We start from the raw sequence: 115,343 nt of genomic DNA on the forward strand, positions 1-115,343 counted from the left end.
GGTCATGCTCTAAAGCTAGGCCTGATCGGGCAAGAATAACCCGTGACCAGTTTGGGTATACATCAGTCGGGACGGACCCGAAGGTGTAAATCTGTAAGAGCTATGCCCTTAGAAAAATAACCTTACTGTTATAGTGGCTCAGCCAGGCAATGATTCAAATGCTGTAAAATCCGTCAGCAAGTCTAAGCACATATCACCCTTAAAGCTATGTCCCCTCAACGGCAGGCTGTACTAGCTGGGGCACCCACAGCCAATAGAGATCGGCATTGTATCGGCGTGCCAGACTTGCCGGCAGAAGTATCGCAAAAAAAGAGCGAGAGAACTATTGAGTTCACTCGCCCATTGGCATCATGAGTCGATCTTGCCCTAGTCTGCTTAAAAATCCATACCTGCCTGAAGAAAGGCATACCGGCCGATAACATTCTGGGAATACATTGCCAGATCAGTGTTAATCACACCATCAGGGACAAATGGCGGCTTCTTATCCAAAAGGTTATTAACGCCAACTGTAAAGTTCCAGTTTTTCAGTCTGTAGCCCAGCGTCACATCATGCGTGAAGATTCCCGGCACATTCCATGACCCGGCAGTGGAATGCGTCAGATCAACAGACCCGTTGTTCAGCCGCATCCCACTTGTGTAGTTCATCATGTAAGACAGGCTGAATGCTTTGTGGGTCCAGGTGGCTGTTGCATAATCGGTAATGCGCGGGTGGCCAACTCCTGCTCCGGCATATGCACCACCGCCGGTGTAGTAGAGGCGCCCCGTGCCATTTCTAAACGAAGAACCCGCATAGGGCTGAATATTGTAGCCGACCAATCCCTGCAAATTGTTGCTGAGGGTCAGCACATCCGTCGGGGTCAGGCGCACACGATAATCAAGGTCAAAATCGATGCCATTGGTGGTCATCTGGCCGAGATTCTGCGTCGTAGCATTCACCATGGTGATCTGCCCGTTGCTGTCACGCGGGGAGATGTTGGCGCAATAGCCGGTGGATGACCCAGTGTAACACTGGTCCACAATATACTGGGTGCCCACGGAGCCAATGGTATTCTTGAGAGTCGTATGCCAGTACTCGACGGACAGCGAGAGGCCGGGTGTCCAGCGCGGTGTAATGACAGTGCCAAACGTGTAGGTGCGGCCAATTTCCGGACCCAGTTTGGGGTTTCCGCCTTGCAGGCTGGGAAGCTGATTGGAATAGGCTTGCGTAACCTTGCCGGGCACCGCACCGGCTTTCATGCAGTTGGCAACAACAGTGGCTGCCGCTGCGCCATAATAGTCAGGCCGCGTACACGGATCGATGGCGGCAGGAAAACCAACAGCTTGACCACCATAAAGAGAATAGACGCTGGGCTGTCGGAAAGATGTGCCTAAAGTTGCACGAAAGCGAATATCCTGGATCGGTGCCCAGTTGATGCTGACTTTCCAGTTCTCCGTATCACCAAACGTATTGTAGCGAGACCAGCGGCCCTGCCCATCAATTGTCAGGTCTTTGGCGAAGGCGACGTTATGCAGCAGGGGAACCTTGCCTTCCAGATACACTTCGGTTGCGTTAAAGCCGCCGCCAGTGCTGGATGTATAAGAACCGGCAACATTGCCTGCCTGCACCTCTGGGTCTGCATGGTAGGAAAGTTGTTCACTATGGTGCTCCATCCCCAGAGCAATCCCAATTGCACCGCCGCCTTTATAGGGAAGTTTAACAACATCATTATTGTTGATGCGGAGGTTGAAGTCTCGCAACTGATAGGTGGAATGGTCAATTTCAGTATGTTTGGCGTAATCTACCGCGGCTTTTGGCCAGGTCTGGAACGGATCAAACAACGTGCAGCCTGCCTGTGATGTGCAGATAGAGGGATCATACGCAATTGAAGATCCATTTTGAGAAACACCAAGTTCCTGCAGGATATTAGCGTAATTAATAAGCCCCTGTGTGCGCAGAGTATTCTGCGTCATACCGTAGGACATGGAGGCATCATACTGCCAGTTTCCAATAATGGTGCCGTTGCCTCCGGCAATGACCTGATAGGAATCATTAGCGGAATCATAAGAGCGGGGACCGAATTCCACCGTCCGCTTATAAAGCCCTACGTCTTTCCCCCAGACGTTGTAGGGATTGTCTGCGGGCAGTTCGAAAGCAGCAGGCAATGAATTGACCCCAACGCTTCCGGTCAGCGGCTGCGCGGAAAGCTGCGACTGTGATGATTTGTGCGTGTACCGCACATTGGCGTACAGATTGAGGTGCTTATTAATCTCGTAATGCGCGTCACCTGTCAGAGTGCTGCTCTGCATATACTGATACAGCGTGCCTTCTGGCCCGTAATTGTAGCGTTGGGAAGCAGTGAGGGGCGCAAAGCCGCCTTTTCCATCAGGTTGAAGCTGCTGGCCGCCAACAAGGGCTGAGGTGGTTGGCGTAATGCCAGATCCATAAACAACGGAACCACCGGGAGCAGGGTTGTTGATCTGCGGATTATACGCCCAGTCCCGGTCCCGCTGCATAACCGGCCCCTGGCTTAGATATTGGCCGCCAATGGTGATGTTGCCGCGGTCATGATCAAAATTGAAGCCCTTGATGCCTGAGATCATGCCTGTCCGGTTATCACCATACTGCGTAATACCGCCTTTGACGGTAATATTGCCGGTCGTCAGGTTATGTTTGAGCTTAATGTTGATGACGCCCGAAACAGCATCTGCACCATAGAGTTCTGAGCCACCATCTTTCAGAATTTCTACACTCTGAACCATGGAAACCGGGATCATGTTCAGATCCACGCAGGAGGAGCCAGATCCACCGTTCTGCACCTGCCTTTTGCCATCGACCAGCACCAGAACACGGGAAGCCCCAAGGTTGCGGATATCCGGACAGGCAATGCCGCCGCCACCATTGGTAGTACTGTTGTAGCTCCCGCCACTGCCCATAGAAGGCAGGCGCTGGAGATAGTCGGACAGGGTTGTGGCCGACGTGCGCTGAATATCCTTGGCAGTAATAATTTGCACAGGGTTGGCGTTGGAGTTGTTGGAAGACCGCAACATGGACCCCGTTACAACCACGTTTTCTGGTGATGTACTGCGGGTTTCCTGCTTATCTGCAACATGAAGCAGCGTTTTTTTCTCAGCTTTTTTGGAGGAGGCCGTGCTGTATTTTGTAGATATCTCGTTTGGACTCTGTGCATCGTCTGCGTATGCCACGCCACTTTGCAATGGCGCGGCAATAACAAACAGACTGAGGCTGGAGGCTGAGTGGAGCAGAATATGCCTCAGGGTTTTGGAGCGCATGGTCGGAACATCTCCTGGGCAAGGGAGGTGAGGAAAGCGAATAAGGGCATTATTCGTTGTATCTTTCATATCATGATCGCAACGAATGGAATTGAGCAATTCCATATTGTTTTTCAGTATATAACTTTAGGTTATAGTGTAAGACTAATATAGTATTTCTCTGTGTTTATAAATAATTTATAAATTAAAGTGGGTTTTAAGCCTCTATTTTTATAGAATAGAAAGATCATTAAAGATTTTAAATCTTGATTGAGCTAAGAAATTGAAGAAATGAAAGCATGGGATCTACAGTGTCTTAGCCTTATCTGTAAAGATGCCGGTGCAGAACATTTTCCAACGTCTACTACAAATTTTACAGAATTTATAACAGGGTTTTGAAGTCTGGTTGTGGAATGACAGTCTGGGAAAAGAAAAATTCTCCACGCCAGGCCGTAAGCAAAGAGCGGATAAGAGGTCTTTTCAATTTGTTGGGGTGTGTTAACATTCTGTTGCAACAGAATTGCGCTTCTGGCCAGAGACGGCTTTATTAAGCGTATTCCGTGCTTACTCTGCTCACGCCCTATGCGTTTCATGAGCAAACCAGACCAGGAAGGTAAAACGCTCGTTATGCGTTTACGTCAGATCGAAGTTTTCTATGCGATCATGTCCACGGGCTCTTTGCGCCGTGCTGCCGAGGTGCTGCATGTCTCCCAGCCTGCCGCCAGCAAGGTGCTGCGCTATGCGGAGCAGTCTTTAGGGTTTGCGCTGTTCGAGCGCACCGGGGGCAGGCTGGTGCCCACGCGGGAAGCACGGATCATGCTGCCGCATGTGAATACGATCTTTGAAAAAATTTCTGATCTCAAAAGATTAACGGAAAACCTGCGTTATGCGCGGGATGGGCACGCCATCAGCATCGGCTGTGTGCCCAGTCTGGGGCTAAGCGTGGTGCCACGGGTTATCCAGCGCTATCACGCGGCCCATCCGGGAAACGAGCTGACAATCGATACACTGCACGGCCCGGAAATTGTCTCGCGTATTCTCAATCATGACCTCGATCTGGGGATTGTGTTCGGAACGTATGAAAAGCAGGGGCTTACGGCCAGTCATATTGCCGATGTCCCTTTGGTGCTGATTGATCAGGAGACCGCTACAGGCCCGGTCGCGCTGGAAGACATTAATCCGGCCCGCTATATTGGCCTGAGCGAGAATGATCCGACCGCTCGCCTTCTGGATATGGTGTGGGAAGAGGCAGACCTCTCGACTGTGCCGGTTGTGCGGGTGCGCACACATTATATGGCGGCGGAACTGGTCCGGCTTGGCGGCGGCTGCGCTATTGTAGATGGGCTGACGGCTTTGCATCATCCGGGGTTGCCTCCGCCGCTTCCGCTCAAGCCTCCTCTCGGCATCGCCTGCACGGTTCTCTTCCGTGCTGATTACGCACTTTCACATATTTCCCGTGATATTCTGGAACTCCTTAAAGAAGAAATTCAAAAAGACCTTGCGGGTCTGCCAGCTCTGTAACAGCGCAGGTGCCCCTTAACCATTGGCTAATGGTTCATGACATTTTTGACATAGACAGAGCGCGCTTTTCTTCTGATCATTCCGACATCGTATTAACGTGGTGATCCGGCGGGAAGGAAAGCAGATGATGCGTCGATCAGGGATTTATAGAAAAAGACTGCTTTTTTTAGGGATTTCCGCTTTCTGCTATGGCTGGACGACTGAGGCCAACGCCCAGATCATTTCCCTGCCGGGCACAACCACCGGGAAAGCGATTACCAACAAGACATCCAAAAAATCCGATGTGACATCCAAATCCAACGGAAAGGATGAAGCAATCACGGTGGTCGGCACGCATCTGGGTGCGGTCGAAACAGCTGAAATTCAGCCGGTTACCGTCATCACGAGCGAGCAGATCCAGCAGTCTTCTTCCATGACGACGGGCGATGTGTTTGCTCACATTCCGTCCATGGGGTTTTCAGGCAACACGTATTCCAATGCTGGAGGCTCCTGTCTGAACATCCGTAGTCTTGGTACAGCCCGTACTCTGGTGCTGGTTGATGGTCATCGCATGGTCAATGGTAATGGCGCGGTCGATTGCCCGGATGTGAACAGTATTGTTCCCGCCATGATTGACCGTATTGAAATCCTGAAAGATGGCTCTTCAACCACCTATGGATCGGACGCGATTGCGGGCGTCGTCAATATTATTCTGAAGAAGAATTTCACCGGAACAACCCTGACCGCAAACGGCGGTATTAGTGAATATGGGGACGATCAGACGGCCGCGCTCACCGCAGCGCATGGCTTCAACTTCATGCATGACCGGGGCAATTTTACGATTGCCGGGTCCTATAACTATCAGGCTCCCATGGCCGCAGACCAGCGCAAGTGGGCCATGCAGGAAGCAAAGGTGAATAACCCGCCAGGGCAGGAGCAGTATTATGGGTCACAATATGGTGCCCAGCCTGTGTATGCAGCCCTCAACGGCGGTGCGCCGCTAACGCCGTCCAGTGACGGTGTTGCGCAGTCTGTTATTTCCGACGGGCATGGTGGTTACAGACCCTATAAATGGAGTGATAATTATGATTACTCCAAAGATAACCAGATTATAGCAGAGCAGCAGGTTGGGTCTCTGGCATCGACAGGCCATTTTGACGTCAACAGCAATCTGCAACTCTATATGACGGCGAACTACAGCCACACACATACGGTAAGTGCTGGCACGCCTATGTATATCGCGACACCGGCCACCACACTGACTGGTAACTCTGGTGCAATGGTTGTGCCCGCCGGTGAACCGGGCAATCCCTTTGGCTCAGACGTCGCACTGAACCAGCGTATGTTCGGGATTGGCCGTGAATATGACTATGAAAATATTGACTACTACCAGCTGACAGGCGGTGCACGAGGCACGTTGCCGCACACCGGGGGCTGGACGTATGACTTCTTCTTCTCTTACGGAAAAACCACGACGTCTGATAAAGGGACGGGGCGCGTCAACTGGCGCAATATGGAAAATGCGCTTGGTTTTCAGCAAACAGGGGGCGCGGGTTCAACCGAGGGATATTACGACCCCAATCTGTGTGCAAATACGTCTGGTTGCGCGCCGTATAACCCGTTTACAGGCAGCATGTCTCGTGCCGCGGCAAACTATATAGGGTTTGACGACATTTATCCGTCCGCTCAGGAAATGCGGGATGTTCAGTTTACCGTTGCCAATAAGCATCTGGCCCGTCTGCCGTATGGCCCTCTGGGGATTGCTCTGGGTGTGGAACATCGGAGTCTGGATGGCTATTGGCATTCTTCCTGGCAGGATAAAGCAGGTTTGAACTCCAACCAGGTTCGGGGTGATACCGGCGGCGGCTATAACGTGACGGAAGTTTTTGGGGAATTGAGTATTCCGCTGTTGCGGAACCTGCCTGCAGCTAAAGCCCTGAATGCTGAAGTTTCCGGACGATTTTCGAATTACAACACATTCGGGCAGGCCTATAACTGGCATGCAGGCCTGATTTATGCGCCAACGGACGATATTAAATTCCGGGTCAATATCGCAACCGGCTTCCGGGCTCCAACCATTCAGGACCTGTACAAATCAAAAATCATCAGCCTGACAGGCACGCGTGACCCGTGCGCCTATATCTCGACTTATCCGGGGGCTGTTCAGGGTGTAATTTCAGACAACTGCCGGGCGCAGGGGATAAACCCGAACACTTTCAAGCAGACAAACGGTTCTCTGAAATATGAAACAGGCGGAAATGCTAGTTTGAAGCCTGAAATTTCCAGAACCTATACAATTGGTTCCATCCTTACGCCGCGTTTCATTCCGGGCCTCACGGCAACCGTTGACTACTTCCATACCCATATCACGGAGACAATCGGCTATCCCTCACTCTCCACAGAGCTGAACGGATGTTATGAAAGCACCGGCCTTTCAAGCAGCTACTGTTCCATTCTGAATGGCCGTGACGTGAATGGTCAACTCTATCCGGTTGCGCGTTTGCATGAAAATACCGGCGCATTTATCGAAGACGGTCTTGATATCAATGCGTCCTATCAGGTGCCAATTGACTACAATAACGGCCTCTCTTTCGGTGCCGATATTCAGGATATCATGTCCTATAAATCGCAAAGTCAGGATGGGGAGGCTCTTATTTCCTATCTGGGTACGGATGCGGGTGTGCCCAAGTGGGTTGCTAATGGGACTGCCACCTTTACGCACGGGCCGTGGAGCTTCACCTACATGGTCCGGTTTATTGATGGGTTTACCTATTATCCCAGCTCATCTTATGGCCCGACTGTCTCCGAGTGGTGGAAAACTAATCAGGCCTGGTACCATGATGTGATGCTGACCTATCACGGAGATATGTATAGTGTGACAGCCGGTGTGAAAAACCTTGCTGGCCGGGACCCGAATTTCTATGCGAACGGGGATTATAATACATCACCGGGCATGTATGATTATGCAGGCCGCTATATTTATCTGAAAGCACAGGTCCATTTCTAGGCTAGATAAGAGGGTGGGGGCGGTGCAGACCCCGCCTTCTTCCCGCATTGTCTCTATTGATATCCTGCGCGGTATCACCGTAGCTTTTATGATTGTTGTCAATAATCCGGGGGATTGGAACAAGGTCTGGTCTCCTCTGGAACATGTTGCGTGGAATGTCTGCACGCCTGCGGATCTTGTTTTCCCTTTCTTCCTGTTGCTTTATGGCTTGTACCGTAAAAAAATCTTTCTAAGGCTTTAGTTTTCCATGTTTCATTCACAGGCATTTCCCTCTATGCGACAGCACCACACAAGAATGAAACTGCGTGCAGGCATTACCATGCAGTGCGGCACGCTGGCTGCGCTGTTGATGGCTTTTAGTGGCACATCAGTTCAGGCAGAAACGCCGTCTCTGCCTGATGGTCTGACAGAGCAGAAGATTGATGATGTTGTTACCAAAGCGCAGAAGGCTTTTGATGTGCCGGGTATCGCCGTTGGTGTGATCCATGATGGAAAAATCGTTTTTTCTAAAGGCTATGGGCGCCGGGAGGATAATGAAAAAAGCGGGAAGGTCGATCCCAATACCCTTTTCGCTATTGGCTCCAACAGTAAGGAATTTACGGCCACCGCTCTGGCAACCCTTGTGGATGAGGGGAAGCTGAAATGGACCGACCGCGTCATTGATGTCATGCCCGAGTTCAGGGTTTCTGACCCGTGGATTACGCGTGAGTTCCGTGTGAGTGACCTGCTGACCCATCATAGCGGCATGGGGCTGGGAGCGGGCGATATGATGCTGTTCTCCCATAGCACCTTCACCCGTAAGGATGTTCTGGCGGCACTTCCTTATATGCCGTTTACGGGCCGGTTCCGGGCGGACTATGCCTATAACAACCTGCTCTATGTGGTGGCCGGAGCACTTGTCGAAAAAATCTCTGGCCAGACATGGGAACATTACGTCCAGACACATCTGATTGATGCGGCAGGCCTGCCGGCTTGCCAGAGCACATTCCCGGTTAAGGGGCAGACGGATGTTGCCGCAGGGCAGGGGAGTGATGGCGTTCTGCCGGATCGTGCCACGCTGGAACCGGTCGCCGTGGCGCCGGCGGGTGGTGTGTGGTGCAGCGTAAACGGCATGAACCGCTGGGTGCAGACGCTTCTGAACGGTGGCAAGACCGTGGAGGGGCGGAAAATTATCAGCCTCGCCCAGCGTGATGCCCTTTGGGCACCTTCAGCACTCATTCCGGTGCCTGACAGCGGCAGCAAAACGCAAAGTCACTTCCGTGCTTACGGCTATGGCTGGTTTATGGAAGATTTTTACGGTCTGAAACGCGTGTGGCACACAGGGACTATCAGCGGCATGGTCAGCTATGTCTCCATGCTCCCAGAGAAGAATACCGGGCTGGTCGTCCTCACCAATCATTATGCTAACTCCGCAACCGCTGCCATTGCCGTGACCATGAGTTCCCTCATAGCTACCGGCAAAAGTGCAGACTGGGTCGCATACTGGCAGGATGAGACTAAAAAGGCGCACGACAAGGCGGAAAAAGAAGCGTCCACCACCGGGCCGGGGTCACCTGCGCGGCCCTTTATCGCTCTCCCGGTGTCTGATCTGAAAGACTATGTCGGCCTTTATCACGACTCATGGCGCGGCGATATCCGACTCTCACTGAAAGGCAAGGATCTGGTCATGACATTTGCGAAGGCCGATGGTCTGGCCGGCACCCTGTCCGCCCTGCCGCATGATCTGTTTGTCGCGAAGTGGCAGAACCGGGCTGAGGATGCGGAGGACGACAGCTACGTGCAGTTTGAGCGCAATACATCCGGTAAGGTTACGGGTTTCCATATGCAGGTGGTCGGGTCTGATTTCAGCTTTGATGCGCAAGATCTGCATCCGTTCAAGGTTTCCGATCAATGACAGTTCGGTTCCCGGCTTTCTCCCGAAGGGGTTTTTTGCAGGGATCTTCTCTTTTTCTTGCACAGGCAGGCCTGTCAGCCTGCCAGATGCCGTCGCGTGAGGCTGACAGGTTTGCAAAAGCGGATGCGCTGATACAGCAGGCGATCAGCAAGGGCGAGTGCCCCGGCGCGGTCTGGGGTGTGGGCCAGCACGGGCGGCTGATCCACCGTGGCGTCTTTGGTGCGCGCAGCCTTGTGTCAACGCAAGAAACCATGACGTGGGACACCGTGTTTGATATGGCCTCCCTCACCAAACCAATGATCACCGCGTTGGCTGTCATGCAGCTTGTGGAAAAAGGTCTGGTGGATGTGGAGGCTCCCGTAGCCCGTTACCTTCCGCAATTTGCTGCGGCTGGGAAAGCGCAGATTACAGTGCGGCTGCTGCTCACGCATTTTTCCGGCCTGCAGCCCGATCTGCCTCGCACGCCGGACTGGTGGGGGAAAGCCGCCGCCACGGACCGTATCATGCAGGCTGTTCCCAAAATCCCGCCGGGCAGAGGCTTTATTTACAGTGATCTCAATTTTATCACTCTCGGGCTTCTGGTTGAAAAACTGACAGGGCAGACACTGGATGTGTATGCGCAGAACGCTATCCTTACCCCGCTGGGCATGACGCAATCAGGCTTTCTGCCGCCCCCAGCCCAACAGGCGCGTATTGCCCCCACGCAGTATGATGAACACGGCACGATGTTGCGCGGTGTGGTGCATGACCCCACGGCGCGCCGCATGAACGGCGTTGCGGGGAATGCGGGTCTGTTTTCTACGGCGGAAGATATGGCCCGTTACGCGCAGGCCTTGCTGGACAAACGGGCCGGGCGATCCAGCGTATTTCCTCTCAGTCGCGCGACGCTGTTGACCATGACAACACCCCAGCAGCCGGCAGGCCAGAAGAGCCTGCGTGGTTTTGGGTGGGATATTGCGTCTCCCTATGCCTCCCCCAGAGGAGAGCGGCTATCCCATCATTCCTTCGGTCATACCGGGTTTACAGGCACGTCGCTGTGGATTGATCCTGATAATGATTGCTATGTTTTTATTCTGACCAACCGTGTCCATCCCAATGGAGGGCACAGTGTGGTGCATCTACGGCATGACGTGGCAACGGCAGTCGGGGAGGCTCTGGGGCTGCCGTTAGCTGTGCCGTAAGCAAAAGTGCTCTTTCGCAGGGTTAACCTCAGGTTAAGGGTGGCGGGCATTTTTTAAATGGCATGCAGGGGGATCTGTTTTTAGATTTTCTACTGAGAAGATCCCGGAACATGGCATGCGCATGTTTGAGCGGGCTCGTCATGATCATAAGGGGTCGATGGTTCTTATGCCTGCAAAGCGGACAATCACGGTAGTGGGTGGAGGCGTTATTGGCCTGACAACCGCATATGCGCTCATCCAGGCCGGACACAGTGTGACGCTGGTGGAGCGCGAGGATCAGGTTGGTGAACAGGCCAGTTTTGGCAATGGCGGCCAGCTGAGCTACCGCTATGTGCGGCCGTTGGCGGATGCCGGGATTCCGCTGGAAGCGCTCTCATGGATGCTTCAGGCCGACTCTCCCATTTCCCTCCGGCTCCGGCTGGACTGGCAGCAGTGGCGGTGGCTGGCAGATTTTCTGCTGGCCTGTAATGCCAGAACCAACAAGGCCAACGCAGCCCGGCTGTTAAAGCTCGCTTTGCTGGGGCAACAGGCTCTCAATCAGTGGCGGCAGGACGGGCTGGAAAATTTTTTGTGGCGCAAACCCGGTAAGCTGGTTGTGTATCGGAACGCGCAGAAATTTTCCAAAGCCGCCAAAGCTGTCAGTAACCCACAACAGGAACAGGTTCTGACCCCGGCGGAATGTGCGCAGGTAGAACCTGCTTTTGCAGGTCTTGCACCCACACTGGCAGGCGGTATTTTCTCTCCTGATGATGAAGTGGCAGATTGCTATCTGTTCTGTCAGGCTCTTCTTAAATCCCTCAAACAGAGCAAAGATTTTCAGATTGTAAAAGGCGATGTCGTTCTGGAGGAAGATCTGGATGCGCGGTGCCGGGTGCGGATCAACGGGGCAGAGTGGCAGACGGACATTGTGGTTCTGGCAGCCGGACTCGCCTCCCGCGCGTTGATGCAGCCACTGGGCCAAAGACTGCCTCTCTACGGGCTGAAGGGATACAGCCTGACGGTGGAGGCAGATCCGGCCGTGCTGCCTGATGTGAGCGTCACGGATTATGACAACCGCGTTGTGTACGCCCGTCTGGGCGATCGGCTCCGTATTGCCGCCATGGTTGATATTGGTGCGCTGAATGCCTCGCCTGATCCGCGCCGCATCGCCTCGCTGAAACATCTGGCGGAGGAAACACTTCCGGCCGCCGGGCCTTACGCGTCCGCCACCACCTGGGCGGGGATGCGGCCCGCCACGCCCACCGGGGTACCTTTGGTGCAGCGGACGCAATGGCGTAACCTGCTGCTCAATGTTGGCCATGGGGCTTTGGGGTTCACGCTTTCCTGCGGCTCCGCCCTGACCATTCGGGACCTTGTTGAAGAGATGCAGCCGTAAAATGAGACACTCCTCCTTTCTCACCCGTCGTCACGTTCTGCTGGGGGGTGTTGCTGCCGGTTTGGCTGGACTGACCACTTACCGCGCTCTGGCCCGGCAGGGGGGCGCTTCCAGCCTGATGGGGCTGGAGGGGCTGAATGCACCGGTCGAGGTGCTGGAGGATCAGTGGGGCGTGCCGCATGTGCGGGCCGCTTCCGTGCCGGATGCGTTTTTTGCAAACGGCTACCTGATTGCTCGGGACAGGCTGTGGCAGCTCGATTTTGAGTATCGTCGGGCCCTGGGCAGATTGGCGGAAGTTTATGGGCCTGATTGCGTGCCGTCTGACACGGCAAGCAGGCTTTTCTTGTTCCGGGGTGATGCACAGGCAGAGTTTGCAGCGCTGCCGCCCGCAGTGCAGGCCTGCGCCCGCGCCTATGTGGCGGGTATTAACGCCTATCTTGCCCGCATCAACACGGGTGAAGAAAAACTCCCTGCAGAATTCAATATTTTTTCATATCATCCGCTTGAATGGGATGTTCTGGATCTGGTGCGCATCCGGGCAGAAGCAACAGGGAACACCAAAGCCGAAATCCGCCACGCACAATTGGCGGCGCAGGACGCGCTGGCCTATGACGCGCTGATCCAGCCTCTGCGCCCCGCCCATACACTCAGGGTGCCGGATGGGCTGGATGTGCATGCTGTCACAGAGCAGGATCTGGGCCTTTTTGGTGTTTTGCAGGATGGCCCCTCTCTTGCCGGCCTGCATGCAGTGCCTTCCCCCAATGAGGGCGACCACCGACGCGCCAATGAGGGTAGTAACGCATGGGTCATTGCACCCACGCGCACGGCCACCGGTCGCCCCATTCTGGCCAATGACCCGCATCTCAGTTTTGGCTCACCCGGCCCGCGTCATGTCATCCATCTGACAGCGCCGGGGCTGGATGTAATTGGCGGTGGGGCACCGGGTACGCCGGGCATCATGCAGGGCCATAACGCGCATTTTGCTTTTGGGCGCACCAATTTTCATATCGATCAGGAAGACCTGTTTATCCTGCGCACGCATCCCGACCATCCTGACCGCTATTTTCACAATGGGCGCTGGGTGGAGATGGAGCATGAGGAAATCTCCATTGCTGTGCGTGGAGGCCCCGCGCAAAGTGTTACCCTGCGCTATGCGGCACAGGGGCCGGTTGTCTCTGCCGATCCTGCACGGAACAGGGCTGTGGCAGTTTCCGCCACATGGCTCTATCCGGGCGCGAATGGCATGCTGGCTAATATCGGCATCAATCTTGCCAGTGACTGGGATAGTTTCCGTCAAGCCCTGAAACTCCATACCAGTCCAACAAATTTCACATACGCCGATACAGCGGGGAATATTGGCTGGCAGGCTGCGGGCGGTCTGCCGGAACGCCGCAACGGCTATGATGGCCTGCTGCCCGCGCCGGGTGATGGGCGGTATGACTGGAAGGGCCTCCAGTCGCTGGATGCGCTTCCCAACAGCTTCAATCCCGCCCGTGGCTGGTTTGGTACCTCCAACGAGCTCAATCTGCCAGCGGACTACCCGTATGAGGAACGCTGCGTCAGCTACGAATGGAAAGACCCTTACCGTTACCAGCGTGTTGCAGAAGTCCTTCAGGTCTCTCCTCATGCCACAGTAGCGGATAGCGTGGCCTTGCAGCATGATACGCTCTCTCATCTGGCCTTGTCCGTGGTGCAACTGCTGCCGGAAGTGCCTGCGCCCATGCAGGCAGAAGCCGCGTTGCTGCGCCAATGGAATGGGCGCGTAGAAGCGACAAGTGTTGCCGCGGCGTTGTATGAGGTGTGGTGGACTCGCCTGAATACCCTGTTCTATCAGGCCTTGGTGCCGGAAAACCTGCGTTCTCTTCTGCCACAACCGCTTAACGCGTCTGTTCTTCTGGCATTCCTGCAAAAGCCCGATAGCCGATTGGGCGCCACGCCGGAGACACAGCGTGATGCTCTCCTTGTCAAAGCGTTTCAGCAGGCGGTGGAAGAGTTGCGCGACCGTCTGGGACCGGTGGCTGCTGCATGGCAGTGGGGCACCCTGCATACCGTTCAGCTTCGTCATCCGCTCCATGGTGTGAAAGCTGTAGCAGAAGCGTTTCAGCCCATAGGGGGTGAAACGGCCCGGAGTGGGGGAGACCCGTACACAGTCATGGCGCGCTGGTATAATCCGGATTTGTCAGAAAAAGCGCTTGCGCAGGGCCGTAACCCATATGCTGTAACAGGCGGGGCAAGTTATCTGATGGTGTGTGACGTCGGGGCGTGGGACAACTCGCTGTTCCTTAACTTCCCCGGTCAGTCTGCCTTGCCGGACAGCGGGCATTATGCGGATGTCCTGCAACTCTGGCTCAAGGGCGCTATGCAGCCCCTTCCGTTTTCTGCAAAAGCCGTTCAGGCCGCAGCCAGACACCACGCTGTCCTGTATCCAAAAGGAAAAACGCTATGAAATTTAAAGTCTGTTCCGCTCTGGCTCTGGCGTTTTTCAGCACAACCGCTTTGGCGCAAACCGCGACCGATAAAAAGATGGATGCCGTGTTAACGCACGGTGAAAGCCAGCCTCTGGCGGCACTCGCTGCCGTCAAGCTGGAACATGGCCAGCCTGTTTACCAGTATTATGGTGGGTTTGCGCGGCGTGATGGCGCTCAAACTGTTCCGGTTAAGCAAGAAACCCTCTTCCGTATTGCGTCCATTTCCAAGGTAGTGACTACTATCGGGCTGATGGAACTGGTCGAGCAGGGCAAGATTAATCTCGATCATGATGTCTCGGAGTATCTCGGTTTTCCGCTGCGCAATCCGGATTTTCCCACTACCCCCATCACCGTGCGGATGCTTTTAAACCATACCTCCACCATTCGGGATGGCGATGTGTATGTTCTGCCGCCCGGTAAGTCAGTGCGTGATTTCTTTGATGAAAGTCATAAACCCGGAAGCCAGGACTATCATTTCTCTTTTCATGATGGCCACGCGCCGGGAACATATTTTACCTATTGCAACCTGTGCTACGGGCTGGTTGGCACCATCATCGAGCGGGTCAGCGGGGAGCGGTTTGACCGTTATCAGAGACAGCATGTTCTGGAACCGCTGAAAATAGACGGGGGCTATAACGTTGCGGAGCTGGAGCATCCGGAGCGTCTTGCCACACTTTATCAGCATGTACCCTCTGGGTATGAAGCCGCAGTTGATAGCCAGCCTCTTAAAGGCTGGAGCAAAGAGGATTTAGAATCCTACAAAATTGGCAGCAATGGCAGCGTGTTTTCTCCACAGGGTGGCCTGCGTATTTCTCTGCAGGGGCTCACTCGTCTGGCGCAATTTATGATCCAGCGCGGCACGCTTGATGGTGTCAGGCTTCTGGCTCCGCAAAGCATTGAGGCGATGGAAACACCTACATGGACATTTAATGGCAAGAATGGCGAGTGTCCGTACCCACTAAGCGCCTATGGCCTGAGCCTGTTTACGCTGACAGGCACAAAAGACACCAACGGAAAACCTGCCATCCCCTATGTCGGGTATCAGGGCGGCCTGCGTGGTCATCTGGGTGATGCGTACGGACTGCATTCTGGCTTCTGGTATAATCCGCAAAACGGAGAGGCCTATCTGTTTGCGGCGGATGGGTATCCTGATTATGAGCAGGAGAAGCCCGGACAGTATTCTTCTTTCTCCAGAGTAGAAGAAGAAATTTTCACAACTCTGGCGGGGAAATAATGATGATGATCCGTTCTGCCTTCGCAGCAGCTCTCCTTGCTGGTGGTTTATACTCCGTCTCTCCGGCAAATGCTGCGCCGCTTGATGAGGTGGGAGCCCGGCATCAGATCACGGCACTTCTGTCCATGCCGTTCGCCACAAATCTGGTTGGGGCCAGCAACGCGAACCGGTTTGCATGGGTGGAAAAGCGCAGTGGCGTGCGGAATATTCTGGCAGCGGACGTGTCAGGAACACCGAAAGCTCTGACGCATTTCACGCAGGATGACGGCACCAATTTATGGGGTGTGACTCTCTCCCCCAACGGTAAGACGCTGGCTTATGTGGAAGGAGGAGACCCGGAATTTCCGGACGCCTCTTCTCCTAACCCGAACCTTTCAGAAACAGGAACGCATCAGAGCGTGAATGTGGTTCTGGAAAGCGGCAAACAGATGCGCATGGGGGAAGGCTGGAACTCCACATTCTCTCCAGATGGCGCGACGCTGGCGTTCTCGCACAAAGGCTCCCTGTTTCTGGCTCCCGTTGGTAAAGTGGCGAAAGAGGTCATGAGCGTGCCGGGGAGCCTTACGTCCTTGCAATGGGCACCGGATGGCTCGGCGCTGGCCTTTACGCTGGACCGTGGCAGTCATGCGCTCATTGGATTATGGCACGTCAAAACGGCGACCATGACATTTCTTGCTCCCGCACTGGGGCAGGATAGTCTGCCAACATTTTCTCCGGATGGCCGTTTTGTCGCGTTTGTGCGGGAGCATAGGCCGCTTACTGATAAGAAGACCGAAAAAGGCTCTTTCTGGTCGCTGCATGTTTATGATCTGGCCAGTAATACAGACCATGTTGTGTGGACACCGCCTGCCGGGACGGGTGCACGGTTTGCTGTGCCGGAGGGGAGCAGCCTTCTGTGGTCTGATAACGCCCATCTGCTCTTCCCGTGGGAAGGAAGCGGATGGATGCGGGTTTGTGCTGTGGCGGCATCGGGCACAGGAATCCCGTCCTGTCTGACGCCAGATAAGGCGGAAGTCTCATCCTATCGGTTGTCACAGGACAGAAAGACGCTTTTTTACACAAGCAATGTCGGGAATGTGGATGCCTGGCACGCATGGCGGCTGGCTCTGGACGGCTCTTCTCCCCAGCGTTTGACCCACAGTGAAGATATGGAAACAGACCTTGCTGTGGCCGGAGCAAAGGTGGGCGTCATCGCCGCCAGTGTCACACAGACAGCGCATCCGGCGGTGGTCGGGCCGGATGGTGCAAGCGCGCCGCTTGTTTCTCCGCAAGCACCGTCAGATGTGCATTTCGTGACCCCGCAAGTGGTTGTGTTCCACAGCGCTGATGGCGTTGAAGTGCATGGACAGCTTTTTGTGCCGGAGGGAGAGGCTAAAACACCGCGCGCTGCCTTGGTGTTTGTGCATGGTGGGCCGCATCGCCAGACGCTCCCTGCCTTTAATGGCATGGACTATTATTCCAATGCCTATGCCATGAACCAGACCTTGGCGGCGCAGGGCTATGTTGTGTTGTCCGTCAATTATCGGAGCGGGACAGGCTATGGCGAGGCGTTTCGGAATGCGCCTGAAACGGGCGGACACGGAGCCAGTGAATATCGGGATGTCTTTGCTGCTGCCACCTATCTCAGGGCCCGAGCGGATATTGATCCCGCGCGGATCGGCATCTGGGGCGGAAGCTGGGGCGGCTATCTGACGGCACTCGCTCTGGCCCGTAATAGTGATGTCTTTGCGGCAGGCGCGGATTTTCATGGCGTGCATGATATGATCGACCCCGACACATATGGCCTTTCCCCTGAGGAGAACAGGAAAGCGCATGAAGTGGAATGGCAGTCCTCCCCTGCGGCAGATATTGCTCACTGGCATGCTCCGGTTCTTCTAGTGCATGGTGATGATGATTATAACGTCGAATTTGAGCAATCGACCCTTCTGGCAAAACTGTTGTCAGAGCAGGGCGTGCTGTATGAGGAACATTCTTTTCCCAATGAACGGCATACTTTTTTGCGCATGCAGGATTGGCTGACGGCCTATATGTGGATGGATACGTTCTTTGCCCATACACTGACGTCTCATAAGCCCTGACCAGCAAGGGCATCGTCTTAAAAACGCTTATAGGGCGTACGCTGTGGTGTATGATAGATCAAGGAGGGAAAAGCTGATGAAGATGCTGAAAATTTCCACTGTTCTGGCAAAAACCTTTTTAGCCGGAGCACTCCTGATGCCTCATCTGGCCAGCGCGGCGCCTTCCGCCGGGTCAAACCCCCTGGCGCAGATCATGGCAAAAACGGTCAGCAAGCAGCCGGGGCATTTTGCTGTTTATGCGGCACGTAGTGGTCAGGCGCCGGATGTGTGCCTGAACTGCGATGATCTGATTAATGCAGCCAGCACCATGAAGCTGTTCGTGCTGGATACAGCCTATGAGGCCTTTACAAAAGGCACCTTGCATCCAGAAGATACCATTGTTGTTCACAACCATTTTCATTCTTTGGTGGGAAAGGGGAGCTTTGCGCTTGAGCAGAAAGAGGATTCTTATGACCCTCTCTACGCGCAGGCAGGCAAGCCGGTGCCTGTTTCAGAACTTCTGCGCGTGATGATCCAGTATAGCAGCAATCTGGCGACCAACCTGATGATTGAAAAGCTTGGGGTGCTCCCAATACGCTCCGTCGTGAAAGCGCAGGGCCTCATTGGCATCGTCTTCGGGCGGATGATTGAGGACTTTGATGCGAATGATCAGGGAATTCGTAATCAGGTTTCAGCACGTGGGTTAGGGGATTTTTTGCAAAAGCTGGATAGCGGGAAGATTGTGGGTAAGGCGCAAAGCCAGAGCATGATCCAGATTATGCTGGGGCAGAAATTTAATGACATTATTCCCCCCGGCCTGCCCGCCAGCACACCCGTGGCCCATAAGACCGGCTGGGTCGATGGCGTGCGGAATGATGCCGCCATTGTCACCCTGCCTGATGGCAAACGCTATATTCTGGTGGTGCTGACATCCGGTTTGCCGGACGAACAGGCCGGGATCAGGGTGCTGAATACGCTTTCTCATCAGGCGTATGAATATTTTTTAAAATAGCTTTAAATTTGTAAAACTTGTTTTGGTAAAAACTTTCCGGAGACTGTGGAGTGTAAGGTTTTACTGGTTAAGCAGGGTGACATCAAATTGTCATTGTAACGTCATCAAACTACAACACACACACCAAAACAAGACGATAGTCTGCGCAGCGTTATCTAACCCCCCATTGGGAGCCTCGGGATGAGGGATCGCGCTGCATGAAACAGAATAAACTGCTGCTTCTTACAACATGTATGAGTTCTTTACTGTTTCATCATGCTCACGCTGAGACGGTCTCAGCCAGCACCCAGACTAAAAAGGCTGAACAGGTACACACCAAACCGGCAGCCAAAAGCAAAACGGCTCAGGCTTCTCAAAAGGCAAAAGTGGCACCCCCACAGGATGATAAGGCAGAGTCTATTGTGGTCATGGGGGCAGGTGCGGCCCGTGAGACGCAAAAGCTCTCTCACATGGCGTTGCAACAGGTGGTTCCCGGCACCAGCCCTCTGAAAACCCTGTCTAAACTGCCGGGCGTTATGTTTACCTCATCCGATGCGCTGGGGTCTTATGAATGGTCGCAGCAGATCATCATCCGTGGGTTTGACCAAAGTCGCCTCGGCTTTACCATGGATGGTATTCCGCTGGGCAATCTGGCCTACGGGAACGATAATGGCCTGTCTATTGGCCGTGCTCTGCAAACAGAAAATAACGGTACGGCCACACTGGCGCAGGGGGCGGGTTCGGTCGGGGTTGCGGCTTCTAATGACCTCGGTGGCGCGCTTGAATTTACGTCTATCGACCCAACCGAAAAGTTTGGCGCGGACGTTGCGGCCACAGGTGGCTCGTATGGCACATGGCGCACGTTTGCGCGCGTTAATAGCGGCACGCTTCCCGGGGGTGGCCGCCTGTATGTGTCCTATGATTATCAGGATGCCAACAAGTGGAAAGGGAAGGGAATTCAGCAGCAGCAGCAGGCAAACGCCAAGTTCGTGCAGCCGCTGGGTGATAAGGTCAAGCTGACGCTGTTTGGAGATTACAGCCAGCGCGCGGAAAATGATTATCAGGATATTTCAAAAGAGCAGATCCGTACAATCGGTTATAAGCTCGATAATATTACCAATAATTATGGTCTGGCTAAAGATATCGCCAGAGCTTACCAGAATGGCACCGCCTTTCCGGCTGGGATTAAGGATCAGGACCAGTCCTACTACAACTCAGCCGGTCTGCGTGAGGACGTGCTGGGGTATGGCAAGCTTGATTTCAAGCTGACTGACCGCCTGAAAGGTTCTGCCACTGTCTACGGCCATACCAATACGGGGCAAGGGATCTACGCCACCCCGTATACGCCAACGCCTGAGGCGCTGGGTGGCTCCCCGCTTTCTGTCCGTACGACGGAATATGATATCCATCGTGAAGGCTTTATTGGCAGCCTGTCCTATGAAATCGGTCATCATACTATTGAAGGTGGCTTCTGGTTTGAAAATAACGATTTTGAACAGGCACGGCGCTTCTATCCGCTGAGCGAAGATGGCTACACCGGCAGTTCCGTTCACTGGTTCCGGGGTAACTCCTTCGCAACACAGTGGCAGAGTGCGTTTAATACTAAAACCTATCAGTTCCACCTGCAGGATACCTGGCAGATTACCCCTGCGCTGAAGCTGAATTACGGCTTCAAATCGCTGGTGGTGGATAATCGTGGTCGGCAGATGGAAGGGAGCGAGATGGGCGTGCCGGTGCCAACTAATACCTATGCCGGTGGCTCCATTACCTCTGCTAATGGTTTCCTGCCGCAGATTGGTGCCAACTATCGTATTAATCATCATAATGAAATTTTTGCGGATTTCGCAAGAAATATGGCGGCTTTCGATAACTCTTCCACCGGTGCAACCAGCCCGTTCGCTATGACGAGTGCGGCTTATGCAGCATCAAAAAATTCGCTGCGTCCAGAAATGTCTTATAGTGAGGAAATCGGGTATCGCTTCCACAACCGCCGTATTCAGGCGTCTCTCACCGGCTATTACATTCAGTTTGAAAACCGGCTTCTGTCCATCACCCCAAACGCGACCAACAACGTGCAGGGGATTCCCAGTATTCTGGTCAATGGTGGCGGTGTAACAGCGCGTGGTATTGATGCCGCGTTTAACTACCACTTTACCGATAACTGGTCCCTGTATGTTTCCTACGCCTACAACCAGTCGACTTATAATGATGATCTGACAACGGGTGGCGTGACCTACAACACGCGCGGCAAGAGCGTGGTGGCCATGCCGCGGAATCTGGCAAACGTTCAGATCAGTTATGATGACGGGTCAATCTGGGGTAATTTTGGCATGCAGTATCAGGGCCGCCGGACGTATACCTATACCAACGACCAGTGGATCAAACCGAACGACATTTTCAACCTGAATGTCGGCTACCGCTTCCATAGCCAGAACTGGGCGCTGCGGGGGCTGGATATGCAGATTAACGTGACGAACCTGTTCAATAAACGCTATGTGGCGACTGTAGGGAGTGCCGGCTTCCGCCCGACCGACCCAACTGGCAGCCTGCAGACGCTTCAGGCGGGGTCTCCGCGGATGGTGTTCTTTACGGTGCGTAAGCATTTCTAAAATCATTTCTTCGCGTTCTGCTTTATGTCTTCTGTGACGGATAATGCCATGCTTCGTGCCCCTAATCGTCGCCAGTTTCTGAAGTTCAGCGCGGCTGCAACAGCAGGCGCGGCCCTACCGGAAAACCTGAGGCGGGCTCTGGCAGTGGCGCCGAATACGGCAACTGGCACCATTCGGGATGTGGAGCATGTGGTTATCCTGATGCAGGAGAACCGCTCTTTCGACCATTACTTCGGCTGTCTGCAAGGGGTGCGCGGGTATGGAGATCCACGGGCTGAAAAACAGTCTGATGGAAAAAGCATTTTCGCGCAGCCTGACGGTAAGGGCGGGCACGTTCTGCCCTTCCTGTTTAATACAGCGCACACTTCCAGCGCCTGTCTGGCCAGTCTGGACCATAGCTGGAAAAATACGCAGGCCGAATGGAACAACTGGGATACATGGATACCGCATAAAACCCCCATGACCATGGGGCATTTTACCCGTAAAGAAATTCCGTATTACTATGCTTTGGCAGACGCTTTTACGATCTGCGATGCCTATCACGCATCGATTTTCGGCCCGACAAACCCGAACCGCCTCTATTTCTTCACCGGCACCAACGGGCTGGCCGTGGGTAATGCTGGCAAGCAGGCTGTAGAGAATGTTGATGATGGCAACTGGTCTGCCGACATGGCGCATGACCGCGCCGACTTTAAACCGTTTGACTGGACTACCTATCCTGAAAAACTTCAGGAGGCAGGTGTGTCCTGGAAAGTGTATCAGGAATACGACAATTTTGGTGATAACCCTCTGGCGTCTTTCGCGGCGTTTCGCTCTGTCGGGAAGGACACGTGGGCATATCGTGGTGCACGTAGCATCGTTGACGGCTCAGGCCCTGCCGATATGCATGATACAGAAGGGCGCTATTTGATTGCCGCGTTTGAGCGTGATGTGGCGCAAGGTAAATTGCCTCAGGTTTCATGGATTGTGCCGCCCACAGCTCTGAGCGAACACCCTAATGCGCCACCGGGTTACGGTGAATATCTGATTTCCCAACTGATGGATGTGTTTGTTCGGCATCCGGATGTCTGGGCTAAAACAGTCTTTATTCTCAATTATGATGAAAATGACGGCTTTTTTGATCATGTTCCGCCACCTATTCCTGCACTGAATGCGCAACAGGGGGCCTGCACGGTTTCGACTGATGGGGAAAGCTATTACGGTCAGCCAGTGGGACTTGGCCCACGCGTGCCCGCTATGGTCATCTCGCCGTGGACCAAAGGCGGGTGGGTTAATTCACAGGTTTTCGACCACACATCCGCTTTGCGTTTTCTGGAAGCACGCTTTGGGGTGCAATGCCCCAATATTACGCCATGGCGGCGCAGTGTGTGCGGGGATATGACATCCCTCTTCAACTTCGCGCAGACCAACTGCCAGTGGGAAGCATCTCTGCCCCGCACGGACACCTATCTGGCAGACACACGCAAATCCTGCGCCTTGCCCAAACCGGTGGTGCCTACCCGGCAAACTATGCCAAAGCAGGAGGCCGGACAGCGTCCCGCCCGCGCTCTGCCCTATGTGCTGCATGCTAACAGGCGCGCCAATGGGGTGTTGGAGCTTGCTAATGAGGGCACGCAGGGCGCAGTTCTGCGCGTCAGGGACGGCCAGATAGCCCGCCATTATACGCTTGCAGCAGGCCAGAGCCTGTCGGTGCATCTGGAGGCCAAAGCGGACCAGCCCATAACGGTGCATGGGCCAAACGGGTTTTTTCGGGCGTTTTATGGTCAGGACCTACCGGAGTGTGGCCTGCGTTATGACCCTGCCCAAAGCAGCGTAATCCTGTCCCTGCAGCATCCGGGCCAGACAGCCCGCATGTTGCGGATTGAGGACGGTTATAATCACGCGCGGCATACCGTCACGGTGCCGCCGGGGGCGGTCACTGCAACATCATGGCTGCTTGCGGCATCGGACAACTGGTATGATCTGGCTGTGTATGATGCGCATGATGGTAGTCTGCTCATGCAACTGGCCGGGCATATGGAAAATGGAAAACCCAGCCGCACGGACCCGCATATGGGCCAGCTTAAAGCGTAAGCCGGGGGCGGCGCGTTGCACTCCGCCTGTTGCGCGTAGCCCCACTGTTGCAAGCGGGGCTACAGCGCAACGGGTTTTAGTCGATAACGACTGTGGCTTCATCCGTCAGAACGCGGAACAGGAAGCTTTCCTGCAGGTAGAGCTCTACGGTGGTGGCTGTGTGGCTCAGATAGCCGATGGAGAAATCCTGCCCGATATCCAGCGCCAAATCACCCCCGCGCATGGAGACAAGGAATGCGCCCTCAATAGCCGGAGCCCAGATGATCTTGCCGTCAATCATGCTCTCAATGTGCTTGATGATCGGATAGCCATCATCTCCGCCGCCCGTCACAGCCTGATAGGCCTGCGCGCCCAGAACCAGTGAATACGGGCCGTTCACACCCGCAAGGCGCAGGCTGCTCAGCGCATCTGCCACGACACCCGGATAGTTCTTGGCCGATGTGGGCAGTTTGAGATGAGCGTTGGAGCTGCGCCCCCGGATGCCCGCCATGCCAGCAGCGTCATAGCCGTTGAAAATGGCGCGATCTTCAAAGAACGCGATTTTTTGCGCGGCATCTTTCACCGGTTGCCAGTCGGCATCTAGCGCGCCACGTTCCACGGCGTCAATTTCCTCGCGGGAGAGGGTAAAGGGCACGCGCACTTCCACCGGCGGCAGAACTTCGCGCTTGACCGCACGAATGCCGTCTTCCGGCGTGGCAAGGGCAGTGGCCCGACCCGTGCCCACGCCAGAAAAGGCGGTGCCTTTGGGCTCGGACGTATCCACCACGCGGCGGCCTGCCAGATTGCGGCGGATGGTGCGGGCGGCTTCTTCCTCAATTTCCGCCCAGGCGGCGCTGGAGACAGGAGCCAGATGTTTATGCAGATTGTTCATCGTACGTGTCCTTACTTCAGGGAGCCAATGCCAAGAGAGCCATCCTGCGGGACGGCCTCAGGCGTTTTTGTATCAGCTGGTGCGGAGGGGGCGGGTTCCGCGGCGTCGGTCGCCATATCGGCGGCGTTATCGAGGAAGTCTGACGTTGGGATAAAAAACAGCGTCCCGGTGACAGCGGTGCTGACATCAAGCAACCTGTCGTAATTCCCGGCAGGTTTCCCCACAAACATGTTTTGCAGCATTTGTTCCGTGCGGGCCGGGGAGCAGGAATAGCCGATAAAGTAGGTGCCAAACTCGCCTTTGCCCACTTCACCAAACGGCATGTTATCCCGCACGATCTGAAGCTGCTGGCCGTTTTCTTCAATATTGGTCAGCACATTATGCGCGTAGCTCGGCTTGGCGGCGTCCTGTAGCTCAATATCAGAAACCTTCTTGCGGCCAATGATATGTTCCTGAACTTCTGTGGGGATAGCGTCCCACTTTTTCAGGTTATGCAGGTATTTCTGCACGATCACATAACTGCCGCCTGCAAAATCCGGGTCTTCATCACCAATCAGGGTTGCAACTTTGGCGGCCTGACCTTCCGGGTTTTCCGTGCCGTCCACAAAGCCCAGCAGGTCACGGGAGTCGAAATATTTGAACCCATGCACCTCATCAATTACCAGGGCGGCCCCTTCCAGTCGGGAGACAATGGCTGCGGCCAGCTCAAAGCACAGATCCATGCGGGTGGCGCGGATATGGAAAAGGAAATCGCCCGGTGTGGAGGGTGCGTGATGCACGCCGTTGATTTCCTGAAACGGATGCAGCTCCTTGGGGCGCGGCTGGCCAAACAGGCGGTCCCATGCGTGGGAGCCAACGCCGGTAATGCAACTGAGCCGACCATCGGGGATGCGGAAGCCCACTCCGCGCACGAGGGAGGAGAGGTCTGCAAGCAGGTCCACCACCTGCGGATTAACGGACTCATCCTCGTTCAGCGTCAGGACGAGGAAAACTGCGGCCTGAGTCAGTGTTGTATCAACGGGCTGCGGCGTGACCAATGGCTTGAAACTCCCTGCTTATGGCGCCTGCCTGAAAAAAGCAGGTGTATCAGACCATAGGCAGATCGCTTCGTCTGGCAAGGGAGAGCAGGGCTGAAAAAGTCGAATGGGCGGCCAAAACTGACCCCTGATAACTCAGGCTGATAATACCATAAATCCGGGTGTCAGGGGCCGGAGGTGCGTCAGAGCTGTGCCCACTGCCTCAACAGGTTGTGATAGGTGGAGGTCAGTCCCAGCACGGCGGGACTGTCATCGGGCAGAAGTTTACGGGTTTCTATAATGGCCAGGTCAAACTGGTAGAGCAGGGTGCGCTGGGTATCATCCGGCACCATGGACTGGGACCAGAAGAACGAGGCCCAGCGTGAACCACGCGTGACCGGGCTGACACTATGCAGACTGCTGGAGGGGTAGAGCACCATATCCCCAGCCGGAAAGCGGACGCTCTGCACGCCAAATGTATCCTGAATCATTAGCTCGCCGCCGTCATACTCCTCCATCTCGCTCAGGAACAGCGTGGAGGACACATCCGTCCGCATCCGAAAGCCGGTGCCGGGCACCGGGCGGATGGCGTTGTCCACATGAGTGTGGAAGCGCATGCCTTCATCATATCGGTTGAAAAGCGGGGGGAAGACGCGCAGTGGCAGGGCGGCGCTGTTAAAGGTGGGGTTGCGGCCAAGGGCGCGCAGAATGATCTCCCCCAGTTCCCGCCCTTCCGCGCTGTCCTGCGGGATCTGAAGGTTGAATTTTGCTTTGGCGGACTGGTCCCCCGCCGTCACCTTGCCATCCACCCATTCGGATTTCTCCAGTGTGGCGCGGCAATAGGACACTTCTTCTGGGGTCAGAACATTCGGGATGTGAACAAGCATGAGAGCGGAGTCCGTTTAGTAGGTTTGCTGTCGCCGTGGCGAGGGTCACCACCACTATGCTGCGGTGGTAGCAGGCTGATGAGAAGGGCGGAAGACTGCTGCCTGCCACAGCCGGGCTGCGTGATACGCAATGGCGCGCAGGCGGGGGTCTGGCTGATGCTGCACAAGGGCTTCCAGAGCCTTGAAAATATCGCTGAATCCTTCTTCCAAAGCGCGGGAAAACCATTTTATGGCGGGCTCAATCCGGCCCGATGATAAATCATAACGACCAAGGTTGAGATACCCCCAGCAATCCCCGGACTGTGCGGCGGCCAGAAAAAAGTCATACGCCTTGTCCGGGCCACACTCCGGGAGAACCCCGCTTTCCGCAATCAGCCCCAGCATGTTGAAGGATTTTGATATACCCTTCCGGGACGAAGAAACATACAGATGATAGGCCTTTCTGATGTTGCGCGGCACACCCTCACCAGCCAGATAAAGATCGGCGAGGTTGAACATGGCCCATCCATCCCCCTCGGTGGCAGCCTGTCTGAAATAGGTGCTTGCTGCCGCCGGGTTGCGCGGCACGCCCCAGCCGCGGTCATAGGCGCGGCCCAGCATGTTCAGAGCACGAGGGTCCCCGGAGCGAGACGCGACTTCAAATATGCTGAAGGCTTGAGTATGTTTCCCCTTATCCAGAAAGATCTGGCCTAAAAGCAACTGCATGGTGACAGGTGAGAGAGGGGCACTTTTCTCCGTCGTGCTTTCAGGCAGAACTACTGTCATAAGGTTAGAACGTCACGCCAACGTTGCCGATAAAATACCGCCCGGGAGCCGGAACCACGCGGGAGCCGGAGAAGGAGGACCCATAGTTCAGGCGATTAGTAATATTATTGGCATTGAAGGACACACGATAATGTTTGAGATCCCAGGACACCATGCCGTTCAGAACAAAGTTGTGTGGAATGCGCCCCGTGTTGGTCGTGCTGGGGCCACCCCAGTAAGCGGAGGAATATTGTGCGCCGCCACCGATTTTCAGAGTGCCCCATTCGGGGTTCAGAATAAGGTGGGAGAGGTCATAGGAACTCCAGACAGACATGGAGTTATGGGGCACCTGCGGTGCGGTCTTGCCATTATCGCCAGTTGCGCTGTGGGTCACAATCCCGTCCATGTAGGAGTAGGATGCAAAAACCTGCCAGTTTTGAGTGATTTTTCCAGTTGCACTCAGTTCCACACCCCGAATGCGGCGACCGCTGCCTGAATCGATAAAGCCAGTTTGCATGTCGCCATTAACATCATAATAGCGGGAATTGTTTTCACTAATCTGGAAGAACGCCACAGTTGTGCCAAGGCGTTTGTGGAAGAAGTCAGACTTGTTGCCCACTTCAAACAGGTCACTCCGCTGTGGGGAAAGGTTCACGCCTTTCTGTGCAACGTCACCAGCCTGTGGCCTGACAGTAACCAGAGAGGAAACGTCCGTTCCAACCGGCTTATAGGACCGGGCAAACGTAAAGTAGAAGGAACTGTTTTTAAAAGGCGCATACATAATGCTAGCGGAGGGGCTCCAGCGGTCAGATTTTTGCTCTGCCCGGCCCTGTTCTTCCGTGGTCCGTTTGTAATAGGTGCTGCTGAAGGAATCCCAGCGCCCCGTTCCAAACAGGGAAAGCTGTTTAGTTATCTGGATACGGTCGGAAAAGAATAGCCCCAGATCACGCGCGTTGGCATTCCCATATCCGGAGTCCGGGAAGCTGACGGACGTGCTCGGAGAATTATAGCTTGGGTTGATGATAGTCTGATTGTTGCTGCGGTTGGTAAAGCTGCCCGGCCAGCGGGAATCACTGGCATAGTTGATGTCGACACCGGCCTTGATGTCATGATGCAGGAACCCCGTCCTGAACTGTGACCGTCCCATCAGAACATTTTGTACGCCCCAGCCTTCCTGACGATACGCGGTGCCCCCGCCTGCGCCGTAGGGCAGGGCATAGTTCTGGCCGGAAAGGATAGCGCTGGCACACGCATCGGAGCAGGAGGAAGGTGTTGTGGCGGTGTAATCACGATTATACAGACTGAGCCGTGTATCGTTAGTGATGGTCAGCCAGCGGGAGATTTCCGACTTCAGCGCAGACGTCAGGGTGTGGATGTTGGAGCGGTCAAAATCAAAGTTACGGGTATAGCTGGTGTTGCGGGGGACACCATATTCCGTGATCGGGCGATAAATGCCGTTCACCTGAATCATGCTGACGCCGTAATCCGGTTTACTATCACTGTTCAGCCATTGCCACGTCAGATGCCAGGAGGTTTTGCTGCGCAGACCTACCCCGAAATCAACAGCCGCGCCGTAGCGGTTGGACGTAACATTGTTTCGATCCACCACATCCTGCTTGTTGAACATGCCGTTTACGCGAATGGCCATGTCATCATTGATCTGGTAGTTGATATCCCCAACGCCACGGAACAGCGGTCCACTGCCAAAAGACTGATCGTAATTATACGAATTTCCCAGATGCGCATGTTTCTGGCTTTGGTTGATCACGCCGCCGACGTTCCCCGCGCCAAAATACTCGCCTGATGGCCCCTTAATGACTTCCACGCTTTCCGTATTGAAAACATCGCGCGTGTAGGTGCCAAAATCGCGCAGCCCATCCGTATAGATATCCTGCCGTGCCTGAAGGCCGCGGATGCGGAACTGGTCCCCATTCAGGCCGCCGGCACCTTCCCCCGTGGAGAGTGTAATGCCGGGCACATTGCTCAGCACCTGATCCAGCGTAAAGGCCCGCTGCTGCTTTATCAGCTCCTGCGGTATAACCGTAATGGTCTGCGGCGTATCACGCACGGAGCCGGGCATGCGGGAAATATTGAGTGTCTGGCTGTTGGTATTGCCAGCGCTGTAAGACGCTGCGTCAGAATCATCATGATGTCCGCCCACACGCACCGCTGGCAGTTTGATGGTGGTGTCGGTCGTCGCGGGCTGGAGGGGATGAGTTGTATCGTCTGCGTGGGCTTGTTCTGTAACGCCCAGCCCGACTGACACACCTAAAGCTACAGCAAGCTGAAGGCCAATGCCTTGTGAGGGTGGAAGGGGCAACTCTGTCCGACTCATGCGTCGTGCTCCTGATGAACCATGCTGCCGGTTCGTATGGTGAAGATGAGAAATGCAGGCTTTTGATATGAGCGCAGACGCAAAGATGCAAATGATTATCAATAGCGAAAATAGGCGTTTTCTGAGTGTGTGGCGGAGGTGCCACAGGGAGGGTAAGGGCACAAAAAAGTGAGTTTTTTGAAAGGGAAATAAAAATATTTGTTATTTCAATAAGTTATATAGAAATTTTCAGTGGCAGGGGTGTTCCTGCGACGTTGGCAGGCTTTGGCCCATGGCAACAGGGCGCATATTTTTCTCTATATGATAGTGATTCTCACTTGCATAAGTGGGAAGGCCTTGTTATCGCTGGCCTGATTATCCCTGCTGGAAAAGCCGTTGTTCGGCCTTTTTCTGCACGGTTCCCCGCCTGACATCGTTGTAAACGCGCAGGATTCTTTATGCCCTCATCATCCGCTTCCCTCGTGACTGCTGTCTCTCTTTCTCCATGGGAGATGTTTTTGAACGCAGGCCCGGTTGTGCGCTGCGTGATGCTGCTTCTGGCCTTTGCCAGTCTGGTGACATGGACCATCCTGATTGCAAAAACTGTGGAAATTGTCCGTTTGCGTCGGGAGCTTTCTCAGGCGGAAGACAATCTGGAGCAGGCGGAAACGCTGGAACGGGGTGAGAGGCTTACGCAGGACTGCCGCATTGCCCGCACGCTTGTTGTGGCAGCGGAAACGGAGCGGATGCGCTCTGTCGATATTCCGGATGATGAGGAGGGGCTGAAAGAGCGTATCGTCCTACATCTGGAGCGGCTGGAAGCAGCAGAAGGTCGCCGCCTGCTGCGTGGCACCGGGCTGCTGGCCACCATTGGCGCGACGTCTCCATTTATTGGCCTGTTTGGTACGGTGTGGGGCATCATGTCCTCCTTCACCGGGATTGCGGCGGCCAAAGCAACCAGTCTGGCGGTTGTAGCGCCTGGTATTGCCGAGGCTCTTCTGGCCACTGCTCTGGGTCTGGTAGCGGCCATTCCTGCTGTTATTATCTACAACCATCTTGCCCGCCAGTCTGCCGGGTGCCGTGCGCAGGTAGCGGATATCACGTCGCTCATTATGCGTCTGGTCTCGCGGGATCTGGGTCGTCTGCGCTCCCAGCGCACACGGGGCACTGTGGTGCGCTTCAGTCAGCGTGACCAGCAGGCCGTGGCGGAATAGGGGGCAGCTATGGCCATTCGTATGCGCCATGCGGACGAGACGCTGAAGGAAGCGCATGAGATCAACGTGACGCCATTTATTGATGTCATGTTGGTGCTACTGGTCATTTTCATGGTCACAGCTCCGTTGACCACGGTGAATGTGCCGGTCGATCTGCCTTCCTCAACCGAAAAGCCAGCCCCTAGGCCGGATGATCCGGTATTCCTGACCGTTAAAGCCGATCATGGCCTAGCTGTGGGGGAAGAGGACGTTTCTCCGGAGGCCCTGCCCACTGCGCTGGCAAATGTAACAAAAGGCAATAAGGACCAGCGTATTTTCCTGCGGGCGGACAAGAGTGTGGATTACGGCACGCTGATGGGCGTGATGGATAAACTCCGCTCTGCCGGTTATCTCAAGGTCGCTCTGGTCAATCTGCAAGGGCAGGAGGAAGGGGCCGAAGCCGGGGCTGCCCCATGAGTGCAACCCTGACTGATGGGAGCGGTCCTGTCAGCGCACGCTCTGGCGCATTTGCCGTCTGGCGCGCTGAACAGATGCGCCACGCACGGAAGGAAGAGCAACGCCGCTGGGGTGCGTCCCTGCTGGTGGTGTTGATTGTGACGTGCGGGGTCGTGGGGGCCGTGCTGCGTCTTCCTGCTGCTAAGGTGCCGGTTTCCGAACGGCCTCCCGCCGCGATAGCGATTGATCTGGCACCGGAGCCTGTCTCCACGCCAGCACCGGTTTCCGATGTGCCACCCGGTCCGCAGCAAACTCTGTCTACGCCGGACCCGGCACCGGAAGACCCGCCGAAGGTTTCCGCGCCGCCATCTCCCGCACCCAATCCTCCCGTTCCGGTGCCTAAGCCGGAAAAGCTGCATAAGGTTGTGAAGAAATCCAAACCCGCCCCGGTTTTGAAAAAGCCGGTTCCGGATAAAACACCGCCTGCGGACCAAACTACGGCTCCACCTGTGGCGGAAGCGCCTCCGGCCTTAAATCAGGCGGCCCCTGCGTCGGGGGCGTCGTCCTCGCATGCGTCCCAAAGTCCGGCAACATGGCAGGGGGCGCTTCTGGCTCGTCTGGAACGGTATAAACGCTACCCGGCGGAAGCTATGGCGGACCATCAGGAAGGCGTGCCCATGCTGCATTTCGCCATGGACCGCCATGGACATGTGCTTTCGGCCCGTATCCAGCGTGGCTCGGGCCATACGTTGTTGGATAAGGAAGCACTGGCGCTGGTGCGGCGTGCGGAGCCGTTGCCCAGCCCGCCGGACAGCGTGGCGGGGGATCCGATTGTGCTGACGGTGCCCATTGAATTCTATATGGAGCAGGAGGGGCATTGAGGGTACAGGCGGCCTGATCACGCTCTCAATTCGGCGTCATGGGTGGGAAGGGGATTCCTTCCGGGTAGAAGTGTCTGTAAAAGCACCTTTTAACCCGGGCACCCTGCCGCAACTGAGTGATCTGTTCCGTATGCCAGCATCTCCTTCCCCGGTACGCCGTCGCACACAGGCTGACCGCAGTGCGACCACACGGACAAAAATCATTCAGGCGACCGTCACTCTGCTGCAAACGCAGGGTTATGCCGCTACTACCATCCAGCGTATTGCCAAGGCAGCCGGAGTGAGCCTTGGGGCTTTGCAGCACCATTATCCGGCCAAGGCGCAGATTATGGCTATGGTGCTGCGGCATTATGCCCTTAAGCGTACACGGCTGTATCGCCCGGCTATGCAGCATAAAAGCGAGCCGGAACAGCGGGTGGACGCCATGCTGGAGGCCATGTGGACTCTGGTGACCGAAGGCCCGGACTTTATCGCCACAGTAGAAATTGAGCTCGCCCGTCGGAGTGACCCGGAACTGGCGGCGGCCACTGCGCCTGTGCTGGCTCGCATTGATCAGTTCATGACTCGCTGGCTTTTTGGCAGGGAGCGCGGCCAGCCAGATCCGCAATTTGTCACGCTGCGTCTGCTGAATTCCACGTTCTTACGTGGGGTCGCTATTGAGATTGCGCGTGGCACGCCTTTGAGTGATCTGAAAGAGGCGTATCAGATCTGGTGCGGGTTCTCTCGGGCGGAACTTCTGAAGATTGTTCAGGAAACACCCTGACGGCAGAAAGCCAATAAATGTCTTGACGGCTCACAAACAAGTAGGATGTATTGTTTGTTATACAAGCTTCCGGGGCGGCCTTCCTGCGGGAAGGGCGGTCTGAACGCCAGAAAGGGTATAACGTGACGATGCCATCTTTAACCGCTCATCAGGTTTCCAGTCAGGAAATTGCCGAACGGATCAAAAAAGTTCGGGAGAAGATGGAAAAAGCAGGCCTCTCTGCTTACATCTCGTTCGACCCCGACAACATTTATTATCTGACAAACTTTGCAAATTTTGTGCATGAGCGGCCGTTTGTGCTGGTCATCACTCCGTCAGACCTCACCTTTGTTATCCCCCGGCTGGAAAGAGCGCATGTTGAGCGCCACCAAGTGGGGGATGGACTGAAGCTGGTGGACTATGCGGAATTCCCCGCGCTGCCGGGTACACGCTGGTCTGACCGGCTGCAGGATGTGGTGCCAGCACAGGGCACGATCGGGATTGAGGGCGCATGCCCGGCTTACCTGAGTGCCATGGTCAGTAATCCGACGCAGGTTCTGAATGTGATAGATGCCGTGAGGGAAATTAAGTCTCCGCATGAAATTTCCCGCATCGCATGGACCTGTGATGTCATGACAAAGGCGTTCGGCATGATGCTGGGTTCGGTCAAAAACGGCACCATGGTGGCACAGGCCATTGGAGGCGTCACACCGTATTTCTATCAGCGCTGCCTGACAGAAGCATCGAACTATAACGTCATGTCCACCCACGCAGCCGGCCTGATCCAGCCGCCAGCCTATACGGATGACCCGCACAATTTTTCCTGCCTGACCGCTCCGTGTGAGCCGGGCGGCCCGTTCCTCGGGCTGATTGCCGGGAAAATTAACGGGTATGGCGCAGAGATTGAGCGCACGTTCTTTTTAGAACACGTGCCAGAAGAGGCGCGTAAGCCTTTTGATACCATGATGGAAATGCGGCATAAGGCGTATTCCATGCTGAAGCCGGGCGCGATTGGTTCGGAAATTGACGCGGCTTGTCAGGCTATTGCGAAAAAGGCCGGGTATGACAACCCCTTGCACCGTACAGGGCATAGCTTTGGTGTGACCAATCATGAAGCACCTTTCCTGGCGATTGGTGAAGATAACGTTATTCAGCCGGGAATGTTGTTCAGTATTGAACCGGGCATTTACATTCAGGGTAAAGGTGGTTTCCGCCATTCCGACACCGTGCTTGTAACGGAAACAGGTTACGAAATTCTGACAAAATATCCTCATGACAAAGAGGAACTGACCTTATCCTGAAAAGGAATAAAGGCAGGCCTGTAACGTGTCCGTGAAACACCCGCTCCTCTGTTCTGAGTGCAAGCGCTCCCTATATTTAAAAAGGATCACACAGAACAGAAGGAGCCAGAGGCATGAAAATCGGTATTATTGGAGCAGGCCATATTGGCGGCACACTGGCTCGCAGGCTGGTGGCAGTTGGGCATGATGTCAAAATTGCCAATTCACGCGGGCCACAAACATTGGTGGATCTGGCACGCGAAAGCGGTGCAAAAGCCGTTACTGTTGCGAATGCCGTCAAGGATGTGGGGCTGATTATTGTCACCATTCCGGAAAAGAATATTCCGGTATTAGGACAATCCGTCTTTGAGCATGTTCCTGCGGATGTTGTGATTGTAGATACCGGCAATTATTACCCGCGTGAGCGTGATGGCCGGATTGCTGCGATTGAAGAAGGTGTGCCGGAAAGCGTGTGGATGTCCGGGCAGATTGGCCGCCCTGTTATCAAGGTCTTCAACAACATTTACGCGCAGCATCTTCTGGAAAACGGAAAGCCGCATGGAGCCGCTGGACGTATTGCATTGCCGGTCTCCGGGGATGATGCTGCTGCGAAAAAACAGGTGATGGCGCTTGTGGACCAGCTGGGGTTTGATTCGGTGGATGCCGGGAGCCTTGCAGACTCCTGGCGTCAGCAACCGGGAACGCCAGTCTATTGCGGGGATTTTGATGCCGCAGGCGTGCGGAAGGCTCTGGCAGAAGCGAGCCCGGTGCGCACTGAGGCCTTTAAGGCGCAAGCCTGACACTCAGAACTGGTGGCAGGGAGGCGTATCCCTGCCACGCAGTATTGATGAGGCTTTATTCAGGTGTTGGTGTGCATTGCGGGGTTACAGGCTGGTCGGACATGACAGCTTTTGTGAAAATCTCTGAGTCTGGAAGGGATGCATTGACTGTCTGATCGTGGTTCAGCCCTTTGTAAATATGCGCCTGCACAACCGTTCCGGCCTCGCACGCGGCTTTGACCAGACCAAGCTGAAGCGGCGGCGGAACGTCCTGATCAACCTCGCCTGTGCCGACAAATAACGGCTGTTTTAACTTCATGGTCGGATAAGCCATGGCGGCGAAGGCCGGGCCCAGAGCGTGCTGATAACCGGGTTTGAGCGCATTGCTGAAATTCAGCTCCTCGGCCCGTGCCTTGTTTGTCAGCGGATACACGCATAAATCAGCCGCAGCCTGATAGGCAGGCATGGCTTTTTCGGTAAAGACAGTTTCCGGCTTAAAGCTGCTATCGTAACCGCTCAGCCCCTGTGCCAGATAAAGCGCATAAACAATAACGGGGTTAAAGCCTGTTTCATGCGCACCGGATGTGGCCATCTGCTCAAGCAGTTCCTGCGACACATAAGGCGCGCCGGTTGCTACAGTGCCGCGAATGTTCAGGTCTGGCGCATAGTCCGGTGCGTAGGACGCAGAGGCAAAAGCCGCGCCGCCACCCTGAGACTGACCAACAATCATGATCTTGTTCTGCAGGCCGGGGACGGAGGTCAGGGCTGCCCGCACACCATCCAGCACGCTGTAGGCTTCCACGCGCGTGTTCAGATACGCATGGATGCCCGGTGTGCCTAATCCCTGATAATCAGTGCCGACAACAGCAAAGCCGCGCTTCATCCACGCAGACATATACTTGCGATTCCGCTCAGACCACGGGTTGCAGGAGGGGGCGCAATGGTCCGCCACTCCACTCGTCCCATGCGCCCAGGCCACAATCGGCCAGCCGCCCGGAGGGGCTTTGCCTGCAGGCAGGATGACTTCCTCTGTCACCGGAACCAGACCCTTGCCTGTAATCCCGTTGGTGGACAGATAGGTGATGCGCAGAGAGCGCCCGGCATCCGGCAGACTTAAGGCCGCGGGTAAGGCGGCTTTGGCCGTCATGGTGCCCGGTTTTCCGGCTTTTTGCGGAGGGGCCGCGTGGCTGGAAGATACGAGGGGGTTAAGGCTCAGGCCTGCCAGAAGACAGGTGCCAGCCAGAAGGAGGCGGTTTAAACGCATAAATAGTCCTTTCAGAATGAAAATTTATTTTCTTATCATCAAAATATTCAAAGAGACGCTGTTCAGATGATCGTCACAAAGACGGTTTGTCAAGCAATGTCCGTGTATAGAAAATGCCTATGGGAAGGCGGCGTAATTTTTCATAAAATTTTAACGGACTATAAAGAGAGAAACAGTTTTTTAAGATCTGTTATAACATATTTTGCGGTATGCTTTTCATGCCAGATATGGGCTGACGGAAAGACGCTAAAATTTCTTTTATGCGGCTGTGTTGGAGTGCTGTTTTTGGAAGGGGATAAAGGCTTTCAACTAGAATCAGATTTTTCTAATTGGATAGAGTCTCTTGCAAAGAAATTTAGGGAAACAATAGAAGAGAAATTCTATTTATATTTATAAAGTATTTTATAAAAAATCATATTTTCAAAAATACCAAAGTAGGGAAAATCTTCTACAGGTCTCGCGTTATAACGAGACAGGTAAAGCTTTACGCGTGCCTTGGGGGTAATGCAGAAGGTGTCAGGTCCGACGGTTTGGGTGTGTTATAGCAGGGCGCAAGCGGACGAAGGTGGTCTTATAAGCCCTGTGTTCAGGTTGGCAGCAGGCAGGAAATTCGTTAGATCGTGCATTCTGTAGTCGAAATGGAGATGACGTTGTTCGTGACTAACGCTGCTGTTATGCGCCGTGCTGCCAGGTCTTTTATGCATGTTTCTGTGGGTACCATGCTGCTTGGCCTGAGCGGATGCGGATACTACGCGTCCCGCACAGCGCATAAGGCTCAGGTCATCATGATTGGCATGACGGAGCAGGATGTTCAGGCATGCGCGGGGATTCCAACCAAGACGCAGACCGTTGATGATCACGTCAAGATTTTTGAATACCAGCGTGGTCGCAATATTGGTACAGCGACAACCTCTACATTGATCCCAGTACAGTCTGTTGTAAATATTGTCAGAGATGTTGGTGGCGGGGATGGCAATAGCTGCATTGCCGATTTCCGTATCGTCGATGGTAAAGTGCAGGATGTGTATTATAGCGGCGATGATGACATGCTGGTCGGCACAGACGGCGTTTGCTCAAGCGTTGTGCGCGGATGTGTCCGTCGGGCTGTGCCGAGTGGCTCACCACCTAATTTCTGGAAGACATCGGCCTTCATGCAGCCCCAGCCTGCCAGACAGCCTGCTGCTTCTCCCGCAGCGGCTCCTGCGATGACAGAGACCATTTCTGGCGCGGCTCCTATAACGCCTACGGTTGCGCCGGGTACAGCTCTTCCCGTAAAAATTCTGGCCGTAACCCCAGCAACAGTGCCTTCTGCAACGCCCGTGCAAGCGCCTCAGACAGCGCCCGTTGCTGTTCCGGCAACAAACGCGACAGACACACCGCAGAAATAATCTGTCAGCCATTGGTCGGCGCGTGGAGGAACTGCGAGCGGCAAGCCAGCGTGACAACGGTGATTGCCGTGCCGGGTGTTGAAGATGAGCAGAGTTTTTCCACCTCAGCCCGGCATGGCGCCCATTGGGTGCATCGCCCGATGGATGCGGCAGATCAGGCGCAGGAAATCCTGAAAACGCTTGCTTCTATAAACATAGAAGATGGAACCTTTGTCTGGGTTGGTGCGGAAGCCCGTGTCGCAAAAGCTGTGCGCCAGTATCTTCTGGAAAGCCGCAAGGTGCCGCTGCAATGGATCAAGGCGTCAGGATACTGGGTGAAGGGGCAGGCTGATGCGGCAGTGAAGGATGTCGGGGCGATCTGACCACTGCCTGTCCTGCTTCCTACCTTCAGGATGTGGGAAGCGTGCCAAGTGGGAGTGAGATATGGGCGCGCAGTCCATGCGGCTCAATATTGCTGAGTGAAAGCTGGCCGTTGTGGCGGGTGATAATGGCATCGGCAATGGAGAGCCCCAGCCCCAACCCGCCATCCGAGGCCCGCGCCGGGTCCAGCCGGTAAAAAGGCAGACGAGCTGAGGCCAGCAGGTTCGCCGGAATTCCGGGGCCGTTATCGCTGATATCAATCAGCGCACGGCGTCCTTCTGTGCGCAGGGTAACGCTGACTTCTGTCCCATATTTCAGGCCATTTTCAATCAGATTACTAATGGCTCGCTCTAAGGCCGTGGTCTGGCAGATGCACGTCAACTGCGTGGGGCCGGTATAGTGAATGGTGTGGCCCACTACAGTGAACTCATGGCACAGGCTTTCCAGCAAAGATGCGAGATCAATCGCTTCCGCCTTTTCGGCATCTGTCTGTTCCCGCAGGAAATGCAGTGCCCCGTTCAGCATTTTTTTCATCAGAGTGAGGTCATGCTTCATGGCGGCGGGGGAGGCTTCTTCTCCACCGAGTTCCAGCCGCATGAACAGGCGGGTGAGAGGCGTGCGCAGATCATGCCCAATGGCAATGAGCATCCGTGTGCGTTCCTCCGCAGAGGCCGCAATGCGGGCCTGCATGCGGTTAAAGGCATGTGTCAGCCGGCGCACTTCTGTCGGGCCGTGCTCGGGCAGAGGGTCCGGCGCAATGTCATACCCAAACGCATCGGCCTGTGCCGCAATGTTTCGCAAAGGGCGGCTGATATGCCAGATGCTCCAGAATGTGAGAGAGAGCGTGATGGTGAGCAGAGACACCAGAGACACAGTAAGTGGCATGGTCCAGCGCAGCATGTGCCCAAGATGATGGTTGGGGTTGTTGGAGACCAGAATGCTGATGTTATCGCGCGGCAGGTAAAGATACGAGATTGGCATCCCGGCATCGTGCGGCGCACAGCTTTTGGCGCGCAGGGCGTGGCGGGTCACGTTGCCCCGGTACACCAGCATGCTTTGCAGAAACTCTGTGATATGGTCAGTGCGAACCTGCACGCAGGGAGGGGGCGGACCCACAACAAACGTAATTTCATTGCCGGATATTTTCTGGGCAATGGCTTCCCGGATTTGGAGCGGAGCAGCTTGCAGCGCTTCAATCCCGGTTTCAATGGCCAGAATACTTGTTCCGGGTCCTGCGGGGATTGGCGGCATCAGCGGCCGGAACGCATATAGTAGAAAAGACGTAATGCTCAGCGTGAGAAACATGCACACGGAAACCAGCATGACCATCTGGCCATAGATGGTGCGGGGGTAGAGCCGCGGAAATCTCTTCATGTGTTGCCGTCGTCCGGGTCGAAAATATAGCCGCCCCCGCGAATGGTGCGGATCAGTTCCAGTTGCCGCCCTTCATGTGACAATTTGCGGCGCAGGCGGCTGATCAGCAGGTCAATGGCACGGGGGTCCACATTTTTCTCATCACCATGGATACGGGCCAGAAGCTCTGTCCGGTTAAACACATGGTGAGCATTCTGGCAGAAGACTAACAGCAGATCCGTCTCTGACCCTGTCAGTGCTACGCGGATGCCTGTTTTGCCGTATAGGGCACGTTTGGCCGGTTCAAACAGCCAGTTATCAAAGCGGTAGTGCTGAACACCCTGGGGTTCGGGTTGAGCGGCTTCAGGCTGAGCGCGTCTCAGCACAGCCCGGATGCGTGCGGCCAGTTCTTCCAGGTCAAACGGCTTGGGGACATAGTCATCCGCGCCCAGATCCAGTCCGGAAATGCGGTCATGAATGTCATTCAGCGCGCTGACCATGATGATGCGCGTGGCGGAGGTCTGGCGAAGATACTGGCACAAGGTGCGCCCATCTTCCTCCGGCAGCATGAGGTCGAGGAGTGTGAGATCAACAGGGCGACGCTTTTCTGCAGCATCAATGCCCGCGCGGTTGAGGGCTGTAGAGACTTCATACCCCAGTCGCTGAAGGTAGCGCTGCAACAACCCGCAAATTTCCGGATCGTCTTCCACAATCAGAATATGGATCGTCTGTGGAGCGTCTGTCATAGCGGCATGCGTTTCGGATGGTGTCGGCGAGGAGGAGGTGGGATGTGAAGACAAATGTGCTGTTCTCGTATCAGTCAGGCCTCATGATCCGTCTATTAAAACGCTGTTTTTGTAAAAGAACGCAAGGGAAAAACCAGAGAGCATTCAGAAAGGCCCTTCCGGGGAAGAGCCTTTCTGTTTCATGCGCTGAGAGCCAGATTAGTTCTGGTTGTCGCCTTCGTTCTGGCCGCCATCACGGTTGCCATCGCGGCCTTCACCACCGTGGTTGCGGCCATGGCGATGCTCACCACCGTTCTGGTTGTCACCCTGATTGTTCTGAGTGTCAGAGCTGGAAGACGAGCCGCCGCGATGACCGCGATGCTCACCACCATGACGACGGTTGCCGTTTTCTTCACCATCGTTGTTATTCTGGTTGTCAGAAGTGTTGCTGTCGTCGTCGCTGTTCTGGGTGTGGTGGTGCCTGTGTTCTTCAGCATGAGACACAACCGGTGCCACAACACCCAGAGCAGCGGCGAGAAGAATAGCTTTTTTCATCATCATAAAACCCTTTATGCAGAGCAGGAGAAAAAAAGTCTCTCGCCTGTCTGGGAGAAAACATAGGAGGATTTTTTTTTACTAAAAGGGGGGAGAGTGCAAATAAATATAATATGTCAAATATGAAAAATAATAAAAATATACGATAAATATTATAGAATAAATAAGATGGAACAAATCGACTACATCTGTGCGAGGCTGCCTGAAAACGTCATGGCAGTCATAAATTCACCGTGGTTTGCAGGGGGCGGTCAGAGGCTGCTGGTCAGGGCAGGAGAGAAAGCAGGCGCTGTGCTGCGCTTTACGTTGATTTTCTGTGGACTTCGGGATTTTTCAGAAAGAGTGCCAATCTGTGCGATGGACTTTCTGATTTTATAATCCTCCTTATAGAGATCCATAATTTTCTCTTTCTGGAGGGGGCGCAGATCTGTGGTGAAGCGTTGGGTTGTGTTGATTTTTTTAATCTTGCCCGCATGCAGGCCGGGCACAAAAGGATAAATTCGGTCAATATCCTTAAGATCAAACAGCATTTTGACGGCCACATTACCGTGGCGGTCGGTCAGATACCAGTGTTGCGGGCGCAGGACATGGTCCAGCTGATAGATGGAGGTTGCGCCTTCTACATACTCAATCATGCGGTCCAGAGTGGTGAGGTCTGCATAGCGTTCCGCAAAGCCGGGATGCAGACTAACATGGCTGCCACCGCCATTCCGGATGAAGTCATAGGAGGAGAGGAAGCGTTCAACCGGGTCCCGCCACAAGGCAAAGCTGGGCATGGTGCGCACAACATCTGGCGCATGCTTTTGATAGTAGCGGATGCTTTCATGCCGCATGCTACAGCCGTAAAGTTCCTGAGAGATGGCTGTTCCGGCATTTTTGGGAACATGGATAAACAGAACACCCGCGTTGCGGATAATTTCAAGGCGCTGCTGCCGTTTTTTGCTCAGCGGGAGAGGCAGTCTCCAGTCCACATACCGTTCCTGCAGGTCTCCATGCAGAGTGACGCCGCATAATTGTTCCATGGTCTTCTTGCGGGTTTCCTGAATCTGTTCGCGCAGAGTAGAAAATGCAGAAGACATGGCAGGTATCCAGAAACCAAACGTAGAACACTACGCATCACATCATTTCATGAGATCAGAAATGACATGATAGAAAAGTAAACGACTATTTAAGAATCGTTTTTAAGCACAGATTTCTGGCTCTGGGATGCACAAAAATGAGAATTATCTTTTTATTTCACTTCTGACAAAAAGATGACCAAAATAAGATCGATCATCGCAGGCATTGTTTAACACGGGTACCAGCCAAGTGTGCGCAGAGTTTCCAGCATGGCGGAAGGGAGCCAGCCCTCGTTTTGCATATCCTTAATCATCCATCCGCAGGAGGCACCTGTCTGCCCGTTCTGGCCGCCAAACATCATGACATCTGCTATGGCGCGGGAGCCGGGCATCACGGCTTTGACGGCTTCTTCGGGCAGGCCTAGTCCGTTGGCGTTGAGCGGCCTGCTGAGCAGTTGCGTAATCTCTGCCGCATGTGATGGGTCATTGCACAGGGCAATGGCCTCAGTCAGTGCTGCGTGCAGGCGGGCGGAGCCATCCGGGTGCTCGTTTTTCCAAAGCTCTTTCAAAACAAGCATTTTTTCCAGATGCCCGGGTGCAATCGACGCAGAGCCTGCCACAATAAATGCGAGGTCCTTTAGCTGGGCATCCGCACCCCATGGTGGCCCCGCGCAAAACCCGTCAATCTCACCGGCGGCAAGGGCCTGAATCATGCGCGCAGGCGGCATAATGACAATTTCAGTTTCGGTATCGCGGCAGACAGAGAGATTTTTAAGAAAGTGTGACAGAATAAGGTAGTGTGTGGAGTAGAGGTGGACAACACCAAGGCGGGGTTTGCGGCCTAAAGCACTTTTCCAGTTGTCAAAAGCCCGGCGTTTGTCTGCTTGCGCATCCCACTGTGTGTGGTCCACCTTTTGCCCACGCAGCACAATCGTATTGCCACCACGGCTGACCGGAAAGCCCGGACGCAACCCAATAGCCCGCCCGCGCTGGCCAAGGGCCGTCATAATGGCCAGCGGTGGGAACATCAGCGCGCCATCCAGCCCGTTCCACACCAGCCCGTCGGCGATATTGGCCCAGGACGGCACCACTACGGCCTCAACATCCAGTCCATGCCGGGTGAAAATGCCCATACTGCGGGCTACAAGCACAGGGGCACTATCCGCCAGTTGCAGCAGGCCAATGCGGCAGGAGATGCTCATTTTTTTTGGCTCCTGTTCTGGTGATCAAGATAGTCTGTGGCGACATCAATTATTTTTCGCGCCTGCTGCATGGCCTGTTTGCGGAACCAGCGGTACGCGTCATCTTCCTTACACCGTTCCTGCTTCATAAACAGGAGTTTGGCACGGTCTATGGTCTCACGGTCTGAAAGTGTCTTTCTGGCAGCCACAAGTTCCGCATTGGTATCCCGAAAGCGTCTATACAGCGCAATGGCGGCACGCAGCAGCGGTTTGACGTTTGTGACCGGCGCATCCAGCACGTTGTAGGAACAGACACCTGCGGCAAAAGCGTCTTCCATCAGGCTTTCGTCATCTTCGTCCACAAACAGGGCGACGGGCCGTTCCAGCCCGGAGGCGGAGAGGGCACGCACACTGTCCAGCGCATCGCGGTCGGCACGGCTGATATCCACCAGGACAATATCCGGCGCATGGCGGCGCACGGCATCAATCAGGCTGGCGTCCTCTTCCACCAGAATGACGTCCAGCGTTGCCTCGGCTTCCAGCAGGCGGGCCAGTGCGCCAGCACGGTGAGAATTTTCATCAGCCAGAAGGACTTTCATGCAGTCCGTCCTCCTTTCGTTCAATACACATCCCGTAGATAACGGCCGCTGCGGGTCAGGCCCGCTATAAAAGCGTCGGCCTGTTCGCTTGTCATTGATCCATGTCGTGCGACAATCCTTTTCAGGGCGCCGTCAACATCCCGCGCCATGCGGGCAGCGTCTCCACAAATGTAGACATACGCGCCCCGGTTCAGCCAGTCCCACAACAGAGCACCATGTTCTTCCATGCGGTCCTGCACGTAAATGCGTTCCGGCTGATCGCGCGAGAACGCAGTGTCCAGCCGCGTCAGGCAGCCATCCGCCATGAAGGCTTCCAGCTCCTCGCGGTAATAAAAGCCGGTGCGTTCATGCCGCTCTCCAAAGAACAGCCAGTTTGGGCCGGAAGCCTTCCGGGCAGAGCGTTCCTGCAAAAAGGCGCGGAAGGGCGCAATGCCAGTGCCGGGCCCAACCATGATGACGGGCACAGTCTCATCCGCGGGTAGATGGAAATGCGTGGTCGGCTGCACAAAAACCGGCACGGCGTCCCCCGCGTTCAGCCCCGCCAGCCATGTGGACGAGACGCCGGGATAAGGGGAGGTGTTGACGCCCACTGTCAGATGCACGCTGTCCGGGCAGACGGTGGGGGAGGAAGAAATGGAATAGAGGCGCGGCTGCATCTGCCGGAAGAGCGTCGGCAGGTCTTCCGCTGCGACAGGGGCTGGCAGGGTTGCGATCAGGTCAGGCAGATAGCCGCTTTCCGTGCGGCCCAGACGTTCCAGCAGCTTTGCAGACGGGCGGGAGAGGTCAAACCAGCGACGCAAAGCTTCGCCCAACGGGGTGGGGCCGTGGTGGCGGAGCGTCAGCATGGTGTCTTCAGGCACCTGCAGGGCGGCCAGAACCGGCTGCACAATGCTTTCATTATTGCGGGGCCAGACACCCAGTGCATCGCCTGCGTTATAGGTTACGCCAGTGCCGGAAAGATCTAGCGTAATATGGCATGTTTCCTTATCCGGGTCGTCACCGGTCAGGCGCGTGACGTTGGCAAGGCGCGCCAGTGCGGGTGTGGTGCGGGTAATGCCGGGGGCCAGCGCCGGAGCAAGCAGAGCAGGGCTTGTGTCAGAGGGAGCCGGGCTGCCCAGAGTGGCCAGCAGATGGGGGCGCCAGTCTTCTACCGCATCCTCATAATCCGGTTCACAGTCCACGCGGGGCAGGAGCGGTGTGCCACCGAGGGCGCTCAGCCGTTCATCCAGAGCGCGACCAAACCCACAGAAGCTGGCGTAGGAGGAATCCCCCAGTGCCAGCACTGCATAGCGGAGATTAGGCAGGGCAAGGTCCTGTTCTTTGAGTGCATCCCAGAACGGAGCGGCACCATCCGGTGGGTCGCCATCGCCAAAGGTAGAGACAAGGAACAGCGCCGTGCCAGAGAGGTTGGCCGGGTCACACGCACTTAGTTCAGCCAGACGCACCTCATGTCCGTTTTCCCGCAGCCAGAGCGCGGTTTGCGCGGCCAGTGCTTCCGTGCGGCCTGTCTGGGAGGCCCACCAGAGGGTGAGAGTTGGCGCAGCGGCATCCGTGGACGGAAGGGCAGCGGCTGCAACGGGTGTGCGGGAATACAGCCCGGCCAGCAGCCCATTGAGGTGCGCCCTCTGTGCGTCAGAAAGCGGGGCGGAGCCCGGCACCACTGGCACGCTGTTTTCTGGTGGGGCCATGCGCAGACCATCCAGAAAACCGCTGACCCAACCAAGATTATCCCCGGTAAAATCAGGTGCTTTCTGTGCGGTGAGACCCAGATGGCGGGCAAGCTGCTCTGTGGGCATGGTCTCTGTGCTTTCCTGTGCGGGAGGGGAGGCAGTCTGAACACGGGTCAGAGAGACAGCGCAGTGTTTGATGCCGGGCTGGAGCGAGACAGGGTCTATCGCATCGGGCGTGACGGCGTTGATGCAGAGTGCCTCGCCAAACCGGTCGTTCCAGTGGAACGGCGCAAAGCAGGTGCCGGGGGCGATGCGGCGGGAAATACGAGCCGGGAGGGTGGCGCTGCCGCGGCGGGAGCGGATTTCAACCGTATCGTTCTCGGCAATGCCAAGACGTTTGGCATCATCCGGGGCGAGTTCAAAAAAAGGACCGGGGTTGAGTTTGTTCAGCTGCTCCACCCGGCCTGTTTTTGTAAGCGTGTGCCATTGATGTTGCAGGCGGCCGGTATTGAGGAGGAAGGGATAGTCCTCATCCGGTTCATCGTCCCGTGGCATCCATGGGCGCGCAAAAAATACGGCTTTACCGGAGGGTGTTGCGAAGACAGGCGGCGCGTCCGGGTTGGGGCGATAGCGGATAGGGTGGCGCGGCGCTGTATCGCTAGCCGGAGCGGGCCATTGCACCGGGCCATCTTTCAGGCGCGCGTGGCTGACGCCGGAAATATCATAACCAGTCACAGGGTTTGCAAAACGACTGGCCTCAGAAAAAACTTCGGCGGCGGAGGTGAAAGAGAACCCTTCCTCAAACCCCATAGCGCAGGCGACGCGGGCAATAATCTGCCAGTCTGGCATGGCCTCGCCGGGAGGGGGCACGGCCTGCCGGGCAAGGGTCATGGTGCGGTCGGAATTGACCTGCACGCCATCGCCTTCCGCCCACAGCGCACCGGGGAGCAGGATATCGGCATAGGGGCCGGTTTCCGTGTCCGCATAGGCATCCTGCACAATGACAAGTTCGGCTTTTTCCAGGGCAGCCTGAACCTTGCCACGCCGGGGCACGGTGGCGACGGGGTTGGTGCAGATAATCCAGCAGGCTTTGATGTGCCCTTCCGCCATGTCCTGAAACAGGGCGATGGCACCGTCACTGTTTGCATCGCGAATGGTGCCGGGGGGCAGTTGCCATTGCTCTTCACAAAATGCACGGTCCTGAGCCGAGAGTGCACTGCGCTGGCCGGGCAGGCCGGGGCCCATATAGCCCATTTCCCGGCCGCCCATGGCATTGGGTTGGCCGGTGAGGGAGAACGGCCCGGCCCCCGGTTTGCAAATAGCGCCAGTGGCCAGATGCAAATTGCACAACGCATTGGTATGCCACGCGCCGGAGGTGCTCTGGTTGAGGCCCATGGTCCACAAAGAAAGCCATTCGCCCGCTTCAGCAATCCAGCGGGCGGCGGTGCGGATATCCTCTTCCGCAAGGCCCGTCAGGCTGGCGACGCGTTCTGGCGTGTAATCAGCCAGAAAGGCGGGCATGTCCTCCCAGCCGGTGGTGCAGCTGGCGATAAAGTCCGTATCGAGCGCGTCATGTTCCACCAGAAGGTGCAGCAAGCCATTGAGCAGCGCGAGGTCCGTGCCGGGGCGGATTTGCAGAAAGAGATCGGCTTTGTCTGCTGTGGCAGTGCGGCGTGGGTCCACCACAATCAGTTTTGCCCCGGCCCGTTTACGGTCCATCAGGCGCAGGAACAGGATGGGGTGACAATCTGCCATATTCGCCCCGATGACGAAAAACAGATTGGTGCAATCAAAGTCTTCGTAAGAGCCGGGCGGTGCGTCAGCCCCGAGGGAGAGTTTATACCCCGTGCCAGCCGCCGCCATGCACAGGCGGGAATTGGACTCGATATGCCGTGTGCGGAGGTAGCCTTTGACCAGCTTATTGGCGAGGTATTGAGCCTCCACGGACATCTGGCCGGAGACGTAAAGCGCAATGGCGTCCGGTCCATCTGTCTCCAGAATATACCGCAGCTGTCGGGCTGTTTCCGTAATGGCGGTGTGCATGGAAATGGGAGCCGGTGGCGTTGCGCGGTCTGGCCGAAGAAGGGCGCAGTCCAGTCGGGCGGGGGACGTGACCGGCTTGTCGCACGAGCTGCCTTTGGTGCAGAGCCGCCCCCCATTGGCCGGGTGTGCGGCATCCCCCCGCACCCGGACAATTTTCTGGTCTTCCACCTCCATCACAATGCCGCACCCGACACCGCAATACGGGCAGACAGACCGGATTTCTTCCGCGCAGGCCATGCGGGTTACGCCATAGCGGCTTCCGCCGGGGCGGTTACTTTACGGGCGCGGATTTCCACACGGCCCTTATGTAGCCTGGCATCCCATGCGTGGATAGATTTGGATGCATCTTCCAGACAGGTGCCGTCCTCCAGATTGAAGTGCTGCTTATAAAGCGGGGAGGCCACAACCGGCTGTCCGTGGATATCCCCCATCAAACCACGGCCCAGCACATTGGCGTGGGAGAACGGGTCATGATTATCCACAGCAAAAACCCGTCCTTCACCCTGGGCATCGGGCAGATAGAACAGAGCAATCTGCGCGTTATGATAGAGCGCGACCACGCCGGAGCGAGGCACAAGGTCAGTCTGCGCACACAGGTCGGTCCAGTCTGCCGGGCTTGCGGAAATCGGCAGTTCCGGCTGATTGTCTGCGGGTTTGACCTGATCACGTTCCGGCACGGTGCGAATGTTCGGGTCCGGGCGCGCATCGTTTACAAAGGTGCGGAAGCGTTTGAGCTTTTGCTCGTCTGTCAGAGCGTTTTTCCACTCGCACTGATAGGTATCCACCACCAGTTGCATCTGCTGTTCCAGTTCATCACAGAGGCCGAGGCTGTCGTGGATGATCACATCTTGCAGATACTCGAGCCCACCTTCCAGATTTTCACGCCAGACAGACGTTCTCTGGAGCTTGTCTGCTGTGCGGATATAAAACATCAGGAAGCGGTCGATATATTTGACTAGCGTTTCCGCATCGAGGTCCGTTGCAAACAATTCCGCATGGCGCGGGCGCATGCCGCCATTGCCGCAGACATACAGGTTCCAGCCATTTTCCGTGGCAATAACGCCCACGTCCTTGCTCTGCGCTTCCGCACATTCCCGCGTGCAGCCGGAGACGGCAAATTTCAGCTTGTGCGGAGACCGCAGGCCTTTATAGCGGTTTTCCAGATCCAGCGCCTTACCCACACTATCCTGCACGCCGTAACGGCACCATGTGCTGCCCACACAGGATTTTACTGTGCGAGTGGATTTGCCGTAGGCATGGCCCGTTTCAAAACCGGCATCCAGCAGCTCTCGCCAGATCTCAGGCAGCTGATGCAACTGCGCGCCAAACAGGTCCACGCGCTGGCCGCCGGTAATCTTGGTGTAAAGGTTATATTTTTTGGCAACCTGCCCCAGAACAATCAGCTTGTCTGGCGTAATCTCACCCCCGGCAATACGCGGCACAACGGAATAGGTGCCGTTTTTCTGCATGTTACCCATGAAAGTGTCGTTCGTATCCTGCAGCGGGATATAGAGCGGGTCCGTAATGGGTTTGTTCCAGGCAGAGGCCAGAATGGAGCCGACTGCCGGTTTACAGATATCGCAGCCCAGACCGCCATTGCCATACTGGGCCATCAGCTCTTCAAAACTGCGGATGTTATGCACGCGGACGAGGGAATAGAGTTCCTGCCGCGTGTAAGAGAAATGTTCGCACAGGCTGTGGTCAACCGTAATGCCGCGCGCGGTCAGTTCCGTTTCAAAAACGCTTTTTAGCAGCGCAGAACATCCGCCGCAGCCGGTACTGGCTTTTGTGTCTTTCTTGAGCGAGGCGAGGTCTGTGCAGCCCTGCTCAATCGCGGTGCTGATCGCCCCTTTGGTTACGTTATGGCAGGAGCAGATGGTGGCGGTGTCTGGTAGGGCGTCTGCGCCAAGCAGTTCTGCGCCTTCACCACGCGGCAGGATCAGCACTGCCGGGTCAGCCGGGGGTGCAATCTCGTTCTGCACATATTGGAAAATGGTGTCGTAGTAGGAATTATCGCCAACCAGAACAGCGCCGGTCACGCGGCTGCCATCGGCGGACAAGACAAGGCGGCGGTAGGAGCCGTCTGCCTCGCCAATAAAGCGATAGCTGGTGCAGCCGGGTTCCTGACCGTGGGCATCGCCAATCGACCCGACATCCACGCCCTGCAGCTTCAGTTTTGTGGACATGTCTGCACCGGTAAAGGCGGCTTCTGCATCACCGGCCAGCAGTGCTGCCACGGTGCGGGCCATGGTGTAGCCGGGGGCGACGAGGCCAAAAATCTGGCCTTCCCATAAGGCGCATTCGCCAACGGCAAAAATATCCGGGTCGGACGTGCGGCACTGGTTATCGACCACAATGCCGCCGCGCGGGCCGATTTCCAGCCCGCAGGCGCGTCCCAGCAGATCCTGCGGTTTGATCCCTGCAGAAAAGACAACCATGTCTGTTTCCAGCGAGGAACCATCAGCAAAAATCAGTTTATGGCGGTGCGTGGTGCCGGGCACGATGTCCTGCGTCTGATGCAGGACGCGCACATCAATACCGAGCGCCTCAATCCGCTTTTTCAGGGCGCGTCCACCGTCTTCATCCAGCTGGGCGGACATAAGGTGGCTGCCGAGCTGGATCACACTTACATCCAGCCCCAGCACTTTGAGCGCATTGGCGGCTTCCAGCCCCAGCAGGCCGCCGCCAATTACTGTGCCATGCTGCGCGCCTTCGGCTGCGGCGCGGATCAGGTCCAGATCTTCCAGTGTGCGATAGACCAGCCCTGCCGTGCCGGTATTGCCCGGAACAGGCGGGACAAACGGCGTGGACCCGGTTGCGAGAATCAGCGTGGTGTAAGGCAGGATTTCGTTTTCTGTCGTGACAGTTTTTGCCGCGCGGTCAATGTCCGTAATCCGGCTGTTCAGGTGCAGCGTAATGCCGTGTGCGGTGTGGAAGTCTTCCTGGTGCAGCCGCAGGGCCAGTGCATCCTGCCCGGTCATGTAATCGGTCAGATGCACGCGGTCATAAGCGTGGTGGCGTTCTTCACCAAAGACATGAATCTGGTGGGTTTCGTGCAGGCCGTGCATGACGAGCTGTTCTGCACAGTAATGGCCAACCATGCCGTTGCCGACAATAATGATGTTGCCTTTGGTGGTCATGGGTTTTCTCCCCTGCCTTTAAAACTTGAATTCGAGCGTCTGCATATAAAGCGCGCCCTCTTTGGCCCCGACATCCCGCATCCCGCGGGAGAGCAGGATGCCTTCAATATCGTGCGTCCAGGCCCAGTGCGGCGCAAAGTTCCAGGAAAGCTGGGTGTAGGGCATCACGCCCGTAAAGCCTCCATGCAGATTATTGCGCCAGTTATAGATTTTGCCGTTCCCGCCATAAATGGCGTCCTGCGTGCTGGCACGCCAGAAGACGGGCACGTGCAGCTTAAGGTGCAGGGTGGGGAGCATGGTAAAGTTGGCGATGGGGCCAACGCCAATCAGGTTTTGCGAGGTAAGAGAAAGTGAGAGGTCATTGTAATACGGCAGCGGCACAAACGGGGTGGAAAACGTCCCCACGGCACCGTCCTGACTGCGGTCAGACCCACCGGAGAACAGATCCCCCTGCACACCAAAGCCCGGCTTACCGGCCCAGTCTGAGCGTGTGTACGTAATACTGCCATTCACGGCATAAGCGCGCACAGAGCGGGTGCTCTGGCTTGTTTTGGCCGGGCGGAATTCCCCACCCTGAAAAATACCGGTCAGACTGGTGCTGAAAGGCCCGACATTGCCCCACAGCCGCATGCCCACATTGTCCCGCCGGGATGAGCCTTTCTGCACGCTGCCGGGAGCCGCTGCCGGAATGGAGGCAGCCGCTCCGCCGTACAGATAGCCCAGAAAAAACACATCCGCGAACATCTGGCTTTTCTGCCCCATGAACTGGAAAGAGGGCAGGGCGGTGGATGTATAGGCACCATACAGGCGGGCATTGTAATTAGTGCCGTCTGCAAAAACCTTTTGCGGCAGCTTGTTGGTCTGCATGAAGTCGAACAGATCAATCCGGAACCGGTTCCAGACCGCATAGCCCCGGAAGCCGTCCCATGTTTGCTGCACGTTGGTCAGATCACGCGGGGACTGCATGGAAACCGGCGCATCCAGAAAGACCTGCCGCCCCCCAATCACCCCCATCTGAGCGCCCAGTAGCCGCCCTTTGACTTCCAGAATCCCTTGCTGGAGGTCCAGACTTTCACGCTGCGCACCGGTCTGATAGCCGTAGGTGTTGGAGCCGCCCGCCACGCCATACAGAAATTCCGCATAGGCGCGCACATGTTCACCCAGATGCAGGTCGGCCCCATACTGGTTGCGCAACAGCACGCGGCTGGCATTGGTTTTGCCAGCCTGCCCCTGCATGGGCTGGTTTTCAAAAATATAGCGCAGGCGTTCTTCGCCGCCAAAGCTCATCCAGATGCTGCCGCTGTCGTTCAGCCGCACATATTTCAGGCGGTTGAACCAGTCATTTTTCCGAATGTTTTCAGGTGTGCGGGCCAGATCACTCCAGTCTTCCGACCACCGGGTCTGCCCGTAGCCGCTCACCACGCCAAAGCCGGAGGCGACGTTGCTGCCGGCGTTAAAAATCTGCCAGTCCGGGTGGTAAAGAGAGCCTTTCAGCATTGCCTTTTTGTTCGGGCTGACCAGAACGGGCACCGGGACCACGGGGGTCAGCGGTGTAGCGGCTGCCGGCGGGGCGGCCTTTTGTGTTACCGGGTGCGCCTGCTCATCCGCCCAGGCCGTGCCGGTGAGGGCGACACTCAGAACAAGGCTGCCTGACCGCCAGTTTTGAAAGCAGCGAATAACACGTCTCATTGAGCGTTCTCCGTCCAACGGCGATGACACACCGTGACGCACCCGCATGCAACGAGACAGACAAGTGCGAAAGTTAAAAAGCCGGGTCCGTAAGAGCCCGTCATCTGGCGGGCGGCCCCGAGGGACGAGGCTAGATAAAACCCGCCGACACCGCCAGCCATACCCACAAGTCCTGTCAGAATGCCAACCTGCTGTGGGAAGCGGATGGGCACCAGCTGGAACACGGCCCCGTTGCCAAGGCCCAGTGTGAGCATACCCAGAAAGAACGCGCCGAACGCCAGATAGACAGACGGCAGGCCGGTTGCGATCAGCAGGAAGATGACCCCGGCGAGACCGTAAAGCAGCATCAGCGCCTTTGTGCCGCCCACGCGGTCTGCCATGGCGCCACCCACCGGACGGATGAAGGACCCCGCAAACACCACAAAAGCGGTGCAGGCCCCGGCAATGGCGGGGGGCAGGTGATACTGGTCATTAAAATAAATGGTCAGGAAGGCCGCCAGACCGACAAAGCCGCCAAAGGTGACGCTGTAGAAGAACATCAGCGCCCAGCAGCCGCCGGATTTCAGGATCGGCCCCCACGCGGCAAGGCTGGGCATGGTGGGGCGGGCGGCAGGCTCCCGCGCCAGAAACAGGAAGGCAATCAGCACGATAATGAGTGGAATGGTGGCCAGCCCCAGCACATTCAGCCAGCCCATCATGGCGGCCAGACCGGGGGCAAACAGGGAGGCAAGCGCTGTGCCGGAATTCCCCGCCCCGGCAATGCCCAGTGCGGTGCCCTGATAGCGCGGCGGATACCATACGGAGGCCAGCGGTAGCGCAATGGCGAAGGAGGCTCCGGCAATGCCCAGCACCAGTGCCACCCAGAACATGCTGGCGTAGGTGTGCGGGGCCAGAAACCATGTCAGCCACAGGCCGAGAATAACGCTGATCTGCGCGCCAATGGCGACGCGGCGGGGGCCGAAGAGATCCACCAGTGCTCCGGCCAGAACGCGTAAGCCAGCGCCTGCCAGAACCGGGGTGGCGACCAGCAGGCCCTTCTGGCCTGCATTCAGGTGCAGGTCATGCGCGATGGAAATGCCCAGCGGCCCGAGCAGAACCCAGACCATGAAGGAGACATCAAAATACAGGAAAGCGGCGATGAGCGTCGGGGTATGGCCGGCTTTGAGGAACCCTTTATCCACAGAACGTCTTCCAGATGGCCCGCCAGTTCCGCGCGGAAAACCATCGCTCCCATGAGCCAGCGAACCGCCGTTGATCCGCCCTGTGTGCCGTCTCTGCCTTTGGATAAGGCGCCGTGCCACCCCGCCGCCGTTGACGGAATGGTGAATATATTAAGATAGTAGGATCGGAATAATCCGAAGTCAAAATGATTTCGAAAAGATAAACGGATTTTTAGGAGAATTATGGCATGCGTCGGCTTCTGACTTTGACAACCCTGCTGGCGGGGCTGCCGCTGGCTGGCCCGGTCTGTGCGGAACAGGTGTTCTCCTTCCAGCGCGCCGGGGGGCAGTTGCCAAAAACTGTTGTGCCTGTCTCTTACGGTATCAATATCTCAACAGATATAGATAACCTGAAACTGGCCGGACAGGAAACTATTCAGGTTGACGTGCGCACCCCCACAACGGATGTCACCCTCAATCAGGCAGGTCTGCATCTGGCCGAAGCTGTTCTGGATAATGGTGTGAAGGCGACCATCACGCAGGACGATGCAGCCGAGACCGCGACCCTGCATTTTCCGGCCAAGGTCAGCAAAGGCGCGCATACGCTTGTCATCACTTATTCCGGGCCGATCCTGAAGACGCCAAACGGCATTTATGTGGATGACTACACAGCGCCGTCTGGCGAGACAAAGCGGATGCTGGTCACCCAGTTTGAAGTGGCCGATGCCCGCCGTATGTTCCCCGGCTGGGATGAGCCAGCCTTTAAGGCAACTTTCCAGCTGAATGTGACGCTACCTAAAGAGGCTGTTGCCGTCAGCAACATGCCGGTGACGCAGAGCACGCCGGAGGGCACGAGCCAGAAGCGCGTCTCCTTTGCTACAACGCCGCGTATGTCCACCTATCTGCTGGCGCTTGTTGCAGGGGATATGAAATCCGTGCAGGGGCAGGCGGATGGCACGCCGCTGGGCGTGTATGCGCCGTCCGGTCTGGAAGGGCAGGGAGAGTATGCCCTGCATGCCTCAGAAAAAATTCTTCCTTATTATAACAGCTATTTTGGTGTGAAGTATCCTTTGCCCAAAATGGATATGGTGGCCATCCCCGGTAACTATCAGGCCGGTGCGATGGAAAACTGGGGCTTGCTGACCTATATCGACAACGTCCTGCTGTTTGACCCCAAAAACAGCACACCGCGCACGCGTGAGCTGATTTATGAAGTTGTCGCGCATGAAATGGCGCATCAGTGGTCGGGTGACCTCGTGACCATGGGCTGGTGGGACAATATCTGGCTGAATGAAGGCTTTGCGTCCTGGATGGAGATCAAGGCGACGGACAAGATGAACCCGGACTGGGACATCTGGCCGCGCCAGCATGAAACGCGTGAGGAAACCATGGGCACGGACGCCCTGCCGTCCACGCACCCCATCCAGCAGACCATTCATAATGTGAGTGAAGCCAACTCGGCTTTTGACAGCATCAGCTACGGCAAGGGCGAACTGGTTATCCGCATGCTGGAAGGCTGGCTGGGTGAAGACCATTTCCGTGACGGGATGCGTCTTTACATGAAGTCCCACGCCTATAGCAGCACTACCAGTCAGGATTTGTGGCAGGCGCTGTCTAAAACATCCGGTCTGGATGTTGGACCAGTGGCTCGCAGCTTTACTGAACAGCCGGGGATTCCGCTGGTCAATGTGGCGTCTGCCTGTAAGGCTGGCAAAACGGTTTATACCCTGACACAAAGCCGCTTTACTATTCATGATCCGCATCCGGCGGCCCAGACATGGATGGTGCCTGTTGTGGCGGGTGGCCCCGGTCTGGCGACGCAAAAGCTGGTTCTGGGCAAAGCGCCGCAGACGCTTAGCGTTGCAGGGTGTGATGCACCGCTCAAGCTGAATCTGGGTGAAAGCGGCTATTACCGCGTGCAGTACAATGCACCGGCCTTTGCATCCCTGCTGAAAAACGCAACGCATTTCGCACCCGTGGACAGAGCCAACCTGCTGGGTGATCAGTTTGCCCTGTTCCGTTCCGGGCAGGCCCCGCTTTCTGCTTATATGGATCTGGCAGACAGCCTGCTCTCTGCGCAGGAAAGCGATATTGCTGTTCTTCAGGAAATTATTGGTCGGTTTGAAACGCTGGACCAGTATCTGAAAGGCAGCCCGGACCGCGCAGCCTTCCGCGCCTATGCCCGTAAGCAGCTCACACCTGTTCTGACGCGTCTGGGCTGGGACCAGAAAGCGGATGAAAACGTGCTGGACACCATGCTGCGTCCGTCCGTTATTTCTGTGCTCGGCAGGTTTGAAGATCCGGCAGTGGTGGCGGAAGCAGGCAAGCGCTTTGCCCGCTGGCAGGCTGATCCTGCGTCTTTAAAGCCTGATCTGGTGGGTGTTGTGGCGCGTATTGCCATGACGCACGCGGATGAGAAAACCTATAAGGCCATGGCTGAAAAAGTTCGCACCACGCAGGCGACAGAGGTGAAGTTGCGTCTGTTCAATGCACTGGCAGCGGCAACAAATCCGGCTCTGATTGAGAAAAACGTCGCGCTGGCTTACAGCGGGGCTATTCCCAACGGACGTATTGCCATGGCGCTGGCCCGTGTGGCGGATGAGAGTGAAAACCCGGATCTGGTCTGGCAGTTGGTCAAGCAGCATGAGGCTGAAATCAGAACGCATCTTGCTCCGTGGTCTCAGGATGGGTTCCTTTCACAGATTGCCGCTTATTCTGATAATCCGGACGTAGCGCAGGCGCTTGAAGCAGACCCGTCTTCCAGCAAAACGACGGGCGGTAAAATTGCCACGGCAAAAGCCCTGAGTGAAATCGGGGCGCGTAAAGAGGCCATGCAGGCTGCTCAGTCCCAGCTCAAGGCATGGCTGGGTGCGCAGCACTAAACGCTGGTTGCCATAGGGCAGGGGCTAGCTCTCCTGCACTTTGATGTGGATAAAAGACGGTATTTCGGGCTCTCCGAAATACCGTCTCAGAGCAAAATATTTTCTAAAAAGTGTGCCTTGAGTATGGATCAAACAATGAAAGCTCTTGCCTTATGCTGCGGGCTGGCGGTCACAACTGCTGTTGCACCATGCTCTGCTGCAACAGCTGCGCCTCGTCTGGAACCAAAAGTGCTTGTGGTGGCCGGGTGGGAAAATGGTGCGGACACCGGGGACGCTCCGGGAGAATATCAGTTCTGGGTTGAGCGTTTGCATATGGACAAGCGTGTGCCAGTCGCTGGTATTCCGACCCAGATTTTGCGGAGCAACATAGATGGTGTGTATGGCCTTGTTTTAAAGGACGGTGTGACGGACCTTGCCGCTCTGGCGCTTGATCCGCATTTTGACCTTCATCATACATACTGGATTTTTACTGGTATTTCCGGGGTCAATCCGAACGTGGCCTCAGCAGGGAGTGTCGCGTGGGCGCGCTGGGTTGTGGATGGTGATGCACTGCGTGAAATAGATGATCGCACAATTCCCAAAGGCTGGCCTTATGGCCTGTATGCGATTGGTGCCGATAAACCCAATACGCTCCCCAGTGACCCCAACCATTATGGGTCTGTGACGGATGTGGATGAGCTGACAAAAGCTTATCCGCTGAATCGTGGACTGGAGCACTGGGCTTATACCATTAGCCGCACGACGCCTCTGCGGGATGATCCTGCTCTGGCTGAGCGTCGGGCGCAGTGGGCGGGGTATCCGAATGCCCAGAAGCCGCCTGCTATTCTGGAGGGCGAAACATTAGGCGCTCTCCGTTACTGGCATGGGGCGCAGCGTAATACATGGGCGGAGGACTGGGTGCGTCTGTGGACCAGAAATCAGGGTAAGTTTGTTATGACCAATGAGGAAAGCCAGACCAACCAGGTGGAAATGCGCGTGCTGGCGCGCTTTGGCGTGATTGACCCGCAGAGGGTCATGGTTTTGCGTTCAGGAAGCAACTTCAGCATGCCGCCGCCCCATATCTCCATTACGCAATCCATGGGGGATGAAGGGCCGGGACAGGTGGTCGCTTTTGATAATAACGAACGCGCAGGCGCTCCGGTGATTGCTGAACTCGTCGCGCATTGGGACCGCTATCGCACGCATATTCCCTCGGTTGCCACAACTGCGCCGTGAGGAATGTATTGCGTTTTTTGGTGATTTGAGCGGGTGTTTGATAAGGCAGGCCGGAGCGTGGTCTATGCTCCGGCCAGAGCTATGTTACAGGGCAGACAGGCGTTCGATAATCAGATCGTACACGCCGTCCACGTCAACTTCCCGCATGAACAAGGCGTTTTTCTTTTTATCGGTAATGCCCCACCAGTCCACCACGCTCATACCCAACGTCAGCGCGCTGTCGGTCTCAATTTCCACATTAACCTGACGGCCACGGTAGAGTTCGGGTTTGAGCAGCCAGAGCACGGTGTTGGGGTCATGCAGCGGGCCGCCGTCTGTGCCATATTTTGTGGCTTCAAAGCGTTTTTCAAACCGCAACCATGCAGCCACAATCGGGCCAATCCGGTTGGGGATTGCTTCAATACGCTCAAGACGTGCCTTGCTGGTATGGAGCTGATGCGTGACATCCAGCGGGAACACGACAATTTTCACACCGGACTCAAACACCATGCGTGCAGCATGCGGGTCCACATAGATATTGAATTCTCCGGTGGGGGTAATATTCCCAACCTCGGAAAACGCACAGCTCATCATGACAATCTGCCCAATACGCTCACGCAGGGCAGGCTCTTTAGCGAGTGCCAGAGCAATATTAGTCAGAGGTCCGATTGTGCAAAGTGTGATGGCACCCGGCGGGTTTTCCATAACCGTGCGGATGATGAAATCAACGGCATGGCCCGGGGTTGCCTCGCGGCTCGGCGGGGGCAGATCAACCCCTTCAAACCCGGTTTTGCCGTGCACATGCGTTGCCGTCACACCGGGGCGAATAAGGGGGCGATCCGCACCGGCATGCACGGGGATATCCGTGCGTCCGACCAGATCGAGAGTCTTAACGGCGTTTTCAGTTGTTTGTGCAACGGGCACATTCCCGGCAACCGTCGTTACACCCAGAAGTTCAATCTCCGGGCTGGCGAGGGCCAGCAGGATGGTGAGCGCATCATCCTGCCCGGGGTCTGTATCGATAATGATCTTCATGCGGAATTCCTGCAAAAGTCTATCTGGTACTGCGCGTCAGGCCGGGTTTTGGTCAGATCCGGTCTCAAGGTTTTCAGGGCCAAAAGAATGGGGGAGGAGGGCATGAAGGTCGTCTTTAAACAACTCCGTGCCGTTTTCATCCACCACCAGAACGCAGGTTCTCTGCGTTGCAAATTCACGGATTTTCTGGCGGCACCCACCGCACGGCAAACAGGGGGCAGGCCCTTTGCCGGCGACCATAATCGTCGCAATTTTGCGGGACCCGCCTGCGGCGATCATGGCAGAAATTGCCCCGGCTTCCGCACACACGCCTTCCGGATAGGCCGCGTTCTCAACATTGCAGCCGGAAAAAACCTGACCGTCTTCTGTGATTAAGGCGGCGCCCACGAGGAAACGGGAATAGGGGGCGTAGGCATTGCTACGGGCCGCCAGCGCTTTCTGCGTCAGGGTTGCTACGGTTTTCTCATCCATGGGAGGTATCCTTTTTCTCAGCGGTGCCATAAATCAGCCCCGCCAGATCAGAGGCGGCAGCACGAAACGCGCTCCTGATATTATCTGCAACCGCGATATCGCCGCCCGCCTGCCGGATGAAGCCTTCCACCATGGCGTTTTGTAACAGGCCTTCCGAGTGCACGATCATGCTGTCCGCATCCAGCCAGCGCACTCTGGCTCCATCGTGCGGGCGCTCTTCCGTCAGCGGTGTGTGCCAGGCCTGCTCAAAATAGGTCTGCACTTTTTCATGGTAAAAGCGGCCATCTACTGTGTAGCCCGCCATCGGCTTGTTCTGGGCGGCCATGTAGCCAATTTCCACTGCGGTGCCGGGGTCCATATCCGCCGCGCGGCGAAAGGGATCGATACAGAACAGGGCGGCGTCACACTCATCCATCAGGCCGCGATCCAGCCGGGCTATCAGCAGACTGGTTTCTTTGCCGGGTGGCAGGGCTTCGACCTCATCCTGTCCATCAAAAGGCGAGACACCGTGCAGGCGGACGGCCAGACACATCTCTTTGAAGGCTTGAAAAAGCTCTTGTGCGTTTTTCCTGAAGACAAGGTCTCCACCAAGGTAAACCTTGGGGTAATCCGGGGTTGCAGTCATAAAGTCTTCCCTGTTCAGACGGCCGTTCTGCTGCTCTGGGTGGCGCAAAGTGTTCTATAATTTATGAGAAACAATACGTTTCCATTATAAAAATCATAGACACCGCACACGATGTAAGCAACATTAATAGCTTTCCACATCAGCAGGATAGCGCTTTTTCCTTTCCCCTTTCTGCGTAAGGATCAAACAGATTATGCGGGCAGTACAGTTTCTTTTTTCCGGCGTGATGGCTGCCTGTTTTCTGCTGTCCGGGTGCGCTCAGCATCCTTCCGCACCGCCTGCGGGTGGTGCGGGGGATCTTGCGCTCACAGCACCGCGGCATGGAGATTTTGGGCATTATACGCTTGCCCTCACATGGCAACCGGGCTTTTGCACAGGGCCAGAAGGGAATAGCTGTCAGGCGGATCAACCCCAGACGCCGCTCATCGGGCTGCATGGGCTTTGGGCGTCCCGTCCGTCTGACCTCATACGAGCGCAGGTGCCCGTTACGACATGGTGGCGCAAAGGGTGCAGCCTGTATGATGGGGATACGGCGTCTGCATCGCCTTCGCTGTCCGAGGGCTTGTCACATCGTCTGTCAGAGGTGGTGGCTCACACGCACTCCAGTCTGGTGGCGCATGAATACACCAAGCATGTGCAGTGTTTCGGGATGGAGGGAGAGCAGTTTTTCTCCGTCGCCTCCCGGCTGCGGGATCGGTTTGCGGCACTTCCCTCCGCGCAGCATCTGACGACTGAGGCAGGCACGCGCGTTACCAAAGCCGAACTGACCAGCCAGATTGAAGTGGATACCGGCCCTCTGCCGGAGCGGGGTGTGCAGTTCCAGTGTAACAAGACGCCACAAGGGGAGGCCGTTCTCTCCCAGATCTGGTTCACTCTCAAACCGTCTTCGCTGGACAAATTTCCAAAAACGGATGCGTTCCTCAGTAGTCCTCAGATGCAGGATAACTGCCCCGCGCAGTTCCTTGTTCCGCAATGGCCTGCTGCGGGTGTGCGTCTGTAAGAGCCTGCTGCACGTACGAGCAGGCGCATTTTTTGTCATCATGGGCTCAGGAGATGTGGAAATGCAGACCTTGAGAGAAGGATCATTCAGTGCATAGTCGTGGATGTCTCGGTATTCTCCTGCTTCTGGGTATTGCGGTCTTGTTTTCAAAAGACCGGAAAAATATCAGCCTTCGCACGGTTCTGAGCTGCCTGCTGGCTCAGGTCGCAATTGGTCTGCTTGTCCTGCGCGTGCCTGTGGGGCAGCAGATTTTGTGGTCTCTGTCCGAAGGTGTGACAAAAATCCTCTCCTGCGGGGATGAGGGGGCGCGTTTCCTTTTTGGCGCACTGGCCAGTGACAAAATGGCGACCGTCTTCCCGAATGATGGCTTTGTTTTTGCCTTCAGGGTGCTGCCCTCTCTGGTTTATGTTAGCGCGCTGATTGCCATCCTGTTTCATGTCGGCGTCATGCAGATTTTTGCCCGCACAACAGGAAAGATCCTGCAGAAGATTCTGGGCACCTCGCCGGTTGAATCCTTTGGGGCGATCATCACCATTTTTATCGGCCAGAGTGAGCTGCCGGTGGCATTAGGCCCTTACCTGCGGACGATGGCCCCCACGGAACTGTTCAGCGTGCTGTGCAGTGGTGTGGCTTCCGTTTCCGGCGCAACGCTGGTTGGCTATGTTGGGTTAGGGGTGCCGGCTCATTATCTGGTGGCAGCATCTTTCATGGCCATTCCGGGTGGGATGATGTTTGCAAAAATCCTTGCCCCCCGCCCAGCCGGCAGTCCGGTGGATACGCTGGCCGCCGGGCGTTCCTCCTACAATCAGGCTTTTTTTGAAACTATTACCGAAGGCGCTTTGAAAGGCACCAAAACAGCCGTCGCCGTGGCGGCGACACTGGTGGCTTTTATCGGGCTGATTGCGCTGATCAACAGTGGGTTTCAGGCGTTAGGGCAGGCCATTCATAAGCCTTTCCTCTCTTTGGAATATCTCTTCGGCCTGCTGTTTTCCCCCATTGCCTGGCTGTTGGGTGTGCCTGCCGGGGAATGCACGATTGTTGGCTCTGTGCTGGGGCTGAAGCTCGTTATTAACGAATTTGTCGCCTACCTGCATCTTGCCCCGTCTTTGCAGAATGGAGTGCTTTCTGCACGCAGTGGGGCGATCGCGACGTTTGCACTCTGCGGCTTTGCCAATTTAAGTTCCATTGGCATTCTTGTGGCAGCCTTTGGGAGCCAGTGCCCCGAGCGCCGTGCAGAACTGGCCCAGATCAGCGCCCGTGCGGTGCTGGCGGGCATGCTCTCCAATTTTATGAGTGCTGCGATTGCGGGGATTATTCTTGCGTAAGGCGGCACACGCCGTTTTGTGAAAAAAGCGAAGCGGCAAACGCTGAGAAACCCAGTGCCCTTAAGGCCTTTTACGCATCAGGCGAAAGGCCGGAGCAAAAAGCGTGCGGCTTTGTGATCCATTTTCATGGATCCAAAATCATCGCTTTAATTCTGGAATTTTTAGTAAACTAGCCAGTGTATCTTCAGAGAAGATATGGCGTCCCGTACGGGATTCGAACCCGTGTTGCCGCCGTGAAAGGGCGGTGTCCTAGGCCTCTAGACGAACGGGACAAGAGGCTGCGTTGGGCCTTGATCTAGAGGGGTTTTCGGGGACCGTCAAGCAAGATTTTCAGATTTTTTGATTTTTTTTATGAGGCGCGGAAAGACGCCCCGCAAAAGCCGGGCAAGCAGGGCTTTCCGCTCCCTGCGGGCGGCTTCACCAAGGCATGTCAGACGGTTTGGGCGCGCGCGCAGGCCTGTTCGGCTGGCGCGGTAATGGCATCCATGCCGGAGAGGGGGAATAGACCTGCATCGTTATGGTCAGCCCGCACAGGCTACGCTACGGAGGGCAAAGAAACCGGTCGGGAGGGAGACGCCATGCAGCGCACAGGAAGGGAACGAAAACGCCAGCTCTGTCGGCTTCTGGTGTGCGTAGCGCTGTGTGGGGCCTGTGCCTGGGGGCAGGCCAGTCTGGCGGCCGAGAGGGAGGATGGGAACGGGGCCATGAAGACCCCCGGAGGCATCGCCCGGTGTGACCTGACAACCGGGCACCCGGCATTTTGTGGTGGGCCTTATAGCGGGCGGGCCATTCTGCCGCAGGATGGCGCTTATCATTTGTGTGATGTCACGCTCGGCACAGCGCGGTTCTGCTACGGGCTTTATACCGGGCGGGCTGTCGTCCGGCAGGAGCGTGGAAGCTATGCGCGGTGTGACCTGACGCTGGGCCGGATCACCTTCTGCGAAGGCCCGTACACAGGAACGGCGGTTATTCCGCAGAGTGCAGAGTAACCGCCGTTTGAAAACTACTCAGGTGGGTGCCCAAAGACACCCTGAGAGCATAGCCTTAGTTTTTGGAACCGTTCAGGCCACGGAACGTCAGCATCGGGCCAATATCCGGGTCCTTGCCATAGAAGGCGCGGAACATCGGGCCATAATCCTGCGTATGGCCGCGGGAGAGGATCATGTCACGGAAGCGCTCGCCATTCTTGCGGGTCAGGCCACCATTTTTCTCGAACCACGCAAACGTGTCGTCATCCAGCATTTCCGTCCACAGATAGGCGTAATACCCGGCTGAATAGCCATTGGACCAGATGTGCAGGAAGTAGCTGGAGCGGTAGCGCGGCGGCACCAGATCTGTTTCCAGCCCCATTTTGCCCAGAGCGGATTTTTCAAACACATCCACATCCTGCTTCGGCGCATCGGCACCAAGGCTGTGCCAGTCCATGTCCAGTTCCGCCGCACTGACGACTTCACCCAGACGATAGCCCTGATTAAAGGTTGCAGCCTTCTTCAGCAGCGCCACCAGATTTTCCGGCATTGCAGCACCGGTTTTGTAATGGCGGGCATAATGGGCCAACACGGTGGCGTTCAGCGCCCAATGCTCGTTGAACTGGGAGGGGAATTCCACAAAGTCCCGCGCCACGGAGGTGCCGGAGACAATCGGGTAGGTCTGTTTGGCAAACAGGCCGTGCAGCGCATGTCCGAATTCATGGAACATGGTGGTTACGTCATCAAAGCTGATCAGAGCGGGTTCGCCCTGAGCCGGTTTGGTGAAGTTGGCGACGTTATACACAACCGGCTTGGTGCCCAGCAGAGCAGACTGCCCCACAAAGTTGGACATCCATGCGCCGCCGTTTTTGTTGTCGCGCTGGAAGTAATCGAAATAGATCAGGCCGAGTTCCGACCCGTCTTTATCGAACACTTCAAACACCATGACATCCGGGTTATAGGTCGGAATGTCCGTGCGGCGCTTGAAGGTGACGCCATACAGGCTGTTGGCGGCAAAAAACACGCCATCCTGCAGAACGGTATTCAGCTCAAAGTAGGGTTTGACCTGATTTTCATCAAAGTTGAGGCGCGCTTTGCGAACCTGACCGGCATAGTAGGGCCAGTCCCACGGCTTGAGGTCGAAAGACGCACCGCTTTTGGTGATGGTGTTCTGAATGTCAGCGGCTTCACGCTTCTGTTCCGCGGCAAGGGCCGGGACAATCTGCGCAATAAAGCTGTGGACGGCTTCCGGCGTTTTAGCCATCTGGTCCGCCAGCACATAGGCAGCATAGTTCTTGTAGCCAAACAGAGCGGCTTTCTGGGCACGCAACTGGGCGATGGTGGCAATGGTCTCACGCGTATCGCCGTCACCACCTTTTTCCACGCGGGTCCAGGACTGCTCAAACAGCGCCTGACGGGTTTCACGGTCCGTCAGGGTTTCCAGAGCCGGCTGCTGCGTGGTGTTCTGCAGCGGCAGGAGCCATTTGCCCGTCAGCTTGCGCTCGGTGGCGGCCGTCTGTGCAGCCGTAATGGCAGCAGCATCCAGACCAGCCAGCTTGGCTTTGTCAGACACAATCAGAGCGGAGGCCTTGGTGCCTGCCAGCAGCTTCTGCTGGAACACGGTTTCCAGCTTGGACAGGCGCGTGTTCAGGTCGCGCAGTTTGGCTTTGTCATCATCAGAGAGCTGAGCGCCAGCCTGCACGAAGTTCTGGTAATACACGTCCAGAACCTGCTTCTGTTCGGCATTCAGCCCCAGCGTGTCCTTACGGGCATGCAGGTACTGGATGCGTGCGAACAGTTTGGGGTTGAGGAAAATGCTGTCTTCATGCGCGGACAGTTTAGGCCCGACCACTTCCTGCACTTTATCCAGAACAGGGTTGGTGTTGGCGGAATACACACCGCTGAAGGTTTCCAGCGTGCGGTCCAGCAGGCGGCCAGAGCGTTCCATAGCGGAAATGGTGTTCTCGAATGTCGCCGGTTCGGAACTGTTGGCGATTCGCTCCATCTCTTCAGCCTGCTCGGCCATGCCCTGCTCCAAAGCGGGCTGGTAGTCCGCATCTTTGATCAGATCAAAGCGCGGGGCGTGGTAGGGCAGGGTGCTTTCTGCGGCAAACGGGTTGGACGCCGGCAGGGGGGCTGCGGTGGCGGCTGTGTTCCAGCCTGCCAGGCAGGTTGCGGCTGTCGCGGCGTACAGCCAGGGACGACGGATCATTCAGAACTCTCCTCAAAAGCCCCGGAGCGCGCGAGAGTCCCGCCGCACCTGTGGGGTAGGGTTTTCACGGTTAGGGAACATGCAAGTGGCGAGTCAAGGAAGCTCTGTGGCTTCTGGGTGACAGAAAGAATGGGTTCAAAACGATTTTTCTTTTCGGAAAGAAAATATTGAATCAAAAGATATTTTTGGTCGATTTGAGTCTGGTTTCAGAAATAAAGTGACATCGTTACGATAGTGGTGTGTTTTTGATGCCGCATATTTCGAGAAAAGGTTTTTGTATCGAAATTTAAGCGTGACACGCGCGGAGCTGTTTCTTAATTCGGAGATACTAACGTAATCAAAATGTAATATCGCGCAGGAAGCACCTATGTCCCATACTGATCGCAGAAAGAAGCGCCTGCCGCTTTCTTTCTCCCTCCTTTATGCGTTGCCGGTTTTTGCTGCTGGTGTACCTGTTCTTGCTCAGGCTGCGACAGCAACCTCTGCTACAGAAAGCACAACAACCAACACTACCGCTAAAAAGGTCACAGCGAAGAAAGTTGCCGGCACGCCCGCAACAACCTCTTCTGCTAAAACCATCCAGCAGGCTCGTGGTACCGCTGCTGGCGGGACCGAAACCGTGGAAGTGACGGGCTCCTATCTGCGTCAGGGCCGTAACACCAGCCCGAACCCGGTGCAGATCATCACGTCCCGCGAGATCCAGCAGACGGGTGTTACCAATGTGGGTGACTTCCTGCAGCGTATGCCGTCCATCGGCTCCAGCGGTCTGGGTAATGCAGACACAAACGGCGGTGACGGCGTTGGCTGTACGGATCTCCGTAACCTCGGCAGCAGCCGTGTTCTGGTGCTGGTCGATGGTAAACGTCTGACCCAGACCGGGATGAGCGGAAGCTCCTGTGTCGATATGAACACCATCCCCGTGATGGCAATTCAGTCTGTCGAAATCCTGAAAGATGGTGGTTCGGAACTGTACGGTGCTGATGCCGTGGCTGGTGTGATCAACATCAAGATGCGTCACGACCTTAATACGGGCGGTATCAACGTGCGTGGGGATATCACCCAGCGCGGTGATAACCGGACGGGCCTGATTTCCGGTTATAAAGGGTTTAATTTCGACCATGACCGCGGCAACATCACGCTTATGGGGCAGTATGACACCGTAGGCGGCGTGATGATGAAAGATCGCGCCTGGTCACGTATTGCCCAGACATCCAACGGTATGAACCCAAACTTCGGGTCCGTAATCTCTACCAGTGGAACGGTCTTCTCACCCGACGGCGTTCCGCTTTACAACGGTAACAGTGCAGGTGGTTCAAGCCCCTACAGCAAGTCCAGCCGGTATAACTACAACAAAGATACCTCGCTGCTGAATAACACGCAGAATGCAAGCCTGATGGGCGATGCCCATTATGACTTCAGCAAGCATTTTACGCTGTATTCCAACGTAATGTACAGCCACAAGACATCCTGGACACAGATGGCTCCCATCCCCGCAATGGGCAGTGTCGCTCCGTCTGATTTGCCAAACACGATATACCTGCCCACGGGTTACCCCGGTAACACAGCAGGCGATATTTATAACGATCCGAGCGACCCGGCGTACATGTATCGGCGTATATCGGAATTCGGTCCGCGTAAGTCTGAAAGCGCGGTTGACAGCCTGACCGCCAAGGTCGGTGCAAGTGGTGAAATCATCGCAGGCTGGATGTATGATGCGTCCTTCACCTTCGGTTCCACCATGTCCAGCTTCCAGACTTCTGGCGTGGGTGACTATAACAAGCTGATGCGGGAATGGGGCCTGGATGCCGTAACACCTGGCGATTCCAACTCTCTCCTGGCGTATAACCCCAATTCCTGCGTTGGTTATGCTGGCTGTGTTCAGTCAAGCGCGTTAGGTCCGCTGTCAACCCAGGCAGCGCAATATGCCAACTACACCGAGCACGATCACTCGCAGTACACCATGCGTGACTTCAATGCGCGTATCCACAATGATCACGTTGTGCACATGCCCTACAAAGGCGGTGGTGATCTTGGTATTGCTCTGGGCATGGAGCATCGTGGTGAGCAGATGAGCTACCACCCCGATCCGCTTATTGCGCAGGGCGGTTCACTGACCAACACTGTGCTGCCCACCGGTGGTGGCTTTAACGTGTCAGAAGCTTATCTTGAAGGTAACCTGACGCTGCTGCACAATGTTCCGTTTGCTAAAAACCTGTCTATCGACGGGCAGGGACGTTTCTCCAGCTACAACACCTTCGGCACGACCTATAACTGGAAAGCCGGTATCAACTGGGCACCTACCCGTGATGTGGCCTTCCGTGGCACATTGGGCACGTCCTTCCGTCAGCCCAGCGTGTCTGAGCTGTATGGTGGCACGCTCATGAGCTACAATGGCGCAAATGATCCCTGCGACATGACGCAAATCAGCAGCTATGGTGGCCGTCAGGCTACTGTCATGGCAAACTGCATGAAGCAGGGGATCAACCCTGCAAACTTCCAGCAGGGCGGTTCCGGCCAGGTGGCAACCCTGAACGGTGGTAACGCTAAACTCCAGCCGGAAATTGGCCGGACTTACACTTTTGGCGCGACCTTTACCCCGCACTGGATCCCTGGCCTGAGCACCAGTGCGTCTTTCTGGCACTACAACGTGTCTCACACCATTGGCGCACTGAGCACTCAGTATGTGCTTGATGGGTGCTACACAGGTAGTGACCCAAGCATGTGTGGCAACATCGCACGTTCATCCAGCGGCCAGATCAATACCGTCTCTGCGCTTAACGCCAATCTTGGCAGCATGACCACCAGCGGTGTGGACTGGGACCTCAGCTACCGGTTCCGCGTGACGGATGCAGACTGGTTTATGGTGGAAAACAACTTCCAGCGTCTGGTCAGCTTCAAGCAGCAGATGGTTCCTAATGGCCCGCGCTATAACTATCTGGGTTCGATCACCTATCAGCAGGGGGGCACGTCCAACCCGACTGTGCGTGACTATGCAACGCTGACCTGGCATCACAACAACTTCAGCGTAACCTACATGATGCAGTATATAAGTGGGATGCACTGGAACGATGGTACCAACACCATCTACAAATCTCAGGGCTATGGTCGCGATAAAACCCCGGCTATGGTGCTGCAGGATCTGACGTTTAACTACAACCTGAAGCGCTGGAATTTCCAGTTCGAAATTCAGAACCTGGCTGACAAGCAGCCGCCGTTCCTGGTCAATACGTCCAGCAACAGTAACGATTCCACCTATGGTGGCTGGTATGCTGGTCGTTCCTTCCTGCTGCAGGCTGGTGTGAACTTCTAAGTTTTCCGGTTTTCGGTGCTTGAAAAAACCCCTTCGTAAGAAGGGGTTTTTTTATGCCGTTTTACAGCCCCAGTAGCGTCAGCTCTTTCTGCAAATGCGGTGGCAGGTTTGAGCTTTGCGTGCCGGAAAGATCTGGCGGGGCGTCCGCAGGTTTCAGGTAGCGCCACCCCTGAAAAGGGCGCATGGCGCGGGGTTCAACCCGGATGATTTCCGGGGAGAGCAGGATGAGTGTGCCTTGGGTGCCATCTGCCCGTGTTTCTGTTTGCAGGTCCAGCACCTGCTGGCGGCACTGGATCAAACCGCTGATGACCCGATAGAGAGAGCCACCCTGCAGGATTTCCTCACTCTGGCGGGGGAAGGTGCGGGTATGCACCACCGGCAGGCGCGCGCTGTGGTACGGGTGCTGCCGGGTGTTGTGGGGGTCTTTCTGCCGTTCCGCCAGTTCTTCAACCGAACTGACACCGACAACCAGTTTGATGAGGTTGAGCATGCTGCCAGCCTACAGCAAGTCGGGCGGATTTTGAAAATCCGGCTGGCAGCAGGGACATGAGATTCTGCCGGACGCCTTTTGCGTCAGGCGTTATAGCAGGCAGAGGCCGATTTTCCGGGACTACCGTTTATGAGGTGACGGTTAGTAAAAGCCATCAGGAAAGTCCGTCTGGCAGAGGACGCTTGCGTATGGCCCCTGCCAGCGGGAAGGAAAGGGTTTTACAAGCCCTGCGCCTGTTTCACGAAGTTTTCCTGAAACTTTTCAGCGTCAATTTTCTGCACCAGTGTCACTTCCCGCACGCCCATGGCGACCGGGGCCAGATTTTTGGGCCAGACATGGGCGTGGCCATAGCTGTAGCCCTTGGCGGTTTCCACATCCATATAGGCTTTGACGGACTGTTTCACGAGGGACGGATCAGCCGCAATGGCAGCAGCCATTTCATCCCACAGCGGCAGCGGGGAGAAATTGCGGCTCATATAGCTGGTCACCGGTGTGTTCTTGCTGGCAATGCGCGCCATGTAGGGCTTGGTCATCATGATGTCGTTAGAGACATTCCCCACCACGGTGATGGACGGCCACGCAGCGGTCAGGGTGATGTGGGCGGCTTCCGGGTCAAAAATCATGTTGAAATCAGACGCGAAATTCGCACTGCCGGTGATGGACATCATGCTGGTGTCAATCAGCCCACCCATGAACACCAGTTGCTTGGCGGTGGCGGCAAAGGTCGGGTCCAGACGGATGGCCAGTGCCAGATTGGTCATGGGGCCAGCTTCAAAAATTGTGACCTGATGCGGGTGCGCATGCACCATGCGGATCAGGAACATGGCCGCCGGTTCTGCAATGGCCGGGGTTTTGGGCGCACCTTCTGTAAATTTGGGCAGCGGCGGCTGGACGGAGGGCACATTGTCCATGGAGCTGGGGCCACCCCATGCACCTTTCCACGGAATGGCACCATACTGCTTCTCACGCAGGCGCATGAGTTCCACGCTGTTAATCAGCGGATAGACTGCCCCATCGGCGACCGGAATATCCTCATGGTGGGCAATTTCCAGAAAGCGGCGCAGGTGAGCGGATTCTGCATTTTCCCAGTCATCACCGGCACAAACAGTAAAGCCCAGAACCTTAACGTGCGGGTTGGCCAGCAGCGGGATGGTGGACTGGATGTCTGACCCGCCCGGGCCGAGAAAATCGTTGTCTTCAATCACCAGTTCCGGGGCGTCGGCTTTTTCGTCCGCACGGGCGTGGGGGGCGGCGCACAGCACGGCCAGCGTTGCGGCAAGGGCGGAAGTCAGCCGCAGAAGGGGGCGATGGGTGGGGGGACGCTGACGCATGAAAAGCCTCGGTTGGTTAAAAAGAGCACCCGGGTGGGTAACATGCCGCAAGCGTATCGTTAAATGGAATGGGAAGGGAATATGGCTATGTAAAAATTTAATCCGCAGCGGATAAAGGTCGGGTATTTTAAACCGTTGCCACATGTTCCGTGGATGGCGCGGCAGGCTCAGGGATTATTATGGGACTTGAAAATGTGGAAAATTATTGCATCATTATAATGATTTAATGGGATTATAGAGAATGATAAATTCCAGATATAAATGGTCTTTGGTTCTTCTTGTTTTTTGTCTGCTTTCTGTGATTTTTATCATCATCTGTGAAACCTATAAATGCATTTATGATTTTTCTTTCTGGGGAGTTCTGGTGATAATATTATCTCAGATTATCACTGTTCATGAGTTGCAGTGTAAAAAACAGCAGAGCAGTTTACAGCACTAATGCACCCAGCAGGGCTTCCAACCGCAGGCGGCCTTCCGGGGTGGCGCGGAGGGTTTCGGCAGTTTGCTCCAGATAGCCTTCTTCAAGTGCTGCTTCCAGAATAATCGGGTCCAGCGCATCTTGCAGGCTCAGGCCGGTGCGGGCGGTAAAGCGGTGGGCGTTTATGCCTTCTGTGACGCGCAGGCCCATCAGCAGCATTTCCCGCGCGCGGTCCGTTGGGTCCAGCGCGTCCTGCGAGGTCTGGCCGGTGCCGGTGCGTTCTACCAGATCGGCCCAGGGTTCCGGCGCACGGTGGCGGCGGGTGGCAAACAGGGCGTCACCTTGCGTGATGCGTCCATGTGCGCCGGGGCCGAGGCCCAGATAATCGCCATAGCGCCAGTAAGTCAGATTATGGCGGCTTTCACTGCCGGGGCGGGCGTAATTGGAGACTTCATAGCCTGCCAGCCCGTGGCGTGCGGTGACCTCACTCGTTTCCTGATAGAGTCGGGCGGCGGTGTCTTCATCCGGTAGTGTGAACGCGCCGGTGCGATACAGGGCTTCAAACTTTGTGCCGGGCTCAATGGTCAGCTGATAAAGGGACACATGGTCCGCCACCAGACTGAGTGCGGTATCCAGTTCCGCCTGCCAGTCAGCCAGTGTCTGGCCGGGGCGGGCGTAAATCAGGTCAAACGTAATGCGGGGGAACAAACCGCGCGCAATTTCCAGCGCGGCGAGGGCCTGTTGAGCCGAATGTTCCCGGCCCAAAAATTTGAGCGAGGCATCATCCAGCGCCTGAATACCCAGAGAAACCCGGTTCACCCCCGCCTGCCGGAAGGCGCTCAGGCGACCGGATTCTACGCTGGTGGGGTTGGCTTCCAGCGTGATTTCAAGGTTGGGCAGAGGCTCGAACAGTGTTGTGGCATCGGCAATCAGCGCGGCCACACTCTCGGGGGCCATCAGAGAGGGCGTGCCCCCGCCAAAGAAGATGGAGCCGAGTTTGCGGCGGCCCAGCCGTGCGGCCTCATGCGCCAGTTCCGTGCGCAGGGCGGCGGCAAAGCGGGCCTCAGGCATCCGTTCCCGCACGTGTGAGTTGAAGTCACAGTACGGGCATTTGGCCAGACAAAATGGCCAGTGGATGTAGAGCGCGAGAGGCTCGGCGCTGGAAGGGGCGAGGGCGGTCAGATGGCCACCTTCACGCCCAGCTGCACCACGCGATCCGGCGGAATACGGAAGAATTCCATGCTGGAGGTGGCATTGCGCGCCATGAACAGGAACAGGGACATCCGCCAGTGCGAAATGCGCGGCACGGAGGAGCGGGTAATAAGTTCGCGGGATGTGAAGTAAGAGGCCTGCAGGGCGTCAAAATCCACGCCGTTAGACTTCAGATCTTCCAGTGCGCGCGGGATGTTCGGCATTTCCATAAAGCCGTACCGCAGGATGACGCGGTAGATATTGGGGGCCAGTTCTTCCACGGCCACGCGGTGGCCACGGTCGGCTTCCGGCTGGTCAAGGTTCTGCACCGTCACAAACAAAACGTGGTCATGCAGGATCTTGTTATGGCGCAAGTTATGCAGCAGGCAGGGCGGCACAAAGTCCGGCGTGCCCGTCATGAACACGGCCATGCCCGGCACGCGGATAATGCGGGACTGCGGCAGGCGCGCAATGAAGGAGCCCATGGGCAGGCTGTCCTGCCGCTGCCGGGCTACAATCAGGCCACGGCCCTTCTTCCATGTGGTCATCATCAGGGTCAGCACACAGCCCAGCAGCACCGGCACCCAGCCGCCGTCGGGGATCTTCAGCGCGTTGGCAGCAAAGAAGGTGCTGTCCAGCGCCAGGAAGCCGCCAAACACAAGCCCCACCTGCCACACCGGCCAGTTGAAGTGCTTGCGGAACACCACAATGGCCAGAATGGAGGTGCAGATAAAGGTGCCGGTCACGGCAATGCCGTAAGCCGAGGCCAGAGCATCGGAGCTACGGAAGGCCACAACCAGCAGCACGGCCCCCACGGCCAGAAAGCGGTTGAAGTCCGGCAGATAGATCTGGCCTTCCTCTTCCGCATTGGTGTGGGTAATGCGCAGACGCGGCATGTAGCCAAGCTGGATAAGCTGGCGGCAGATGGAGAAGCCGCCGGAGATCCCGGCCTGACTGGCAATAACGGTGGCGAAGGTGGAAAGCACCACCATCGGCCCCTGCATCCAGTGCGGGCACATCAGGAAGAACGGGTTCACCAGCGCTTTGGGGTCAGCAATGACCAGCGCGGCCTGCCCAAAATAGTTCAGCACCAGCATGGGCAGCACAAAGAACAGCCACGCGTAGCGGATGGGCGCGCGGCCAAAATGGCCCATATCGGCATACAGCGCCTCCGCCCCGGTGACGCACAGCACCACAGAGCCAAGGGCGAGGAACGAGAGCCTGCCGTGGTAGAACACAAATTCCAGCGCATAAGTGGGGGAAAGCGCCATCAAAACCCCGGGGTGGTGCAGGATCTGCACAACGCCCAGTGCCCCCAGCGTGCCAAACCACAGCAGCATGACCGGCCCGAAAATGGTTCCGACCTTGCCTGTGCCAATCCACTGCACGCTGAACAGACTGATAATGACCAGAATGGCGATGGGGATCACAAAGTCATGCGCAGCAGGCACGCTGACTTCCACCCCTTCAATGGCTGAAAGCACGGAAATGGCCGGGGTAATAATGCCATCCCCAAAGAAGAGACAGGCCCCGACAATGCCCACCAGCCCAAGTGCCCATCGGGTCTTAGGGTTGGTCGCCATACGCTGGGCGAGGGACATGATGGCCAGAATGCCGCCCTCGCCATTATGGTCGGCGCGCATAATCAGGATGACGTATTTGACCGTCACGATGAGGATCAGCGTCCAGAAAATAAGACTGGCGACCCCCATAATTTCCCATGGGGCGACGCTATGGTGCCCGGAAATCACTTCCACTGTGGAGCGGAAGGCATAAAGCGGGCTGGTCCCGATATCCCCATACACAACGCCCAGCACACCCAGCAGAGCAGCAAAGCCCACGGGGGCAGCCGCATGTTGCGGGTGGTCAGCGTCAAATTCCGTAATCTGTGGCTTTTCAGCGTGCGCTGGAGCGGGTTGTGCCGCGGCGTGGGGTTGGGTGCCAGACTGCGGGTCTGTTCCGGGGGTTTTAGCAGGGTCTGTCATGTCAGTTCTGGCTCCACGTCGCTCGTGGGAAAATGTGTCCCGGCGTTTGCATAGGGGGTCTGGCCGGGGAATTGCAAGTTATCTGGCATCCGCCCGTCAGGCGGTGGGTGGACGCGGGCCAAAAATAGCTGTGCCCACGCGCACCAGTGTCGCGCCCTCGGCAATGGCAATCGGGTAATCGGCGGACATGCCCATGGAGAGCACGGGCAGGCCGTGCGTCTGCGCCATGCTGCGCAGCAGGCGGAAATGCGGGGCGGGGTCCTGCTCCGCTGGCGGGATGCACATCAGCCCCCGCAAACTGGCACCAAAGCGCTGGCGGCAGGTGCGGATAAAGCTGTCAGCCTCTTCCTTCGGCACGCCAAATTTCTGCGGCTCATCCCCGGTGTTCACTTCAATCAGCAGTTCCGGCATCCGGCCCACGCTGTCCGCTGCGCGGGCGAGGGCATCGGCAAGGGCCGGGCGATCGAGGCTTTCAATCATATCGGCTATGCGTACGGCGTCTTTGGCCTTGTTGGTTTGCAGGCCGCCAATCAGATGCAGGCGCAGCGCCGGGTTGTGCTCCCGCAGGGGCGGGAACTTGGCGGCGGCTTCCTGCACGCGGTTTTCCCCAAACACCGTCTGGCCTGCGGTAATGGCCTCCTGCACGCTGCTGGCAGGGTGGAATTTGGAGACCGCCACCAGAGTGACAGAGGCAGGGTCTCGCCCGGCATCCTGCGCTGCTGCGGTGATGCGGGCGCGGACATCAGCAAGCCTGTCCGCAAGAGAGGAAGATGGGGCCATAAAAAACGAAGCTTCTCAAAGAGAGGGATCAGATCTCTTCTTGTAGCGAAAAAAGCCCCATGAGGGGAATGGCCGTGCGGGCATGGCTCCATGAGCAGGGCCGCCCTGCCCGCGTAACAGGCTCCCGCGCATCAGGCTTTTGGGTCGGGCACCAGAATGATGCGGCCCAGATGTTTGTTGTCTTCCATCATCTGGTGGGCTTCTGCGGCTTTGGAGAAAGGCAGGACGGTATCAATCCGGGGGCGGATGGTGCCACTGGCCAGCAGTGGCCAAACCTGTGCGTGCAATTCCCGCGCAATACGCGCTTTGGTTGCAGTATCCCGCCCGCGAAGGGTGCTACCGGTGACGATCAGCCGTCGGGTCATGATGCGCGCCAGATCCGCCTGTTCCGCCTTGGCCCCGCCTTGCAGCGCGATGATCACCAGCCGCCCGTCCAAGGCCAGACTTTTGATGTTGCGGTCAAAATACGCGCCGCCGATCATATCCAGAATGAGGTTGACGCCATTGCCATCCGTCAGCTCCCGCAGGCGGGCGGCAAAATCTTCCTCATGGTAGTTGATGGCAATGGCCCCGAGCTTTTCACACAGGGCGCATTTTTCCGCATTCCCTGCCGTAACGTAGGGAATGGCCCCAAAGGCCCGCACAAGCTGGATGGCCGTAACCCCAATGCCGCTGCTGCCGCCGTGGATCAGCACGCGCTGCCCCACAGCCGGAGGGGCGGGCATGAACAGGTTGGACCACACTGTAAAAAAGGTTTCCGGCAGGGATGCGGCCTGCACGGCATCATACCCTTTGGGCCAGGGCAGACATTGCCCCGCAGGCACCAGACAATACTCCGCATAGCCCCCGCCATTGGTCAGCGCGCAGACGGCGCTGCCAATTTCAGGCATGGGGGTGCCTTCCAGCGGCGCACCACAGCCCACAATCTCGCCGGCAATTTCCAGCCCAAGGCGCGGGTTGGCGCCGGGCGGCGGAGGGTAAACCCCGGCGCGCTGCATCAGGTCTGGCCGGTTTACGCCTGCGGCCTGCACGCGCACCAGCACCTCGCCCCGCCCCGGTTGCGGGATGGGGAGTGTTTCACAATGCAGCACGTCCGGCCCACCCGGCTCTGTGAAGCAGATGGCCGTCATGGTGCTGGACTGAGTGGGGCGGTGGGAAGCTGTCATCAATGCGCCTCGCGGAGAAAAACCGTGAGGCGGCATGAAGCCCGATTTCTCAATCCGGCAAAAGAGGGGGGCACTTCACGTCTGGGATAGGCGGGGGGTTAATCGTCAAATTTCTTACTGCGGCCCTGCTTGATGCTGGAGCGGCGGGATTTGCCATCCAGCCGCCGCTGGCGTGCGCCTTTGCTGGGACGGGTGGGCACACGGTAGGCCTGTTTATGCGCGGCCTGCCGGATGAGTTCGGCCAGACGCTGGGTGGCGTCCTCCCGGTTCTGCTGCTGGGTGCGGTAATTGCGGGCGGTAATGACAATCACTCCGTCTCGCGTGGCGCGGCTGCCAGCCAGCGTAAGCAGACGCGTGCGCACCCGCTCGGGCAGGGAAGGCGAGTTGGCGGCATCAAACCGTAACTGCGCAGCGGTGGCGACCTTGTTCACATTCTGGCCGCCGGGGCCGGACGCCAGAATGTAAGTAAAGGAGAGTTCCGCGTCATCCAGAGCAAGGGTGGGAGTGATGGCAATCTGCATCCGACTTTCTTAGTGGTTTTGGGGGAGGCTGTCAGGTCGGCGTGCTGAAAACATCTGAAAGCTCTGTTTTGGGACAAAGGGTCGGATGATCCCCCACGCTGTCTGTTGCTTAGTGGCGTCTTTTCGTTAACGTAATGGCCAGCGGGAGGACGCGTGCTACGCCGTCGCCTGATGTGTCGTATCGGGGAGGGGGCAATGCGTAATCACGTTTGGGGAGTGCTGGTGATGAGTGTGGGGGTTATGTCTGCCCCATGCCATGCAACGCCCCTGTCCGATGCCTGGCATACGATTGCGGCTGAAGACAGCCGTGCAGCCCTGACGCTGATTGAGAACAACCACCCTGGTGCCGCGCCTGAGCTGGGAGATGCCACCTTTCAGGCGCGTCTCGCCCTTGCAAAGGCGCATGTGGCTCAACGGTTGCCGCGTGTGGTGGATTACCCTGCCTATGCCGCTCTTATGTCCGGCCTTGCTGCGGATTTTCAGGACGGACACATCTGGAGCAATGCGCTTGTTGGTGCCCAGATTATCAGGAGTTCCGGAATCCTGCTGGCGCGCCAGAATAATCAGTGGGTTGTGGGCGCACAGCAGACGGATCATGGCGAACCCGACGTTAAAGGACAGATCTTTCTGGGCTGCGACGGGCAGGATGCCGAGAGCTGGGCTGTGCCCCGTATTGCCCGGTTTAAGGGTGATCCTGTTCTTGAAGCCGTGCGGGCGCGTGCGGCAAGCTGGCTTTTGCTTGATGAGGGCAATCCTTTTCTGGTCCGGCCGAAACGGTGCACGTTTTCTGCGCCGGGCCATGCGCCAGAAAGTGTGGCTCTGCACTGGCAGCCTGTTCTTATGGCAAATGTCCGGGCTGCAATCGGGCAGGTTGCACAGCGCGGCGATGCCGGGCTGAAAGTGGAGCCTTTTTCAGGCGGCTGGTGGATCGGGCTGGATACGCTTGAAGACGAGGCTCAGAAGGTCGTCACACTGGTCCGGCATAATCAGGCGGCCCTGCGTGAGGCGCCGATGGTGGTGATTGATCTGCGTGGAAATGGGGGTGGAAATTCCCGATACGCGGACATCATTGCTGAACTGCTGGTGGGTGAACCGCGTTTGAAAGCCGCTCAGCCCCATTTCCCTGCCTGTTCGGGGAGTTACTGGCGTGTGTCTCCCGGCGTGCTGGCAGCCCTGCAACAGAATCTGGATCAGGCAGAAGCCAGCAGGGATGGTGTATCCATAAATTTTTACCGCCCTCTTGTGACCGACATTAAGCAGGCTCTTGCGCAGCATCGGAATTTTTCACCCGCTTTGCCCGCCTGTGCACGCCACACTCTGGCGGCGGAACAGAACGATATGCCGCAGGTCTTGCCACCGGCTGAGATGCAAGGGCGGCTGGTGCTGGTTACGGATCACACCTGTTTCAGTTCCTGCCTGATTGCGGTGGATCTTTTCCGGCGTCTGGGGGCCTTACACGTTGGGGAGACAACAGACCGTTCCAGTCGTTATATGGAGGTCAGGGAAGAGGTCATGCCGTCACAGCTACGCGCGGTTTCAACTCTTCAGAAAGTTGCCGTGGGAGCCGGGGATTTCGGCCCGTACACACCGGAAATTATTTTTCCCGGTGTGCTGAGTAACGATGCCGCTCTTAAAGCGTGGGTGGCCGCACTGCCTGCGCCTTAAGAAGACTTGCCCTGTTTTCAGGACTTTTTCTTCTTCTCTTTCTTGTCCTTTTTGTTCCGCTTTTCCTTCGCAGCGCGCTGCGAGGGGGCGGCCGTGCCGCCACGGGCGCGTTCAATCACAAAGCGGGCGTAGTCATCCATATCGCCATCAAACGGCACAATGGTGTTGTCTGCTGCCAGCCACAGGCGGTCCGCGACCAGCTCCATCAGCGAGCGATCATGGGTAATCAGCAGCACAGCCCCTTCATACGCATTGAGTGCATCCAGCAGGGCGCGGCGGCTGTCGATATCCAGATGGTTGGTCGGTTCATCCAGAATGAGCAGATGCGGGGCGGACATGGCGACCATGTTCAGCAGCAGGCGGGCGCGTTCCCCACCGGAGAGCGCTTCCACTTTGGTGCCCTGCTTTTCAAAATGGATGCCGAACTGTGCCAGCCGGGAACGGTGAGACTGGTCACTGTCCGTTGGCCGCGCTTCCCGCATGATATCCAGCGGGGTCTGCTGTGGGTCCAGCGCTTCAATCTGATGCTGATGGAACCAGCCCACTTCCAGCCGGGCCGAGCGGGACACGCGGCCTGACCGCGCTTCCAGCGCACCCGCCACCAGCTTGGCGAAGGTGGATTTACCGGCCCCGTTCACGCCCAGCAGGCCGATGCGGTCATCCACATCCAGCCGCAGATCAAGGTCTTTCAGAATGGCCGGATCATCCCCGTAACCCACTTCCACATTTTCCAGCCGCAGCAGGGGCGGAGCCAGCGGGCGCGGCGGGGAGGGCAGGATGAAGGGGGAAACCTGTGCCTCAATGGTGGTTTCAATCGGCGTCAGCTTGGCCAGACGTTTCACACGGCTCTGGGCCTGTGCGGCCTTGGCGGCGGAGGCTTTGAAGCGATCCACGAAGGATTGCAGATGCGCGCGTTCGGCTTCCTGCTTGGCGCGGGTGGCACTTTGCAGGCGGATTTTTTCAGCTCGCTGATGCTCAAAGGAATCATAGCCGCCGGTATAGAGTTCCAGCTTGCCTTCCGTGACATGCAGCGTGAAATCCACTGAGTTGTTCAGCAGTTCACGGTCATGGCTGATAATCAGGGCGCAATGCGGATAGCGTTCCAGCCGGGCTTCCAGCCAGAGTGCGCCTTCAAGGTCCAGATAGTTGGTCGGTTCATCCAGCAGCAGCAGGTCAGGCTCGGAGAACAGGGCGGCGGCCAGTGCCACACGCATCCGCCAGCCACCGGAGAATTCCGCCATCGGGCGGTCCAGATCCTCGGTGGAGAAGCCAAGGCCGTTCAGAATTTCTGCTGCGCGGGAGGGGGCGCTGTCGGCATCAATTTCAATCAGCCGCATCCAGATATCGCCCATGCGCTCCGGCTCAGCTGTTTCCAGCTCGGCCATCAGCGTGGCGCGTTCCAGATCGGCTGCCAGAATGGTTTCCAGCAAGGTGACATCCGTGGCCGGATGTTCCTGATCCACCGCTGCAATGCGGGCGGCCTTGGGGATGGAAATTTCACCGGAATCCGGCTGCAACTCGCCTTTAATCAGCTTGAACAGCGTGGATTTGCCAACCCCGTTCCGCCCCACAAGAGAGACCTTGGAGGGGTTGGGCAGGCTGACGCTGGCACGATTAAAAAACTGGCGTCCCCATGCGTTGAACACGAGGCTGTCGATCTGGAGCATAAAGCGAGAGGTCCGGTAACAGGAAAGGGCCGGACCTCTCTATCGCGTTTTAGACGCTCTCCGCCACCCAGTTCTTCTTTTTAGTGGCCAGACCAATGCCGGGGTTCATGCAGTTGCAGGGGTCCAGCTCCCGGTAATGCGCCAGCATGACATCGGGAGCCTGATAGAGATGGCCCACATTATGTTCCGCCGGGTAGCGCGCGCCCCGCTGGTCCAGACCGGGGAGCATGCTGTGCTCCACGTCCATGGCGTTGTAGCCTTTTTTGATGACGTAATCCTGATGCATCACATGGCACAGGAAGTGGCCGTAATAGAGTTTGACGATAATCTTGTCTTCAATCTCTTTCGGCAGTTTTTCAAACCAGTTGCGGTCGTTCCGGCGCAGGGCGACGTCCAGCGCCACAATGTCTTCCGCCTCACGGTGATGCACGGCGCGGTAGCGCACGGCAGCCCCCGCAGCGGCAAAGCGATGCAGGAAGGCGCGGGTGCCTTCATCGGGCGTGCATTCAAAAAATTCACCGGTCGCCTTGCTGAAGAACTGCTCCAGATAGGCCTTCATCGGGCCTGCCAGCGTGGCGGAGGTTTTCAGCATCAGGTGGTGTTCAAACTTGTCCCGATACTCCAGCATCCGGTTGGGCAGCTGGTTGGGGATAAACACGCTGAGTGCCTGCATAATGCGGTCGCTCAGGTTTTCAGGCAGGAAGCCGAACTGTTTGGCAAAAATGTCAAACCGGGACTTCATGGCGAACATCTTCGGCAGGAATTTCGTGCCAAATTTGCGGATAACTGCAAACGTGTCCTTGCCGTATTTCTCGGCAATGTTGAACGCATCGCGGTGGATGTATTCGCCTGCAATCGGCAGTTCTTCAAACCCGGTCAGCATATGGCGGCGGAGGTCTTCCAGCTCGTCCGTGCTGTTGGAGCCGATGTAGAACACCGCCGGGTTTTTTGCGGCGGGGAAAGTGTCCAGACGCACGGCAAACACCACCAGCTTGCCCGCGCAGCCTGCGGCTTCATGCCAGCGGGCCGGGTCTGCGTTAAAGCGGGCGGGGGTGTCCGCATCCACATCACGCACGTGGGTGATGTAGTTGTTGTCATGCCCGCGGCCTGCATCCCAGTCGATGTCCGCATCGGAGAAGGTGCCAGCCTGTAGCTTGTTCAGAATGGCTTCAGGGTCATTCCCCAGCTGGATGCCCAGATGGTTGACGAGCTGGAGCTTGCCGTCTTCCCCCACCTGACCAAACACGGCCATTTCCGTATAGGCCGGGCCACGCTGCACCAGCGCACCGCCCGAGTTGTTGCTGATGCCGCCCAGAACGGACGCCCCAATGCAGGATGAGCCGATAACGGAATGCGGTTCCCGCCCAATGGCGCCCAGCATGCCTTCCAGCTCATACAGCGTGGCGCCGGGCAGGCAGACAACCTGCTTGCCGCCGCCAATCATATGGGCACCGGTCAGCCGGAGGGTGCTGATGAGCACGATCTCACGGTCATAATCATTGCCATCCGGCGTGGAGCCACCTGTCAGGCCGGTATTGGCGGCCTGCATGATGATAATCTTGCCCGCATCCACACAGGCCTGCGCCACCCGCCACAGTTCCACCAGCGTGCCGGGCTGCACCACAGCCAGCACCTTGCCCGCGCCAAAGCGGAAGCCGTGCCGGAAGCGGTAGGTTTCGGCCTCGCTGGTCAGCACGCGGCTGTGTCCGGCAATGTCCTTCAGGCGGCCCAGAAGAGACTGGTTCGCCGGGGTCTGGGCTGGGGCGGTCATAAGGAAGTGGCTCCGTCTGGATAAGGCTTAAAAAAGAATGAGGTGTTATAACACTGTTCTCTGGCCATGCCAGATCACAGATATGCGTTTGCGTTGGTGCGGCCTCCCGTTCCATGCGGGAAAGGCCCGCACATCAGAGGGCTGCCGGTGCCGTGGGGGTGAAGTCGAACACCACGACCTTGGCCAAATACGGTCCGGCAAAGGTTTTGAAGGCATCATGTGCTGGGTCAAAGTGCCCTGCCTCGGTGACAATCGGGCGCCCGACGTAAAAGTTCCTGTCCCCTTCAGACTGGAAGGTAACCAGATACCCCTGCTCCAGCCCGAGGTCGGAATTTTCTCCGCTGTTCTGCGCCCCTGTCTCAATGGACGTCACAACCGTCTTGCCATCCGCCCTGCGGGAGAGGGTGGTGAGGGCCACAAAGCGCCGCGTAACCTCCGCGCGCTGTGCCGCTGTCGTGCCGGGGCGGAAGGTGAACATCACCATATGGCGCACCACACCGAGCTTGTAGTCCGGAGCGGTAAAGCGCGCAGCCCCGACGGATTTTAGCTCGGCCCGCACAGCCCGAGCGGCAGCATCCAGAGCGGGCGTGGTGGCAGGCGTGGTTTTGTGGGCGGGGGCGCTCAGGGCAGGGGCTGCCAGCCCAAGAGCCAGAGCAGTCGGGGCACTGGCCCGTAGCAGGGTTTTCAGAAACGCGGGCAGAGACATAAAGGGTTCTCCTGACTTAAATTTATCAACGCGCAAAGTGCCGCAAAGTGCTGCAAAGTGCTGCAAAGTGCACGCCCGGTTAAACCCGGTATTTTTCCCCTGCCAGTTCCCGCCGGGTGCGTTCCAGTTCTTCCGCATAGCGGCGCAGCACGTAGCGCTCACTCAGCAGGCCGAGAATGTGGTTGTCGTCATCCACTACAGCCAGCGCCGGGCGGGCCAGCCGCTCGAACGTATCAATGGCGGTGGAGAGTGAGAGGGCCGGGGTCAGCGCCAGATCATCCGCGGCAACCAGTTCCGTCAGTGGCGTGGTTTCCGGCACGCGGTTGGCATGGAACAGCACGTTTTCCACCAGCCCTTTATAATGGTTCTGCTCGTCACACAGAATGATGTAGCGCGGTGTCTGGTTTGGGAAGGCGATGCGGGCGGCCTGCACGGTTTCCGTCGCGGGGAAGGTGGCGACTTCCGTGCGCATCATCCGCTCCACCGTCAGCGTGCGCATCCAGCCTACATCTACGCCGGAGCGGATATTCTCACCGCGCAGATGGAAGCGCCATGTGGCGAAGGAATAGCCAAAGGTCCGCCGCACCGTCATGGAGGACACAATGGCCGAGACCACCACAGCGCCCGTTAGCGGCAGGCTGCCGGTCGTCTCCAGCGCCAGAAAGATCATGGTCATGGGGCCGCCAATAACGGCCACGGCCAGCGCGCACATGCCCACAATGGTGCAGACGGAAACAGGCAGCACGGCCAGCGGGGCGAGCGCTCCGGCAAAGACCGCGCCCGTCAGCACACCCAGATAGAGTGAGGCAAAAAACAGCCCGCCGCGAAAGCCCGAGCCAATGGAAATGGCAGAGGCCAGCGCCTTCAACCCCAGCAGGCCGAGGGCCAGCATGAAGGGCGGCGAGCTGATGAGCCCTGCCCGCATGGCCATGTGGCCGGAGGAGAGAACGGAGGGGGAAATGATCGCCAGCCCGCCCACCAGCAGGCCACCCAGCGCGGGGCGCAGCCAGACCGGCAAAGGCAGGCGCTGGAAGGTGTATTCCGTCAGCGTGACGCCACGCATCAGCATCACTCCCACCAGTCCGGCAAAAACGCCCAGCAGGATAATGGGGAAGTAAGCCAGCAGCGGGATGCCCTGCGGTGTGGCCACCCAGACGGGCGGCAGCACGGTGCCGGTCAGATGCACCACGCCAATACCGCAGATGGCAGCCAGTGCCACCGGGGCGAGGGCGGTAAAGGTGTAGGAGCCGATAATCAGTTCAAACGCATAAAACGCCCCGGCCAGAGGTGCATCAAACGCAGCCCCGATGGCCCCGGCGGCTCCGCAGCCGACCAGCAGGCGCACATCGGCCCGGTGCATGCGCAACTGCCGCCCGATGCGGGAGCCAAAGGCAGCTCCAAGCTGACTGAACCCGGCCTCCAGCCCCAGTGAGGCCCCGCAGCCATTGGAGAGAATGGTTTGCCCGGCCAGAATCAGACTGTCCCGAAAGGACATGCGGCCTCCATGCAGAGCATTGGCCTCAATCGGGTCTGCCGGGTGGAAGCGGGTTTTGCGGGCCAGATACAGGCTGGTCAGCCCCAGCAGCAGGCCGCCGCACGTGGGAACCAGCAGGGCGCGCACGGGGTTAACGGTTGCCAGCCCGGACAGGCGGCCAGATTCCGGGGCCAGCAGATGATGCGCGAGGAATGTTGCGGCCGTCATCAGGCTGACAACACCACCCGCCAGCACGCCGACAAGGGCTGCCAGCGCGATCAGCCACAGAGTGTCTTTACGGACAAGCGCCCTGAGCGCCGCCAGAAGCCGGGGCGGCGTGTTGTGGGTGCGCATATGGTCCAGCAAGCCGGTCATGGCTGCGCTGAAACAGGCAGAGGGACGTCTGTCTGGTGTCTCACGCTGTCCGTAATGCCTGTTTTCTCCTGCGGGAGGAAATATTAAATTTAATATTTTCTTCTTATGGATATTAAAGAGGGTATCCATAAGAATATATAACTATTTCCTCTGCGTTAATGAATGGATGAATAGATATTATTTTTCCAAAAAAGTAATTTGCATGGCAATCAAATTCCCGCCTTGAGGTGCTTCAGACCATTGCCCATTAGATGCTCTGATAGGAAAATGATCTCCTTGGAACAGGCCGCCATAAATACAATCGCATGTTAAGGATGCAGGTCCAGTAATACGAATTGCAAATGCTTGAATGGCAAGAGAATTTCCAATGGTTCCTGAAAAATCACCATTACTTTTCCATTCAGTGATGGTTCCATCTTTTAGTTTGGCTCGATATTCCAAATTGATATCAGGAGAATGTGATGTGATGGAAAATGCTTCTATGGACCTCATCTGTTCATCCATGCTGCCGCAGACGAGATTTCCACAAGGGCTGGCATCGGTTATTAAAGAGCGACTTATAAAATCTCCATGATTTGAAATGTGTGCCTTGAGTTCTATTTTCCAAATTCTTTCTTTTTCAAAGTCTTCTATAGAAAAAAGTTTCTTTCTTCTGTGAATTTTATCCTGTGCAACAGCCGGAATTGTGGATCCACCACTATCCTGGCGAATTTGCAGGGTTTCTTTTGATGTATTGTAGATATAGTGATTTAAAACAGGTTCATATGTTTTGCAAAATTTTTCAAAGCTTACAAAAGAAGAAAACGTTGATTCACAATTCCCAATAAAATACCGAGCATTTGAGGCAATCTCAAAATCAACAAGAGATAGAAAGAGATTATTTTTTTTGGAAATATCAAAAAAATCACTTTTGAAAAAAGCGTCAACGCCAAAGTCATTTTTAAAGTAATTTCTTACATCTTCCTTTTTGTCAGTATTTTTTTCATCACATAAAATATATATAGATTGAATATCAGGAAAAGTGTTGATGGTTTTTTGTATAATATTTTTGTAGGACTCTGAAGAACTGGAAAACCCTACCCAGTCGTTTTCAATGCGCATTTGTAACGCATGCTTGATACCAAGAGTGCCATAGAGGCTTTGGCAAAGAATATTTGAAAATTCCAGGATAAATTTCTTGGGGGTGAAAGTACGGATGATTTGTGCTCCCATTTCCCCAAGAGCACTTCGTCCGAGTTGACCTATTTCCCCATATTTTTTGGCACCTTTACAGAAACAGTGCCATCCATCAGTAGTATCTTCTTCATTTCCGGTGGGGTTATCAATAATATTTACACCAAAAGAAGCCATAACATTTTTTATGGCAGAAATTTCAAAATATTCATCTAGAGGAACTACTTTGTGTGTATTAATGCGGGGATCAAAGTCTACCAAATTAGGTAAAATTATGCTTTCTTGATATTCGAGTGCTTCATAAGCTAAACCAGTAAGTGATAGTTTTTGGTTTGTAATACCTAGACCGCAGTGGTTGTAGAAAAGCATGCTGACTGTCCCTTAATAAATTGATTTTTTGTATATAAAAAATCAAAAAAAATCAATAGTTCTGATATATTTCTATTGTGTTGAAAAGTTTTAGAATAATAAAAAATTTTCTCGTTTTATTATAAAACCATAGGTGGCTGGTCTGCCAGAATTCGTGTCACGTCGTCATCCGTCAGGCTGTAGCGGAAGAACTGTTTGTAGAACGCTTTCAGGTCCCGGCGCACGTCGATGTCCTTGAAGAGTTCCGGCTGGACGTGCTGGGCCGCCCATTCCAGTTGAAGCAGAACCTCACACCCGTAGCGATCCCACGGGAACACACCCTGCGGGTTGGTCCATGCCTTGCCGTTCTGGAAAGCTGCCAAGGTGCGCAGCGGGGCGTCTGCCGCCAGAGGTCCGGCGTTGGCCCCGATGACAATCATATCCGGGTTCCAGGCCGCAATCTGCTCAAACGTGACGGGGCGATGGTTGCCGGAAACTTCTGCCGCCGCATTGCGACCGCCAGCCGCCTGAATCCATGCATCAATCAGCGTATCTTTGCCGTCAATTTGCAGGGGGTTAAGGCGGGCAATATGCAGCACACGTGGGCGGGCGGAGGCGGGCAGGGAGACCGTGCGGGCGTGCAGACTCTGCTGCAACGCTTCCAGCTTCTGGCGATATTCGCTGGCGATCTCATGCGCATAAGGCGTGGCGAGGGCGTCGGCCGTCATGTCCACGGAGGTGAGCATCTGTGGCAGTGTGGTGTAGTGCGCATCCAGCGTAGGCAGGCCGGTTTTGCGCAGTTCTTCCGCCTTGGCATGGGTGGGCACAAAGACCAGCCCGATATGGCGGTTCAGCAGGTCTTCCGGGTTCACACTGTCCGGGTGGACGCCGGTTTCCGCCGAGCGCAGCATCGGGGCGACCTTAAACAGCCAGGGCAGGTCCGCCGGTTTGTCTGCCGAGACCTTAATGCGTTCCGCCCCGCCGAGCATGACGGTAATCTCGTTATGGGCAAACCAGAGGTCCGCAATGTTGGCGGCACTTTTGTCCAGCGCAACGCTGGCGCCACTCATATCCGTAACCGTGCGCGGATAGACCGGGATATTATTCACCGTCGGCATGGTGGCCACGGCCTGCGCGACAACATGCGCGCCGGGGCCAGCTGCGGGATGCGCCGGTTGTGCGGCAGCCTGACCGGACACAGCCAGAGGGGTGGCCAGCCCCACGCCCAGCAGGCTGAGCATGAGGGACGAGGAGCAGAGCAGTCTGCAACGGAGCATGAAAGAGCGCATGAGTATCCCGGACCTGATCGTATTATATACGTTAGAATACAGAAGGCGCGGGTGCAATATGGCGGCTCTCCAAACACGAAAAGGGAAGAACCGGTGCGACAACACAAAGTAATGCTGGGGGATAAAGTGCTGTATCAGGCCGCGCAGCTGACCCATGCTGAACGCTTTGCCGCAGCGCGCCGGGCGGAGGGTGTGCCCTGCCATGTGGTGCCGGATACCACAGCCAAACCGCCGCGCCGGGAGCAGATCAACCCGCTCACCGGCCAGCCCCGCAAACGCGGACGGGTGCGTTAAGCCAGCACCGTCCGGTTGCGCCGCCATGCGTCTTCCAGCGCATCGGCCGGGTCCTGATGCGCGTCACTCCACGCGCCCTCGGCGGCTTCCGGCGCATGGACCATGGCGCGCCATAAGGCGGGGCCCGTCGCGCGCTCCATCCGTATGGCCCATGAGGGGGGAATACGCGTGAGCAACCGTTCCATCTTCTGCCCGGATGTCAGCGGTTTTGCGTAATTATGGCCCACAGCGCATTCCCCCTTTTGCTTAAAGTCAGATGGTTTTCAGATAGGACAGAATTTCCGCAATGGTTTCAGCCGGATTGGTATCTGCGGACATGCTGAGGGCATGTTCATCCGCCGCCGGTGCTTCCAGCGTCTGCAACTGGCTGGGCAGCAGGGTGGGGGGCATATAGTGGCCCCGCCGGCGCTTCAGCCGTTCCAGCAGCACGGCTTCCGATGTGTGCAGATAGATAAAGATGGGCTCCAGCCCGCCTTTGCGCAGCACATCCCGGTAGGAATGTTTCAGCGCGGAGCAGGTGAGAATCCCGCCGGTGCCCGCCCGGTTACACTCGGCCAGCCATTCCTGGCAGCGGGCCAGCCAGGGCCAGCGGTCTTCATCATTCAGCGGAATGCTGGCGGCCATTTTGGCAACATTGGCGGCGGGGTGCAGGTCATCCCCTTCCTGAAAAGGCCAGCCCAGCTCATTGCGCAGGCCCTCCGCAATGGTGGTCTTGCCGGAGCCTGAAACGCCCATAATCACCAGCAACTGTTTTTTGATGCCGCTTGCCACCGGCTGTGTCGGCAACACGGTCTTGCTGCTGCCGTTCTCGTTCGGCACGGGCGGCACGCGGGTGACAGGCTCGGACGGGTCTAGTGCCGGGGTGGCAATCAGCCCGTCGGACACGGTGGGAGTAATCACGCGAATGCCCTCAGGGCCTGCGGTAATGGCCTGCGTCGCCATTTCAATAAACAGCCCGTGTTCCACCACACCCACAATGCTGTGGATATCCGTGCCCAGCTTGTGCGGGTCTTCAATCGGGCCGAACACGCAATCCATAATCAGGTTCTTTTCATCCGTGAGATAAAAAGAGCCATCCCGGTGTTTGCGCGGGGTAACGTGCGCGCCCATGCGGCCGAGCTTTACCGCTACATTCTCCCAGCCAAAGGGAATGACTTCCACCGGCACCGGGCAGAGCATGCCCAAATGGTCAACATACTTGCTGCTGTCAGCCACAATCACAAACTGCTTTGCGGCGGAGGCGACAATTTTCTCCCGCAGCAGCGCGCCGCCCCGGCCTTTAACGAGGTTGAGCGTGCGCGGCTCGATCTCATCCGCGCCATCAATGGTAATGTCGAGTTCAGGATGGGCGGCAAAGGTGGTGAGCGGAATGCCTTCCTCCCGCGCCTGTGCTTCCGTAGCGTCGGAGGTGGGAATGGCGCAGATTTTCAGCCCTTCCTCCCGCACGCGGCGGCCGAGTTCCGCCACGACAAAAAACGCTGTGGAGCCTGTGCCAAGGCCGACGGCCATCCCGTCCTGCACCAGTGATGCGGCCTTGATGGCGGCTTGCTGTTTCAGGTTGGCGGCGGGGTCTGGTGCTTTGCCGGTCATGGAGAGGGTCCTTATTTTTGTTTTTTTATGGTCGGGTGTGGTGTCAGGGTGTGGGTGTTTTATACGTCTGCCGGGGCGGCGTCACGGTCCAGCACCCAGGTCAGATCGCCCATGGCGGTAATGGCACTCGCCGGGCAGGCGGGGTCCTGCGCGCGGACTTTGGCCACCGTCTCCCGCTTGGAGGCACCTTCCACCAGAAAGACAACATGGCGGCTGGCATCAATGGCCGGGTAGGTCATGGTCAGGCGGGTATAGGGGGCGACGGGCGGCACGCAGGTGGAAACCCACGCCGTGCGTTCCTTCAGCACCGGCTGACCGGGGAAGAGGGAGGCCGTATGGCCATCGCTGCCCAGCCCGAGCAGATTGACATCAAACAGCGGCTTGCCCGGCTGGAGGGTGTCTGCCCCGTAAAACTTTTTCAGTTCGGCATCATACTCTTTGGCGGCGTCTTCCGCAGTGCCTGCCGTGGGGATGAGGTGCACATTTTCAGCCGGCACCGGCACGCGGGAGAACAGCAGGCGCTGGAGCATGCCGGAATTGCTGTCTTCATGGTCATGCGCCAGAAAGCGGTCATCCCCCAGAAAGAACTCCATGCGTGCCCAGGGGAAGCGGCTGGCATACGGCTCGGATGCCATCATGCTGTACAGTAGCTGCGGCGTGCTGCCGCCGGAAAGGGCAATGCTGAACGGCTCATCCTTTTTAGCCAGCGCCTCCTGCAGCAGCCAGTCGGCCAGATGGCGCGTGGCGGCTTCTCTGTCTGCAAAAACGGCAACTTTGCCAGTGCGGGTGTTCTGTCCGGTCATGATATCAGTCCTCTCCGAGCACAAACCGTTCAATGCCTTTGGCAAACCCATCCTCTTCAGAAGACGCAGTTGTCCATGTGGCGCTGGTTTGCACGCTTTCTGTCGCCTGCCCCATGGCAATGGAGGTGCCACTGGCGCGGAACATCAGCACATCATTTGGCTGATCCCCAACGGTGAGCATGGCGGTGGCGGGTATGTTCAGCAGGCGTTCCAGCGTGTGGACAACGCCGCCTTTGTTGGCATCCGGGTGGGTGATGTCAACATAATAGGGTTGAGACAGGGCGGCGGAAGCCGAGGCCCCCAGCTCCTGCGCCAGCGTGTTGGCCACGCGGCGCATCAGCTCCGCATCATCACTCACACCGGTAATCTTGATCACATCATCCAGCACGTCATCATAAGAACTGGTGACGCGGGGCGGGAATTTGACTGTCCATTGCTCCCGCGCCACGTGCGGCGCGGAGGCATCCGGCACCAGCCAGTCCTGCGAAGTATAAACCCACGCGGGCACACCGTGCTCTTTCAGCAAAGCGAGAGTTTTTTCCGCAACCGTACGGGGCAGGCGCAGGGCACTGATAAGGTGCATATCCGGCCGCACCATCATGCCGCCGTTAAAGCCTGCCAGCGGGGTTGTCAGCCCTAGTGGCTCAATGAGCATGGCCATGCCACGGGGTGGCCTGCCGGATGTAATGGCAAACAGAATATCCCGCGCCCGCAAGGCCTGCACGGCCCGGATAGCACGCGGGGTGAGAATTTTCTCCCGCGTGACCAGTGTGCCATCCACATCAGCCAGCACCAGCCGGATGTCATGCGGCGGGCGGGGCATGGGTCAGGCCCCGGCGGGCGTGCCGGGGGATGCGGCAGGCGCGCTGGCGGGGTGATCGTTCAGGGAGACCGCACGGGGCAGCACAAGGGTTTCAATGGCTTTGGACCAGCCTTCATCCGTATTGGCGGCTGTCACAAAATGGGCCTGCGCGGCCACACCTTCGGAGGCCTGCCCCATGGCGATGGCAAGGCCTGCGACTTTGAACATCGGCACATCGTTGTCCATATCGCCAATGCAGGCCACTTCGGAAGGATCAACCCCGTAGAACTCTGCCAGATGGCGCAGGGCGTTGCCCTTGTTGGCATCCAGCGGGGTAATATCAAGGAACCACTGGCTGGAGCGGGCAACACTTGCGCGGCCTTCCAGCAGCATCCCAATTTCGGCTTCCTGCCGGGCAACGGCATCATAATCGGCAGAGGAGCCGGTGATTTTGCCAATACCGGTGGTGGAGCCTGCAAAGCTGGAGACGATCTGCGGGTCCATACGCACGGCTTTGCGTTCCGGCTCCACATACGCACCGGTGGGGTTATCCACCAGCCATTCATGCCCACGGAACAGCCAGGCATCCAGATTATGCACTTTCAGCATATCCAGCGCGTCCTGCACCGCTCCCGGGTCCAGTGCCAGCTGGGAGCGCACCGTGCGGTCGGCATTGAAGATTGTGCCGCCATTTAACGCGCCATACGGCGTGTGCAGGCCGAGCACATCAAAATACATCTCAATCCCGCCCGGCGGGCGGCTGCTGACGAGGCACAGCGGAATACCCGCGTCTTTCAGCGCCTGCACGGCGGCCAGCGTGTGGTGCGTGACCTGCTTTTCCGGGGTCAGCAAGGTGCCGTCCATATCGGATACCACCAGCTTGATGCGAGACGCCGGGGGCGCAAGAGCGGCGTGAAGGGCGTTATCGGTAACCGTCATGCTGCGTCTGCGCTCCCAGTGTTAAGCATGTGCTAAAATACGCACTTAGTCTTTTGTTTCAACGTGTCCACCAAAGCCATACCGCATGGCAGACAGCACTTTTTCCGAGAACGTGTTGCCAGAGCGGGAGCGGAAGCGGGTGAAGAGCGCTGCCGTCATCACCGGCACGGGCACGGCTTCTTCAATCGCGGCTTCAATCGTCCAGCGGCCTTCCCCGGAATCATTCACTTCCCCGGAGAATTCGGAGAGGGACTCATTCTTGGTCAGCGCCTGTGCCGTCAGATCCAGCAGCCAGGAGGAGACAACGCTGCCACGCCGCCAGACTTCCGCAATATCCGCCATGTTGAGCGAGAAGCGTTCATCTTCCGGCAGCAGCGGGGCGTCCTTGCGGTACATCACGTCAAAGCCTTCGGCAAAGGCCTGCATCATGCCGTATTCAATGCCGTTATGGACCATTTTGACAAAATGGCCGGAGCCTGCCGGGCCGCAATACAGGTAGCCCTGCTCGGCGCGCGGGTCCACGCCCTCACGGTCACGGCCGGGGGTGCGCGGAATATCGCCAATGCCGGGGGCAAGGGCGGACAGGATGGGGTCGATATGTTCAGCAGCTTCCTTCGCGCCGCCGTACATCATGCAGTAGCCGCGTTCCAGGCCCCACACGCCGCCGGAGGTGCCGACATCAATATAATCAATGCCTTTTTCAGCCAGCGTTTTGGCGCGGCGGATATCGTCCTTGTAGTAGGTGTTGCCACCATCAATCACAATATCGCCGCGCTGCATCAGGCCGCCCAGAGACATCACGGTTTCTTCCGTAATCTCACCAGCCGGGAGCATGGACCAGACAATGCGCTTCGGGCCTGCCAGTTTTTCCACCACATCCGTCAGGCTGCTGGCGCCAACGGCACGACTGGCGTCCGCACGGGCCACCACTTTTTCAACAGCTGCGGGGTCACGGTCATAGACCACCACGTCATGTCCATGCCGTGTGAGGCGGACGGCAATATTGCCGCCCATTCTGCCAAGCCCGACGATGCCGATCTGCATACTCAGTTTTTCCTTATCGTGTCTTAATCGTATCTTAAACCGTGTGTTTTACAGGGCGCCGTGCAGCGCAGTGGCCAGAGCGGCCAGACCGTCTTTCAGAGAGCCGTGGATGTGCACGCGCAGGGCGCGGCGGCCCCGTTCGGCCAGAACGTCAAAGTCGCCACGGGCCTGTGCGGCTTTCACCACCCCAAAGCTGTAGTTGGCACCCGGCACCGGCAGATCCTTCGCGTCATCCGCCGTAATCTGCAGGAACACGCCCGTGTTGGGTCCGCCTTTGTAGGCCTGCCCCGTGGAGTGCAGGAAGCGTGGGCCAAACTCTGCCGCCGTGGCAATGGTCTTGGCATCACGGATTTTCAGCCGGGTGTGCTGGATCCATTCCATCGTCGCACGGTCACGCTCGATATAGGCCAGCAGACCCACATAATCGCCCGCTTTCACGCGGTCGAAATGGGCTTTCAGAATAGCTTCCGCGCTGTCCCCTTTCAGGGCTTTGGCGTTGGCCGGGTCCGCAAAAAAGGAGAACGACCCGTGCTGCGCAAACGGCTGCTCAGCAGGGAGTTTGCCGGTCTCGTTATAGGCATCGGTCAGCTTGCGGGTTTCCAACTTGCTGGCTTCCACATCCGGCTGATCAAACGGGTCAATCCCCAGGAACGCCCCGGCCACAGCCGTTGCAATCTCCCAGCGGAAGAATTCCTGCGCAATCTGGCGCTTGCTGTGCAGATTGATGGTGATAACCGGCTGCCCGGCATCAATCAGCGTGGCAATGGCTTCATCCTGCTCATGCCGGTGCTCGGGCACCAGACGCAGGTAAACAAACAGACGGTCTGCGCCGTAGCGTTTGGGGCCACCCAGTGTTTCATCATCAATGGGGATGATGCCCTTGCCGTGCTTGCCGGTGGATTCAGCAATCAGCTGCTCCATCCATGCGCCAAAATCGGCAATCTGCGGCGTGGCGATAATGCTCAGCTTGTCCCGCCCGAACTGCGTTGCGGCCACACCCATAATAGTGCCCAGTGTCACACCGGGGTTCTGGGCTGGCGGCACGCTGGCGTCGCTCATGCGCACGCCGCGCAGGGCGTCTTCCAGGAACAGCTTCAGCGGCAGGCCAGCCGCAGCGGCAGGCACCATGCCGAAGTTGGACAGCACGGAATAGCGGCCACCAATCTGCGGGTCGCCTGCAAAAATCTTCCAGAAGCCGTCTTTTTTAGCCAGCGCTTCCAGCTTGGAGCCGGGATCGGTAATGGCTACAAAGTGGGACCCAGCCTTTTCACCCAGTGCGCGTTTGGCAAGGTCATGGAAGTAGGCGAGCATGATGTTCGGCTCAAGCGTGCCACCGGATTTGGAAGCGACGATGAACAGCGTGTTCGCCGGGTCAATCTTTTTTTCAAACGTGGCAACCTGCTGCGGGTCCGTGCTGTCCAGCACATACAGGTGGCCAAAGCCTTCATGCTTGCCAAAGGTCATGGCCAGCACTTCCGGCCCAAGGCTGGAGCCCCCCATGCCCATCAGCAGAACCTGCTGGAAGTTGCGGGCTTTCACTTCTGCCTGAAAGCTTTCCAGCTCGGACAGGTGGGCCAGACGGTCTTCAACAATGTTGAGCCAGTTCAGCCACTTGCTTTCCGGGCCATTGGTCCAGACGGAGGCATCCCTGTTCCACAGCTTGCGGATGGTGCCGTCTTTACGCCATGCCGTCAGCCCTTTCTGCACCGCTTCTTCCAGCGGGGCGGGGAGGCTGGTCTTCATGTCGGTCAGCTTGTCACCCAGCATGGCCTGCTGTTTGGCGGCGACCGAGCCGAGCAGGCTGTCAAACGCTTCCTCAAAAGAGGTCACGCCTTCATCCACCAGTGTGGCGGTCACGCCGTCCAGATCCAGCTTCAGCCGTTCGGCTTCATTCATCACGTGGCGGGCGTCATCAAGGCCGGCCATCAGCGTTTCGGACACGGTGCCGTGGTCACGGAATGCATCCATGGTGGCAGGCGGCACGGTGTTGACGGTGTGCGGGCCAATCAGACTGTCCACATACAGCACGTCGCTATAGGCTTTGTCCTTGGTGCCGGTGGAGGCCCACAGCAGGCGCTGCGGCTGGGCACCAGCGGCTTCCAGAGCCTTCCAGCGCGGGGTCTGCATCATTTCCTGCCAGTAGCCATAGGCCACCTTGGCGTTGGCAATGGCGACCTTACCGCGCAGGGCTTTCAGGGCGTCTGCGTCTTTGTCACCCGCTTTCACGCGGCGATCAATTTCGCCATCAATCTTGCCGTCAATGCGGCTGACGAAGAAGGAGGCGACGGACGCGACTTTGGACAGGTCACCGCCCTTTTTCTGCAGGTCTTCAAGCCCCAGCAGCCACGCATCTACCACAGCTTTGTAAGCAGAGAGCGCGAAAATCAGCGTGACGTTGACGTTGATGCCCGCAGCAATGGTCTGCCTGATGGCGGGGATGCTTTCCGGCGTGGCCGGAATTTTGATCATCAGGTTGGGTTCAGCCACATCGGCCCACAGGCGCTGGGCTTCATGCGCTGTGCCTTTTTCGTCCCGCGCCAGATAGGGGGAGACTTCAAGGCTGACAAACCCGTCTTTCTTGTGGGTGGCCTCATACACCGGAGCCAGAACATGGGCTGCGGTCTTGATGTCCCGCACGGCCAGCTTTTCATACAAAGCACCGGGGGAGACATTGTCATGCGCCAGAACATCGCGGATCTGCGCGTCATATTCCGTGCCTTCCCCCATAGCCTTCTGGAAAATGGCCGGGTTGGAGGTCACACCACGAATATCGTCGTCCTGCACAAGGCGTGCCAGAGAGCCGTCTTCAACAAAGGAGCGGCGGATGAAGTCAAGCCACGGAGACTGCTGGACCGAGGCAAGGCCCCGCAGCGGGTTGGCACCTTTAGAAGAAGAGGCAGTCATGCTTGGCATCCTTTCTGCACACCGCCCGGCCTTTCAGACTGAACCGGGCGGCATAGAAGCATCTACTATCGTATGAAGCTGCGGCCTCAGCCCACCTGACGGCGGGCTGCGTCCAGCACTGCTTCCGGCGTAAAGCCGAATTTCTTCGCCAGCTGACCAGCCGGAGCAGAGGCCCCGAAGCCGCGCATGGCGATAATTTCACCCGTTGGGCCCGCATAGCGGTCCCAGCCGATGGGGGAGCCGGCTTCAATCGTCACGCGGCCCGTGACGGAAGGCGGTAGCACCGTATCACGGTAAGATTGTGGCTGTGATTCAAACACTTCCCAGCTCGGCAGGGAGACCACGCGGGCCGGGATGCCGTCTTTTGTCAGCGCTTCATACGCGGAGACCGCCACAGAAAGCTCACTGCCGGAGGCAATCAGAATGACCTTCGGCGTCTCTTTGCTGTCGGCCAGAATGTAGCCGCCTTTTGCCGCGCCGGAGGCCGGGGCAAAGCGCGTGCGGTCCAGCGTGGGCAGGTTCTGGCGGCTGAGGGCCAGTGCCACCGGGCCATCCTGCTTGGCAATCAGGTAGCGCCAGACTTCGGCCACTTCATTCGCGTCACCGGGGCGGAAAATGGTCATGCCCGGTGTGGCGCGCAGCTGCACAAGCTGTTCGATAGGCTGATGCGTCGGGCCGTCTTCCCCCACGCCGATGGAATCATGCGTGAAGATGTAGGTCACCGGCTGGTGCATCAGGGCGGAAAGCCGGATGGGGGCCTTCATGTAATCAGAGAAGATCAGGAACCCGGCGCAGAAGGGACGCAGGCCATACAGGGCCATGCCGTTTACAATCGCGCCCATGGCATGCTCACGCACACCAAAATGGAAGTTCCGCCCACCGTAGGACCCACCCCATGCCGCAGGCTGGAAGCTTTCCTCGCCTTTCAGATTGGTTTTGGTGGAGGGTGCGAGGTCAGCCGAACCACCCAGCAGCCAGGGCAGGCGGCCAGCCACAGCGTTCAGCACTTCACCAGAGCTGGCGCGGGAGGCGATACCTTTTTCACTGGCTTCATAAACCGGGATCTGTGCGTCCCAGCCTTCCGGCAGTTTGCCGCCCAGAATGGCATCCAGTTCAGCTGCCAGTTCCGGGTGGGCCGTGTGATACTCGGCAAACAGCTTTTCCCATGCGGCGCGGGCTTTGGCGCCGCGCGTGCCCATGCCGTCCTGCATGTGGGTCTGCACGCCGTCCGGCACATAGAAGCTCTGGTCTTCCGGCCAGCCATAGGCTTTTTTGGTCTCGCGAATTTCTTCCGCACCCAGCGGTTCACCATGCGCTGCGGCGGTGCCAGCCTTATGCGGCGCACCCCATGCAATGACGGAGTGGACCAGAATAAAGGTGGGGCGTTCGGTCTCGGCTTTGGCCTGAGCGAGCAGATCCTTCAGGGCAGCGGTATCGTTCGCGTCCTTCAGCACCAGCACCTGCCAGCCATAGGCGGCAAAGCGGGCGGCAACATCTTCTGTCAGCGCAATGTCGGTGGAGCCTTCAATGGAGATGCGGTTGGCATCATACATCCACACCAGATTACCCAGCTTGAGGTGGCCTGCGGTGGAGGCGGCCTCGCTGGAGATGCCTTCCATCATGTCACCATCGCCACACAGCGTGTAAACATGGTGGTTGAACAGCTCAAAGCCAGGCTTGTTGAAGCGTGCGGCCAGCCATTTTTCCGCCATCGCCATACCGACGGAGTTCCCACAGCCCTGCCCGAGCGGGCCGGTGGTCGTCTCAACGCCGGTGGTGTGGCCGTATTCCGGGTGGCCGGGGGTTTTGGAATCAAGCTGACGGAACTGCTCAAGGTCAGCAATGGTCAGGGATGGCTCATTGGTCACCTTGCCGTTCTTCACCTGCCGCACACCGGCAAGGTAGATCAGCGAATAGATGAGCATGGAGGCATGGCCGATGGACAGCACAAAGCGGTCCCGGTTGGGCCAGAGCGGGTCTGCCGGGTCGTAGTTCAGAACGTCCTGCCACAGGGTATAGGCAACCGGAGCCAGCGCCATGGCTGTGCCGGGGTGGCCTGAATTGGCTTTCTGAACCCCATCCATAGAGAGCGTGCGGATGGTGTTAATGCACAGGTTATCGAGGTTGGCCGTCCCCCCGGCTTCCAAACCGTTCGGTGCGCGAAGAGGGGTGGGAAAAGAGGCACGCATGCTAACCTATCCTTCAGAGTGGACGTTTTTTGTTTTGACCCGGTGAGACCACGCACCGGAGCAGCCGGCAGGAGATCAGGGTTGTGCACAATCACACGGTCCGGCGTTATTGGGCAAGAGAGCAGGTGCGAGACTCTGCCTCATTCTCTTCGGGTCGGTCGGCCGTTCACTCAGGCTGTAACGCAGCAGGTGGGGTGGAGGCTGCGTGGGAGGAGAATTGAATCTCATTTTTGAGATTATTCTGGCATGCAAAACGGGCTTTTCTTCTTTCCCACGCACACGCGGGAGAGCCGGTTTTCCTCCCGTTTTTTGTCGGGGGAGGATCACAAGGCGTTGCTTTGCAGGCGCTATCACTTGCGCGTGAGGCAACGGAAAGAGGCGGTTTTTCCCCATGTGCGGGCTTTGGGGGCCGGGGTGGCGTGCCCTCTGCGTCCGGCAGGTCAGCCCCGCCATGGGCAGGAAACGCTGCACAGGCTGAGGCGTTTGCAGTATAGAGGGCGGCAGTCCATAGCGTCACCCGGTCCGCCGGGCCGGTGGCTGGCGCTGTATTTGAGTTGATAAGAATTTTTCCGGAGGTCGAGCATGACACAGGTTTCTTCTCAGGACCCGCGTTCTCAGGGCACGCAGACCCCGGGAGCCGGACCTGGGCTCTTTGGTGACTTTACGCAGGAACAGGTGGAAGCCCTGTTCATCAACGCCGCGCGGGAAGGGGAGGCCGATCTGCTTTCCAGCTTTCTGGACGCGGGGATGGACCCCAACCTGCGGGCGGAAAAAGGCTACACCCCACTGATTCTGGCCTCCTATAACGGCCACGAGGAAGCTGTCAGCACGTTGCTGGCACGCGGGGCCAAGCCTGATTTGCAGGATGAAAAAGGGGCGACGGCGCTGGCCGGCGTGGCGTTCAAAGGCTTTCTGCCCATCGCCCGCCTGCTGCTGGATGCGGGGGCGAAGGTCGATGTGCCCAACGCTGTGGGCCGCACGCCGCTGATGTTTGCCGTCATGTTCGGGCGTGATGACATGGCGAAGCTGCTGCTGAAAGCCGGAGCCAGCCCGACCCACCGTGATGGTGAGGGCCTGAACGCGCTGGATCTGGCCCAGCGGCAGGGTAATGCGGCCCTTGCGGCGCTGATCAAAGAGCAGAACGCCGGGCAGGCCTAACGTTTCTCAGGCTTTTCAGGCGGAAACGCATCGTTTAGGGGTGAAGGCAGTCCATTCGGGGGCTGCCTTTTCTTTTTGCGGATGTTTTCAGCCATGAGCCGTTTCTGGAGTCCTCTTGTTCACCGCCTGACGCCGTACGTGCCGGGCGAGCAGCCCAAAATGGCCGACCTGATCAAGCTGAACACCAATGAATCCCCCTACGGGCCGTCTCCCCGTGCGCTGGATGCCATGAAGGCCGCCGCGGATGACAACATGCGCCTGTATCCAGACCCGGAAGCCACCCGCCTGCGCACCGTTCTGGCGGAGCGCGTGGGGCTGAAGGCGGAGAACGTGTTTGTTGGCAATGGCTCGGATGAAGTGCTGGCCCACGCCTTTCAGGCCTTCTTCGCGCATGGCGAGCCGATCCTGTTCGCGGATGTCACCTACAGTTTCTACAAGGTCTATTGCGGCCTGTATGACCTGCCGTATCGCCTTGTGCCGCTGAATGCGGAGATGGGCATTGATGTGGCTGATTATGCCGGCCCGTGCAGCGGCGTTGTGCTGGCCAACCCCAATGCCCCAACCGGCATCGCGCTGGACCTGAACGAGGTCCGCCGCCTGCTGGAAATGCACCCTGACCGCGTGGTGCTGGTGGATGAGGCCTATGTCGATTTTGGCGCGGAAAGTGCCGTAGCACTGGTGAAGGACTACCCGAACCTGCTGGTGGTGCAGACCTTCTCCAAATCCCGTGCGCTGGCCGGGGCACGGGTGGGCTTTGCCTTTGCCCAGCCGGAGCTGATTGAAGGCCTGACCCGCGTGAAGGACAGCTTCAATTCCTACCCGCTGGATCGCATTGCGCAGGCCGGGGCCACCGCTGCGGTGGAAGATGAAGGCTGGTTTCTGGACAGCGTGGAAAAGGTGATTACCACCCGCAAAATCCTGTCTGCAAAGCTGGCTGAACTGGGCTTCAAGGTCTTGCCTTCACAGGCTAATTTTGTCTATGTTCACCATGCTGACCGCGATGCCGCGGAACTGGCGGCGGACCTGCGGGAGCGCGCCATTATCGTCCGGCATCTGCGCGGTGTGCGCACATCCTCGTGGCTGCGGATCACGGTTGGAACAGACCAGCAGTGCGAGATGCTTCTCTCTGCCCTGCGGGACATTCTCCTCCGCAACCGCTGAATACGGCGTTCGGGCAGGTCTTGAGCCTGCCAGACCAGTATTTGTGCGTACTCTACATACAAAAACGGTGTTTTCCCCGCCTGTCCGGCCTTGTCCGGCGGCGGGCGTGTGTCTGTGTGCTCTGGCAGCCTGTGGCTGCTGAAGGGCGGTTACAATAATCAAGGGAGTGAACCCATGCGTGCCTTTCATGGTCAAATGTCAGACAACCAGCCCATCCGCCGCAGCCTGCCGGAAAAGCAGAAACAGCTGCGTGACCTGAAGGAAACGCTGGCCGCTATGAAGGCCCACACCTCTCCGGCTCTCAAGGAAAGCGTGCGCAAGCGCATTGCTCAGCTGGAAGCGGAAATTAAGGCCGCCCCGGCGCTTAAACCGGCCCGTAAGCCTGCCGCCGCCGGTGCCCGCGCAGGTGGAGATGCCCGTCGTCCGGCCCGCCCGGTGCGCCCGCGCTAAGGTTAAAGCCTGCAAAAATAAGGGAGCCTTGGTCCCGTAAGCCTGCTGTGATATGAACCGGACCAGTTTGCGGCGACCGGTCGTGGACAGTGCACTTCCTTACGGGACAGGCAACGATCGCCCTTTCGGGAAACAGGGAGTTCAGCGATGGCCGGAAAAGCCTCCTCCACTTTACCTGAGTCAATCTCGGAAGGCGGCACACTGCTGCGTGATGGTCTGATCTGGGCCATCTTCTGTCGCCCGGGGCATGAGCCGGTTGAGCTTGAGCGGGACGTTGTAACCCAGCGCCTGCTCACCGGGGCGTTCCCGCCGGAACTGGCCAATACGGACGGGTGGGCGTGGTTCCACTTTGATATTGTCCACACCCTCTCTCGCTCCCAGATTGAACAGATTCCCTCCCTGCCGGAAGAAGTGCGGCAGGTCCTTACTAATCTGGAGCGCAGCATCCGTCTGGATAGTGAAGACGAGACGGTGTTTGGCGCGCTACCCGCGTTTGATGACACCACCACGGATGATGACCGGAACGTCAGCACATGGCGGTTTGCCCTTCAGCCAGATTTGCTGATCACCACCCGCCGCCACCCGATTCCCGCTCTTGGCGTGGTGTTTCATGAACTCCGGCGCGGACTGGTGCCGCGTTCCCCCGCTAATCTGGTGGACCGTGCGCTGCTGGAATTTGCTGATACCCTGCGGCGTGATTTTGCCCGGCTGGATGACCAGCTGGACCGTGCGGAAGATGTTCTGCTGATGCTGGATCGGGATACTGATCTGGGCCGTATGAGCGGTCTGCTCGGTCTTGTGCGCCGCCGCTCCACGGAACTGCGCCGTGTGCTGGCCCCGGTGGACCGTATTTTCAAAGATGAAGAGATGGAACTGCCAGAGTGGGCGGAGGATGACCTGCGCGACCGCTCCCATCGTCAGGTTCACGCAGCACTGGATGACCTTCTGGCCTTGCAGGACCGCGCGCGCTCCCTGCAGGACGAACTGACGTCCAATCAGGCGGAAGAAACCAACCACCGCCTGTACATCGTCTCCGTCGGCACGACGTTGATGCTGCCTGCCACGTTCGTTACCGGCTTTTTCGGTATGAATACTGGTGGCATGTTCCTCACGGATGGCTCATGGGGCACGGTGGAAGCCGGTGGCCTGTGCTTCGCCATCATGTTTGGTACCTGGCTTCTGCTGAAGTTCACCCGCCTGCTCTAAGCTAAGGTGGAGACTTTGGGTCTTTCCGGTTTTCCTAACTCCCGAAAAACGCTTGGAAAGTTTCGGATTGGCATTGCCTTACGCCCATCAGCAAGTCAGATCAGTTCCAGTTGGCACTAAGAAAAACACCAAATAGGGTCAGTTAAGGTTTTGTGAATTTCGCTGTTGAGGCGATGAAAAAAGTATAAAACTGGTCTTAATGCGAAGCAGTGCAACACAGGTACTGGTTCCCATGCTTCATTTTGCTCCGTATTCGGTGCTTTCCATTCTGGCGCTGACCACTTGCTTTCTGCTGGTCTGCGTTTTTGAATTTGTTAACGGTTTTCATGACACGGCCAACGCCGTGGCAACGGTCATCTACACTCACTCCCTCAAACCGCGCGTGGCCGTGATCTGGTCGGGCCTGATGAACTTCGTCGGCGTGCTGGCGGGCGGCATCAGCGTGGCCTATGGGCTGGTGGAACTGCTGCCGGCGGACGTGCTGTCTCCTCCCAATGGAGACCCGGCCATCCCGATGCTGATCTCCCTGTTCGGCACGGCACTGGCATGGAATCTGGTGACCTGGTGGTTCGGGATCCCCAACTCCAGCTCCCACTGTGTGATTGGCGCGCTGATTGGCGTGGCCATTGGCGATGCGTTCCTGCACACGCGCGGTCTGGGCAACAGTGTTGACTGGTCTCAGATCTGGAAAGTGCTGCGCGCACTGGCCATTTCCCCCATTCTCGGTCTGGTCGGTGCGGGCGGCCTGTATTTCATCCTGAAGCATGTGGTGAAGGACCCGGAACTCTATCAGCCGCCGCAGGGTGAAAAGCCCCCGCATGGCTGGGTGCGTGGCCTGCTGATCCTCACCTGCACGGGTGTCAGCTTCTCCCACGGCAGCAATGATGGTCAGAAGAGCATCGGCCTGATCATGCTGACCATTATCGGGATCCTGCCCGCCACGTTCGCACTCAGCCCGAATGCGGGTTCCCACATCCCGCAGATCGCCCCGCAGGCGGTGATCGCGGCTCCGTTGCTGCAACAGTATGACCATGACGGCCTGAGGGAAGAAGCTCTGGCCTCCGTCGCGCGCCTGCAGACGACTGACCCGGGCAACGTTGTGGCCTCTCAGCTGCGCGCGGATATTTATGAAGTTCTGGCTGGTCTGAAGTCTGTTGCGTCCAACACCGAGGCGTCTGTTGCGGACAAGAAAAGTGCGAAAGACATCAGCGCCGTCCTGCGCCCGACGGTGGAATACGCCCCCTGGTGGGTGCGCCTGCTGAGCGCCCTGTGCCTCGGCCTTGGCACGATGATTGGCTATAAGCGGATTGTGCACACGCTGGGTGAGAAGATTGGCAACACGCATCTTACGCCCGCACAGGGTGCGTCCGCCGAGCTGGTTGGCGCGGGCCTGATTGCAACTGCGGGCTATACCGGCCTGCCTGTTTCCACCACCCATATCATCACGGCAGGTATTGCCGGGACCATGCTCGGCTCTGGTAGCGGCATCAACCCGAAGATGCTGACCAAAATCGCACTGGCATGGATCTTCACACTGCCCATCACTATCGCGATTGCCGCGACGCTGTTTTACGTCATCAGCATGTAAAGCCGGTTTCCCCTGCCTGCGCTTACGCGTGCGGGCAGGGGACTAACTGCTCAGGTTCCTCTGGGCGCCAGTAGGATCATGGACGCGCCACCCAGACAGATCAGCGCACCCAGCAGCTCCCATTTATCCGGAGTGCGGCCTTCGACCACGCGCATCCAGATGAGCGATGCGGTGATGTAAATCCCGCCATAGGCCGCATAGGCCCGGCCTGCGGAGTCCGACTCAATGCGGGTGAGCAGAAGGGCGAAGACAATCAGGCTGACAAGGCCGGGCACCAGCAGCCATGCGGAGCGGCCTTCCTTCAGCCACAGCCACACGGCAAAACACCCCGCAATTTCTGCAAAGCCTGCGGCCAGATAAATCAGAAAAGGTTTGAGCAAAAGCACGGTCTGTCCCCGCTCGTTCAGGTTTTGTCGTCCGGTAACTGCATGTCGGTACGGTAGGCGGCCATCACCTCGGCGGTGGGGCCATCCATGCGGATCTGCCCGCCTTCCATCCAGATCAGCCGGGTGCACCATTCTTCCAGCACGTCCAGCGCGTGGGAGGTAATGACCAGAATATCCGTGTTGTTCACCACGGAAGACAGGCGCTTTTCCGCGCGCTCCCGGAAGTGGAAATCCCCGGCCATAAACCATTCATCCATCAGCAGGATCTGCGGCGTAATGGCGGTGGCCAGCCCAAAGCCCAGACGGACGATCATGCCGGAGGAATAGAGCCGCACGGGCAGGTCGAGAAAGGTATCAAGCTGGGCGAACTCTTCCACATCCTGCTCAAGCTGGCGGATCTGCGCGGTCGTCAGCCCTTTATGGCGGCCCATCAGGGTAATGTTTTCACGCCCCGTCAGTTCCGGGTTCATGCCGGAATTCACATCCAGCAACGCCGCAACCTGCCCGCGAATCAGCACATTGGGGGCATCGGGCATGTAGATGCCGGCCATCACCCGCAGCAGGGTCGATTTACCCGCGCCATTATGGCCAATCAGGCCGACCCGTTCCCCGGCCTTGATCTCTACAGAGACATCATCCAGCGCCTGCACATAAATCGGGCCGCCGTCAGGCCGGTCCATCCGCACTTCGCCCCCGGTGCGCAGGCTGCGGGAATTGGTGAGCGCCGCCTTGCCGCGTTTGAACAGCAGCTTTTTAAGGGAGCGCGCACCCCCATGAAAAATCGGGAAGTCGAGCGACAGATCCTCAATACTGATGGAGGACGTGCCGGGGGCCACGCGCCCGGCGTCAAAAACAGAGCCACTCATACCCAGAACGCCAGTTTGCTGCGGGAGCGGGAGAACACAAACAGCGCGAGCAGGCAGAACACCACGCTAATACCGCTGGAAATCAGCCAGGACATAGCGGAGGGGATCTGCCCGAGGAACGGCCTGCGCACAATTTCCAGCAGGGAATAGAAGGGGTTGAAATAGAGCAGCCAGGCATGGCCTGCCACCTGCTTGGGCTCCCAGATAATGGGCGTGATGTAGAAGATGATCTGCATGACACTGCCCACAATAGGCGGAATATCGCGGAAGCGCGCACACGCACAGCCCAGCAGCAGGCACAGCGCCACACTATCCACCAGCCACAGCAGCAGGGCGGGCAGCGCCAGCACGACATCGGCCCCGGGGGAGATGCCAAAAATCAGGAAGACGACGACCGGCACCACCAGATTGTAACTGAAGACAATCCCGCACCGCATCATGGTCCGCAGGGCCTGCACTGTGTAGGGCATGTTGACCGAGCGCAGCGTTTCCGTAGCGCGGGTAAAGGTCCAACAGCTTTCAAGAATCAGGGCGGAGAGGCCCGTCTGCCATAGAATTATCGAAATTGAGAGGTAGGGCAGGTAATCTTTCAGAACAAGATGAAACAGCTGGGAATAGATCAACCCCATGGAGCCGATCATGATTGCCGTTGTCAGCGTCAGCCAGAACGGCCCCAGTGTGGACCCGCTGAATTGCAGCCGGATATCCAGCCAGCCCAGCGTGGCCGCCAGACGCCACAGCCGGAAGCCATCCGCAATGTCCTTGCATGCCATGACCACGCGTGAGCGGGTACGCGGTGCGGACTCCAGCGGGCCGGACCCGTTCGGGCCAGCCGCAACGGGCGGGGCAGGGGCTGTAAAGCCTGTATGTTCGGTGGAACCGGAACTGACCATCATGCCCTCTCGCCTATCCGATCACGCAGCGGCCCGCAACTCCCGCGCCATCCTGCACGGCCGGATTATGTGCGGAAAAGTCGGGCGGAAGTGCGGCGGAAGCCGGGATGATCGGTTGCATGACACTGGCTGGCGTTATAGAGACTTAAAGAACATTCTTTCCATATACTCTCAGGAGAATCCCCCGCTGGCCGGTGGTGCCTCCTCGCGTGGGCAGGGCGGATATAATCCATGACATCCAGACGACCCCCCTTCCGTTTTTATCAGTCCCTTGCCCCGCAGCGGCGCAAGGTTCTGCGTCGTGCTGTGCGGACGTCCCCTCTTCTTGGTCTGCTGGCCATGCTGGCGGCCTGTGCGGGGCAGCCCGGCACGGATGGCTCACCGTCCATTCCTGTGGCGGAAGAAGCTGAGCAATATCGTGCCCACGCCCGGTCTTACTACGCCCCGCCCGGCCCGCCGGAAGATCCGTGGGGGCCGTATATTCAGGAAGCCTCCAAAAAGTTTGACGTGCCGGAAGAATGGGTTCGTGCCGTCATGCAGCAGGAATCCGGGGGCCGCCTGTACCACAATGGCCAGTTTGTCACCTCAGCGCCCGGTGCCATGGGCCTGATGCAGCTCATGCCGCCGACCTATGATGCCCTGCGCTACGCTTATAATCTGGGTGATGATGCGTTTGACCCGCATGACAACATTATGGCCGGCACGGCCTATATCCGGCAGATGTATGATGTGTATGGCTCCCCCGGCTTTCTGGCGGCCTATAACGCCGGGCCGGGCCGGCTTGAGGACTTCCTGACGCGCAACCGCACCCTGCCGCGTGAAACCCGGAATTATGTGGCCTCCATTGGCCGCCGGATTGTGGGTATCTGGCCGGCTAACCGCTCTCAGGCGGATATGCTGGTGGCCAGCCATGACAGCATGGCTCTGGCGTATCAGCCAGTACAGTCCAACACGGCAACAAGCTCCGTCCGCACGGCATGGCAGCGCAGGCAGTCTGGCCTGCCGACGGAGAGCCAGCCTGTACAGGTGGCGGAAGCCGCAACGGAAAGCGGTACAGCGGCCACCCCGTCCTATGGTGCGGACTGGCACCCGGTCTCTCGCGCAACGGCCCCGTCTTCTACGCGGAATGATGTCAGTTCTGTCTGGGCGCAGCGCCTTGCGAATTCTGGCACTTCTGCTGGTGGCGCGTCTGAAGCTCCGGTGCAGGTCGCACAGGCGGTTGATGCGTCTGAACCTGTTGAGGATGCGGCGGATGAGGCACAGGCTGCCGCAACCCCGGCGACGGTCGCTCCGGCGCAGCCCCATGTGCTGCGCATTGCCGCTGTAACGCCTGCCGCGACACCAAGCCGCAGCCGGTCTTTCCATCTGGTTTCTCCGGCCATGGCAGAACCCGCCCCGCTGCTGAGCAAAAAAGCCCGCGCGCAGGAGCCACGGAACTGGGCCATTCAGGTGGGGGCGTTCAACACAGCCTCCATGGCGCAGCAGGCCACAGGGCAGGCTCGTAATCAGGCCACGCTTTCGGGCGCCAAGGCACAGGTTGCCGCCGTGCAGGTCAAAAAAGGCCGCCTCTACCGCGCCCGTCTGACCAACCTGTCCCACACAGATGCCGTCGCTGCATGCCGCCGCCTGAGCGGGTGCGTGCTGGTTTCTCCGGACTCCTCACGGTCCTGATTTCAGACAAACGCCTCATCTTACGCAGGCTATAGAAAAGACCAGTATTGAGCCTTCAGGGTTTGATACTGGTCTTTTTTTGCCTCAAAAGCCCCGGTTTGCCCGGAAAAAAGAAAAGCTTTTCGCTTAGAGAGCATGTATGGACGGGGCCTCAAGGCGCATGTGTGTGAAGGGGCTCTCTGGGCATTATGAGCAATAAAGAAAATGGTTTTCCGGGTAAGGAGCTTCACGCTCTGCTATCTGGAAGAAATAGAATAATCGTATTTCTTGTCATTTCTTTTTCAATATTTCTGGTTCAGGCTTATTATGGGTTTGGTTATCATTCCTTTGGGGATGAATCCGGGCATGATATTGGCGGCTGGGCTATTGAAAAGGGTGATGTCCTTTACCGGGACTATATCGACGCCCACGGCCCTCTCGTATTTTTCACAACATGGCTTTTAGGGAAAGTTGTTGGCTACAAATATGCCTTCCTGTTCCGCCTGAATGCTGTTTTCATCACGTTACTTGCGGCGTTTGGTTTGTACTATGCCAGTAACGCCCCCTCACGGCGGGAACGCCTGCTTTCCCCTGCGCTTTTTCTCGGTTTGTTGGGACCTGTCTGGATCATTCAGGCCCTGAACATGAATGGCTACTGGATTTTTGGCGGGGATCTGACGGTTCTTGCGGGCTCACTGCTGGTTGTGCCCGCGCTGCTGGACGTGCCTGTTAAAAAATGGGGCGCTGTTGGGGGTGGGGCTGCGCTGGCTCTGTTGCCCTTTGTTGCCTATTCCTTCCTGCCGGTGACATTTCTGTTCACCCTCTGCCTGCTTGTTGTGTTGTGCCGGCGCGCCTCAAAGCTGAGCAGGACGGATGCCGTGTACGGTCTTGCCGGAGCGTTTGGGGCCTTTGCCATTTTCCTTTTATGGATGCTGGTTTACGCGGACCTGAAAGGGTTTGTCGTTTACCATTTCATCAACAACCAGTTTTACTATGCGCACTATATTCCGTTTAGTTTTGGCGCAGTTCTCAAAAGCCTTCGTCCTTCTGTCCTGCCAGAAAATCTGGTGCAGACCCTTGCAGTCCTGACGTTGCTGATTGGCAGCCTCATTCTGATGGTTAAAACGCGCTACAAACTGGCGGCGCTGATTGCCATTGCAGGCCTTTTTTCTCTGGATGCCCGGGGCGGCACGACGTTTCATGACGGCGCTTTTGTTGTCGCGGCTCTGGGGCTGGTGTCGCAAATGCTGCCGGTCTGGCTGGATGAAACACGGTATAGGCTAAGTTCCTGTGCCGGTGTTCTCGTGGCCTGCTCTCTTCTGGTCGGGCTGCATGCGGTCTCCTCGCCTTTTGGGGAGGATTACGTGCAGCGCAAACGCTCAGGCTTTCATCCGTTTATGGCCAGTAATGATCTGATCGATCAGAAAATCCGGCAATATGCCCATCCGGATGAGCGTATTCTGGTGCTTCCGTATAATCCGAATGTCTATATTGAAGCTGATCGTCTCCCGATCAAAAAATATCATGATTATCTGCCATGGGAGGCGGATTACGCGAAGCATCCTGTCAAAGGCTACGAGCGTGATATTTGTGTCGATCTCCCCAAAGCGCTCCCACCGGTCATCTATTTTAATAACTGGACCGTATGGGGGCTGTGGAAGCCGGAGCAATTCATGGGCTGTGCCGTGCAAATTCTCCAGACGCAGTACGGACAGCTTCCCGGTATTCCGGATGTCTATGTCCGCAAAGACCGGCTCGCCCAGTAAGGTAATCCCATAGCAAAGCGGGGACCTATCGTCTGATAGGCCCCCGCTGGTTTGCGCCGGTCGTTTTATGCTGTCCGCGCGTGTCAGTTTTTTCCAGCTTTTTTCTGGTCTTTGCTGCCTGCTGCCGGAGGCGGCAGCGGTGCGTTATCCCGGCCGGAATAGCGGTCGATAATCTGGCGGACAGCGCCGGCGGCTTCCTGTGCAGCAACCACAGCGACGTCGCCCCAGTAGCCGTCCAGTGAGTGGGCTTCAATATCATGCAACTGCGTGGCGGCCCCGGCTTCCTTGCCGTTCTTGTCCACAACGCGCCAGATAATTTCAATATGCTGCTGCGGGTGCCCTGTGGTGCCTGCCGGGCCGGGGCTCAGCTTGACGGTGGTGGCCACGGAGAAATCCGCATTTTCCGCCGCATTCTGGAGCGTGTCCGCCGTATTGCGGAAGGACGCCGCAAAGGCGCGGCTGAGCGAGATGTCACCATCACCCGGCGCACCCGACACTCCTTTGAAATACACGCGCGCGGCACGGTGCTTGAGGCTGTGCGGGTCTTTTTCCATGTCATCAGCCTGAATACCCGTCAGCACGGAGGCCACTTTGGGGGCGGCATCCTGCGCTGCAAGGCTGAGTGTGGCCGGGTCCGCTGCCGCCCAGAGCTGGGCCTGAAGAGGCTCCCCTTCCTGCGTTGCGCGAATTTCGTTCTTCGGCGTCATGACCATATAGACCGGCACAATCTGGTCACCATGCACATCGGCCCGCATTTTCAGCCACCAGTCACCGGGGCGCACGGGCTGGGCCATGGCCGGAATGGTCTGTTGCAGCAGCTCGGCAGCCACATCCTTGGTCCAGAGTTTGGCGGCATCAGGAGAAAGCTGGCTATCAGTCGGGACCGGGATATCCAGCCGGGACGGGGGCGCATTGGCTGCCAGCCGTGTGGCTTCCTTGCCCGGGTTGGCAAAGGGGCGTGGCATATCAATACAGCCGCTCAGCAGGATCAGGCCCGAAAGAGGAAGGGCTGTGTGGCGGAAGAAACCGCTCATCTGGTCTGCACTCCTGTCGCAATCACTGAAATCTGGTGGCCAATGGGACCACCCCCGGCCAGCGTGCGCCGCCGGTGGCTGAAAAACCGTTTCTCGTCCGCCCGTGTATCCACACCAAGGGCGGCGACCTGCCCAATGCCTGCCCGTTCCAGCCGGAAGACGCACCAGCCAGCCAGATCAAACTGATAATGGCCGGGTTTGCCGGGGGTAAAAAAGCGGGCGGCCTGTGGGTCGGCAGAGGTAATGGCGGTGTGCATGTCCTCGCCGGTCTCATAGCTTTCCTGCGCAATGCAGGGGCCAACCACGGCGCGGACATCGGTGGGTTTCACGCCCAGCGCCTGCATAGCCTCCAGCGTGGCTTCCAGCACCCCGGCCAGCGCCCCACGCCAGCCCGCATGGGCGGCCCCTACGGTCTGCCCGTCCTTTGAGGTGAAGAGGACCGGCGCGCAATCCGCCGTAATCACGCCCAGTGCGACATCCGGCAGGCGCGTCACCATGGCATCAGCCTGTTCGCCTTCCCCCGGTGCCCAGGGCGTTTCCACCGTAATCACACGCGGGCAGTGGATCTGCGTGACCCCCAGCAGTTTCTCCGGTGCCACATTCAGGCATTCGGCCACGCGGCGGCGGTTTTCGGCCAGATTAGCCGGGTCATCCCCCGAGCGGGTGGAGCAGTTCAGGCTGGCATACGGGCCGGTGGACACGCCGCCTTCGCGCGTAAAAAAGCCATGCCGGGCGGGGGCCAGCAGGGGGCTGGTCAAAGGGGATGGGCGTGTGGGAGCGGTCTGGCCGGATGTCATTCAGCCGGTCCTTTCATAAAGCCGGGGGGCATGGGGAGCGAGGGGGAGGTGAGGGCCATAACCCGAAAAAGATGCCCCATCTTTTCCGGTGCGGCCAGTCTGTGTGCGCCGCTGCGCAAGTCCGCCGCATCCTGCGGGCTGGCGTGGGCGGCGAGCTGTTCTGTGCGTTCCATCAGCCCTAAAGCACGTAAAAACGTCCCTTGTGTGACAGCCCCCCAGATTGCCGCGCCTGCCTGCTGCGCGGCAGCGGCAAAGGCGGTAAAATCTACATGGGCGGTCAGGTCGGCCTCGCCCGCAGCCTCCAGCGGTTTGGCCGGGCGGGCATGGCGCAGGGCTTGGAGAGTGTCTCCGGTCTGGCTGGAATTATGGCCGTAATCCAGAAACAGCGCGGCACCCGGCGTGCGGGCAAAACGCTGGCCGAGCAGGCGGCCAACCTCCAGTGCAGGTTCACACAGTTCGACCACGCAATCCGGGTCCAGAGGCCGACCATCCGGCAGGCTGGGAGTGGGGCAGGGCACACAGCAGAACGCACCATTTTGCACGTAATGCTCCTGCCAGCCCTCGTCCGTGTGCAGAAACTGGCGGATGGGCAGGGCATCCAGAAACTCATTGGCCACCAGAATCAGCGGGCCGTTCGGCAGGCTGTCCAGCGTGATGTGCCATGTGGGGGAAAGGCTTGGAACGCGGGCCACAAAAGGCGCGAGGGCTTTGGCCTGCGCCTGCTGCATCAGTGGCGAGGTTTCCACCAGATGCACTTCAAGCGCCTGCGCAAAAGCAGGCACGCGGGCGGTAATTAGCCGGAGCATGTCGGCCATCAGCGTGCCGCGCCCCGGTCCAGCTTCTGCCAGCACAACCCGCTCCGGGCGGCCCATGCTGACCCAGACCGTAGCAGCCCATGCGCCCAGAAGCTCCCCAAAAACCTGTGAGATTTCCGGCGCGGTAATAAAGTCACTCAACAGAGGATGCGTGGCGTAATACCGCGCATTGGCCCGCGCCATGAACGCATCCAGCCGCTCTGGGGGCTGCTCAGTCCCCGGCAGTTTCTGGTGTGGCGGCAGACCTTCAGGAGCGGGAGGGCACGGGGGCATGACGCTGGGCCTCGTCAGGCCTTGGTGCCCTGAGCGGTGTCAGAGGCAGGTTCGGGCAGGCCAGCATAAACCGGGCTGCGGCGGGCATGCACCATCAGCGCCACACCGGCCAGCAGCATCGGCACACACAGAACCTGCCCCATGGTGACCCCTCCGGGCAGGAAGCCCAGAAACGCATCCGGCTCCCGGAAGAACTCGCAAAAGCTGCGCGCGCAGGCATAGCCCGCCAGAAACAGCCCGGCCAGAAAACCGGGGCGTTCCCGCACGCTCTGTTTGCGGGAGGCTATGAACATAATGATGAACAGCAGCAGCCCTTCCGTCAGGGCTTCATACAGTTCGGACGGATGGCGGGGGATTGGCCCGGCATCGGGGAAGATCATCGCCCAGGGCAGGCTGGCCGGTGCTTCCCGCCCCCACAGCTCCCCGTTGATGAAGTTGGCAATACGCCCAAGCCCTAAGCCTACCGGCACGGCCACGGTCACGCGGTCCGCAAACGCCAGAAAGCTGATTTTGTAGCGCCAGGCAAACAGCGCCATGGCGATAATCACGCCCAGCGCCCCGCCATGGAAGGACATGCCGCCTTTCCAGACCTGCAGAATGGAGAGCGGATGCGTCAGATAATAGCCCGGCTGATAGAACAGCACGTAGCCCAGCCGCCCGCCCAGCAGGACGCCCAGCGTCACCCAGCCCAGAAAGTCATCGGCCTGATCGGTCGTGGCCGCGCGCGGGGTGAGGCGCACCAGCCTGCGCAGCAGGGAAATCCCCAGCACAATGCCGATAATGTAGGACAGCGCATACCACCGGATCGTCAGTGGCCCCAGATGCACCAGCACCGGGTCAAATTGCGGAAAGAGAAGAACTGGCAGCATGCGTCAGGATATCCGGACAGAGGGGATCAGAGATACGGGTTACCCGTGGCAAGGTAGCCTTGCACATACTGGCGGATACCGTCTTCAAGCGTGGTAAACGTGCCGGTATAGCCAGCGGCCCGCAAGCGGGTGAGGTCTGCCTGCGTGTAGGACTGATACTGCCCGCGCAGACTTTCCGGCATGTCGATAAAGTCGACGCGGCGTTCGCAGCCCGCAGCGTCACACACAGCATGCGCCAGATCCAGATAGGACCGGGCAATGCCGCTGCCGCAGTTGAACAGGCCGGAGACGGAGGGGGTGTCATAGAGCCACAGCATGACGTCCACCACGTCCACCACCCAGATGAAGTCCCGCATCTGCTGGCCGTCGGCAATGTCGGGGCGGTCGGAGCGGAAGAGGCGGGCCGGGTTGCCGGCTTTCACCTCGTCATACTTCACCTTCACCACAGAGATCATCTTGCCCTTGTGGTATTCATTCGGGCCGTAAACGTTGAAGAATTTCAGCCCGGCCCACTGCGGCGGCTGCGGCGCGTGCGTCTTCAGCCCGGCCATCACATGCTGGTCAAACGTGTGTTTAGACCAGCCATACAGGTTAAGCGGGGTGAGCTGGTCGAGCTTTGCCGGATCATCGGAGAACAGCTCCGGCTTATCGGCAGCGCCGTAGGTGGCGGCGGAGGACGCATAGATAAAGCGTGTATCCGTGCGCGCGCACCAGTCCCACAGCCTCTGCGTCAGCGCCACGTTGGTCCGCCACACAAGGTCGGCATCCCGTGCGGTGGTCTCACTGATCGCCCCCATGTGGAACACGGCGTCCACTTTCGGGTTTGTGGCCAGAAAAGCCTCAAGCTCTTCCGGCGCCACAACGCGGGACGGCGCATGGGCTGCCAGATTCCGCCATTTGAGGTCAGAACCCAGCCAGTCCACCACCACGGTTTCCTCCCCGCGGCGGGCGAGGGAAGCCTGAAGGCATGAGCCAATGAAACCGGCGCCACCGGTAATGATAATCATGGCGGGAGTTATAAAGGGCGCGGCCTCTCCCTCCAAGATGCAAGGCGGCTTTTGCGCTCTCTTTTTATAGAGAAGGAAATATTTCGCTTTCCCGGCGCGTTTTCGCGTAAAGAGAAACAACACACGGAACCGTGAGGGGTGGTTTGCGTCCCCTGAAACGGATCTGTTTTGATGCGTTTACTAAGGAGACCTAAATGAAGAAGCTTCTCATCCCCGCGATTCTGATTGTTGGCCTGCTGTTTATTTTCGGCTCCAGCTATAATCGCTTTATGGCGGCAGACCAGAACGTGCAGGAACAGACTGGCCAGCTGCAGAATGAAGTGCAGCGCCAGTCCGACCTCATCCCCAATCTGGTCAACACCGTGAAGGGCTATGCCACGCACGAGCATGACACGCTGACGGATTACGCCGCCGCCCGCTCTGGTGAAACCCCGCTGAACCGCATTGACCCGCGCACGGTGGACAACGCGACCCTCCAGCAGAAAATTCTGGAAGCCCAGACCCGCAACGCTAAGGAAATCAGCGCGATTAACGCCGTTGTGGAACAGTCTCCGCAGCTTCAGGCCAATCAGGACTTCACCCGCCTGATGGTGCAGCTGGAAGGCTCTCAGAACCGCATTACCGTGGCGCGCCAGCGTCTGCAGCAGGCCATTCTGTCTTATAATCAGACGGTCATGCACTTCCCCGGTAATCTGGTGGCAGGCATCATGGGCTACCATGCCCGCGTGTACTATCAGGCCTCTCCGGAAGCCCAGACCCCGCCGGTTGTTGATTTCTCCAAACACTAAAACCAGTGCATTGAGGCATAACACCATGCGGCAGGATCACCTCCCCCCGTTCCGCGCTTTGCAGCCCGTAATGCCGGCTGGTTTTCTGGCGCGCATGGCGGCTGCCTGCTCTGGCCTGCCTGTGGTGCGCTGGCTGGCTGGGCGAGGGCTGCCGCGTGTGGCCCGCGCCCGTGCGTTCGGGCTGGCCTCCCTTTTGGGGCTGGTGCTGTGCGGGCTGGGGGCTGGTTTTGCGGTCCCGGCATGGGCGGATGGCGGCGTGCTGCTGCGGCAGTGGGTGACGGACCCGCAGAATGTTCTCTCGTCCGATGAGAACGAGGCCCTTTCCCACAAGCTTTATCAGCTCTCCCAGACGGTACCGGGCAACCCGCAGATTCTGGTCTCTCTGCCCGGCCATGTGGAGGATATCAGCCTCTATGCCAACGAGGCCTTCCACAAGACCGGCATTGGCAAAAAGGGCGTGGATAACGGCCTGCTGATTGTGCTGGATATCCCGGATCGTCAGTCCCGCATTGAGGTGGGCTACGGGCTGGAAGGTACGCTGACCGACCTGCAAACCAATGAGATCCTGCAAGCCGCCAAACCCGATTTGCAGGCAGGCCATTACGCACAGGCCATCAACGGTATTGTGGATGCACTGGCTACTGAGCTGACCCATGCGGACCCTGCCGACATTGGCGGCAATGCTGCCTCCAAACAGCCGGATTCCCAGACAGACGCCATGGAAGCCCTCATTGGTCTGGTGGTGGTGGGGCTGCTGTTTGTGCTGCTGCCGATCTGGCTGATCCGCCGGTCCCGCCGTCGCGCAGCACTCTATCCGGGGGGCTATGTGCCGCCGGAAGTGCAGGCCGAGCGGAGTGCGAAGTGGAGCTTCTTCCTCAACCTTGGCCTCAACATTCTCTCCGCTATTCTGCAAAGTCGTGGCGGCGGTCGGGGTGGCGGGTCCTCTGGTGGAGGCGGCGGCGGCTTTAGCGGCGGCGGAGGGGATTCCGGCGGCGGTGGGTCGCAGAGTTCCTGGTAAGACGGGCAGGGGCGTTTGCTCCCCGAACCGTCTGACCCTGTTTTAAGAATGATCTGAGTGAAAGATAAACGACGTGAGTGAAGACATTACAGTTGTCGCTTTTCTGAAAGCTAAACCGGGTTCAGAGAAAATCGTAGGGGATGCCATGGCAGCCTGCGTGGCCCCGACCCTGAAGGAAGAGGGTAACATCTCCTACGTGCCGCAGCAGGATCAGGATGATGCACAGACCTTTGTGTTTGTGGAGCGCTGGACCAGCCGCCAGACTCTGAACGAGCATATGGAAACCCCGCACTTCAAGACGCTGATTGCCAGCGTGAAGGACCATCTGGCCGCACCACCTGCCGTGCATGTGCTCAAGCCAGTTGCCGGGATCTGATTTTCATCAGGTCTGAGAGTTAAAAAACCGGGATGGCCTGATGGCTCTCCCGGTTTTTTTGTGCCTGCGTGCCTGCCTGAGTGCGGTAGGGCTGTACGCGGTGCGGGTGGCCTCAGTCCGTGCCGTATTTCACGGAGCGCGGGCCATAGAGCAGTCCGTCGGGCGGACCAACCCGCAGCAGGCGTTCCGCCGCCACATGGGCCACATCAAAGCTCTGATCTGTCAGATTATGCACGGCCTGTTTGACCGCAGCGGTAACGAGCAGACCAATAATGCCCCCCGCCGCCACCTGCGGGTCACCCACATCGCCACTATTGGC

The 115,343-nt window shown here is 57.5% G+C and carries 88 protein-coding genes, 1 tRNA gene and 3 pseudogenes (1 of these 92 running past the window's edge); 39 read left to right on the top strand and 53 right to left on the bottom strand.

Annotated features, from left to right (window positions below; all coding sequences use genetic code 11):
* Nucleotides 1-375 precede the first annotated feature (375 nt).
* Nucleotides 376-3,270, bottom strand: coding sequence for a TonB-dependent receptor plug domain-containing protein (locus AD930_RS12900; protein ID WP_244150583.1), 2,895 nt, complete (start codon nucleotides 3,268-3,270; stop codon nucleotides 376-378).
* A 606-nt stretch (nucleotides 3,271-3,876) separates the two neighbouring features.
* On the opposite strand from AD930_RS12900, the gene AD930_RS12905 reads away from it, so the two are divergent.
* The 12 genes from AD930_RS12905 to AD930_RS12960 all read left to right on the top strand — a co-directional run bounded on the left by AD930_RS12905 (nucleotide 3,877) and on the right by AD930_RS12960 (nucleotide 23,638).
* Entirely contained in the window at nucleotides 3,877-4,770 is an 894-nt protein-coding gene (locus AD930_RS12905) for a LysR family transcriptional regulator (RefSeq protein WP_061506743.1), read from the top strand.
* Between the two features lie 124 nt (nucleotides 4,771-4,894).
* Nucleotides 4,895-7,756 (top strand): TonB-dependent receptor domain-containing protein, encoded by a 2,862-nt coding sequence (locus AD930_RS12910; protein WP_061506579.1) that lies wholly within the window; start codon nucleotides 4,895-4,897, stop codon nucleotides 7,754-7,756.
* A 22-nt stretch (nucleotides 7,757-7,778) separates the two neighbouring features.
* Nucleotides 7,779-7,997: a hypothetical protein gene (locus AD930_RS12915; protein ID WP_061506580.1), complete on the top strand. Its 219-nt coding sequence runs from the start codon at nucleotides 7,779-7,781 to the stop codon at nucleotides 7,995-7,997.
* A 54-nt stretch (nucleotides 7,998-8,051) separates the two neighbouring features.
* On the top strand, nucleotides 8,052-9,650 hold the full coding sequence (locus tag AD930_RS12920; protein WP_061506581.1) for a serine hydrolase: 1,599 nt from the start codon (nucleotides 8,052-8,054) through the stop codon (nucleotides 9,648-9,650).
* Nucleotides 9,647-10,831, top strand: a complete 1,185-nt coding sequence (locus tag AD930_RS12925; protein WP_061506582.1) for a serine hydrolase domain-containing protein — start codon at nucleotides 9,647-9,649, stop codon at nucleotides 10,829-10,831. The genes AD930_RS12920 and AD930_RS12925 overlap by 4 nt, the downstream gene beginning before the upstream one ends.
* Nucleotides 10,832-10,988: 157 nt before the next feature.
* A complete protein-coding gene (locus tag AD930_RS12930; protein ID WP_408735776.1) occupies nucleotides 10,989-12,206 on the top strand; it encodes a D-amino acid dehydrogenase in 1,218 nt (405 codons plus the stop codon).
* Nucleotide 12,207: 1 nt separating this feature from the next.
* Nucleotides 12,208-14,652, top strand: a complete 2,445-nt coding sequence (locus AD930_RS12935) for a penicillin acylase family protein (RefSeq protein ID WP_082781880.1) — start codon at nucleotides 12,208-12,210, stop codon at nucleotides 14,650-14,652.
* Nucleotides 14,649-15,908: a serine hydrolase domain-containing protein gene (locus tag AD930_RS12940; RefSeq protein WP_061506583.1), complete on the top strand. Its 1,260-nt coding sequence runs from the start codon at nucleotides 14,649-14,651 to the stop codon at nucleotides 15,906-15,908. The genes AD930_RS12935 and AD930_RS12940 overlap by 4 nt, the downstream gene beginning before the upstream one ends.
* Entirely contained in the window at nucleotides 15,908-17,986 is a 2,079-nt protein-coding gene (locus AD930_RS12945; RefSeq protein WP_244150584.1) for a S9 family peptidase, read from the top strand. Before AD930_RS12940 ends, AD930_RS12945 begins: the two co-directional genes overlap by 1 nt.
* Nucleotides 17,987-18,062: 76 nt before the next feature.
* Nucleotides 18,063-18,977: a serine hydrolase gene (locus AD930_RS12950; RefSeq protein WP_061506584.1), complete on the top strand. Its 915-nt coding sequence runs from the start codon at nucleotides 18,063-18,065 to the stop codon at nucleotides 18,975-18,977.
* Nucleotides 18,978-19,174: 197 nt separating this feature from the next.
* A complete protein-coding gene (locus AD930_RS12955; RefSeq protein ID WP_061506585.1) occupies nucleotides 19,175-21,565 on the top strand; it encodes a TonB-dependent receptor in 2,391 nt (796 codons plus the stop codon).
* A 48-nt stretch (nucleotides 21,566-21,613) separates the two neighbouring features.
* Nucleotides 21,614-23,638 carry a phosphocholine-specific phospholipase C gene (locus AD930_RS12960; protein WP_061506747.1) on the top strand — a complete coding sequence of 675 codons (2,025 nt, stop codon included), beginning with the start codon at nucleotides 21,614-21,616 and terminating at the stop codon, nucleotides 23,636-23,638.
* 76 nt (nucleotides 23,639-23,714) lie between these two features.
* Here the strand turns inward: AD930_RS12960 and AD930_RS12965 are convergent, their stop codons facing one another.
* The 5 genes from AD930_RS12965 to AD930_RS12985 all read right to left on the bottom strand — a co-directional run bounded on the left by AD930_RS12965 (nucleotide 23,715) and on the right by AD930_RS12985 (nucleotide 29,491).
* Nucleotides 23,715-24,509: a family 1 encapsulin nanocompartment shell protein gene (locus AD930_RS12965; protein WP_061506586.1), complete on the bottom strand. Its 795-nt coding sequence runs from the start codon at nucleotides 24,507-24,509 to the stop codon at nucleotides 23,715-23,717.
* 11 nt (nucleotides 24,510-24,520) lie between these two features.
* Nucleotides 24,521-25,546 carry a Dyp-type peroxidase gene (locus AD930_RS12970; RefSeq protein ID WP_061506587.1) on the bottom strand — a complete coding sequence of 342 codons (1,026 nt, stop codon included), beginning with the start codon at nucleotides 25,544-25,546 and terminating at the stop codon, nucleotides 24,521-24,523.
* A 182-nt stretch (nucleotides 25,547-25,728) separates the two neighbouring features.
* The gene (locus AD930_RS12975) at nucleotides 25,729-26,412 is read right to left on the bottom strand and encodes a Fe2+-dependent dioxygenase (RefSeq protein WP_061506588.1); all 684 of its coding nucleotides are present in this window, start codon (nucleotides 26,410-26,412) and stop codon (nucleotides 25,729-25,731) included.
* A 54-nt stretch (nucleotides 26,413-26,466) separates the two neighbouring features.
* A complete protein-coding gene (locus tag AD930_RS12980) occupies nucleotides 26,467-27,177 on the bottom strand; it encodes a tetratricopeptide repeat protein (protein ID WP_061506589.1) in 711 nt (236 codons plus the stop codon).
* 4 nt (nucleotides 27,178-27,181) lie between these two features.
* The gene (locus AD930_RS12985; protein ID WP_061506590.1) at nucleotides 27,182-29,491 is read right to left on the bottom strand and encodes a TonB-dependent receptor; all 2,310 of its coding nucleotides are present in this window, start codon (nucleotides 29,489-29,491) and stop codon (nucleotides 27,182-27,184) included.
* Between the two features lie 437 nt (nucleotides 29,492-29,928).
* Between AD930_RS12985 and exbB the strand changes: the two genes are divergently transcribed.
* The 6 genes and pseudogenes from exbB to AD930_RS13015 form a co-directional block, all read left to right on the top strand.
* On the top strand, nucleotides 29,929-30,684 hold the full coding sequence (gene exbB, locus AD930_RS12990; RefSeq protein WP_061506591.1) for a tonB-system energizer ExbB: 756 nt from the start codon (nucleotides 29,929-29,931) through the stop codon (nucleotides 30,682-30,684).
* 9 nt (nucleotides 30,685-30,693) lie between these two features.
* Nucleotides 30,694-31,140, top strand: coding sequence for a TonB system transport protein ExbD (gene exbD, locus AD930_RS12995; RefSeq protein WP_061506592.1), 447 nt, complete (start codon nucleotides 30,694-30,696; stop codon nucleotides 31,138-31,140).
* Entirely contained in the window at nucleotides 31,137-32,000 is an 864-nt protein-coding gene (locus tag AD930_RS13000) for an energy transducer TonB (RefSeq protein WP_061506593.1), read from the top strand. Before exbD ends, AD930_RS13000 begins: the two co-directional genes overlap by 4 nt.
* Before the next feature lie 70 nt (nucleotides 32,001-32,070).
* Nucleotides 32,071-32,763 (top strand): TetR/AcrR family transcriptional regulator, encoded by a 693-nt coding sequence (locus tag AD930_RS13005; RefSeq protein ID WP_244150585.1) that lies wholly within the window; start codon nucleotides 32,071-32,073, stop codon nucleotides 32,761-32,763.
* 50 nt (nucleotides 32,764-32,813) lie between these two features.
* Nucleotides 32,814-34,043 carry a M24 family metallopeptidase gene (locus tag AD930_RS13010; protein WP_244150586.1) on the top strand — a complete coding sequence of 410 codons (1,230 nt, stop codon included), beginning with the start codon at nucleotides 32,814-32,816 and terminating at the stop codon, nucleotides 34,041-34,043.
* 107 nt (nucleotides 34,044-34,150) lie between these two features.
* Nucleotides 34,151-34,822, top strand: a pseudogene (locus AD930_RS13015) (NADPH-dependent F420 reductase); the annotation flags it as partial.
* 55 nt (nucleotides 34,823-34,877) lie between these two features.
* Here AD930_RS13015 and AD930_RS13020 read toward each other — a convergent pair.
* Nucleotides 34,878-36,065 (bottom strand): alpha/beta hydrolase, encoded by a 1,188-nt coding sequence (locus AD930_RS13020; RefSeq protein ID WP_061506595.1) that lies wholly within the window; start codon nucleotides 36,063-36,065, stop codon nucleotides 34,878-34,880.
* Nucleotides 36,066-36,721: 656 nt separating this feature from the next.
* Here AD930_RS13020 and AD930_RS13025 point away from each other — a divergent pair.
* Both AD930_RS13025 and AD930_RS13030 read left to right on the top strand, forming a co-directional pair.
* Nucleotides 36,722-37,453, top strand: a complete 732-nt coding sequence (locus AD930_RS13025; RefSeq protein ID WP_156477089.1) for a hypothetical protein — start codon at nucleotides 36,722-36,724, stop codon at nucleotides 37,451-37,453.
* 1 nt (nucleotide 37,454) lies between these two features.
* Nucleotides 37,455-37,815: pseudogene (locus tag AD930_RS13030) on the top strand (siderophore-interacting protein); the annotation flags it as partial.
* A 25-nt stretch (nucleotides 37,816-37,840) separates the two neighbouring features.
* On the opposite strand, the gene AD930_RS13035 reads toward AD930_RS13030, so the two are convergent.
* The 10 genes from AD930_RS13035 to AD930_RS13080 all read right to left on the bottom strand — a co-directional run bounded on the left by AD930_RS13035 (nucleotide 37,841) and on the right by AD930_RS13080 (nucleotide 53,007).
* Nucleotides 37,841-39,187, bottom strand: coding sequence for an ATP-binding protein (locus AD930_RS13035; RefSeq protein ID WP_231867334.1), 1,347 nt, complete (start codon nucleotides 39,185-39,187; stop codon nucleotides 37,841-37,843).
* On the bottom strand, nucleotides 39,184-39,912 hold the full coding sequence (locus AD930_RS13040; protein ID WP_156470062.1) for a response regulator transcription factor: 729 nt from the start codon (nucleotides 39,910-39,912) through the stop codon (nucleotides 39,184-39,186). The genes AD930_RS13035 and AD930_RS13040 overlap by 4 nt, the downstream gene beginning before the upstream one ends.
* 198 nt (nucleotides 39,913-40,110) lie before the next feature.
* Nucleotides 40,111-40,452, bottom strand: a complete 342-nt coding sequence (locus AD930_RS13045; protein ID WP_156477091.1) for a hypothetical protein — start codon at nucleotides 40,450-40,452, stop codon at nucleotides 40,111-40,113.
* Nucleotides 40,453-40,697: 245 nt separating this feature from the next.
* Nucleotides 40,698-41,525 carry a sulfotransferase family 2 domain-containing protein gene (locus AD930_RS13050; protein WP_061506599.1) on the bottom strand — a complete coding sequence of 276 codons (828 nt, stop codon included), beginning with the start codon at nucleotides 41,523-41,525 and terminating at the stop codon, nucleotides 40,698-40,700.
* Nucleotides 41,526-41,734: 209 nt separating this feature from the next.
* Complete coding sequence (locus AD930_RS13055) at nucleotides 41,735-42,706, bottom strand: CmpA/NrtA family ABC transporter substrate-binding protein (protein ID WP_061506600.1); 972 nt, start codon at nucleotides 42,704-42,706, stop codon at nucleotides 41,735-41,737.
* Complete coding sequence (locus tag AD930_RS13060) at nucleotides 42,703-43,284, bottom strand: ANTAR domain-containing response regulator (protein WP_061506601.1); 582 nt, start codon at nucleotides 43,282-43,284, stop codon at nucleotides 42,703-42,705. The genes AD930_RS13055 and AD930_RS13060 overlap by 4 nt, the downstream gene beginning before the upstream one ends.
* A 20-nt stretch (nucleotides 43,285-43,304) precedes the next feature.
* Nucleotides 43,305-47,234 carry a bifunctional nitrate reductase/sulfite reductase flavoprotein subunit alpha gene (locus AD930_RS13065; RefSeq protein ID WP_061506602.1) on the bottom strand — a complete coding sequence of 1,310 codons (3,930 nt, stop codon included), beginning with the start codon at nucleotides 47,232-47,234 and terminating at the stop codon, nucleotides 43,305-43,307.
* A gap of 5 nt (nucleotides 47,235-47,239) precedes the next feature.
* On the bottom strand, nucleotides 47,240-50,137 hold the full coding sequence (gene nirB, locus AD930_RS13070; protein WP_061506603.1) for a nitrite reductase large subunit NirB: 2,898 nt from the start codon (nucleotides 50,135-50,137) through the stop codon (nucleotides 47,240-47,242).
* Nucleotides 50,138-50,155: 18 nt separating this feature from the next.
* Nucleotides 50,156-51,826: an alginate export family protein gene (locus tag AD930_RS13075; protein WP_061506604.1), complete on the bottom strand. Its 1,671-nt coding sequence runs from the start codon at nucleotides 51,824-51,826 to the stop codon at nucleotides 50,156-50,158.
* Nucleotides 51,823-53,007: a nitrate/nitrite transporter gene (locus AD930_RS13080; protein ID WP_043549532.1), complete on the bottom strand. Its 1,185-nt coding sequence runs from the start codon at nucleotides 53,005-53,007 to the stop codon at nucleotides 51,823-51,825. Before AD930_RS13080 ends, AD930_RS13075 begins: the two co-directional genes overlap by 4 nt.
* Before the next feature lie 227 nt (nucleotides 53,008-53,234).
* On the opposite strand from AD930_RS13080, the gene AD930_RS13085 reads away from it, so the two are divergent.
* Nucleotides 53,235-55,868 carry a M1 family metallopeptidase gene (locus AD930_RS13085; RefSeq protein WP_061506605.1) on the top strand — a complete coding sequence of 878 codons (2,634 nt, stop codon included), beginning with the start codon at nucleotides 53,235-53,237 and terminating at the stop codon, nucleotides 55,866-55,868.
* Between the two features lie 135 nt (nucleotides 55,869-56,003).
* Complete coding sequence (locus AD930_RS13090; protein WP_061506751.1) at nucleotides 56,004-57,083, top strand: purine-nucleoside phosphorylase; 1,080 nt, start codon at nucleotides 56,004-56,006, stop codon at nucleotides 57,081-57,083.
* A gap of 84 nt (nucleotides 57,084-57,167) precedes the next feature.
* On the opposite strand, the gene AD930_RS13095 is transcribed toward AD930_RS13090, so the two are convergent.
* From AD930_RS13095 to AD930_RS13105, 3 genes are read right to left on the bottom strand one after another with little or no spacing between them, the layout of a single operon-like run.
* The gene (locus tag AD930_RS13095) at nucleotides 57,168-58,097 is read right to left on the bottom strand and encodes a nucleoside hydrolase (RefSeq protein ID WP_061506606.1); all 930 of its coding nucleotides are present in this window, start codon (nucleotides 58,095-58,097) and stop codon (nucleotides 57,168-57,170) included.
* A gap of 36 nt (nucleotides 58,098-58,133) precedes the next feature.
* Nucleotides 58,134-58,568: a cytidine deaminase gene (gene cdd / locus AD930_RS13100; RefSeq protein ID WP_061506607.1), complete on the bottom strand. Its 435-nt coding sequence runs from the start codon at nucleotides 58,566-58,568 to the stop codon at nucleotides 58,134-58,136.
* On the bottom strand, nucleotides 58,561-59,193 hold the full coding sequence (locus tag AD930_RS13105; protein ID WP_061506608.1) for a nucleoside 2-deoxyribosyltransferase: 633 nt from the start codon (nucleotides 59,191-59,193) through the stop codon (nucleotides 58,561-58,563). The genes cdd and AD930_RS13105 overlap by 8 nt, the downstream gene beginning before the upstream one ends.
* A gap of 193 nt (nucleotides 59,194-59,386) precedes the next feature.
* Between AD930_RS13105 and AD930_RS13110 the strand changes: the two genes are divergently transcribed.
* Nucleotides 59,387-60,193, top strand: a complete 807-nt coding sequence (locus AD930_RS13110) for a ribonuclease T2 family protein (RefSeq protein WP_082781881.1) — start codon at nucleotides 59,387-59,389, stop codon at nucleotides 60,191-60,193.
* Nucleotides 60,194-60,282: 89 nt separating this feature from the next.
* Nucleotides 60,283-61,518 carry a NupC/NupG family nucleoside CNT transporter gene (locus tag AD930_RS13115; RefSeq protein ID WP_061506609.1) on the top strand — a complete coding sequence of 412 codons (1,236 nt, stop codon included), beginning with the start codon at nucleotides 60,283-60,285 and terminating at the stop codon, nucleotides 61,516-61,518.
* Between the two features lie 196 nt (nucleotides 61,519-61,714).
* Here AD930_RS13115 and AD930_RS13120 read toward each other — a convergent pair.
* Nucleotides 61,715-61,790, bottom strand: a tRNA-Glu gene (locus AD930_RS13120).
* 204 nt (nucleotides 61,791-61,994) lie between these two features.
* On the opposite strand from AD930_RS13120, the gene AD930_RS18330 reads away from it, so the two are divergent.
* On the top strand, nucleotides 61,995-62,507 hold the full coding sequence (locus AD930_RS18330; RefSeq protein WP_244150587.1) for a hypothetical protein: 513 nt from the start codon (nucleotides 61,995-61,997) through the stop codon (nucleotides 62,505-62,507).
* Nucleotides 62,508-62,562: 55 nt separating this feature from the next.
* On the opposite strand, the gene AD930_RS13130 is transcribed toward AD930_RS18330, so the two are convergent.
* A complete protein-coding gene (locus AD930_RS13130) occupies nucleotides 62,563-64,698 on the bottom strand; it encodes a M3 family metallopeptidase (RefSeq protein ID WP_061506610.1) in 2,136 nt (711 codons plus the stop codon).
* Between the two features lie 367 nt (nucleotides 64,699-65,065).
* On the opposite strand from AD930_RS13130, the gene AD930_RS13135 reads away from it, so the two are divergent.
* Nucleotides 65,066-68,008, top strand: coding sequence for a TonB-dependent receptor domain-containing protein (locus AD930_RS13135; protein WP_244150588.1), 2,943 nt, complete (start codon nucleotides 65,066-65,068; stop codon nucleotides 68,006-68,008).
* Nucleotides 68,009-68,069: 61 nt separating this feature from the next.
* Here the strand turns inward: AD930_RS13135 and AD930_RS13140 are convergent, their stop codons facing one another.
* The 7 genes from AD930_RS13140 to arfB all read right to left on the bottom strand — a co-directional run bounded on the left by AD930_RS13140 (nucleotide 68,070) and on the right by arfB (nucleotide 75,890).
* Nucleotides 68,070-68,498, bottom strand: a complete 429-nt coding sequence (locus AD930_RS13140) for a DUF1489 family protein (protein ID WP_061506611.1) — start codon at nucleotides 68,496-68,498, stop codon at nucleotides 68,070-68,072.
* Between the two features lie 218 nt (nucleotides 68,499-68,716).
* Nucleotides 68,717-69,829, bottom strand: coding sequence for a nucleoside hydrolase (locus AD930_RS13145; RefSeq protein WP_082781882.1), 1,113 nt, complete (start codon nucleotides 69,827-69,829; stop codon nucleotides 68,717-68,719).
* A gap of 427 nt (nucleotides 69,830-70,256) precedes the next feature.
* The gene (gene hemW / locus AD930_RS13150; protein ID WP_061506612.1) at nucleotides 70,257-71,429 is read right to left on the bottom strand and encodes a radical SAM family heme chaperone HemW; all 1,173 of its coding nucleotides are present in this window, start codon (nucleotides 71,427-71,429) and stop codon (nucleotides 70,257-70,259) included.
* The gene (locus tag AD930_RS13155) at nucleotides 71,426-73,423 is read right to left on the bottom strand and encodes a potassium transporter Kup (RefSeq protein WP_061500369.1); all 1,998 of its coding nucleotides are present in this window, start codon (nucleotides 73,421-73,423) and stop codon (nucleotides 71,426-71,428) included. Before AD930_RS13155 ends, hemW begins: the two co-directional genes overlap by 4 nt.
* Nucleotides 73,424-73,519: 96 nt before the next feature.
* Complete coding sequence (locus AD930_RS13160; RefSeq protein WP_061506613.1) at nucleotides 73,520-74,203, bottom strand: YggS family pyridoxal phosphate-dependent enzyme; 684 nt, start codon at nucleotides 74,201-74,203, stop codon at nucleotides 73,520-73,522.
* A gap of 131 nt (nucleotides 74,204-74,334) precedes the next feature.
* Entirely contained in the window at nucleotides 74,335-75,369 is a 1,035-nt protein-coding gene (locus tag AD930_RS13165; RefSeq protein ID WP_244150589.1) for an NAD(P)H-quinone oxidoreductase, read from the bottom strand.
* Between the two features lie 98 nt (nucleotides 75,370-75,467).
* Nucleotides 75,468-75,890: an alternative ribosome rescue aminoacyl-tRNA hydrolase ArfB gene (gene arfB / locus AD930_RS13170; RefSeq protein ID WP_061492241.1), complete on the bottom strand. Its 423-nt coding sequence runs from the start codon at nucleotides 75,888-75,890 to the stop codon at nucleotides 75,468-75,470.
* A gap of 195 nt (nucleotides 75,891-76,085) precedes the next feature.
* On the opposite strand from arfB, the gene AD930_RS13175 reads away from it, so the two are divergent.
* Nucleotides 76,086-77,555: a S41 family peptidase gene (locus tag AD930_RS13175; protein WP_167375193.1), complete on the top strand. Its 1,470-nt coding sequence runs from the start codon at nucleotides 76,086-76,088 to the stop codon at nucleotides 77,553-77,555.
* A 17-nt stretch (nucleotides 77,556-77,572) separates the two neighbouring features.
* On the opposite strand, the gene AD930_RS13180 is transcribed toward AD930_RS13175, so the two are convergent.
* The 6 genes from AD930_RS13180 to AD930_RS13205 form a co-directional block, all read right to left on the bottom strand.
* Nucleotides 77,573-79,222: an ABC-F family ATP-binding cassette domain-containing protein gene (locus tag AD930_RS13180; protein ID WP_061492238.1), complete on the bottom strand. Its 1,650-nt coding sequence runs from the start codon at nucleotides 79,220-79,222 to the stop codon at nucleotides 77,573-77,575.
* Between the two features lie 49 nt (nucleotides 79,223-79,271).
* Nucleotides 79,272-80,993, bottom strand: coding sequence for a D-lactate dehydrogenase (gene dld, locus AD930_RS13185; RefSeq protein WP_061506615.1), 1,722 nt, complete (start codon nucleotides 80,991-80,993; stop codon nucleotides 79,272-79,274).
* Between the two features lie 133 nt (nucleotides 80,994-81,126).
* Nucleotides 81,127-81,699, bottom strand: a complete 573-nt coding sequence (locus tag AD930_RS13190; RefSeq protein WP_061506616.1) for a Dabb family protein — start codon at nucleotides 81,697-81,699, stop codon at nucleotides 81,127-81,129.
* A 79-nt stretch (nucleotides 81,700-81,778) separates the two neighbouring features.
* The gene (locus AD930_RS13195; RefSeq protein WP_061506617.1) at nucleotides 81,779-83,548 is read right to left on the bottom strand and encodes a chloride channel protein; all 1,770 of its coding nucleotides are present in this window, start codon (nucleotides 83,546-83,548) and stop codon (nucleotides 81,779-81,781) included.
* A 177-nt stretch (nucleotides 83,549-83,725) separates the two neighbouring features.
* Nucleotides 83,726-85,090 (bottom strand): hypothetical protein, encoded by a 1,365-nt coding sequence (locus AD930_RS13200; protein WP_082781884.1) that lies wholly within the window; start codon nucleotides 85,088-85,090, stop codon nucleotides 83,726-83,728.
* Between the two features lie 119 nt (nucleotides 85,091-85,209).
* Nucleotides 85,210-86,346, bottom strand: a complete 1,137-nt coding sequence (locus tag AD930_RS13205) for an ABC transporter substrate-binding protein (protein WP_244150590.1) — start codon at nucleotides 86,344-86,346, stop codon at nucleotides 85,210-85,212.
* Nucleotides 86,347-86,451: 105 nt separating this feature from the next.
* Here AD930_RS13205 and AD930_RS13210 point away from each other — a divergent pair, with 105 nt between their 5' ends.
* Complete coding sequence (locus tag AD930_RS13210) at nucleotides 86,452-86,652, top strand: hypothetical protein (RefSeq protein WP_208598613.1); 201 nt, start codon at nucleotides 86,452-86,454, stop codon at nucleotides 86,650-86,652.
* Here AD930_RS13210 and AD930_RS13215 read toward each other — a convergent pair.
* The 9 genes and pseudogenes from AD930_RS13215 to tkt all read right to left on the bottom strand — a co-directional run bounded on the left by AD930_RS13215 (nucleotide 86,649) and on the right by tkt (nucleotide 96,923).
* On the bottom strand, nucleotides 86,649-86,879 hold the full coding sequence (locus AD930_RS13215) for a hypothetical protein (RefSeq protein ID WP_043549563.1): 231 nt from the start codon (nucleotides 86,877-86,879) through the stop codon (nucleotides 86,649-86,651). The genes AD930_RS13210 and AD930_RS13215 overlap by 4 nt on opposite strands.
* Nucleotides 86,880-86,904: 25 nt before the next feature.
* Nucleotides 86,905-87,387, bottom strand: coding sequence for a gluconokinase (locus AD930_RS18335; RefSeq protein ID WP_081894091.1), 483 nt, complete (start codon nucleotides 87,385-87,387; stop codon nucleotides 86,905-86,907).
* 153 nt (nucleotides 87,388-87,540) lie between these two features.
* Nucleotides 87,541-88,242, bottom strand: a pseudogene (gene rpiA / locus AD930_RS13220) (ribose-5-phosphate isomerase RpiA); the annotation flags it as partial.
* A 59-nt stretch (nucleotides 88,243-88,301) separates the two neighbouring features.
* Nucleotides 88,302-89,045 carry a 6-phosphogluconolactonase gene (pgl, locus tag AD930_RS13225; protein ID WP_061506621.1) on the bottom strand — a complete coding sequence of 248 codons (744 nt, stop codon included), beginning with the start codon at nucleotides 89,043-89,045 and terminating at the stop codon, nucleotides 88,302-88,304.
* Nucleotides 89,046-89,049: 4 nt separating this feature from the next.
* Nucleotides 89,050-89,868, bottom strand: coding sequence for a Cof-type HAD-IIB family hydrolase (locus AD930_RS13230; RefSeq protein ID WP_061506622.1), 819 nt, complete (start codon nucleotides 89,866-89,868; stop codon nucleotides 89,050-89,052).
* 3 nt (nucleotides 89,869-89,871) lie between these two features.
* The gene (locus tag AD930_RS13235; protein WP_061506623.1) at nucleotides 89,872-90,786 is read right to left on the bottom strand and encodes a Cof-type HAD-IIB family hydrolase; all 915 of its coding nucleotides are present in this window, start codon (nucleotides 90,784-90,786) and stop codon (nucleotides 89,872-89,874) included.
* A gap of 45 nt (nucleotides 90,787-90,831) precedes the next feature.
* A complete protein-coding gene (gene gnd / locus AD930_RS13240; protein WP_061506624.1) occupies nucleotides 90,832-91,830 on the bottom strand; it encodes a phosphogluconate dehydrogenase (NAD(+)-dependent, decarboxylating) in 999 nt (332 codons plus the stop codon).
* A gap of 48 nt (nucleotides 91,831-91,878) precedes the next feature.
* Complete coding sequence (locus AD930_RS13245) at nucleotides 91,879-94,734, bottom strand: bifunctional transaldolase/phosoglucose isomerase (RefSeq protein WP_061506625.1); 2,856 nt, start codon at nucleotides 94,732-94,734, stop codon at nucleotides 91,879-91,881.
* Nucleotides 94,735-94,820: 86 nt separating this feature from the next.
* Nucleotides 94,821-96,923: a transketolase gene (gene tkt / locus AD930_RS13250; RefSeq protein WP_061506626.1), complete on the bottom strand. Its 2,103-nt coding sequence runs from the start codon at nucleotides 96,921-96,923 to the stop codon at nucleotides 94,821-94,823.
* Nucleotides 96,924-97,505: 582 nt separating this feature from the next.
* Between tkt and AD930_RS13255 the strand changes: the two genes are divergently transcribed.
* From AD930_RS13255 to AD930_RS13275, 5 genes are all read left to right on the top strand, one after another.
* Entirely contained in the window at nucleotides 97,506-98,081 is a 576-nt protein-coding gene (locus tag AD930_RS13255) for an ankyrin repeat domain-containing protein (protein WP_061506627.1), read from the top strand.
* Between the two features lie 93 nt (nucleotides 98,082-98,174).
* The gene (gene hisC / locus AD930_RS13260; protein WP_061506756.1) at nucleotides 98,175-99,242 is read left to right on the top strand and encodes a histidinol-phosphate transaminase; all 1,068 of its coding nucleotides are present in this window, start codon (nucleotides 98,175-98,177) and stop codon (nucleotides 99,240-99,242) included.
* 174 nt (nucleotides 99,243-99,416) lie between these two features.
* Nucleotides 99,417-99,692 carry a hypothetical protein gene (locus AD930_RS13265; protein ID WP_043549714.1) on the top strand — a complete coding sequence of 92 codons (276 nt, stop codon included), beginning with the start codon at nucleotides 99,417-99,419 and terminating at the stop codon, nucleotides 99,690-99,692.
* A 147-nt stretch (nucleotides 99,693-99,839) separates the two neighbouring features.
* Nucleotides 99,840-100,898: a transporter gene (locus AD930_RS13270; protein ID WP_043549574.1), complete on the top strand. Its 1,059-nt coding sequence runs from the start codon at nucleotides 99,840-99,842 to the stop codon at nucleotides 100,896-100,898.
* A 232-nt stretch (nucleotides 100,899-101,130) separates the two neighbouring features.
* Entirely contained in the window at nucleotides 101,131-102,486 is a 1,356-nt protein-coding gene (locus tag AD930_RS13275) for an inorganic phosphate transporter (protein WP_043549717.1), read from the top strand.
* A 50-nt stretch (nucleotides 102,487-102,536) separates the two neighbouring features.
* Here AD930_RS13275 and AD930_RS13280 read toward each other — a convergent pair whose 3' ends face one another.
* The 3 genes from AD930_RS13280 to AD930_RS13290 all read right to left on the bottom strand — a co-directional run bounded on the left by AD930_RS13280 (nucleotide 102,537) and on the right by AD930_RS13290 (nucleotide 104,634).
* A complete protein-coding gene (locus tag AD930_RS13280) occupies nucleotides 102,537-102,872 on the bottom strand; it encodes a YnfA family protein (RefSeq protein WP_043549575.1) in 336 nt (111 codons plus the stop codon).
* Nucleotides 102,873-102,889: 17 nt separating this feature from the next.
* Entirely contained in the window at nucleotides 102,890-103,552 is a 663-nt protein-coding gene (locus AD930_RS13285) for an ABC transporter ATP-binding protein (protein WP_373320522.1), read from the bottom strand.
* A gap of 182 nt (nucleotides 103,553-103,734) precedes the next feature.
* Nucleotides 103,735-104,634, bottom strand: coding sequence for an ABC transporter permease (locus AD930_RS13290; protein WP_061506628.1), 900 nt, complete (start codon nucleotides 104,632-104,634; stop codon nucleotides 103,735-103,737).
* Between AD930_RS13290 and AD930_RS17940 the strand changes: the two genes are divergently transcribed.
* From AD930_RS17940 to AD930_RS18340, 3 genes are all read left to right on the top strand, one after another.
* On the top strand, nucleotides 104,633-104,866 hold the full coding sequence (locus AD930_RS17940; RefSeq protein ID WP_156477095.1) for a hypothetical protein: 234 nt from the start codon (nucleotides 104,633-104,635) through the stop codon (nucleotides 104,864-104,866). The two genes, AD930_RS13290 and AD930_RS17940, sit on opposite strands and share 2 nt — an antisense overlap.
* Nucleotides 104,863-106,302 carry a transglycosylase SLT domain-containing protein gene (locus tag AD930_RS13295; RefSeq protein WP_061506629.1) on the top strand — a complete coding sequence of 480 codons (1,440 nt, stop codon included), beginning with the start codon at nucleotides 104,863-104,865 and terminating at the stop codon, nucleotides 106,300-106,302. The genes AD930_RS17940 and AD930_RS13295 overlap by 4 nt, the downstream gene beginning before the upstream one ends.
* Nucleotides 106,303-106,490: 188 nt before the next feature.
* Nucleotides 106,491-108,047: a hypothetical protein gene (locus AD930_RS18340; RefSeq protein WP_244150591.1), complete on the top strand. Its 1,557-nt coding sequence runs from the start codon at nucleotides 106,491-106,493 to the stop codon at nucleotides 108,045-108,047.
* Between the two features lie 83 nt (nucleotides 108,048-108,130).
* On the opposite strand, the gene AD930_RS13305 is transcribed toward AD930_RS18340, so the two are convergent.
* The 5 genes from AD930_RS13305 to rfaD form a co-directional block, all read right to left on the bottom strand.
* Nucleotides 108,131-109,081: a hypothetical protein gene (locus AD930_RS13305; protein ID WP_061506630.1), complete on the bottom strand. Its 951-nt coding sequence runs from the start codon at nucleotides 109,079-109,081 to the stop codon at nucleotides 108,131-108,133.
* Nucleotides 109,078-109,878, bottom strand: coding sequence for a peptidoglycan editing factor PgeF (gene pgeF, locus AD930_RS13310; protein ID WP_061506631.1), 801 nt, complete (start codon nucleotides 109,876-109,878; stop codon nucleotides 109,078-109,080). Before pgeF ends, AD930_RS13305 begins: the two co-directional genes overlap by 4 nt.
* Entirely contained in the window at nucleotides 109,875-110,918 is a 1,044-nt protein-coding gene (locus tag AD930_RS13315) for a class I SAM-dependent methyltransferase (protein ID WP_373320523.1), read from the bottom strand. The genes pgeF and AD930_RS13315 overlap by 4 nt, the downstream gene beginning before the upstream one ends.
* 62 nt (nucleotides 110,919-110,980) lie before the next feature.
* Nucleotides 110,981-111,835: a prolipoprotein diacylglyceryl transferase gene (gene lgt / locus AD930_RS13320; protein WP_061506632.1), complete on the bottom strand. Its 855-nt coding sequence runs from the start codon at nucleotides 111,833-111,835 to the stop codon at nucleotides 110,981-110,983.
* A 26-nt stretch (nucleotides 111,836-111,861) separates the two neighbouring features.
* Complete coding sequence (gene rfaD, locus AD930_RS13325) at nucleotides 111,862-112,842, bottom strand: ADP-glyceromanno-heptose 6-epimerase (protein WP_061506633.1); 981 nt, start codon at nucleotides 112,840-112,842, stop codon at nucleotides 111,862-111,864.
* 194 nt (nucleotides 112,843-113,036) lie between these two features.
* Between rfaD and AD930_RS13330 the strand changes: the two genes are divergently transcribed.
* The 3 genes from AD930_RS13330 to AD930_RS13340 all read left to right on the top strand — a co-directional run bounded on the left by AD930_RS13330 (nucleotide 113,037) and on the right by AD930_RS13340 (nucleotide 115,024).
* On the top strand, nucleotides 113,037-113,630 hold the full coding sequence (locus AD930_RS13330; RefSeq protein ID WP_043549582.1) for a LemA family protein: 594 nt from the start codon (nucleotides 113,037-113,039) through the stop codon (nucleotides 113,628-113,630).
* A 25-nt stretch (nucleotides 113,631-113,655) separates the two neighbouring features.
* The gene (locus AD930_RS13335; protein ID WP_167375194.1) at nucleotides 113,656-114,648 is read left to right on the top strand and encodes a TPM domain-containing protein; all 993 of its coding nucleotides are present in this window, start codon (nucleotides 113,656-113,658) and stop codon (nucleotides 114,646-114,648) included.
* Between the two features lie 73 nt (nucleotides 114,649-114,721).
* Nucleotides 114,722-115,024 (top strand): putative quinol monooxygenase, encoded by a 303-nt coding sequence (locus tag AD930_RS13340; protein WP_061506635.1) that lies wholly within the window; start codon nucleotides 114,722-114,724, stop codon nucleotides 115,022-115,024.
* A gap of 112 nt (nucleotides 115,025-115,136) precedes the next feature.
* On the opposite strand, the gene AD930_RS13345 is transcribed toward AD930_RS13340, so the two are convergent.
* A protein-coding gene (locus tag AD930_RS13345; protein ID WP_043549585.1) for a DUF799 domain-containing protein crosses the window boundary here: on the bottom strand, nucleotides 115,137-115,343 show its 3' portion. 465 nt of this gene lie beyond the right edge of the window; the window shows 207 of its 672 coding nt (coding positions 466-672); its start codon lies off the right edge, out of view — the gene reads right to left on this strand; it ends in the stop codon at nucleotides 115,137-115,139.

Origin of the sequence: Acetobacter malorum, assembly GCF_001580615.1 — a bacterium.
Classification (GTDB): domain Bacteria; phylum Pseudomonadota; class Alphaproteobacteria; order Acetobacterales; family Acetobacteraceae; genus Acetobacter; species Acetobacter malorum.

Excerpts from the sequence above, each read along its gene's own strand:
- AD930_RS12900 (WP_244150583.1), bottom strand. The coding sequence starts at position 3,270 with ATGCGCTCCAAAACCCTGAGGCATATTCTGCTCCACTCAGCCTCCAGC.
- AD930_RS12905 (WP_061506743.1), top strand. The coding sequence starts at position 3,877 with ATGCGTTTACGTCAGATCGAAGTTTTCTATGCGATCATGTCCACGGGC.
- AD930_RS12910 (WP_061506579.1), top strand. The coding sequence starts at position 4,895 with ATGATGCGTCGATCAGGGATTTATAGAAAAAGACTGCTTTTTTTAGGG.
- AD930_RS12920 (WP_061506581.1), top strand. The coding sequence starts at position 8,052 with ATGAAACTGCGTGCAGGCATTACCATGCAGTGCGGCACGCTGGCTGCG.
- AD930_RS12925 (WP_061506582.1), top strand. The coding sequence starts at position 9,647 with ATGACAGTTCGGTTCCCGGCTTTCTCCCGAAGGGGTTTTTTGCAGGGA.
- AD930_RS12930 (WP_408735776.1), top strand. The coding sequence starts at position 10,989 with ATGGTTCTTATGCCTGCAAAGCGGACAATCACGGTAGTGGGTGGAGGC.
- AD930_RS12935 (WP_082781880.1), top strand. The coding sequence starts at position 12,208 with ATGAGACACTCCTCCTTTCTCACCCGTCGTCACGTTCTGCTGGGGGGT.
- AD930_RS12940 (WP_061506583.1), top strand. The coding sequence starts at position 14,649 with ATGAAATTTAAAGTCTGTTCCGCTCTGGCTCTGGCGTTTTTCAGCACA.
- AD930_RS12945 (WP_244150584.1), top strand. The coding sequence starts at position 15,908 with ATGATGATGATCCGTTCTGCCTTCGCAGCAGCTCTCCTTGCTGGTGGT.
- AD930_RS12950 (WP_061506584.1), top strand. The coding sequence starts at position 18,063 with ATGAAGATGCTGAAAATTTCCACTGTTCTGGCAAAAACCTTTTTAGCC.
- AD930_RS12955 (WP_061506585.1), top strand. The coding sequence starts at position 19,175 with ATGAAACAGAATAAACTGCTGCTTCTTACAACATGTATGAGTTCTTTA.
- AD930_RS12960 (WP_061506747.1), top strand. The coding sequence starts at position 21,614 with ATGCTTCGTGCCCCTAATCGTCGCCAGTTTCTGAAGTTCAGCGCGGCT.
- AD930_RS12965 (WP_061506586.1), bottom strand. The coding sequence starts at position 24,509 with ATGAACAATCTGCATAAACATCTGGCTCCTGTCTCCAGCGCCGCCTGG.
- AD930_RS12975 (WP_061506588.1), bottom strand. The coding sequence starts at position 26,412 with ATGCTTGTTCACATCCCGAATGTTCTGACCCCAGAAGAAGTGTCCTAT.
- AD930_RS12980 (WP_061506589.1), bottom strand. The coding sequence starts at position 27,177 with ATGACAGTAGTTCTGCCTGAAAGCACGACGGAGAAAAGTGCCCCTCTC.
- AD930_RS12985 (WP_061506590.1), bottom strand. The coding sequence starts at position 29,491 with ATGAGTCGGACAGAGTTGCCCCTTCCACCCTCACAAGGCATTGGCCTT.
- exbB (WP_061506591.1), top strand. The coding sequence starts at position 29,929 with ATGCCCTCATCATCCGCTTCCCTCGTGACTGCTGTCTCTCTTTCTCCA.
- exbD (WP_061506592.1), top strand. The coding sequence starts at position 30,694 with ATGGCCATTCGTATGCGCCATGCGGACGAGACGCTGAAGGAAGCGCAT.
- AD930_RS13000 (WP_061506593.1), top strand. The coding sequence starts at position 31,137 with ATGAGTGCAACCCTGACTGATGGGAGCGGTCCTGTCAGCGCACGCTCT.
- AD930_RS13020 (WP_061506595.1), bottom strand. The coding sequence starts at position 36,065 with ATGCGTTTAAACCGCCTCCTTCTGGCTGGCACCTGTCTTCTGGCAGGC.
- AD930_RS13035 (WP_231867334.1), bottom strand. The coding sequence starts at position 39,187 with ATGAAGAGATTTCCGCGGCTCTACCCCCGCACCATCTATGGCCAGATG.
- AD930_RS13040 (WP_156470062.1), bottom strand. The coding sequence starts at position 39,912 with ATGACAGACGCTCCACAGACGATCCATATTCTGATTGTGGAAGACGAT.
- AD930_RS13045 (WP_156477091.1), bottom strand. The coding sequence starts at position 40,452 with ATGATGATGAAAAAAGCTATTCTTCTCGCCGCTGCTCTGGGTGTTGTG.
- AD930_RS13050 (WP_061506599.1), bottom strand. The coding sequence starts at position 41,525 with ATGTCTTCTGCATTTTCTACTCTGCGCGAACAGATTCAGGAAACCCGC.
- AD930_RS13055 (WP_061506600.1), bottom strand. The coding sequence starts at position 42,706 with ATGAGCATCTCCTGCCGCATTGGCCTGCTGCAACTGGCGGATAGTGCC.
- AD930_RS13060 (WP_061506601.1), bottom strand. The coding sequence starts at position 43,284 with ATGAAAGTCCTTCTGGCTGATGAAAATTCTCACCGTGCTGGCGCACTG.
- AD930_RS13065 (WP_061506602.1), bottom strand. The coding sequence starts at position 47,234 with ATGGCCTGCGCGGAAGAAATCCGGTCTGTCTGCCCGTATTGCGGTGTC.
- nirB (WP_061506603.1), bottom strand. The coding sequence starts at position 50,137 with ATGACCACCAAAGGCAACATCATTATTGTCGGCAACGGCATGGTTGGC.
- AD930_RS13075 (WP_061506604.1), bottom strand. The coding sequence starts at position 51,826 with ATGAGACGTGTTATTCGCTGCTTTCAAAACTGGCGGTCAGGCAGCCTT.
- AD930_RS13085 (WP_061506605.1), top strand. The coding sequence starts at position 53,235 with ATGCGTCGGCTTCTGACTTTGACAACCCTGCTGGCGGGGCTGCCGCTG.
- AD930_RS13090 (WP_061506751.1), top strand. The coding sequence starts at position 56,004 with ATGAAAGCTCTTGCCTTATGCTGCGGGCTGGCGGTCACAACTGCTGTT.
- AD930_RS13095 (WP_061506606.1), bottom strand. The coding sequence starts at position 58,097 with ATGAAGATCATTATCGATACAGACCCCGGGCAGGATGATGCGCTCACC.
- cdd (WP_061506607.1), bottom strand. The coding sequence starts at position 58,568 with ATGGATGAGAAAACCGTAGCAACCCTGACGCAGAAAGCGCTGGCGGCC.
- AD930_RS13105 (WP_061506608.1), bottom strand. The coding sequence starts at position 59,193 with ATGACTGCAACCCCGGATTACCCCAAGGTTTACCTTGGTGGAGACCTT.
- AD930_RS13110 (WP_082781881.1), top strand. The coding sequence starts at position 59,387 with ATGCGGGCAGTACAGTTTCTTTTTTCCGGCGTGATGGCTGCCTGTTTT.
- AD930_RS18330 (WP_244150587.1), top strand. The coding sequence starts at position 61,995 with ATGGCATCCATGCCGGAGAGGGGGAATAGACCTGCATCGTTATGGTCA.
- AD930_RS13130 (WP_061506610.1), bottom strand. The coding sequence starts at position 64,698 with ATGATCCGTCGTCCCTGGCTGTACGCCGCGACAGCCGCAACCTGCCTG.
- AD930_RS13135 (WP_244150588.1), top strand. The coding sequence starts at position 65,066 with ATGTCCCATACTGATCGCAGAAAGAAGCGCCTGCCGCTTTCTTTCTCC.
- AD930_RS13140 (WP_061506611.1), bottom strand. The coding sequence starts at position 68,498 with ATGCTCAACCTCATCAAACTGGTTGTCGGTGTCAGTTCGGTTGAAGAA.
- AD930_RS13145 (WP_082781882.1), bottom strand. The coding sequence starts at position 69,829 with ATGCGTCAGCGTCCCCCCACCCATCGCCCCCTTCTGCGGCTGACTTCC.
- AD930_RS13155 (WP_061500369.1), bottom strand. The coding sequence starts at position 73,423 with ATGACAGACCCTGCTAAAACCCCCGGAACAGACCCGCAGTCTGGCACC.
- AD930_RS13160 (WP_061506613.1), bottom strand. The coding sequence starts at position 74,203 with ATGGCCCCATCTTCCTCTCTTGCGGACAGGCTTGCTGATGTCCGCGCC.
- AD930_RS13165 (WP_244150589.1), bottom strand. The coding sequence starts at position 75,369 with ATGACAGCTTCCCACCGCCCCACTCAGTCCAGCACCATGACGGCCATC.
- arfB (WP_061492241.1), bottom strand. The coding sequence starts at position 75,890 with ATGCAGATTGCCATCACTCCCACCCTTGCTCTGGATGACGCGGAACTC.
- AD930_RS13175 (WP_167375193.1), top strand. The coding sequence starts at position 76,086 with ATGCGTAATCACGTTTGGGGAGTGCTGGTGATGAGTGTGGGGGTTATG.
- AD930_RS13180 (WP_061492238.1), bottom strand. The coding sequence starts at position 79,222 with ATGCTCCAGATCGACAGCCTCGTGTTCAACGCATGGGGACGCCAGTTT.
- dld (WP_061506615.1), bottom strand. The coding sequence starts at position 80,993 with ATGACCGCCCCAGCCCAGACCCCGGCGAACCAGTCTCTTCTGGGCCGC.
- AD930_RS13190 (WP_061506616.1), bottom strand. The coding sequence starts at position 81,699 with ATGTCTCTGCCCGCGTTTCTGAAAACCCTGCTACGGGCCAGTGCCCCG.
- AD930_RS13195 (WP_061506617.1), bottom strand. The coding sequence starts at position 83,548 with ATGACCGGCTTGCTGGACCATATGCGCACCCACAACACGCCGCCCCGG.
- AD930_RS13200 (WP_082781884.1), bottom strand. The coding sequence starts at position 85,090 with ATGCTTTTCTACAACCACTGCGGTCTAGGTATTACAAACCAAAAACTA.
- AD930_RS13205 (WP_244150590.1), bottom strand. The coding sequence starts at position 86,346 with ATGCTCCGTTGCAGACTGCTCTGCTCCTCGTCCCTCATGCTCAGCCTG.
- AD930_RS18335 (WP_081894091.1), bottom strand. The coding sequence starts at position 87,387 with ATGGGCGTTTCAGGCTCCGGCAAGACCACCATTGCGGAGGGCCTGCGC.
- pgl (WP_061506621.1), bottom strand. The coding sequence starts at position 89,045 with ATGACCGGACAGAACACCCGCACTGGCAAAGTTGCCGTTTTTGCAGAC.
- AD930_RS13230 (WP_061506622.1), bottom strand. The coding sequence starts at position 89,868 with ATGCCCCGCCCGCCGCATGACATCCGGCTGGTGCTGGCTGATGTGGAT.
- AD930_RS13235 (WP_061506623.1), bottom strand. The coding sequence starts at position 90,786 with ATGACGGTTACCGATAACGCCCTTCACGCCGCTCTTGCGCCCCCGGCG.
- gnd (WP_061506624.1), bottom strand. The coding sequence starts at position 91,830 with ATGCAGATCGGCATCGTCGGGCTTGGCAGAATGGGCGGCAATATTGCC.
- AD930_RS13245 (WP_061506625.1), bottom strand. The coding sequence starts at position 94,734 with ATGACTGCCTCTTCTTCTAAAGGTGCCAACCCGCTGCGGGGCCTTGCC.
- tkt (WP_061506626.1), bottom strand. The coding sequence starts at position 96,923 with ATGCGTGCCTCTTTTCCCACCCCTCTTCGCGCACCGAACGGTTTGGAA.
- AD930_RS13255 (WP_061506627.1), top strand. The coding sequence starts at position 97,506 with ATGACACAGGTTTCTTCTCAGGACCCGCGTTCTCAGGGCACGCAGACC.
- hisC (WP_061506756.1), top strand. The coding sequence starts at position 98,175 with ATGAGCCGTTTCTGGAGTCCTCTTGTTCACCGCCTGACGCCGTACGTG.
- AD930_RS13265 (WP_043549714.1), top strand. The coding sequence starts at position 99,417 with ATGCGTGCCTTTCATGGTCAAATGTCAGACAACCAGCCCATCCGCCGC.
- AD930_RS13270 (WP_043549574.1), top strand. The coding sequence starts at position 99,840 with ATGGCCGGAAAAGCCTCCTCCACTTTACCTGAGTCAATCTCGGAAGGC.
- AD930_RS13275 (WP_043549717.1), top strand. The coding sequence starts at position 101,131 with ATGCTTCATTTTGCTCCGTATTCGGTGCTTTCCATTCTGGCGCTGACC.
- AD930_RS13285 (WP_373320522.1), bottom strand. The coding sequence starts at position 103,552 with ATGGACCGGCCTGACGGCGGCCCGATTTATGTGCAGGCGCTGGATGAT.
- AD930_RS17940 (WP_156477095.1), top strand. The coding sequence starts at position 104,633 with ATGCCCTCTCGCCTATCCGATCACGCAGCGGCCCGCAACTCCCGCGCC.
- AD930_RS13290 (WP_061506628.1), bottom strand. The coding sequence starts at position 104,634 with ATGATGGTCAGTTCCGGTTCCACCGAACATACAGGCTTTACAGCCCCT.
- AD930_RS13295 (WP_061506629.1), top strand. The coding sequence starts at position 104,863 with ATGACATCCAGACGACCCCCCTTCCGTTTTTATCAGTCCCTTGCCCCG.
- AD930_RS18340 (WP_244150591.1), top strand. The coding sequence starts at position 106,491 with ATGAGCAATAAAGAAAATGGTTTTCCGGGTAAGGAGCTTCACGCTCTG.
- AD930_RS13305 (WP_061506630.1), bottom strand. The coding sequence starts at position 109,081 with ATGAGCGGTTTCTTCCGCCACACAGCCCTTCCTCTTTCGGGCCTGATC.
- pgeF (WP_061506631.1), bottom strand. The coding sequence starts at position 109,878 with ATGACATCCGGCCAGACCGCTCCCACACGCCCATCCCCTTTGACCAGC.
- lgt (WP_061506632.1), bottom strand. The coding sequence starts at position 111,835 with ATGCTGCCAGTTCTTCTCTTTCCGCAATTTGACCCGGTGCTGGTGCAT.
- rfaD (WP_061506633.1), bottom strand. The coding sequence starts at position 112,842 with ATGATTATCATTACCGGTGGCGCCGGTTTCATTGGCTCATGCCTTCAG.
- AD930_RS13330 (WP_043549582.1), top strand. The coding sequence starts at position 113,037 with ATGAAGAAGCTTCTCATCCCCGCGATTCTGATTGTTGGCCTGCTGTTT.
- AD930_RS13335 (WP_167375194.1), top strand. The coding sequence starts at position 113,656 with ATGCGGCAGGATCACCTCCCCCCGTTCCGCGCTTTGCAGCCCGTAATG.